Source organism: Hymenobacter setariae, from assembly GCF_007713685.1.
Classification (GTDB): Bacteria; Bacteroidota; Bacteroidia; order Cytophagales; family Hymenobacteraceae; genus Hymenobacter; species Hymenobacter setariae.
In genome coordinates, this window is record NZ_VMRJ01000004.1 from 399043 (window position 1) to 512249 (window position 113207).

The 113207-nt window shown below is 57.2% G+C and carries 113 protein-coding genes (2 of these 113 only partly in view); 67 read left to right on the forward strand and 46 right to left on the reverse strand.

The window, feature by feature from the left end; translation table 11 throughout:
* From FNT36_RS16570 to FNT36_RS16620, 11 genes are all read left to right on the forward strand, one after another.
* On the forward strand, positions 1-354 hold the 3' portion of the coding sequence (locus tag FNT36_RS16570) for an HAD family hydrolase (RefSeq protein WP_144849966.1). Its footprint begins 384 nt before the window's first position; only the last 354 of its 738 coding nucleotides appear in the window; its start codon lies off the left edge, out of view; its stop codon occupies positions 352-354.
* A 400-nt stretch (positions 355-754) separates the two neighbouring features.
* Complete coding sequence (locus FNT36_RS16575) at positions 755-1798, forward strand: chemotaxis protein CheB (protein ID WP_144849968.1); 1044 nt, start codon at positions 755-757, stop codon at positions 1796-1798.
* A 23-nt stretch (positions 1799-1821) separates the two neighbouring features.
* On the forward strand, positions 1822-6363 hold the full coding sequence (locus FNT36_RS16580; RefSeq protein ID WP_144849970.1) for a CheR family methyltransferase: 4542 nt from the start codon (positions 1822-1824) through the stop codon (positions 6361-6363).
* 134 nt (positions 6364-6497) lie between these two features.
* Positions 6498-7151: a response regulator gene (locus FNT36_RS16585; protein ID WP_144849972.1), complete on the forward strand. Its 654-nt coding sequence runs from the start codon at positions 6498-6500 to the stop codon at positions 7149-7151.
* Between the two features lie 306 nt (positions 7152-7457).
* Positions 7458-7754, forward strand: coding sequence for a hypothetical protein (locus tag FNT36_RS16590; RefSeq protein ID WP_144849974.1), 297 nt, complete (start codon positions 7458-7460; stop codon positions 7752-7754).
* 9 nt (positions 7755-7763) lie between these two features.
* Positions 7764-8816 carry a fatty acid desaturase family protein gene (locus FNT36_RS16595; protein WP_144849976.1) on the forward strand — a complete coding sequence of 351 codons (1053 nt, stop codon included), beginning with the start codon at positions 7764-7766 and terminating at the stop codon, positions 8814-8816.
* 136 nt (positions 8817-8952) lie between these two features.
* Entirely contained in the window at positions 8953-9900 is a 948-nt protein-coding gene (locus FNT36_RS16600; RefSeq protein ID WP_233635990.1) for a PAS domain-containing protein, read from the forward strand.
* 235 nt (positions 9901-10135) lie between these two features.
* Positions 10136-10477, forward strand: coding sequence for a hypothetical protein (locus FNT36_RS16605; protein WP_233635991.1), 342 nt, complete (start codon positions 10136-10138; stop codon positions 10475-10477).
* Positions 10478-10511: 34 nt separating this feature from the next.
* Positions 10512-10691: a hypothetical protein gene (locus FNT36_RS16610; protein ID WP_144849982.1), complete on the forward strand. Its 180-nt coding sequence runs from the start codon at positions 10512-10514 to the stop codon at positions 10689-10691.
* A 368-nt stretch (positions 10692-11059) separates the two neighbouring features.
* Positions 11060-11797: an alpha/beta fold hydrolase gene (locus FNT36_RS16615; protein WP_233635992.1), complete on the forward strand. Its 738-nt coding sequence runs from the start codon at positions 11060-11062 to the stop codon at positions 11795-11797.
* A 135-nt stretch (positions 11798-11932) separates the two neighbouring features.
* The gene (locus tag FNT36_RS16620; protein WP_144849986.1) at positions 11933-13012 is read left to right on the forward strand and encodes a chemotaxis protein CheB; all 1080 of its coding nucleotides are present in this window, start codon (positions 11933-11935) and stop codon (positions 13010-13012) included.
* Between the two features lie 665 nt (positions 13013-13677).
* On the opposite strand, the gene FNT36_RS16625 is transcribed toward FNT36_RS16620, so the two are convergent.
* From FNT36_RS16625 to FNT36_RS16645, 5 genes are all read right to left on the reverse strand, one after another.
* Entirely contained in the window at positions 13678-14175 is a 498-nt protein-coding gene (locus tag FNT36_RS16625; protein ID WP_233635993.1) for an SDR family oxidoreductase, read from the reverse strand.
* Between the two features lie 24 nt (positions 14176-14199).
* The gene (locus FNT36_RS16630; protein WP_144849988.1) at positions 14200-14439 is read right to left on the reverse strand and encodes a hypothetical protein; all 240 of its coding nucleotides are present in this window, start codon (positions 14437-14439) and stop codon (positions 14200-14202) included.
* Between the two features lie 6 nt (positions 14440-14445).
* Positions 14446-14685, reverse strand: coding sequence for a PAS domain-containing protein (locus FNT36_RS16635; protein WP_144849990.1), 240 nt, complete (start codon positions 14683-14685; stop codon positions 14446-14448).
* Positions 14686-14843: 158 nt separating this feature from the next.
* Positions 14844-15251 (reverse strand): response regulator, encoded by a 408-nt coding sequence (locus FNT36_RS16640; RefSeq protein WP_144849992.1) that lies wholly within the window; start codon positions 15249-15251, stop codon positions 14844-14846.
* Positions 15252-15279: 28 nt separating this feature from the next.
* Positions 15280-18330: a PAS domain-containing protein gene (locus FNT36_RS16645; RefSeq protein ID WP_144849994.1), complete on the reverse strand. Its 3051-nt coding sequence runs from the start codon at positions 18328-18330 to the stop codon at positions 15280-15282.
* Positions 18331-18748: 418 nt separating this feature from the next.
* Here FNT36_RS16645 and FNT36_RS26000 point away from each other — a divergent pair, with 418 nt between their 5' ends.
* The 4 genes from FNT36_RS26000 (at position 18749) to FNT36_RS25830 (ending at position 21297) form a co-directional block, all read left to right on the forward strand.
* Positions 18749-19033 carry a DDE-type integrase/transposase/recombinase gene (locus FNT36_RS26000; RefSeq protein WP_144850776.1) on the forward strand — a complete coding sequence of 95 codons (285 nt, stop codon included), beginning with the start codon at positions 18749-18751 and terminating at the stop codon, positions 19031-19033.
* Between the two features lie 972 nt (positions 19034-20005).
* Positions 20006-20263 (forward strand): hypothetical protein, encoded by a 258-nt coding sequence (locus FNT36_RS16655; RefSeq protein ID WP_144849995.1) that lies wholly within the window; start codon positions 20006-20008, stop codon positions 20261-20263.
* Positions 20264-20568: 305 nt separating this feature from the next.
* Positions 20569-21153, forward strand: a complete 585-nt coding sequence (locus tag FNT36_RS16660) for a BLUF domain-containing protein (RefSeq protein WP_144849997.1) — start codon at positions 20569-20571, stop codon at positions 21151-21153.
* A 9-nt stretch (positions 21154-21162) separates the two neighbouring features.
* Positions 21163-21297 (forward strand): hypothetical protein, encoded by a 135-nt coding sequence (locus FNT36_RS25830; RefSeq protein ID WP_262712174.1) that lies wholly within the window; start codon positions 21163-21165, stop codon positions 21295-21297.
* A gap of 457 nt (positions 21298-21754) precedes the next feature.
* Here the strand turns inward: FNT36_RS25830 and FNT36_RS16665 are convergent, their stop codons facing one another.
* The 3 genes from FNT36_RS16665 to FNT36_RS16675 form a co-directional block, all read right to left on the reverse strand.
* Positions 21755-22051: a transposase gene (locus tag FNT36_RS16665; protein ID WP_144849998.1), complete on the reverse strand. Its 297-nt coding sequence runs from the start codon at positions 22049-22051 to the stop codon at positions 21755-21757.
* Positions 22052-22102: 51 nt separating this feature from the next.
* Positions 22103-22336, reverse strand: a complete 234-nt coding sequence (locus FNT36_RS16670) for a transposase (protein WP_144849999.1) — start codon at positions 22334-22336, stop codon at positions 22103-22105.
* 571 nt (positions 22337-22907) lie between these two features.
* Positions 22908-23330 carry a BLUF domain-containing protein gene (locus FNT36_RS16675; RefSeq protein WP_144850000.1) on the reverse strand — a complete coding sequence of 141 codons (423 nt, stop codon included), beginning with the start codon at positions 23328-23330 and terminating at the stop codon, positions 22908-22910.
* A 241-nt stretch (positions 23331-23571) separates the two neighbouring features.
* Between FNT36_RS16675 and FNT36_RS16680 the strand changes: the two genes are divergently transcribed.
* The 5 genes from FNT36_RS16680 to FNT36_RS16700 all read left to right on the forward strand — a co-directional run bounded on the left by FNT36_RS16680 (position 23572) and on the right by FNT36_RS16700 (position 28595).
* Positions 23572-24615 carry a PDDEXK nuclease domain-containing protein gene (locus FNT36_RS16680; protein ID WP_233635995.1) on the forward strand — a complete coding sequence of 348 codons (1044 nt, stop codon included), beginning with the start codon at positions 23572-23574 and terminating at the stop codon, positions 24613-24615.
* A 402-nt stretch (positions 24616-25017) separates the two neighbouring features.
* Positions 25018-25962: a helix-turn-helix transcriptional regulator gene (locus FNT36_RS16685; RefSeq protein ID WP_144850001.1), complete on the forward strand. Its 945-nt coding sequence runs from the start codon at positions 25018-25020 to the stop codon at positions 25960-25962.
* Between the two features lie 92 nt (positions 25963-26054).
* Entirely contained in the window at positions 26055-26807 is a 753-nt protein-coding gene (locus FNT36_RS16690; RefSeq protein ID WP_144850002.1) for an SDR family NAD(P)-dependent oxidoreductase, read from the forward strand.
* A gap of 545 nt (positions 26808-27352) precedes the next feature.
* Complete coding sequence (locus FNT36_RS16695) at positions 27353-27649, forward strand: DUF1330 domain-containing protein (RefSeq protein ID WP_144850003.1); 297 nt, start codon at positions 27353-27355, stop codon at positions 27647-27649.
* A gap of 280 nt (positions 27650-27929) precedes the next feature.
* Positions 27930-28595 carry a porin family protein gene (locus FNT36_RS16700; RefSeq protein ID WP_144850005.1) on the forward strand — a complete coding sequence of 222 codons (666 nt, stop codon included), beginning with the start codon at positions 27930-27932 and terminating at the stop codon, positions 28593-28595.
* 76 nt (positions 28596-28671) lie between these two features.
* Here the strand turns inward: FNT36_RS16700 and FNT36_RS16705 are convergent, their stop codons facing one another.
* From FNT36_RS16705 to FNT36_RS16745, 9 genes are all read right to left on the reverse strand, one after another.
* Positions 28672-29094 (reverse strand): hypothetical protein, encoded by a 423-nt coding sequence (locus tag FNT36_RS16705; protein ID WP_144850007.1) that lies wholly within the window; start codon positions 29092-29094, stop codon positions 28672-28674.
* A gap of 185 nt (positions 29095-29279) precedes the next feature.
* A complete protein-coding gene (locus FNT36_RS16710) occupies positions 29280-29864 on the reverse strand; it encodes a hypothetical protein (RefSeq protein ID WP_144850009.1) in 585 nt (194 codons plus the stop codon).
* Positions 29865-30168: 304 nt separating this feature from the next.
* A complete protein-coding gene (locus FNT36_RS16715) occupies positions 30169-30726 on the reverse strand; it encodes an LURP-one-related/scramblase family protein (protein WP_144850011.1) in 558 nt (185 codons plus the stop codon).
* 297 nt (positions 30727-31023) lie between these two features.
* Complete coding sequence (locus tag FNT36_RS16720) at positions 31024-31512, reverse strand: hypothetical protein (RefSeq protein WP_144850013.1); 489 nt, start codon at positions 31510-31512, stop codon at positions 31024-31026.
* Positions 31513-31576: 64 nt separating this feature from the next.
* Entirely contained in the window at positions 31577-31963 is a 387-nt protein-coding gene (locus FNT36_RS16725) for a hypothetical protein (protein WP_144850015.1), read from the reverse strand.
* Positions 31964-32198: 235 nt separating this feature from the next.
* Positions 32199-32501, reverse strand: a complete 303-nt coding sequence (locus FNT36_RS16730) for a hypothetical protein (RefSeq protein ID WP_144850017.1) — start codon at positions 32499-32501, stop codon at positions 32199-32201.
* 400 nt (positions 32502-32901) lie between these two features.
* A complete protein-coding gene (locus FNT36_RS16735) occupies positions 32902-33177 on the reverse strand; it encodes a hypothetical protein (protein ID WP_144850019.1) in 276 nt (91 codons plus the stop codon).
* Between the two features lie 527 nt (positions 33178-33704).
* Positions 33705-34754: a hypothetical protein gene (locus FNT36_RS16740; protein ID WP_144850021.1), complete on the reverse strand. Its 1050-nt coding sequence runs from the start codon at positions 34752-34754 to the stop codon at positions 33705-33707.
* Positions 34755-35000: 246 nt separating this feature from the next.
* Positions 35001-35396, reverse strand: a complete 396-nt coding sequence (locus tag FNT36_RS16745) for a hypothetical protein (protein WP_144850023.1) — start codon at positions 35394-35396, stop codon at positions 35001-35003.
* Between the two features lie 354 nt (positions 35397-35750).
* Between FNT36_RS16745 and FNT36_RS16750 the strand changes: the two genes are divergently transcribed.
* The 6 genes from FNT36_RS16750 to FNT36_RS26005 all read left to right on the forward strand — a co-directional run bounded on the left by FNT36_RS16750 (position 35751) and on the right by FNT36_RS26005 (position 41018).
* A complete protein-coding gene (locus tag FNT36_RS16750; RefSeq protein WP_144850025.1) occupies positions 35751-36899 on the forward strand; it encodes a TlpA disulfide reductase family protein in 1149 nt (382 codons plus the stop codon).
* A 363-nt stretch (positions 36900-37262) separates the two neighbouring features.
* Positions 37263-38342 (forward strand): serine hydrolase domain-containing protein, encoded by a 1080-nt coding sequence (locus FNT36_RS16755; RefSeq protein WP_233635996.1) that lies wholly within the window; start codon positions 37263-37265, stop codon positions 38340-38342.
* Positions 38343-38578: 236 nt separating this feature from the next.
* On the forward strand, positions 38579-39022 hold the full coding sequence (locus FNT36_RS16760; RefSeq protein ID WP_144850029.1) for a hypothetical protein: 444 nt from the start codon (positions 38579-38581) through the stop codon (positions 39020-39022).
* A gap of 260 nt (positions 39023-39282) precedes the next feature.
* Complete coding sequence (locus FNT36_RS16765; protein ID WP_144850031.1) at positions 39283-39921, forward strand: hypothetical protein; 639 nt, start codon at positions 39283-39285, stop codon at positions 39919-39921.
* Between the two features lie 269 nt (positions 39922-40190).
* Positions 40191-40541 (forward strand): TonB-dependent receptor plug domain-containing protein, encoded by a 351-nt coding sequence (locus FNT36_RS16770; RefSeq protein WP_144850033.1) that lies wholly within the window; start codon positions 40191-40193, stop codon positions 40539-40541.
* A gap of 48 nt (positions 40542-40589) precedes the next feature.
* Complete coding sequence (locus FNT36_RS26005) at positions 40590-41018, forward strand: lipocalin-like domain-containing protein (RefSeq protein WP_394348946.1); 429 nt, start codon at positions 40590-40592, stop codon at positions 41016-41018.
* A gap of 1468 nt (positions 41019-42486) precedes the next feature.
* Here the strand turns inward: FNT36_RS26005 and FNT36_RS16775 are convergent.
* Positions 42487-43521: a hypothetical protein gene (locus tag FNT36_RS16775; RefSeq protein WP_144850035.1), complete on the reverse strand. Its 1035-nt coding sequence runs from the start codon at positions 43519-43521 to the stop codon at positions 42487-42489.
* A 251-nt stretch (positions 43522-43772) separates the two neighbouring features.
* Here FNT36_RS16775 and FNT36_RS26095 point away from each other — a divergent pair, with 251 nt between their 5' ends.
* Together FNT36_RS26095 and FNT36_RS26010 are read left to right on the forward strand one after the other, a co-directional pair.
* On the forward strand, positions 43773-44003 hold the full coding sequence (locus tag FNT36_RS26095; protein WP_449404377.1) for a transposase-like zinc-binding domain-containing protein: 231 nt from the start codon (positions 43773-43775) through the stop codon (positions 44001-44003).
* Between the two features lie 338 nt (positions 44004-44341).
* Entirely contained in the window at positions 44342-44656 is a 315-nt protein-coding gene (locus FNT36_RS26010) for an integrase core domain-containing protein (RefSeq protein WP_144850037.1), read from the forward strand.
* Between the two features lie 117 nt (positions 44657-44773).
* Here the strand turns inward: FNT36_RS26010 and FNT36_RS16785 are convergent, their stop codons facing one another.
* On the reverse strand, positions 44774-46114 hold the full coding sequence (locus FNT36_RS16785) for a hypothetical protein (RefSeq protein WP_144850039.1): 1341 nt from the start codon (positions 46112-46114) through the stop codon (positions 44774-44776).
* Between the two features lie 1002 nt (positions 46115-47116).
* Between FNT36_RS16785 and FNT36_RS16790 the strand changes: the two genes are divergently transcribed.
* Positions 47117-47794 carry a DUF2461 domain-containing protein gene (locus FNT36_RS16790; RefSeq protein WP_144850041.1) on the forward strand — a complete coding sequence of 226 codons (678 nt, stop codon included), beginning with the start codon at positions 47117-47119 and terminating at the stop codon, positions 47792-47794.
* A 284-nt stretch (positions 47795-48078) separates the two neighbouring features.
* Here the strand turns inward: FNT36_RS16790 and FNT36_RS16795 are convergent, their stop codons facing one another.
* Positions 48079-48441, reverse strand: a complete 363-nt coding sequence (locus FNT36_RS16795) for a winged helix-turn-helix transcriptional regulator (protein ID WP_144850049.1) — start codon at positions 48439-48441, stop codon at positions 48079-48081.
* 235 nt (positions 48442-48676) lie between these two features.
* On the opposite strand from FNT36_RS16795, the gene FNT36_RS16800 reads away from it, so the two are divergent.
* Complete coding sequence (locus tag FNT36_RS16800; protein ID WP_144850052.1) at positions 48677-49444, forward strand: nuclear transport factor 2 family protein; 768 nt, start codon at positions 48677-48679, stop codon at positions 49442-49444.
* 186 nt (positions 49445-49630) lie between these two features.
* Here the strand turns inward: FNT36_RS16800 and FNT36_RS16805 are convergent, their stop codons facing one another.
* The 3 genes from FNT36_RS16805 to FNT36_RS16815 all read right to left on the reverse strand — a co-directional run bounded on the left by FNT36_RS16805 (position 49631) and on the right by FNT36_RS16815 (position 52523).
* Positions 49631-50932: a lactonase family protein gene (locus FNT36_RS16805; protein ID WP_233635997.1), complete on the reverse strand. Its 1302-nt coding sequence runs from the start codon at positions 50930-50932 to the stop codon at positions 49631-49633.
* A 113-nt stretch (positions 50933-51045) separates the two neighbouring features.
* Positions 51046-52044, reverse strand: a complete 999-nt coding sequence (locus FNT36_RS16810) for an aldo/keto reductase (protein ID WP_144850056.1) — start codon at positions 52042-52044, stop codon at positions 51046-51048.
* A gap of 65 nt (positions 52045-52109) precedes the next feature.
* Positions 52110-52523, reverse strand: coding sequence for a hypothetical protein (locus FNT36_RS16815; RefSeq protein ID WP_144850058.1), 414 nt, complete (start codon positions 52521-52523; stop codon positions 52110-52112).
* 303 nt (positions 52524-52826) lie between these two features.
* Here FNT36_RS16815 and FNT36_RS16820 point away from each other — a divergent pair, with 303 nt between their 5' ends.
* From FNT36_RS16820 to FNT36_RS16830, 3 genes are read left to right on the forward strand one after another with little or no spacing between them, the layout of a single operon-like run.
* Positions 52827-53954, forward strand: coding sequence for a sensor histidine kinase (locus tag FNT36_RS16820; protein ID WP_144850060.1), 1128 nt, complete (start codon positions 52827-52829; stop codon positions 53952-53954).
* 12 nt (positions 53955-53966) lie between these two features.
* Positions 53967-55124, forward strand: a complete 1158-nt coding sequence (locus FNT36_RS16825) for a sensor histidine kinase (protein ID WP_144850062.1) — start codon at positions 53967-53969, stop codon at positions 55122-55124.
* Positions 55096-55818 carry a LytR/AlgR family response regulator transcription factor gene (locus tag FNT36_RS16830; protein ID WP_144850063.1) on the forward strand — a complete coding sequence of 241 codons (723 nt, stop codon included), beginning with the start codon at positions 55096-55098 and terminating at the stop codon, positions 55816-55818. The genes FNT36_RS16825 and FNT36_RS16830 overlap by 29 nt, the downstream gene beginning before the upstream one ends.
* A 493-nt stretch (positions 55819-56311) precedes the next feature.
* Here the strand turns inward: FNT36_RS16830 and FNT36_RS16835 are convergent, their stop codons facing one another.
* The gene (locus FNT36_RS16835; protein ID WP_144850066.1) at positions 56312-56671 is read right to left on the reverse strand and encodes a winged helix-turn-helix transcriptional regulator; all 360 of its coding nucleotides are present in this window, start codon (positions 56669-56671) and stop codon (positions 56312-56314) included.
* 329 nt (positions 56672-57000) lie between these two features.
* On the opposite strand from FNT36_RS16835, the gene FNT36_RS16840 reads away from it, so the two are divergent.
* The 9 genes from FNT36_RS16840 (at position 57001) to FNT36_RS16880 (ending at position 65850) form a co-directional block, all read left to right on the forward strand.
* Complete coding sequence (locus FNT36_RS16840) at positions 57001-57606, forward strand: TetR/AcrR family transcriptional regulator (RefSeq protein ID WP_144850068.1); 606 nt, start codon at positions 57001-57003, stop codon at positions 57604-57606.
* A 72-nt stretch (positions 57607-57678) separates the two neighbouring features.
* Positions 57679-58473: an SDR family NAD(P)-dependent oxidoreductase gene (locus tag FNT36_RS16845; RefSeq protein ID WP_144850070.1), complete on the forward strand. Its 795-nt coding sequence runs from the start codon at positions 57679-57681 to the stop codon at positions 58471-58473.
* Positions 58474-58720: 247 nt separating this feature from the next.
* Positions 58721-59731 (forward strand): zinc-dependent alcohol dehydrogenase family protein, encoded by a 1011-nt coding sequence (locus FNT36_RS16850; RefSeq protein ID WP_144850072.1) that lies wholly within the window; start codon positions 58721-58723, stop codon positions 59729-59731.
* 201 nt (positions 59732-59932) lie between these two features.
* A complete protein-coding gene (locus FNT36_RS16855) occupies positions 59933-60841 on the forward strand; it encodes a helix-turn-helix domain-containing protein (protein ID WP_144850074.1) in 909 nt (302 codons plus the stop codon).
* Between the two features lie 96 nt (positions 60842-60937).
* On the forward strand, positions 60938-61678 hold the full coding sequence (locus FNT36_RS16860) for an SDR family oxidoreductase (RefSeq protein ID WP_144850076.1): 741 nt from the start codon (positions 60938-60940) through the stop codon (positions 61676-61678).
* A 34-nt stretch (positions 61679-61712) separates the two neighbouring features.
* On the forward strand, positions 61713-62456 hold the full coding sequence (locus tag FNT36_RS16865; protein WP_144850078.1) for an SDR family oxidoreductase: 744 nt from the start codon (positions 61713-61715) through the stop codon (positions 62454-62456).
* 55 nt (positions 62457-62511) lie between these two features.
* On the forward strand, positions 62512-63444 hold the full coding sequence (locus tag FNT36_RS16870) for an alpha/beta hydrolase (protein ID WP_233635998.1): 933 nt from the start codon (positions 62512-62514) through the stop codon (positions 63442-63444).
* 142 nt (positions 63445-63586) lie between these two features.
* Positions 63587-64486, forward strand: coding sequence for an NAD(P)/FAD-dependent oxidoreductase (locus FNT36_RS16875; protein ID WP_144850080.1), 900 nt, complete (start codon positions 63587-63589; stop codon positions 64484-64486).
* Positions 64487-64821: 335 nt separating this feature from the next.
* Positions 64822-65850 carry an aldo/keto reductase gene (locus tag FNT36_RS16880; RefSeq protein WP_144850082.1) on the forward strand — a complete coding sequence of 343 codons (1029 nt, stop codon included), beginning with the start codon at positions 64822-64824 and terminating at the stop codon, positions 65848-65850.
* Positions 65851-65868: 18 nt separating this feature from the next.
* On the opposite strand, the gene FNT36_RS16885 is transcribed toward FNT36_RS16880, so the two are convergent.
* The gene (locus FNT36_RS16885; protein WP_144850084.1) at positions 65869-66237 is read right to left on the reverse strand and encodes a winged helix-turn-helix transcriptional regulator; all 369 of its coding nucleotides are present in this window, start codon (positions 66235-66237) and stop codon (positions 65869-65871) included.
* 206 nt (positions 66238-66443) lie between these two features.
* Here FNT36_RS16885 and FNT36_RS16890 point away from each other — a divergent pair, with 206 nt between their 5' ends.
* The 11 genes from FNT36_RS16890 (at position 66444) to FNT36_RS25835 (ending at position 76490) form a co-directional block, all read left to right on the forward strand.
* Entirely contained in the window at positions 66444-67394 is a 951-nt protein-coding gene (locus FNT36_RS16890) for a helix-turn-helix domain-containing protein (RefSeq protein ID WP_144850086.1), read from the forward strand.
* A gap of 63 nt (positions 67395-67457) precedes the next feature.
* Positions 67458-68288, forward strand: a complete 831-nt coding sequence (locus tag FNT36_RS16895) for an SDR family oxidoreductase (RefSeq protein WP_144850088.1) — start codon at positions 67458-67460, stop codon at positions 68286-68288.
* Positions 68289-68449: 161 nt separating this feature from the next.
* Positions 68450-69148 (forward strand): alpha/beta hydrolase, encoded by a 699-nt coding sequence (locus tag FNT36_RS16900; protein WP_233635999.1) that lies wholly within the window; start codon positions 68450-68452, stop codon positions 69146-69148.
* A gap of 99 nt (positions 69149-69247) precedes the next feature.
* Positions 69248-70183 (forward strand): helix-turn-helix domain-containing protein, encoded by a 936-nt coding sequence (locus FNT36_RS16905; protein WP_144850093.1) that lies wholly within the window; start codon positions 69248-69250, stop codon positions 70181-70183.
* A 141-nt stretch (positions 70184-70324) separates the two neighbouring features.
* Entirely contained in the window at positions 70325-72481 is a 2157-nt protein-coding gene (locus tag FNT36_RS16910; protein ID WP_144850095.1) for a xanthine dehydrogenase family protein molybdopterin-binding subunit, read from the forward strand.
* Between the two features lie 76 nt (positions 72482-72557).
* Positions 72558-73601: an alpha/beta hydrolase family protein gene (locus FNT36_RS16915; RefSeq protein WP_144850097.1), complete on the forward strand. Its 1044-nt coding sequence runs from the start codon at positions 72558-72560 to the stop codon at positions 73599-73601.
* A 2-nt stretch (positions 73602-73603) separates the two neighbouring features.
* Positions 73604-73906, forward strand: a complete 303-nt coding sequence (locus FNT36_RS16920) for an EthD family reductase (protein ID WP_144850099.1) — start codon at positions 73604-73606, stop codon at positions 73904-73906.
* Between the two features lie 273 nt (positions 73907-74179).
* Positions 74180-75019 carry an oxidoreductase gene (locus tag FNT36_RS16925; RefSeq protein WP_144850101.1) on the forward strand — a complete coding sequence of 280 codons (840 nt, stop codon included), beginning with the start codon at positions 74180-74182 and terminating at the stop codon, positions 75017-75019.
* A gap of 103 nt (positions 75020-75122) precedes the next feature.
* Positions 75123-75449 carry a cupin domain-containing protein gene (locus tag FNT36_RS16930; RefSeq protein WP_233636000.1) on the forward strand — a complete coding sequence of 109 codons (327 nt, stop codon included), beginning with the start codon at positions 75123-75125 and terminating at the stop codon, positions 75447-75449.
* Between the two features lie 385 nt (positions 75450-75834).
* Positions 75835-76218, forward strand: coding sequence for a nuclear transport factor 2 family protein (locus FNT36_RS16935; RefSeq protein WP_144850105.1), 384 nt, complete (start codon positions 75835-75837; stop codon positions 76216-76218).
* A 149-nt stretch (positions 76219-76367) separates the two neighbouring features.
* A complete protein-coding gene (locus tag FNT36_RS25835) occupies positions 76368-76490 on the forward strand; it encodes a hypothetical protein (RefSeq protein ID WP_262712175.1) in 123 nt (40 codons plus the stop codon).
* A gap of 270 nt (positions 76491-76760) precedes the next feature.
* On the opposite strand, the gene FNT36_RS16945 is transcribed toward FNT36_RS25835, so the two are convergent.
* Complete coding sequence (locus tag FNT36_RS16945) at positions 76761-77798, reverse strand: right-handed parallel beta-helix repeat-containing protein (RefSeq protein ID WP_144850109.1); 1038 nt, start codon at positions 77796-77798, stop codon at positions 76761-76763.
* Positions 77799-77926: 128 nt separating this feature from the next.
* Here FNT36_RS16945 and FNT36_RS16950 point away from each other — a divergent pair, with 128 nt between their 5' ends.
* The 4 genes from FNT36_RS16950 to FNT36_RS16965 all read left to right on the forward strand — a co-directional run bounded on the left by FNT36_RS16950 (position 77927) and on the right by FNT36_RS16965 (position 83634).
* Positions 77927-79204, forward strand: a complete 1278-nt coding sequence (locus tag FNT36_RS16950) for a helix-turn-helix domain-containing protein (protein ID WP_144850111.1) — start codon at positions 77927-77929, stop codon at positions 79202-79204.
* A gap of 211 nt (positions 79205-79415) precedes the next feature.
* A complete protein-coding gene (locus tag FNT36_RS16955) occupies positions 79416-80093 on the forward strand; it encodes an SDR family NAD(P)-dependent oxidoreductase (RefSeq protein WP_144850112.1) in 678 nt (225 codons plus the stop codon).
* A 443-nt stretch (positions 80094-80536) separates the two neighbouring features.
* A complete protein-coding gene (locus tag FNT36_RS16960) occupies positions 80537-82780 on the forward strand; it encodes a GDSL-type esterase/lipase family protein (protein ID WP_233636001.1) in 2244 nt (747 codons plus the stop codon).
* Positions 82781-83154: 374 nt separating this feature from the next.
* On the forward strand, positions 83155-83634 hold the full coding sequence (locus FNT36_RS16965; protein WP_233636002.1) for a DUF2461 family protein: 480 nt from the start codon (positions 83155-83157) through the stop codon (positions 83632-83634).
* Between the two features lie 94 nt (positions 83635-83728).
* Here the strand turns inward: FNT36_RS16965 and FNT36_RS16970 are convergent, their stop codons facing one another.
* Both FNT36_RS16970 and FNT36_RS16975 read right to left on the reverse strand, forming a co-directional pair.
* Positions 83729-84352: a deoxynucleoside kinase gene (locus FNT36_RS16970; RefSeq protein WP_144850118.1), complete on the reverse strand. Its 624-nt coding sequence runs from the start codon at positions 84350-84352 to the stop codon at positions 83729-83731.
* Between the two features lie 120 nt (positions 84353-84472).
* Entirely contained in the window at positions 84473-84958 is a 486-nt protein-coding gene (locus FNT36_RS16975) for a hypothetical protein (protein ID WP_144850120.1), read from the reverse strand.
* A 155-nt stretch (positions 84959-85113) separates the two neighbouring features.
* Between FNT36_RS16975 and FNT36_RS16980 the strand changes: the two genes are divergently transcribed.
* Positions 85114-85635 carry a GNAT family N-acetyltransferase gene (locus tag FNT36_RS16980; protein WP_144850122.1) on the forward strand — a complete coding sequence of 174 codons (522 nt, stop codon included), beginning with the start codon at positions 85114-85116 and terminating at the stop codon, positions 85633-85635.
* Between the two features lie 36 nt (positions 85636-85671).
* Complete coding sequence (locus tag FNT36_RS16985; protein WP_144850124.1) at positions 85672-85902, forward strand: CDGSH iron-sulfur domain-containing protein; 231 nt, start codon at positions 85672-85674, stop codon at positions 85900-85902.
* 65 nt (positions 85903-85967) lie between these two features.
* On the opposite strand, the gene FNT36_RS16990 is transcribed toward FNT36_RS16985, so the two are convergent.
* From FNT36_RS16990 to FNT36_RS17000, 3 genes are all read right to left on the reverse strand, one after another.
* Positions 85968-86327, reverse strand: a complete 360-nt coding sequence (locus tag FNT36_RS16990) for a hypothetical protein (RefSeq protein WP_144850126.1) — start codon at positions 86325-86327, stop codon at positions 85968-85970.
* A gap of 64 nt (positions 86328-86391) precedes the next feature.
* Complete coding sequence (locus tag FNT36_RS16995; protein ID WP_144850128.1) at positions 86392-87438, reverse strand: hypothetical protein; 1047 nt, start codon at positions 87436-87438, stop codon at positions 86392-86394.
* Positions 87439-87521: 83 nt separating this feature from the next.
* Positions 87522-87776 (reverse strand): acyl-CoA-binding protein, encoded by a 255-nt coding sequence (locus FNT36_RS17000; protein WP_144850130.1) that lies wholly within the window; start codon positions 87774-87776, stop codon positions 87522-87524.
* 186 nt (positions 87777-87962) lie between these two features.
* Here FNT36_RS17000 and FNT36_RS17005 point away from each other — a divergent pair, with 186 nt between their 5' ends.
* Both FNT36_RS17005 and FNT36_RS17010 read left to right on the forward strand, forming a co-directional pair.
* Positions 87963-88484 carry a CinA family protein gene (locus tag FNT36_RS17005; protein WP_144850132.1) on the forward strand — a complete coding sequence of 174 codons (522 nt, stop codon included), beginning with the start codon at positions 87963-87965 and terminating at the stop codon, positions 88482-88484.
* 78 nt (positions 88485-88562) lie between these two features.
* Positions 88563-89858, forward strand: a complete 1296-nt coding sequence (locus FNT36_RS17010; RefSeq protein WP_144850133.1) for a metal-dependent hydrolase family protein — start codon at positions 88563-88565, stop codon at positions 89856-89858.
* Positions 89859-90020: 162 nt separating this feature from the next.
* Here FNT36_RS17010 and FNT36_RS17015 read toward each other — a convergent pair whose 3' ends face one another.
* Together FNT36_RS17015 and FNT36_RS17020 are read right to left on the reverse strand one after the other, a co-directional pair.
* Positions 90021-90755, reverse strand: coding sequence for a peptidylprolyl isomerase (locus FNT36_RS17015; RefSeq protein WP_144850135.1), 735 nt, complete (start codon positions 90753-90755; stop codon positions 90021-90023).
* 143 nt (positions 90756-90898) lie between these two features.
* Positions 90899-92098 carry a zinc dependent phospholipase C family protein gene (locus FNT36_RS17020; protein WP_144850137.1) on the reverse strand — a complete coding sequence of 400 codons (1200 nt, stop codon included), beginning with the start codon at positions 92096-92098 and terminating at the stop codon, positions 90899-90901.
* A gap of 564 nt (positions 92099-92662) precedes the next feature.
* Here FNT36_RS17020 and FNT36_RS25580 point away from each other — a divergent pair.
* Complete coding sequence (locus FNT36_RS25580; RefSeq protein WP_233636003.1) at positions 92663-92866, forward strand: hypothetical protein; 204 nt, start codon at positions 92663-92665, stop codon at positions 92864-92866.
* Between the two features lie 63 nt (positions 92867-92929).
* Here the strand turns inward: FNT36_RS25580 and FNT36_RS17030 are convergent, their stop codons facing one another.
* Both FNT36_RS17030 and FNT36_RS17035 read right to left on the reverse strand, forming a co-directional pair.
* A complete protein-coding gene (locus tag FNT36_RS17030) occupies positions 92930-94984 on the reverse strand; it encodes a M13 family metallopeptidase (RefSeq protein WP_144850141.1) in 2055 nt (684 codons plus the stop codon).
* A gap of 245 nt (positions 94985-95229) precedes the next feature.
* Positions 95230-97290, reverse strand: a complete 2061-nt coding sequence (locus tag FNT36_RS17035; protein ID WP_144850142.1) for a M13 family metallopeptidase — start codon at positions 97288-97290, stop codon at positions 95230-95232.
* A gap of 345 nt (positions 97291-97635) precedes the next feature.
* Between FNT36_RS17035 and xseA the strand changes: the two genes are divergently transcribed.
* Both xseA and xseB read left to right on the forward strand, forming a co-directional pair.
* Entirely contained in the window at positions 97636-99042 is a 1407-nt protein-coding gene (gene xseA / locus FNT36_RS17040) for an exodeoxyribonuclease VII large subunit (RefSeq protein ID WP_144850144.1), read from the forward strand.
* Between the two features lie 24 nt (positions 99043-99066).
* Positions 99067-99390, forward strand: a complete 324-nt coding sequence (gene xseB, locus FNT36_RS17045) for an exodeoxyribonuclease VII small subunit (protein ID WP_144850146.1) — start codon at positions 99067-99069, stop codon at positions 99388-99390.
* 34 nt (positions 99391-99424) lie between these two features.
* Here the strand turns inward: xseB and FNT36_RS17050 are convergent, their stop codons facing one another.
* From FNT36_RS17050 to FNT36_RS17060, 3 genes are all read right to left on the reverse strand, one after another.
* Complete coding sequence (locus FNT36_RS17050) at positions 99425-99964, reverse strand: heme NO-binding domain-containing protein (RefSeq protein ID WP_144850148.1); 540 nt, start codon at positions 99962-99964, stop codon at positions 99425-99427.
* Between the two features lie 157 nt (positions 99965-100121).
* Positions 100122-100979, reverse strand: a complete 858-nt coding sequence (locus FNT36_RS17055) for an anti-sigma factor (RefSeq protein ID WP_233636004.1) — start codon at positions 100977-100979, stop codon at positions 100122-100124.
* Between the two features lie 34 nt (positions 100980-101013).
* Complete coding sequence (locus tag FNT36_RS17060; RefSeq protein ID WP_233636005.1) at positions 101014-101574, reverse strand: RNA polymerase sigma factor; 561 nt, start codon at positions 101572-101574, stop codon at positions 101014-101016.
* Between the two features lie 194 nt (positions 101575-101768).
* On the opposite strand from FNT36_RS17060, the gene FNT36_RS17065 reads away from it, so the two are divergent.
* Complete coding sequence (locus tag FNT36_RS17065) at positions 101769-103163, forward strand: NAD-dependent succinate-semialdehyde dehydrogenase (protein ID WP_144850152.1); 1395 nt, start codon at positions 101769-101771, stop codon at positions 103161-103163.
* A 69-nt stretch (positions 103164-103232) separates the two neighbouring features.
* Here the strand turns inward: FNT36_RS17065 and dinB are convergent, their stop codons facing one another.
* The 4 genes from dinB to FNT36_RS17085 all read right to left on the reverse strand — a co-directional run bounded on the left by dinB (position 103233) and on the right by FNT36_RS17085 (position 107499).
* Positions 103233-104300, reverse strand: coding sequence for a DNA polymerase IV (dinB, locus tag FNT36_RS17070; protein WP_144850154.1), 1068 nt, complete (start codon positions 104298-104300; stop codon positions 103233-103235).
* Between the two features lie 90 nt (positions 104301-104390).
* Positions 104391-105194 (reverse strand): YdcF family protein, encoded by an 804-nt coding sequence (locus tag FNT36_RS17075; RefSeq protein WP_233636006.1) that lies wholly within the window; start codon positions 105192-105194, stop codon positions 104391-104393.
* 116 nt (positions 105195-105310) lie between these two features.
* On the reverse strand, positions 105311-105664 hold the full coding sequence (locus FNT36_RS17080) for a thioredoxin family protein (RefSeq protein WP_144850158.1): 354 nt from the start codon (positions 105662-105664) through the stop codon (positions 105311-105313).
* Between the two features lie 74 nt (positions 105665-105738).
* The gene (locus tag FNT36_RS17085; protein ID WP_144850160.1) at positions 105739-107499 is read right to left on the reverse strand and encodes a DUF885 domain-containing protein; all 1761 of its coding nucleotides are present in this window, start codon (positions 107497-107499) and stop codon (positions 105739-105741) included.
* Between the two features lie 223 nt (positions 107500-107722).
* Here FNT36_RS17085 and FNT36_RS17090 point away from each other — a divergent pair, with 223 nt between their 5' ends.
* Together FNT36_RS17090 and FNT36_RS17095 are read left to right on the forward strand one after the other, a co-directional pair.
* Positions 107723-109057, forward strand: a complete 1335-nt coding sequence (locus FNT36_RS17090; RefSeq protein WP_144850162.1) for a hypothetical protein — start codon at positions 107723-107725, stop codon at positions 109055-109057.
* 135 nt (positions 109058-109192) lie between these two features.
* Entirely contained in the window at positions 109193-110596 is a 1404-nt protein-coding gene (locus FNT36_RS17095; RefSeq protein WP_144850164.1) for a DNA/RNA non-specific endonuclease, read from the forward strand.
* 73 nt (positions 110597-110669) lie between these two features.
* On the opposite strand, the gene FNT36_RS17100 is transcribed toward FNT36_RS17095, so the two are convergent.
* The 4 genes from FNT36_RS17100 to FNT36_RS17110 all read right to left on the reverse strand — a co-directional run.
* Positions 110670-111938: a TlpA disulfide reductase family protein gene (locus tag FNT36_RS17100; RefSeq protein ID WP_144850166.1), complete on the reverse strand. Its 1269-nt coding sequence runs from the start codon at positions 111936-111938 to the stop codon at positions 110670-110672.
* 289 nt (positions 111939-112227) lie between these two features.
* Positions 112228-112824 (reverse strand): alpha/beta hydrolase, encoded by a 597-nt coding sequence (locus FNT36_RS17105; protein ID WP_144850168.1) that lies wholly within the window; start codon positions 112822-112824, stop codon positions 112228-112230.
* Positions 112825-112857: 33 nt separating this feature from the next.
* Positions 112858-113004, reverse strand: a complete 147-nt coding sequence (locus tag FNT36_RS25585; protein ID WP_233636007.1) for a hypothetical protein — start codon at positions 113002-113004, stop codon at positions 112858-112860.
* 82 nt (positions 113005-113086) lie between these two features.
* Positions 113087-113207, reverse strand: partial view of a hypothetical protein gene (locus FNT36_RS17110; protein WP_144850170.1) — the end only. 254 nt of this gene lie beyond the right edge of the window; the window shows 121 of its 375 coding nt (coding positions 255-375); its start codon lies off the right edge, out of view; it ends in the stop codon at positions 113087-113089.

Consider the following 113207-nt stretch of genomic DNA (forward strand, 5'->3'; position numbering starts at 1 on the left):
CGCTTCTTCGACGTGGTGGTGGGTGCCGACGATGTAGACGCCGGCAAGCCCCATCCCGAAACCTACGCCACCGTGGCCGAAAAACTGGGCGTAGCATCTGCCAACTGCTTGGTATTTGAGGATTCCATCCTGGGCGAGCACGCGGCCTACAAAGCCGGCATGCACTGCATAGCCGTGCTGACCAATTTGGCCAAAGCTGATTTCCAGGCCCCGTTGCTGGCTATTAAAGACTTCACCGAACTAACTCCTGAGCGCCTGCGCGAACTGTTCAGCCAGCTAGGTGAGGCCCCAAAGGCCGACGACGAAGTAGCGAAAGACCAGGATTTGCAGCCCGTAGAAGAGAATAAAAACTAGTGGTGCATGACGCCTAAAGCCTTGCCTAAGTTGCTACTAACTTGGCTGATAGCGGAACTCATAGGAAAAATAACTTAAAGCTATTTTTTCCTATGAGTTCCGCCTTTTACTACCTAAGTAGCAATGGCCTAGTGGATAGCCGCATTGCCTTTGCACGTGATGCTGTCGGATGCCTAGGCCATTTCTACAGGACTTAGGTAGCGTACCCTACCTTGCCAAAAGAAGCTGGATTGCTCCTTACTGCTTCGCTCGATTCGCGTTGCTGATAGCGCAGAGGACCACGTAGTCGTACACAAGGTGTTAGGTTAATCAAGCCGACTCCGGCTAGTACATTTCAAGGTTCACCTGTAACAGCTTATTGCTGCTGACTCCTATCAATTTACCTTATACTCCTGCCCTTTTGGAAAAGCGCAATATCATCGTTATCGGCGCTTCCACTGGAGGGTTTGAAGCCATCAAACAACTGGTGGCGGCTTTGCCAGCCGACCTAGATGCCGCCATTTTTATTGTGTGGCATATGTCGCCCGATATGAGGGGGATATTGCCGCAAGTATTGAATCAGCAAAATACCATGCTGGCCACAAATGCCCTAGATAACGAACCAATTAGCACGAACCATATTTATGTGGCGGCCCCTGACAAGCACCTAATGCTGGAAAAAGGCTTGGTGCGGACGACCAGAGGCCCCAAAGAGAACCGGTTTCGGCCCGCCGTGGACCCCTTGTTTCGGTCGGCGGCGGCTAGCTATGGGTCCCGGGTTATTGGTATTGTTTTATCCGGCGCGCTAGATGACGGGACGGCCGGTTTATGGACGATAAAGAGCCGGGGCGGTATTGCCATCGTGCAGGAGCCCACGGAAGCCGCAGTGCCTTCGATGCCCGAGAGCGCCTTGGCGGCGGTAGACGTGGATTACTGCGTGTCAATTGCCGAAATGGCTCCCCTGTTGGTGAAGCTCACGGCCGAAATGGTGACAGAAGCGAACGAAGTAGCGATGGACGAGCAACAAAAGACCAGCCGCGAAGTGCGCTTTGCCGCGCAAGGCCGCACATTTGAACAGCGGCAGCCCGCTTTTGGCCAGCTCACGCCCTATACGTGCCCAGACTGCCACGGGGTGTTGTCGGCCATTACCGATGGCGATATCATTCGCTACCGGTGCCACACTGGCCACGCGCACTCGGCTGACAGCCTGCTCGCTACCATCACCGAAGAGATTGAGGATACCTTGTGGAGCGCCATTCGGGGGGTAGAGGAAAGTATCTTTTTGCTCAACGACCTAGGCGACCACTACGCCGAAAAAAACCAGCCGAAGCTAGCGGCCATGTACTTTAAGAAGGCGCAGGAAGCCGCCGTCCGGGCCGACATGGTGCGGCAGACGGTCTTCAACCACGAGCAGCTCACTACGGCTAGCATCAGCAAGCAAGTGGCCGACGAGGAGGTAGCCTAGGGTACGCGTAACGAAAGACCTCTATGGAAACGATTGAATCTACCGATTTTATGGCCGACCAGCCGCCGGGCTTTCTCATTGTAGGCCTGGGGGCCTCGGCCGGTGGCGTGCAGGCCTTGCAAGAATTTTTCGGGCACGTGCCCGAAGACGCGCTGGTGGCTTACGTCGTTATTCTGCACCTATCGCCCGACCACGACAGCCAGCTCGCGCAGGTGTTGCAGGCAGTGACTGACCTGCCCGTGACTCAGGTAACCGAGAAGGCTGTGCTAGAACCTAGGCACATTTACGTGGTGTCGCCCAACCATCACTTGGTGATGGAAGACGGCTTTATTGTGCCTTCCGTCAATTTGTACATGGAGGAACGGCGGGCGCCGGTCGATATTTTTTTCCGGACCCTGGCCGATTGCTACGGCTCTCGGGCGGTGTGCGTGGTGCTGTCGGGCACGGGGGCCAACGGCTCGATGGGGCTCAAGCGAGTGAAGGAACGCGGGGGCGTGGCGTATGTGCAAAACCCTAGGGAAGCGGAATTTAACGAAATGCCCCGCAACGCCATCGCCACCGAGCTGGTGGATGAAGTATTGCCGGTGGCCGAAATACCCGGCCGCATCGTAGCCTATTACCATAGCCTGGGCACGGTGGCGATACCGGTGCAAAGCGAAAACCGACCCGAACAGCAACAGCAGGCCCTGCGCGAGATATTTACCTTGCTGCGCCAGCGCACGGGCCACGATTTTTCTAACTACAAGCAGGCGACGCTGCTGCGCCGGATTGAGCGCCGCATTAACGTGCGCAGCTTGCCCGACCTGCCGAGCTACGCCGCTTTTTTGCAGCAAAACACCGAGGAAAGCCACGCGCTGCTGAAGGACCTGCTGATTTCGGTTACCAATTTCTTTCGAGATAAAAAGCCGTTTCAGGCGTTGGAGCAAGATATTTTGCCCGCCCTCTTTCAGGCCAAAAAGGCGGATGACGTGGTGCGAATCTGGGTGGCGGGGTGCGCTACGGGCGAAGAAGCCTACTCCGTGGCCATGCTGGTAGCCGAACGAACGGCGGGGCTGTTGGACGCGCCCAAGGTACAGATATTTGCCACCGACATCGACGAAGCAGCCATTGCTACCGCCCGCGAAGGGCTGTACACGCTCAACGATGCCGCCGATGTGTCGCCCGAGCGGCTGCTGCGGTTCTTCACCAAAGAGGGCGATAGCTACCGCGTGCAGCGCGAACTGCGCGAGCTGGTGTTGTTTGCCAACCACAACTTTCTGAAAGACCCGCCTTTCTCGCGCCTCGACCTGGTGACCTGCCGCAACGTGCTGATTTACCTGAACTCGACGGCCCAGGAGCGAGTGATGGAAACGTTTCACTTTGCGCTGAAACCGGCCGGTTTTCTTTTCCTAGGTACTTCCGAATCGGTGGATGGCGCCAGCAACCTGTTTGCCACCTTCAGCCGCGAAAACCACTTCTACCGGACCCGCGAAGTATCCCGGCCCTACTACCCAATTCCTAAGCCTACCCCGGCCTTTCCACCCCGGCAGGCGGCGCAGCTAAAACTAGCCGAAGCTGAACAGCAGCCTAACCGCCTCTCGCTCGGCGACCTGCACCAGAAGCTGCTGGAGCAGTATGCGCCCCCCTCCCTGGTGGTGAATGAGGAATACGACATCCTGCACATGTCAGAGAAGGTAGGCGGCTTTCTGGAGTTTTCCGGGGGCGAGCCGACCAAGAACCTGCTTAAGCTAATCAGGCCCGAGCTGCGGCTAGAGCTGCGCTCGGCGCTGCACCAAGCCGTGCAGCTACAAACTGCCATTGAAACCCAACATATCCAGTGGAATAAGAACGGGGAACCCCAGTCGCTGACTATCCGGGTGAACCCAGTCACGCAGGAAGGCGATGCCGCCAAAGGGTTCCTGCTCGTGATTTTTGACTTGAATGAGCAAGCGCCGCCCGCCGAGCAAGTGGTGCGCCTATCCGACGAGCCCATTGCCCGGCAGCTAGAAGCCGAGCTTATCCAGGTGAAAACCCGCCTGCGCTACTCGGCCGAGCAGTACGAGTACCAGGCGGCCGAACTTCGGGCCTCGAACGAGGAGTTTCAGGCCGTGAACGAAGAGCTACGCTCGGCGGCTGAAGAGCTGGAAACCAGCAAGGAAGAGCTGCAATCCATCAACGAAGAGCTGCGCACGGTAAACCAGGAGTTGAAGGTAAAAATCGAGGAGATGAGCGTGACCAGCAACAATCTCCAAAATCTAATTAACTCGGCCGGGGTGGCTACTATCTTCCTCGACCGCGCCTTTTGCATCCGGCTGTATACGCCGGCGGCCCAGCAGCTTTTCAACCTGATACCGTCGGACCACGGCCGCCCCATCTCGGACATTACCCACCGGCTGGAATACGACGACTTGCTGCGCGATGCCGAAACCGTGCTCGACAAGCTCACGCTCGTAGAGCGGGAAGTGAAAACCACCGACCACCGCACCTTCCTGATGCGGGTGCTGCCCTACCGCACGCTCGAAGACCGCATTAGCGGGGTGGTCGTCACGCTCTTTGACATTACCGACCGCAAGCAGGCTGAGGAAATAGTGCGCACCAGCGAGCAGCGCTTGCAGCGCATGGTCAACGTGCCCAGCTTGGGCATCCTCACGTTCGATTACAACGACCGGCTGCTGCAAGCTAACGACGCCTTTTTGGAAATGGCCGGCTACACCCGCCAAGAGATTGAGGCGCGGCAGTTTACGTGGCTCGACTTTACCCCGCCCGAGCACCAGGAGGCCAGCCGGCGGGTGCTGGCGCAAGTGCAGCAGACCGGCCGGGGCGGCCCCTACGAGAAAGAGTATTTCCGCAAGGACGGCTCGCGCATCTGGCTGATGTTTGTGTCCGCCGACCTAGGCGATGGCACGCTGGCCGAGTATGCCATTGATATGAGCGCCCGCAAGCAAGCCGAAGAAGCCGTAGCTACCGACCTGGCGGGCATGCAACGCCTGCACGACCTGCACGCCAAGCTAGCCACCGAAACCAACCTAAAATTGGCGCTGGAAGAACTAATAGCCCTGGCCTGCGACATAACCAACACGGACCGGGGCTGCATTCAGCTGGTCAGCGCGGATGGCCAGCACCTGGAAATATATGCATGCCAAGGCTACGAGGAAGGCAGTCCATTTCTTCAGCAGTTTCTGCACGCAGAGGTTCAGTCCCTTTGCGACCCGGCCCGCCCCGACCGCACCCGGCTCCTGATTGAAGACGTCGAAACCTACCCGCCCCTGCTGGGCACCGCCGACCGGGAAGTAGCGCTGGCCGAAGGCATTCGGGCCACCCAATCTACGCCCCTCATTACCCGCCGCAGCGGCCTGGTGGGCGTGTTAAGCAACCAGTTTGGCCAGCCGCACCGCCCCACCGAGCACCAGCTGAAACTGCTCGATTTGCTGGCCTGGACGGCCGCCGACTTTGTGGAGCGGCACCGGGCCATTCAAGCGCTCGAGCAATCGTCGGTGAACCTAGAGCAGCAGGTGCAGGAGCGCACCGCGCAGCTAAACGAGAGCACCGAAACTCTGCAAAAGCACCTGACCCAATTGCAGCAAGCCGAAGAAGTAGCCCAAATGGGCAGTTGGGAGTACGACATTGCGAGCGGCAAACTGACGTGGAGCACCGGCATGTATCGGCTGCTGGGACTGCCAGTTGGCAGCGCGGCAAATTCAGAAACTTACCTAGGTCATGTCATTGCCGCCGATAAGGCCTTGGCGAAGAAGTTGATGCAAAGAGCCTGGGAAGAGCATGAACCCCTAGACGACACGCTGCGCCTGCAGGTAAATGGCCAGGTCCGCACGGTGCACATCAAATCGGTGGTGCTGCGCAACGACCACGGCCAGCCCGTGAAGGTGCTCGGCCTCGACCTAGACGTGTCGGAAGTAAAGCATCTGGAAGAGGAAAATCTGCAAATGCGGCTCAGTCAGCAAAAAGCCTTGCTGCTGGGCATCCTGAATGCCCAGGAAGAGGAGCGCCGGCGCATTGCCGAGTCGCTGCACAACGGGGTAGGCCAGCTGCTGTTTGCCACTAAGCTCAACTTCGACCGGGTGGAGGCACTGGTGCCGGCGGAGGTTTTTAAGGGGGCCAATCAGCTGCTGGACGAAGCCATCCAGGAAACCCGCCGGGTATCGCACGAGCTGGTGCCGGCTACCCTCGACGAAGTGGGGTTGGCTAAATCCATTCAAGGCTTATGCAAACAATACAGTAAGACGCGCATTCGGATAAAATGCGAGATAATTGGCTTAGAGACCCGACTAGAGTCTTACCTAGAAGTAGCCGTGTACCGCATCTGCCAGGAGCTGCTGACGAACGTGACAAAACACGCGGAAGCCACCAGTGCCGATATCCTGCTGATAGAGGAGGATAACGAAATAACGCTGAAAGTGCGCGATAATGGTAAGGGAATCAGCTCGCGGCCAGACAAGCTAACGGGTATCGGCCTGCGTACTATTCAGGACCGGGTAGAACTGTTGAATGGAACTTTTTCCCTCCATATTCCCGATACTGGAATGGGCACCCAGGTAACTATCCAGATTCCAATTGCCCCCATTAGCTAGCGTAGTGCTTTTGCCTGGCGAGGTAAATGCCAGGCTACTTGCTAGATAGCCACAGTACCTTTTAATTCTAATTCAGTAGTCAGCCGGAGCACGACACGCCTCATTGCCCGCGGCAACCTCTTTTCCCGCCCCTTATGATTCGTGTTTTTCTGGTTGATGACCACGCCATCGTGCGCGATGGCCTGCGGTCGGTGCTAACGGCCGAGCCACGGCTGCACGTAGTAGGCGAAGCCGCCAACGGCCATGACCTGCTAGCCCAGCTGCCTACCGTGCCCACCGATGTGGTGCTAATGGATTTAAATATGCCCCTGCTGGATGGCCTAGCCACCACCCATGCGCTGCACAAGCAGTACCCGCAGCTGCGCATCCTGATACTGTCGATGATGACCCAGGAGCACACCATCAACGAGCTATTGTTGGCCGGGGCCCACGGCTATGTCCTCAAAAATGCGGACAAGACTGAAATCATCACCGGCATTCAGGCGGTAGCGTCGGGCAAGCGCTTTCTGTGCTCCGAAATCGGCCTGAGCGTGCTCGAAAAGCTGTTAGCCATTGAAGCAGAAGGTTCCTCAACTACTACGAAAGACCATTCCCGCCCGACTTCCCGCGAACGCGAAATACTGCAACTAGTAGCCACGGGCCTGACCAACCAACAAATTGCGGATAAGCTCTTTACCAGCAAGCGCACGGTCGAATCGCACCGCCAGAGCTTGCTGGAGAAAACCGGGGCTCTCAACACGCCGGCCCTGGTGAAGTACGCCATGGAGCAGGGCTGGCTACAGCAGTAAGCAGGCAAGAAAAGGATACCTAGGCGCATGGTTGGCTAGCCAACCATGCGCCTAGGTATTTCCACGTATACGGAGGTAACCAGCAAATAAATACGAGGTAAAAATCGCGCATTCGCCACGGATAAAACCCGTATTTCAGCGTGATAGAGAGGATTTTGTGACCTGTTTCTTTGTGTAGCTGCTCGAAAGGCTTTTTTCGGCGGCGTATCACTATTTGAATACAGAGTTTGCTTACTACTGGATTGCTACACCAGCGCCAAGCCACGCAAACGGATACGTGTCCCTCCATTCTTACCCCACTATCTCGTGTTAGTTCCTCTTTATCACCCATCGGCTGGGCCAGCCTTGGGGCTGCTGCCAGTGAACCTGGCCGAAGTAGATGCGGCCCATCTGGTACGCATTCTGGCGCAGCCGCACGCGCAGCTGCTAGTCGACTGTGGCACGCTCGCTTGCCAGCGCACCCTAGGTATCTGCTTTCTGGTGTCGCAGTTACTGGTGCTGCGCCAAAGTGGGGCCAGCATCCAGCTGCGCAATGCGAGCCCTGTGTTGCGGCGCTGCCTGCATAAGCTAGGGCTCAGTACCTTTTTCCTCTTGGTTGACTGAAAGCAAGCTATGAGGCTTTTACCTGACCTAACCGACCCGCAGTATCACCAGCTAGTCGCGCCTTCGCGCCTGCACTGCTGGCTGAGCCGCTACGTGCAAGACGAGCGCGATATGCCTTTCGTCTATCTGCTGTTGCAGTTATCAAGCACGATGTTGCCGCTGGCTATACTGCTTTTTGTACCGGCGCTGCACGGCCCCGCGTGGTGGGCCGTGGCCGGTGGCTACACGCTGCTGGGCACGCTGCGCTTTAAAGGCCCCTTTGGGCTCATGCTGCATTGCACCACCCACCGGGTGCTATTCAAGAAAAAATACGCTTGGCTGAATCACTACATTCCGTGGGTGATTGGGCCGCTATTTGGGCAAACGCCCGAGTCCTACTTTACCCACCACATGGGCATGCACCACCCGGAGAATAACCTGCCGGATGATACCAGCTCGACCATGTTTTACCAGCGCGACTCGTGGGTCGGCTTCCTGCGCTACCTAGGCGACTTTTTGGTGCTGGGCGTGGTGCGCCTGGTAGGGTATTTCACGCACCGCCACAAGACTACACTGCGCCGCCGCCTACTACGGGGCGAATTGGTATACCTAGGGGCAATCTTGGCCTTAGGTCTGGTGAACTTGCCGGCCACGCTAGTAGTGCTAGTGGCCCCGCTAGTGCTCGCGCGAGTCGTGATGATGCTGGGCAACTGGGCCCAGCACGCCTTCATCGCCCCGGAAAGCCCCGGGAATTGCTACACCAACAGCGTGACGTGCATCAATACCCGCTACAACCACAAGTGCTGGAACGACGGCTACCATATCAGCCACCACCTCAAGCCTGCCCTGCACTGGACCGACCACCCTGCCCATTTTCGCCAAAACCTGGCGCAGTACGCCAGCAACGAGGCTATTGTGTTCGAGGGCATCCACTTCCTGCACATTTTCTGCTACCTCATGGGCCGGCGCTACGACCTGCTGGCCCGACACTTTGTGGAGCTGGCGCACCCCCAGCGTACCGAAAGCGAGGTGATGGCCTTGTTGCGCACGCGCACTCAGCGCCTGCCGCGCCTGGCAGCTTAGCCTGCATCTCTTACCTTACTGTAGCCAGTCGCTCAAAAGCGAGTAGGTCACCGCTTCTCAACCTTGGTCCGTCCGCTAATCCGCCCTGCCAACGCCTATGAAGTCAACTTATTCAGTTCTCCCGTCCGCTCCTGCCATGCCTGCTACCTCACCCTATACGCCTAGGCTAACTAGCCTCTATCAGCCAGCAGCGCGGCTAGCAGAGGCAAAGGATGCTGCTGTCTACCAGCAGTTGCAGGAGCTGCTGGCGCACATGCCCGTGGCAATGTACTTGCTGCGCGGCCCGATGCACGCGCTCGATTTGGTCAACTTGCCCGCCGCTGCTAGCTGGGGCTACTCACTGGACCACGTGCGGGGCAAGCCTTTTTTTGAAGCGCTGCCCCACTTGCGCGGCCAGGGCTACGAGGTCGCCTACGCCACCGTTTGGCAAACACAGCAGGCCGTGACGTGGCGAGAAGCGCCCATCAGCAACAGGCCGCCCGGCGGGCCGGCGGTGCTGGGCTACTTCGACGTGTCTTTTCAGCCTTACTACGAAGGCCCAGGCTGCTTGGCAGGCATTCTGGTAACGAGCCACGACGTGACCGAGCAAGTGCTGGCTCGCCAACGCATGTACCACGCCACGGAAGAGCTAGCAGCCTCCAACGCTGGCCTGGCCGACTACGTGACGGAGCTAACCCGCGCCGCCCACGCCGCCCAGGTTTATGCAGAAACGCAAGCTACCCTCTTGGCCCAACTGCTGGAGCAAGCACCGTTGGCCCTCGGCCTGCTGGTGGGGGCCGACTACGTAGTGCAAGTGTGCAACCCCAGCCTGCTAGCGCTTTGGGGGTGCACTTCGGCGCAGGTGCTACACCAGCCGCTGTTCGAGGTATTGCCCGAGCTTCAAGGCCAAGGCTTGCGGACTTTGCTCGATGAGATAAGCGGCACAGGGACAGCTGCCGTAGTGCCCCTGCCGCCTAGGTTGGGCGAGGCGGCAGGAGAACCGGTTACCTTCACGTTTCACCCGTTGCGCGCTGCACGGGGGCAGGCTATCGCCATCGCCGCCAGTGCGACGGCGAGCGAATACGAGCTAGCCCGACGGCCGTAGGCCCCCGCATAATCTAGTATTTATACGGTACGCAAAAGCCGTATCCACCACATTGTGCTTTCGCAAGAGCAAAAAGAAATTTGTGGACAAGAGCAGGTTTTACTTATTGCCCTTGTTCCTGATGCTTCTAAACTCGTTATCTTTTCGCACCGGAGGGCAATGTACGCTTAGCTTAGAGCAGACTGATGGGTGGCTGCGCGCCGTTTGGTCGGGCTATATTACCTCCGACGACGCTATGAGCGGCGCTATGGATTATTTGGCGCAGGTGGGGCCCTTCCATACCCTTTATCTGCTCAATGACAACACCAATTTGCGCGGACCTTGGTTTGACTCTATTGAGTGGCTCGACCGGGTTTGGCTGCCGCAGGCTGTTCAACTAGGCCTGCGCTACATCGCTCACGTGGTGCAGGCCGACACGCACAGCGACATCCTGACGCTCACCTGCTCGGTTCCTATTACCAATGTGCTGGAGTTGCAACTGTTTGATGACGTAGCCAGCGCCCAGGAGTGGTTGCGCGCCTGTCAGCGACCTATAAATCCACTGGCGCGGCTAAGCCAAGCCGTACGCAAACCTTAATGAAAATGCGCCTTAAACTAGCTGCCTGGCGCACGTGCGGCGAGCCAATGGCAGCTGGCCCAGCGACTTGGCGTTTGACCGGCTGGCCTTCCTGGGGGCGCGCCACATATTCCAGCAGCACCTAACCGATGCGCGCCTGTCGCATAAGTTGACTACTAAGGCCTACGACGCCAGCGAGGAGCTACGGGCCAGTGCCCCATTTGGCAGTGAGTAGAAGGTGATATAGGCGCAGCTTATCCGGATAGTGCCGGTAGTGCAGCAGGTATTGCGCACGCTAGCCGAGGCGAAGAACTCGGCATAGGCGGTGCCGCGGACGGACAGTGAGGCCTCGCACAGTAGCTGACCCCAGAAGCTAGTAGAGCGATTAAGCTAGTCTATAATGCAGCAATAGCTTACCACTTATTCTTACTAGACTACTATTTAACATTGACTTACTATTAAATGACGAGCTTTTCTTATTCTACTCATCTTCCTGTCACGCCAACCTATCCTACTACTACGGCTGCCCCTCTCATGAACGAAGCACAGCGCCGCCGTGTGCTCCAGCGGCACAGCGTTCGCGTTATGGGGCAGGGCATACCTATGCTACTCTGCAACGGCTTTGGGTGCAGCCAGCGTATCTGGCAGCACCTCACCACCGCATTAGTCGCGCATTATCAAGTTATTGTCTTCGACTACGTGGGGTCGGGCGAATCCGATTTGAGTGCCTATTCTCCTCAGAAGTATGCGACGCTGGCAGACTACGCGCAGGACGTAGTCGAAATTTGCCAGGCCCTCGACCTGCGCGAGGCCATCTTAGTGGGCCACTCGGTGGGGGCTACCATTGGCATGCTGGCGGCTATCCAGGCCCCACAGCATTTTGCCAAAGTGATACTGCTGGCACCCTCTCCTTACTATCTCAATGAGCCAGGTTACTACGGCGGCTTCGAGCGGGCCGATATGCTACAGGTGCTTGCGTCGATGGAAAACGATTATCAAGGCTGGACTATCGCTTTTGCCGATTTGCTGATGGGTCCAACCAATATGGCCTCCCTAGGTGAGGAATTGACCAATTTCTTCTGCGAAACGGATTCAACCATCGCCCGGCAGTTTGCCCAAGTCGCTTTTCTTTCTGACAACCGCGCCGATGTAAACCAACTGCAGCTGCGCACCCTGGTAGTGCAATGCACCGACGATGTAGCCGGCCCCGCCGAAGTGGGCGCCTACTTTCTTCAGCATTTACCCCAGGGCGAGCTTGTCACGCTCAGCACCTCCGGCCACTGCCCACACTTGAGCGCGCCGCTAGAAACGTTGGCCGCTATTCGCGCCTTTGCCGCGTGATACCCTTTCTTGGCTACAGAGCAATATTTTTCATTTGGCCAGCAGTACGCTGGCTAGTAAAGAGGCTTCGGTTCTAGTGTGCACTATTGAGGCACCCTAGTAGCGACGCAGTTAACTCTTTAGCAAATGCGCAATATGGCTTTGTCTTCTAACCCTTCCTCTCGACGACGCCAACGGGATATTGTAGTTATTGGCGCTTCGGCAGGCGGCGTTACGGCCTTAGTAGAGCTAGTCAAGGCGCTGCCCGTCGATTTTCCAGCCCCCATTTTTGTAGTACAACACGTGGCGGCCGACTCGCCTAGCATTCTACCGCAGCTCTTGGCGGCGGTGTCGGCGCTGCCAGCCAAGCACGCGGAGAATGGGGAGCTGGCTCAGCCTGGTGTCATCTACGTAGCACCTCCCAACCACCACCTGCTGCTGGAAGGCAAGCGGGTGCTCGTGACGCGCGGGCCTAAAGAAAACCGCTTTCGTCCATCTATCGACGCGCTCTTTCGCTCGGCTGCTTACACGTATGGTCCCCGCGTGATTGGTGTGGTACTAACGGGGTATCTCGACGACGGCACTTCGGGGCTGTGGTCGGTGCAGCGGCTAGGTGGGCTCACTATTGTGCAAGACCCGCAGGAAGCGCAGTTTCCGGCTATGCCTGCGAACGCGCTAGAAGCCGTGGCTGTCGACTATATTGTATCCATTGCCTCCTTAGGGCCGCTGCTCACGCGCCTGACTGCGGAACCAGCTCCCGCCAAGCAGCTCATTGCCAAAACCGAACTGGAGTTGCTGCAGCTGGAGCTAACGATTGCCAAGCGAGGCAATGCCTTCGAGCTGGGGATTATTGACCACGGCCAACCCACATCGTTTACGTGCCCCGACTGCCACGGAGCGCTTACGCAATTGGTTGAGGGACACATCATCCGGTATCGCTGCCATACTGGGCATGCCTACTCTATAAACGCCTTGCTAGGCGAGGTTACTCAATCTGTTGAAAGCTTACTGTATCAGTCAATGCGAGGATTGGAGGAAACCAAGCTATTGTTGCAGCAGCTGGGCGAGCACTTTAAGCAAAACCATCAGCCAACCGTGGCAGCCGTATTCTTCAGCAAAGCAGAGCTAACAGGTACGCAGGCCCGCGTGATATATGATTCCATTGTTGAGCACGAAGCTCTGAGTGGCGACCTGCAATTTCAGGCCAGGGGTAGTGCCTCAGCGCTGGTGGGCTAATCTGAGGTGGTTTAGTAGAAATAGACAGGCTGAAGGTTTACCTTACACTGTCTATGCCTTCAATATTAACTCTTTTGGGGTCGCTTTTCTAACTGCCTTTTTTGAAAGTCCTGTGACACTAGCAGATTTGGATTTTTAAGTAGGCCGCGTGGGTAGCAGTTGGTAGGTTCTAGCCTTTACCTAATGCCCCATTCCTGATGAGTTACCCAACGTGGGCTAGCTGCTGTTATGCGACCACTTAACAACTTATCCGTACTCCTCACTTAGCATAGCTATTTGGTCTTTGTTGGGGACTATAGCGGGCTGCCCGCCGAAGAGGCAATGTTTAGCCGCGTCAGCAGCCGCGTGCACCTAGCGCTAGCTGTCGCGCAACTACCTGCCTAGCTAAACTAGTGGCGTGAGCGCTAGTCTAGCTGGCAGCAGCAATAGAGCGAGCAGGCAAGCGGCCGTAACAGACCTGCTTGCAAAGGGCATGCACCAGGCCGCTAGCGGCTAATAACTTCCCTGGAAGCACCAGGCCGCTAGCTGGCAAGAAGTAATGAGGGCTCAGAAAGAACAGCTCAGCGTCAGTCCCTACTGCAAAGCGGACGGTAGCTTGTTCAGTTGGAGTAGCAGGGTTGTATGCCTTTCGGGACCCTCTGCTGGCCTCCTGCATTAGTTCTGATTCAGGGCGCAGTCTGCTTGACGGGGCGGAGCAGAATTTCCTCGACTAGCACGCGCGCCGGCTGGGCAAAAGCGTAGACCAGGGCCTGCGCCACATCTTCCCCGGCCATTGCATCCAACTGTGCCCAGCGCTGCGCCATCGCGTCCGCGACATTGGCGCCGAACTCCGTGCGCGTCGCCCCCAGCTCCAGCATCGTGACGCGGATGCCTTCCTCTCCCAGTTCCTTGCGTAGCGCGTCGTGAAAGCCGACTACCGCAAACTTGGTGCGCTGTACACCGACCAGTTGGGCACCCCGTAGCGGCCCCCCACGCTCGATACCAAGCAAATCATGGCGCCCGGGCGCCCACACGGTGCTGTCCTGAAGCTCGGAATGCGCTTCTAACAGGGGCTTACCCAGCAGCGCTCGGTCCGCAAATAGCTGCTGGTAGCTAGGGTTGACGAGCTCATAGATGAGCGTGGGGCCCTGAAATAGGCACATGGCGGCCGGTGCTTGCAGCACGAGCTGACTGAGCCGCTGCCGTTCCTACTCAGCGGCGAGTAAGGCCTCCTGCTCCCGGCCCTGTGCCTGCCTGAGGGCCCGCTGCGCCTGCACCTGCTGCGTGACGTTGACCGAGCTATGGATAATATAGTGCAGCTGGCCCTGCGCGTCGAACACCGGCGTATTCAGCGGCAGCCAGTGGCGCTCTACGAAGTGTCCCGGCCGCTCGGGGTCGAGTACATCATAGTGTTGCGGCGCCATCTGGTGGGGCTGGCCCGTGGCCATGACCTGCTATAGGGAGTTGCGCCAGTTGCGCACGGCATTGGCGTAGGGCGCGTCCGGGTTACCGGGAAAAGCGTCGAACAGGTAGCGCCCCACCAACTTATCGCGCTGTTTCAGGGTGTCGGCCAGGTAGGCGTTACTAGCCGCGAGAATTACCAGCTCGGGCGAGACGACGATGTACGAATCGGGAACCGTTTCCAGCGCACGCAACTGCTGGGCAAGGGGAGCGCTAGGGCCGGTAGCTGACATAAAGAAAGGGAAACGTACTAGGCTAGAAAGACTCCGAAAGAGCTTGGTTTAACCCGCTTTTAGGCATCTGATGGACCTAGTAATAGCTAAATAACCAAAGAACCGGCTTACCAGGCAGGGCTGGTGAAACGCCGGTTGCTATCGGGCAGCAGGAGGAACTAGCGCGCAAAATGCTGGGCTAACAAGTCCGTCACTTTTTCCTTAGTCAAGGGCTTGTTGAGAAAACCGGCAATGGGTAGCTCCTGAGCCCGCGCCAAGTCGATGGGGTGCAGCGAAGTCGTGAGCATAATAATGACAGTTGCTGACTGCTGCGCCAGCGGCATTTGCACGTACGCTTCCAAAAAGGCCAGGCCGTTGAGCACGGGCATATTCATATCGAGCAAGATGAGCCGGGGGCAGGTTGGGTCGGTGTCGTGACACGCCTGGTCGAGCGTGCGCAGGGCTTGCTCACCATTTTCGGCCACGAGTATTTGCTCGGCCACGCCCATGCGCTGGAGCAACAGCTTGTTGAGAAAATTGGTGGTGGGGTCGTCATCGACCAGCAACACGCTCGTTAGAGGCGGCATACAGGAGGCGAAAAAGGGGAGCGAGTGCTTAGCTGGGAAAGGTAACGGTAAAGGTGGTGCCCACGTTTGGCTGGCTTTCCACGGCGATGGTGCCCCCCGCATTCTCCACCAGGCGCTTGGTAATGTAGAGACCTACGCCGGTGCCCTCGACGTGGGTGTGCAGGCGCTGAAACAGCCCAAAGAGCTGGCGCTGTTGCAACGCGCTCATGCCGAGCCCACTGTCCTGCACGGTAAGCACCACCCCGGACGCCGTTTGCTCGGCGCGTACCCGCACCTGCGAAGGTCGGTCTGGGGCGCGGTACTTGATGGCGTTGCTGAGCAGATTATAGACGATGCTACGCAGGTTGGCCGGCGAGAACAACACCACTAAGTCGGGGGCCACCTCGACCGTGAGGTGCGTGGCCGCCGCGGCGATAACGGGCATCAGGTCCAGGCGCACATGCTCGACGACCGTCGCTAAGTTAACCGACTCGGCGGGCCCGGTGTGGGCCAGTTGCAGGCGGGAGATATCGGTGAGCTGGCCGATGGTGAACCGGAAGCGCGCTATGGTGGTGTCAAATAAGCCCAGCAATTGGGCCACTAGCTGGTCCTGCTGCACCTCGGCGGGCAGCGTATCGCGCAGGGCTAAGGCAATGCTTTCGATGTTGGTAATCGGCGCTTTCAGGTCGTGGCTGGCGGTGTACACAAAGGTGTCGAGGTCCACGTTGGTGCGCGTGAGCTGGCGGTTGCTATCGTTCAGTTCCTCGTTGGTGGCCCTCAATTCTTCATTGATGACCGCTAGCTCCTCATTCAGGGACTGCACCTGCTGGCGGGCCCATACCTGCTCGGTTACTTCCATCACAAACGCTAGAATGCCGTTGATGTGGCCTTGCTCGTCGCGCCGGGCCTGGTACACGATGGTGAAGTAGCGGTCCTCCAACTCGGCACTGCCATCGGCGCGGGCCACAGGCACGAGCAGTTCGTGCTCCTGCTGCGTTTCGCCCGTCTCGTACACGTGCCGGAGCAGGGTTTCCACATGGGTGCCGGCCATTTCGGGAAACACGTCAAAAAAAGGCTTTCCTACCAGCTTCCGGTCGGGCACCATCCACAGGTAGCCAGGGTTATGAAATTCGTATACCAGGTCGGGGCCCGCCTGAATGGCGATGCCAATAGGAGCCTGCTCAAACACCGTGTAGAGTTGGCGCTGCTGGGCTTCGCGCTCTTGCCGGGCCAGCACCTGCTCGGTGGCATCGAAGGCAAAGATGGAGATGCCCGCCACCTGCCCGGCCTCGCGGTAGGCCTGGAAGGTGAAGTTGTAATAGCTTGTACGCGGTGCCTGGCCCGCGGCCGGCGTCGGCGTAAACGGCATCTCGTTGCCGAAGAACGTTCCGCCGGTCTGGTACACCTGGTCTAGCAGCGCCAAAAATCCCTGTGCGACAGCCTCGGGCAGCGCCGTGGCATAGTCGAGGCCCACCAAAGTGCGACCTGGGAAAAGCTGTTGATAGGTGGGGTTGACATACTCGAAGCGATGCCCAGGGTTTCGCAGCAGGGCCACGGCGGCGGGCGCTTGCGCAAACACTTCCTGAAAGGCTTCGCGCTCGGCGGCCTGCTGCTGGGCGGCGGCCAGCATGTCGGCTTGCAAGGCCAGGGCCGCCTGGGTGCGCTCGGCCACGCGCGCTTCCAGCTCTTGGTTAAGCTGCTGCAATTGCTGCTGGGCTTCGGCCAGCGCCGTGTTGGTCGCCAAGTACTCCTCATTGCTGGCGCGCAACTCTTCGTTAATGGCCGCTAGCTCCTCGTTGAGCTGCTGCACCTGCTGCCGGGCCTGCACCTGGTCGGTCACTTCAATTGCCGAGGCTATCAGGCCCGAAATGCGCCCTCCCTCGTCATAAGCGGGCTGATAGGTGATGTTGAAGTAGCCCTGGTAGGACTGCTGGGCCTGCTCGATGGTGACAAGCAGTTCCCGGAAATAATACGGCTCCCCCGTCTCATACACGCCCGCAAACACGGCTTCAAAACCCTGGCCCGCTAGGTCGGGCAGGGCCTCGAAGTGCGGGCGGCCCACAATCTGGTCGAGGGGGCGGCCCCAAATCTGCGCCATGCGGGCATTAGCAAATTCCACCACGAACTCGGGGCCCCGAACTCGGGCTAGGGCAATGGGCGCTTGAGCAAAGACGCGCTGTAACTCACTGCGCTGCACCTCGGCTTCGGCGCGGGCAGCTTGCGCCACGAGGTGAAGCTGCTCGACTTGCTGGCGCGCCTCCACCTGGGCCGTCACGTCCACCGCGAAATTGAGTATTTCGGTGACCTCGCCCTGGGCGTTGCGGATGGGTTCGAAGGAGGTGTGGTAGTAGCGGCGTTGCGGCTCGCCGGTGCCGGCAAAGTCAGCCCACGCTTCGGTTTCTGCCTCGTAAAAGGGCTCTCCCGTCTCATATACGCGGTCGAAGAGTTCGTAGAAGCCCTGGCCTTCGAGCTCGGGAATGACTTCGCGCAACGGACGACCTAGGGGAATGCGAGCCGGAAATAGCCGCTCGTACTCGGCGTTGACGAGGTCGTAGATATGCTCGGGGCCCCGCAGCAGCGCAATATTGGCCGGCATGCGCATCAATACCTGGTATAAGCGTTGGCGCTCGGCTTCGGCCTCGGCGCGGGCGGCCTGCTCGCGGGCTTGGCTTTTGCGCAGGGCCTCGGCCGCCACGGACTGTTGCTCGGCCGTATCGGAGAAGCTCACCAACAGCAGCTCGCCGCTGCGCTGGGCCGAGAGCAGGAAAAAATTGTCCAGCCCGTCGTAGGAGTAGTTCACTTCATACTGCCCCGGTTGGCCCGAGAGGAACGTGTCGCGGTAGAAGGCGAAGATGCCTGTTTCCAGTGCGTTAGGGTACAAGGTGCGAAACGTCTCGACGGGGCGGACGGGCAGGCGGAGCATGCGCTGCGCCGCCGGGTTGAGCTGCACGTAGGCCAAGTCCACGAGTTCACGGCCTTCACCGGCTGCGTACACGGGGCGAAACAGAATAATCCCCGTCAGCGACACGGCGAGCAGCGCGTGCAGCAGCTCGGGGCTGGCGGGGAGGTCAGCCGGCAAGCTGGTAGGGGTGGAAAGCATAGTAGCTACTAAGAATATCCTAAGGTACCACAGGCAACCTCTCTGGCCTCCCTTTTCGTGGGGCTACACGGGCCGCTCGGTTTGCCCGGCCACTTATCGCTCGAAAGCAGCCGGGTGCTGGTGGCGCGGGAACTAAGGGAAGCCGGTCCAACGGGGTTTACTATGCGATAATACACGATTTAATAAATCAAGTAATTGGTCATAAATAATCATTAGCTCTAGGTGTAGTGAGAGCTAGAAAGCACTGGGTGGCTGTCACGACGTCACCCGGGGCCCTTAGGTGCGGTAAGTAGCCGGTTATGGCCAGCGTAACTAGGGGCGTGCTAGGTAGATGCGCCAGTAGAGACGTACTAACCACTTCAGGCACGGCCGGGTCATTTGTGTGCTGGAGCAGCGTTGGTACCCGCACTAGGGGGAACTGCGCCCCGAACCGACTAGGCAAGCGAATCAGGTCTGGGTCAGTGATATCACCTATCTGCCACTGGCCAACGGCAGCAAGGCTTATTTGTGTACGTCCCAAGCTATGGTTAGCAATCAGGTGGTGGGCTGGCACATCCTAGCAGCCATGAAACATAGGCTAATAATCAATGATTTACAGTTCAATTTTTGGACCCAGCCGCCCACATTGGGCTTACTTGTCCACTCCGACCGAAACAGTCGATACTGCGGCAAGGTGCACCGCAAGCTGCTCCACGACCACTAAGCTCTGCGCTCGCGAAGCCCACGCACGCAGGCTGAGAGCCCTTGGTCACGCCTTAAAACGGAGGTGCTCGAACTGAGCGAACGGCCCCTTTTTACCGACCTAGCTGACGCGCAGACCAGCGTCGCCGACTACCTTGATTAGTATCACGAGCGCCTGCATTTGACCACCTCCGTACTCCCCTCGGCTGAAGAGGAAAGAATCTTGTGGCGGAGGCTATTAGTGCAGCAGCGGACACACCCCTAAACTCAAGACCTTACGCACGGATGTTGCTCGACGAGTTTGTGCGAGGCACCCTCACGCTTGACCAAATGCTCCTGCAATTAATGCAGTAAGCGCAGGAGTAGCTAGCTACTCAGGCTTTGCTTTGCTTCTGGCCGTCGTCTCCCGCTTGCCGCTTTACGTCGACTCTCTACCGAGGCAATGCCGTCCGTTCAGGAGCAAATTGCAGACAGGGCAGTAAGTCAGCCCAGTAGCAAAGACCTAGTAACGAGGCAGTAAGTGCTACCGTACTTGCAATCCGCAGCAGCTTAATAAGAGCACTTGAGGGAGCTTCCTGCATTTTCATTAGCTATACACACGGACCGCTGCTGCTGCTCAGGTCGGTAACTGACGACAGTAACCTAGCCCCGTCCTGATACCTATTTATGGGCTTGTGTAGATTCTGCGTTCGCTAGAATCGCAAGGACCTGGTCGATGGTTAGACCTCCCTGCACAAACTTAGCTAGCAGTTGGCGCTCGTACCAGCTGGGGGCAAGTGCGGTATTCATTGTCAGCCGAATCGCCCATCCCACCAACTCTCGCCGCCTGCTACGTTGCTCATCATTCATGCGCAAATTTCCATCGTAAGCTCGCGCGCTCCTCTAGTAAAAATACTAGAAACTGGGGTCGTATAAATACGGTAAAAGGGACTCCATATTCAGCTTTTTATAACTCCGTATTCAGTTCTTTATAACTGTCAAGTAGTTTATTATCATGAACTTCTACGCCTTCCGTTATTTCTCGCCCGTCGCTCAGTTGTGCTGCGTGCTATATCATGGTACCTATCTAGCTCAGCGCTGGGATGACGAAAGTGGCGCCAACCTCCACCACCTAGTTGATGAAAGCCGCGGGTTCTTCGTGGAGGTAGGCATCAATGATAGGCGGGAGCAAGCTGCGGTGCTGCGCAGCTTTAAGAATAGCGCTCCGTTGGAGAGGTATACACAGGGAGGGCAGCTGCCAGAGGAGCTATAAAAAAGCCCCACCCGATAAATGAGCATTTCCGAGCTATGAAAACACACGTAGCCCTAAGGTCATTTCCTATTTATTCGCTGCGCTAGCTCAATGCTATACAGCGATGCAGGCAACAAAAATGCCCCGGCTTACTCAGCTGGAGACATTCCGTTTTTAACGGAAGGCTAGGCGCTATAAGCTAGCAATTTTCTGTTCAGCAAACGGTATAAACTACGTAGTTCATCCCCTATAAATAAGTGTGTTTACATTATAATATGGTTGATTTTCTGATGTTTATACCCAGGTCATTTGCGTAAGCAAAGGGTATGAAAGAACCCGAAACAGAAGCAAAACGCCGGCGAGCTATTGCCTGGGCTGTTGCCTTGACGGCCGAAACGCACCTCGCCCCCGAGCAGTATGAGTGGGAACTGCTGGAGTGCTATGCTAAGGGTACGCTCACGCTCGACCAAGTTTTGCAACACCTAGACACGCAAATCCACCACGTACTCTACCGCAGCAAAGCAGTGCGTCTCTTTACGAAAGGGCAACTCACTGACTTGCTCGAGCAGTCCCGCGCCTGGAACGAAGCGCATAACCTGACGGGACTACTCTGCTACAGCAGTGATGGGCATTTCGTCCAGGTCTTAGAAGGGCCCGCAGCCGAGGTGCGCGCCTTATTTGCCAAAATTCGGCAGGATACCCGTCACTATCGGGTACAGGCATTGAGCAACCGGGCGACTCCCCTGCGATGGTTTGCCGACTGGCGCATGGCGTTCACACAGGTAGCACCCGCTGACTTCTATTGGCTTATCGGCTACCTGGAGGCTCGCGGGCATAATCTAGTATTGCCTCAACTCCCAGTGGTTGAGCCACACTTGCTAACGTTGCTCGACGCCTTTCAAAAGCTATAGCTCCTTGTCATGGATGATGTACTTTTCGCCACGCGTGCAAGAGTAGCCGTTGCTTTACCCGTCTACTACCGCCAAGCGGATGGCTTTCAGTTGACGGCGCAAGAATTGCTGGATTGGTACAAAGGCCTCTCGCCGCAGACGTAGGTAAAGTCAAATTCCTTAGGCTCTTACTACTGGTAGGTGCTCCCACAACTCAACCGGTGTGCGTTGGAAAACAGGTGCTACCGTTTGCAGGAATGTCTGATTGCGTACTTTATCCTAAAGAAGCTAACCTCTTGGGTCAAGAGCTGCGCAGCAAGTCCCTAAAGTAGTTTTGGTCCTGTTAATCACATGACCTAGCGAAAAGCCCCCGACCAATTAAGGCCGATGGCTTTTCGCTTAGTGCCAGTCACTGGTCTGGGTAACCAGTGCCGAACTTTAGCTGCTTGCTTCAGGTCAAGGCAGTAGCTGCATCAAGAGCCTGGCGTACTTGGGGCCAGCTTAGCTCGCCCGCTATGTACTAGGCATACAACTGACGGGCATAGGCCGTGACTTTCGTTTTCAGGCTTGGAATGACATCTTGCATTTGCGTCAAAACACAGACTCACTGCCGCGGGGTCGGCTAGGGTGGTACGGGGGCGCTGTGGCCGCGTGCTGAGTGCACGTAAGCCGCGGCGACGCAGCCAGGTGCGCAATAGCGCCCAATGGCGTATCCTTCGGCGCGTAATTCTGCCCGCAACCGCCGGGTGCCATAGCGCTGGGCATGGTGTGAAAAAGCAGCGGTGGCCGCTGGCTCCCAAGCGCGCAGCCCGGCTCCGCTACTGAGATAATAGCCTGCCGCACTAACCTCCAACACGCAGCAGAGCATCTGCACAGGTTCGGTAGTCGCCACCTGCTCAATAAACTGATAACGAGTCATGGCTGAGGCGGCTGTGCAAAGATGGTCACGGCTTTTTAAAATATCACACTCCTACTCTACGCGTTTGAGCTCGGCACGCAGACGTTTAATCTCTTCGCGCTCTGCACTACTAGGTACAGCTTCAGCTAACGCTTGGCGCTGCCAGCGGCCAAGCAAAGCCTGGGCGCGGGCCATATCTGTCTGCCGCGCCCCAGCGGCCACCTGACGTACGCACTCGGCTTTGAAAGCTGGCGTGTATTTCTTGCGGGTCAGCGGCGAACCGCTCGGAAGTGTTTTGTCGGGCATGAGCAGTGGAAGGTTAAGACTTGCCACTGTCTGTTTTTACTCGACCACCTCAAGCTGCAGTAGCAGAGGCAACGTGGGGACTCATCCTAAGACGGGCCCGCAAGCGCTGCCCGTTGGGCATGTCGCCTGACACCACCAAGTGGGGCACCGAATCAGAGCGGACCTTTTCAATGCTCCCTCGGCCTAACGGGTAAGGCAGTAAGCCTGCCTGGTGCACCGTAAGCCGTACGGATGGCCAGCGTGGATAGGGCGCTACTTGCTGCTTCTGCTTCTGCTGCTTCAGATAATAGTACCCACCCCACAAGCACACGAGCACTCCTAGTACCGCACTAATAATGTTTTTTAAGGGTTGCGGCACCCACTCAGTGCGGAAGAATGCCCATGTTAGAAGTATAGGAATGCCCGCGTACCAGAGCAGCAGAAAGAGCAGCACAAGCAGCCAGAAAAAAAAGAAGAGTACCGCTTCTATCATAGCAGGAGTACAGATATAGCTTAAGACCGCACAAGCTACCTAACAATCACCCAGCAGAACCCTCGTGTATAACGTTCGTTTCGTGGACTACAAAAGCCTCTACTCCGTGTCCACTGCGACGAGCTGGCGCAGGCGGTCAAGCAAAAGCGGATTCACTGAATTGGGGCGGAAGACAGTTTGCGCCAACTGGGCGGGGGAGAGATACCCAGCTAGCGCTGTGAACTCGCCCGGCGTGAGTTCGCGAAAAGCCATCGCCCACGTCGTGAACGTGCGCGCCGCAATCGGTTTGTCTGCCAGTTTAAAAACCGCCACATGGCGCGCGTCTTGTAAGATGCGGTGGTAGAGGGCCGTGATGACGGGCTGCTCTCCCTCGAGCACTTGCATGAACTGCTGTTTGCCGTAGACCAGGGCGCCCGTAATACCCGCTTGGTCGTTATGCTGGCGGGCGCGCCCGAGAAGCGACACGAGGTCCGTAGCAGATAGAGATGCCGTGACCCGGCTCATATAAATAATGTGATGCATTTTGAGAACTTAACAGTTGCTACTAGTGTGCGAGTTACAACAAAGTTACTGTTCAGATTATGGTTCTTTTTTGAACACTTCCAGCACCCAAATCCGCAGCTTCGAAAGGTTATTTTTGGAGTCTTTTCCCGGAGAATATTTTAAACACACATCAAGCCTTTATAGCGCTGGTACCCCTACTTTCGGCTTGTTGTAGTATTCTCCCTTGGAGTATACTGGCTCGTTCAACTGTTTTTCTGTTGTGTCTTCTCCTTCTTCACTTGCCCTGCCGGCCGATTATCCGCAGCTACTAGCGCAGCTCACTACCCGCATTCGCGACACCCAGTTGCGCGCCGCGTTAGCGGTCAATACGGCCCTTGTGCAGTTGTATTGGCACATAGGACAAGAGATTCTGAGCCGTCAAGACCAGCAAGGCTGGGGCACGAAAGTAGTGGCCCGGCTAGCCCAAGACCTGCGGCGAGAGTTTCCGAGCCTTACGGGGCTTTCCCCCCGTAATCTGCAGTATATGCGCGCGTTTGCCAAAGCCTGGCCGGAGGCCGCATTTGTGCAACAGGTTGTTGCACAAATTCCCTGGGGGCATAATGTGCGCCTATTAGAAGCGGTCCACGACCCGCTAGAACGCGCGTGGTACGTGCAGCAAACGATCGACAATGGCTGGAGCCGCAATGTGTTAGCTCTGCAAGTGGAAAGTGGCCTCTATCAGCGGCAAGGCCGCGCCGTCAGCAACTTCACCCGCACGCTGCCCGCGGCGCAATCCGAGCTGGCGCAGCAAATTCTGAAAGACCCGTACACCTTCGACTTTCTTAGCCTGGGGGTGCAAGCACAGGAACGAGACCTGGAGCGTGACCTACTGGCACACGTGCGGGCTTTCCTGCTAGAACTAGGTAAAGGCTTTGCGCTTGTTGGCAGCCAGTATCACCTCGAAATCGGCGGCCAAGATTATTATCTGGATCTGCTCTTCTATCACCTAAAGCTGCGCTGCTTTATCATCATCGACTTGAAGATGGGTGAGTTCAAGCCGGAGGACAGTGGCAAGATGAACTTCTATCTGGCCGCGGCAGACGACCTGTTGCGTCACCCGACTGACCAGCCGACAATCGGCCTGATTCTATGCAAAACGCAGAACCGAGTGGTGTCCGAATATGCCTTGCGCGGCATGAGTCAGCCGATCGGCGTAGCGCAGTGGCAACTCACCCGCGCTTTACCCCCGGAACTACGACGAGATTTGCCCACTAGCGAAGAGGTAGACGCCGCGCTTAATCTAACGGATAGGGAGATCGACTAAGCTTTATGCTGTGGATAGCACACTAAGCAGTAGAAAACAGATGTTTTGGTGTCTTATAATTGCCAATTATGTTAAACCGAGTCTGCCCATAGCGAACCAGTTAGGGTCAGTTTGTCGCCCAACAAAACGCTCGAAACGCCCCTAAAAGCACTTAAAACGCCACAGCCAAAACGCTCGAATCGGTCACCCCGCTTATACCCTCTCTGTTGCATCTCAGATCTTACGCGCCAACCGGGCATACTTCTTGGCTTGCCCCCAGTTCAATAGGACGGATACTCTTTGAGTTGAGCGAGCAATCCAGCAACTTCCTTCGTTTCCTGCCTGGGACTGAGTCCCAAACCGCAGAACTTTCCTCGCCCTGCCAGGTTACGAGGGCTTGAAGCGTACAAGTACCCTGCTGCTATGACAACCGCCGCGTTGAGCGCCAGCTACGAGGAATTAACTTTTGCCACGGGCCGCGACCTACATACGCTGCTGCCCCCGGGCATTCAGCGCGAAGTGGGCCACTTCAACGTGTTTGATATGGGCGACCTCTGGCAGGGTTCACTGCGGCGGCCCCCCGCGCCTTATGCCTGCCGCTCGTTCTACAAAATCAGTCTCGCGCATAGTCGCAGTCGCACCGACTACGCCGACCAAACGATTGCGATTGAGCCCAACATGCTGGTTTTTTCAACCCCCAAGGTACCGTTCCATTGGCGGCCGGTTGAGCCGCAGCAGGGGCATTTCTGTCTCTTTACGGCCGAGTTTTTGTTGCCCGTGCTCGGAGGAGCTACTCCCGACGAGCTGCCCCTGTTCCAGACCGCGGGGTACCCCGTCTTTCAACTGACGCCTGCCGAAGCCGGGCGGGCGGCCGTCCTCTTTGCCCAGATGCAGGAGGAGCTGGCTTCGAACTATGCCCATAAGTACGACCTGCTGCGGGCCTACGTGCTGGAGCTGCTGCACCTGGGTCAGAAGCGGCAGCCTGCCACTACGCTGCCCCCGGCCCACTCGGCGGCAGCCCGACTCTCCTCCCGCTTTGTGGAATTGCTGGAGCAGCAGTTTCCCCTTACTACCCCCCAGCAACGCGTGCAGGTGCGCACCGCCACCGACTACGCTAACCTCTTGGCCGTGCACGTCAACCATCTCAACAAGGTGCTCAAGCGCAGCACCGGCCGCACCACTACCGACCTGATCGGCGGGCGCGTGGCGCAGGAGGCCAAAGTCCTGTTGCAGCAAACGGACTGGACGCTGTGGGAAATTGCCGACTGCCTAGGCTTCGTGGATGTGGCGCACTTCTCACATTTCTTCCGGCGCTATGCTGCCGTGAGCCCCGGTGCGTTTCGCACGGTAGTGGTCGAGCCGGCTTGATTTATACAACAAGCGGATTGGCGGGTACAACCCTGTTGGCAGATGGACCGGGGACCTTTGTCGTGTTCTAGTAACGCAACAAACAGCCTCTTATGAGTATTTCCAAAATCGCCCTGCTCACGGGCGGCAGCCGGGGCCTGGGCAAAGACATGGCCCTGAAGCTGGCCCAACAGGGCATTGATGTTATCCTAACCTATCGCAGCCAGCAAGCCGAAGCCGAAGGCGTAGTAGCCGAGATCAAGGCCCTAGGTCAACAGGCCGTCGCCTTACCCCTCAATACCGCCAACCTGAGCACCTTCGCAGCTTTCTTCAGCCAGGTGTCCACCGTCCTGGCCAGCACCTTCAGCACCGACCGGTTCGATTTTCTTATCAATAACGCCGGCACTAGTCTGATTAGTCCGATTGCCGAGATGACCGAAGCGCAGTTTGACGACATGCTGAACGTGCACTTCAAGGGCGTGTACTTCCTCACCCAGCGAGCGCTGCCACTGCTACGCGACGGCGGCCGCATCCTCAATATCTCGTCGGGGTCTACGCGCAGCTCCTTCGTGGGCGTCTCGGCCTACGCCGCGATGAAAGGGGCCGTGGAGGTCTTCACGCGCTACCTGGCCCTGGAACTAGGGCCGCGAGGCATTGCGGCCAACGTGGTGGCGCCCGGCGGGGTATTTGGCGGTGGCGCCATGCCCGATACGCCCGAGATGCGCGCCTACGTGGGCCAGTTGGCAGCGCTGGGCCGCACGGCCGAGCCCGATGACATTGGGGGCGTGGTCGCGTTCCTCTGCACCGGGGCGGCCCGCTGGGTGAACGGCCAGCGCCTAGAGGTAAGCGGCGGGGTAATGTTGTAGCCGTAAAGGCTGTGCACCGCTCCGCCCGATAAGGATTCTACCCGATACGGATTCTACCACTAGTACGCCTGATTTTTCCACGGCCTGCTATGTTAAATAGCGGGGTCGAGCGGCCTGATGAGGCCGCTCGACCCCGCTCGGGAGCCGCTCGCAGCTACGCTGTTTTGCACTAGCATTAAGGCAACCACTTTCACAGTCATTGAATGTTCGTTTAACGACTGTGACAAGCTATGGCGGGAGCAGCTGTTCGGCCTTCTTCTAGCAGCCGGCAAGGGGCTAAACCTGTCGGGGAGCAGCCCCGGGGCCGATTGGCGAAAGGGGCCAGCAACTGGGGCGCCAGTCGGCGGGCTTTTCGCAAGTGAGGTGTGCCCCTTGCCCCACCTGCTACAAACTGGTAGCCCGTGGGTCCGCAGCCCAGCAGGCCTTCCCCAGCAGGCGCAACGCGGGCGTGGGGCTAGTTGAGGAGCGAGCGAAAGTTTGCCGCGTGACGAGGCGATTATACGCCTAGGCTGTTATACGCCTTCACCCCCCTAACCTGAAAAGCCATGAGTGCCTATGTCATCTTTGTCCGGGACCGCATTACCGACCCGGAAGAGTTCCGCCAGTATGAACAAAGCGCCGGCGCCGCCGCGGCCGGGCATCCGCTGACCCCGCTGGCCTTTTATGGCGCGCTCGACACGTTAGAAGGCCCGCTCGTGGACGGGGCGGTCGTGCTGGAGTTTCCAACGGTCGCGGCTGCGCGCGCCTGGTATGAAAGCCCGCTTTATCAGGCGGCGCTTCCCCACCGGTTAAAGGGCGCCGAGTATCGGGTCTTCATTGTCGAGGGCCTAGCGGCGCGGTAAACAGCCGGACACTACCCGCAAACAGGCGCCGTTACTACCTTATCCAGTAATGGCGCCTGTTTGCGGGTAGGCTACTAGCCAACCGCACGACGGGTAGACCGTGACCAGTAAGGAAGACCGGTCCGATAACGATACATTATGTTCAACTGGCTGTGGCGTGTAGTAGGTGGGGGCCCTGCGTAGTCAGACGGGCAGCCAGTGGCGACTACTTTGCCCCAGCCGATGCAACTTGCTCCTTTCCCAGCGGCTCCGACATGCCGGAGCCTTCTTTCTGTTGCTCATGTCTCGCTCGTACCTGCTACTGGCTAGCTGCTTGCTGCTACCCGCCCTCACGTATGCCCAGTTCGGGGTGCGCGCCGGCGCCACCAGCACCTCGTTCCACACCCCCAATCCCCGTGCCGACCCCTCGGCCACCACGGGCTGGCGGGTGGGCTACCACCTGGGTGTTTTCTACGAGCGGCCGCTCGCCCACCGGCTCTCCTTCGTCCCGGAGCTGAGCTATAGCCGCGAGAACTTGGATTTAAATACCTCCGATTACCGCTCACTGGCCACGGCCTATGCTGGTAGCTATCGGCTCACCCGCTCTTATCTCACCCTACCCCTGCTGTTGCGTGCGACAGCAGGCCCTTGGTATGTAGAAGCGGGGCCTCAAGCCGCCTACCTCGTGGGCGGACGCGAGGTCGGGCACGAGTATCACTTCAATGGGGGCGCCTCGTACACGCAGCAGGTGGACCGCGCCGCGACGGCCCGCTATAAACGCTTCGATGTGGGCGTAGACGTGGGGGTGGGGGTGAAGCTGCCGGCCGGCTTGGGCCTGAGCCTGCGTGCGTACCAGGGGCTCCGCTCGCTCGCACTGGACTCGCCCGCGGAAGCGGCTTACACGGGTCGACTGCTACGCCGCACGCTCCAAGCCTCACTGAGCTATCAAATCAAGTCCGCCTCCTAGGAGCAGCAGGTCCCCGGCGGCACTTGCCCTCCTTTTTTTACGTGTTGTAGTCCGTCGTTTACAGCATGTAAAAGCTTTACCTACTGTTGTTTAAGTAATCTTGGGCAGTTTCTCTTGCTTTCTTGGAAGCTTTAGGATGAGCAATAACTACCTGATATAGCCTCTTAATAGGCTGCCCAGCAACCAGCGCCTGCCCAGAGTTAGCGATTCGGCGGACCATTGTAACCGTGATATCGGTTGGGTGGCGGTACAGTGATTTAACCAGTTCGGCTTCGTACTCAGGATAACTCTCTATCCCATGTAATATCGACCGCAGTACCCCAGCACTCTCATCCTCTGGAAATCGCTCTAATAGTTGAAAAAGTGGAATCAAGGCTTCGCGAGGACCTTCCTTTTCTGTCCATAATTCTTGCAATAAATCGTCTAGAGCCAGCCAGTTACCATCCTCTGTGGGCTGAAAATTTTCAATATCACGCAGAATGACCGGTACAGGACGCATAAAAAAGGCAGTGGAATAGAGTGACTGTAGCGGCAAAGTACTACACTAGCTAACACAGCTTAGCATGGTAGAAACCATTACTTTTCCGCGACGTGTCTTCGAAGAAATCTTATGTTAATCAACTATTCCAAGTTAGGAAATAGGGCATCTAGCTCTCTCATTGCTCCTAAAATCCTAGTTATTTCTTATTTCCAGGTAATGGAGGCAATGGCCTGTCGGAACAAGGCCCAGGTCTGCTGATTCGTCGGCCCGGGATGACTCCGGGCGGTGCCCATAAAGGCAACTAGCGTATTGGCGCGGGTGTAGAACGCATATGTCTGGATAATATCCATTGCTACTTTTGGGTTGCGATAGGTTGCCTCGATGATGGCTAGTTTTCCGTTAGCCAGTAGCGTATCCCGTAACGTGAGTCCTTGCAGTTGCTCAGGAAACGCTCGCAGATTATTTGCCAATGTCTGAGCTGCTTTCTTGGCCTGGAATACTCCTGGCCGCTGCTCAACGGTGAGGACAATGGTTTCGCGCAAGAGCGTATCGACGGCAGAGGTATTCAAGAACAGGTGCCGTTGACGATAGGTAGGACCCTTTTTAGCGCCCCATAGGCCGGAGCTATCATAGTCGAGAGCTTTCCAAGCTCTAGGAAGTTGCACTGTAATCGCCCCAAGGTCATACTTTTTAGCTAACGTCTTGGTAGCCGCCAGCGGTGGGGTGTCAGACGCACAGCTCGCGAGAAGCAGTCCCATCAAAGCATAGGGTCGTACAAGAGGCAACATAAATAATCATCCCGTCTAGACCAACGGTGGGTTACTGGTTTGCTTAGCCAAAAGTAGTCGTTAGCGGGAGTGGCTGTTTGAGTAATTACTCTATTCCAACTTCCTAGCTAGAGAGACTTTCTTAAACGAGGACCACTAAGCTTTATAGAGGAGCTTGTCACGTTTCTTAAACCAACAGTTAAGTAAGGTGACAAGACCGTTAATGTCGGCTGACATCAGAAGCTAACCCTTTGCTGGCGATGCGTTTTGCTTGCCTTAACCCTTCATTCAAAGGATGTGAAATGGGGCTGGGCTTATAAAGTGGCTACTTCGGCTGCCAAGTTTGGTCAAATACTCTAGCCTGAGGTCCAATAGCGCCAAGGTTTAGGGTCAACGTATTTTGGTCCTCTCCTGAACTAGTTGGCTCATCTAGTACAAGGCAAAAAGCGATGAGCAGCTCGGCGTCACTGTCCTCATCCGCCCATAGTTTGTAATTGTCCCCCTCGAACCAAGTAACGCGTGCCTGCTGCCACCACGCAATTTGGCGCTCGTTCTTGTAGACCGAGTGTTTGGTGCCTCGATGCCCATAGATGTCGTAGACGTCGGCGCCATAGCGGCAGCGGTAATGACTTTTCCAAACGGATTCCGTGCGAAAATCTAGCACATTGCGGTCCCAGCGGGTAAGCTGGTAGCGGAGGGAAAACCACGTCAACTGTTGGTGTAAAGACCAGCGCGGCCGGGTGTCCGCTTTGCTGGCGAATAGCTGTACTTGGCGGCGGGTTTGCAGCAGGTGCTGAGAAGCAACGTGAGTAGGTTGCTTGTTGATAAAAATGTGGTATCTGGCTCCTAGCGCTAATTTCTGCTGATTAATATCAATTTCCATCGCTAAGGGATAGCAAACGACTTGTTAAAGGGATTTCAAAACGGTTCGATATCGATTTTTATGTAAAACAGCGATGGTTTGCCGTCTTGGCCTAAGGCTTCAAAAGTAGCCGTTTCTGCCCTCCAATAAAGGGTGTAAAAAAACGACCCAAAAAACCTGCGTTTCCAGCCCGCCAGGGCATTCTCATTAGCTCTCCAAAAAACGGTCCTTTTTTGGAGGGGAGTAGAATTACGTAGTGAGTGGTTGTTCAGTAAAACGAGCGTTAGAATTAGTGCCGTACTGGGCGTTGAAGCAGGACTACTCAATAAACAGCGGCAGTTGTTCAATTCTCTGGAAGCACTCCGGATCTGGGACTTCGAAGCCCAAGTACATGTAGTAGTCGTAACCAAACTCAACGGCCTTGTTCCGGGTGTCATCTACTAGCCGAAACCATAGGCATTCGCGTAGGGCCAGGGCCACTAGGGCACCCAAATCAGAAAGGGGAAAGGCGCGCACGCCGTTTTCGACCCGCTGGTACACCGCCTGGAGCGAGTCGTCCGTGTTCCCCAGCCAGTGGATTTCCACGGACTCGAGCTCGACGTGCACCGAGCCAGCGAGGAAGAGCCGGGCGGCTTGCACGTACCGTGCTTCGACGGCCAAGTATTCGTCTAGATGCAGGTGCTGTCCCGCAAACGCTCTCCCCACGTCGCTGATGGCGGTCCACTCGTCGGGCAAGTAATGCCCCTGTTCGTTGCGGAAAAGCGGGTTGTACTTGGTCACCCGTTTATAAAACGAACTTTTGCGCATAGGGTGCCCCAGATAAAGTGGCCAAGGAGTACCTCTCGTCGTGGTCTTCCAAAGTTACTCAGGTTTAGCAAAATGGTCGCGCAGGTAAATAGCCATCCATATAAAAGTCCAGGTAACTAAAATCGCGGTTCAGTTCACTGCTCCACACGGCGGCCAATAAATCGCCCCAGGAGCGAAAGCTGCACGCCATAAAGTGCCCGCCTGCTACCACGGGTGCCCCAGCCGAGTTGTGCTGGTGCCAATCGCCCCCGGTCCACACCTGGCGTTCAAGAATGGACTGCCGGATAGCTTCGAGGTAGGGGTGCCATTCCACCGCATAGCCAGCTAGGTAATCCGGCCAGCGCATGCCTTGCTGGAAGCTGTAAGTGCCGCCTAAGTTGTCCAAGTTGAAGCCGCCCTCGTGGGTATCGAGACTATCGTGGCTCTGCCACGTGACGGGGAGGTAGTGCATAAAGTGAAGTACATACCTAGCTTCAGTAGACCACTGGAAACGAGGAAGAAATGAAACAGCGGTTCACAAAAACGGTCGTTTGAGTGAACAAACCACCCTAGACACTACTAGCGGTGGATTTTGAACAGTAGGGGTTTAACCTAATCATTTAACCGAGGTCAACAGGCTCTAGCGTGCGCCGCCGCCTACTGCCAAGCAGCTAGGTTGGCTTACGGTGTGGTGAAACAAACAGGAGTCATTTGGGTCGGCGCAGGAGCGCATACATACGGGCATTGCCCGTTGCTTCGGAGAAGGAATTGCTGTTAACCAATTCGTACCCCTGCGCCTCCAACTCAGTTATTTTGCCCAGTAGGGGCGTGAAGTTGTAACTATAATTGCGGTATTTGCCCGTGATGTTGGTGTCAACCACATCGAATTGGCCGGCTCCCGTGGAGATGCGCAAATTGTCGCCTGTTAAGACAAGGGAAATGTAGTCGTATCGCTTGGGCTCCGCGGGGGCTTTGGCCGCCAGGATGCCGCCTGCTACGAGCAGGCTCAAGAGCAGGACAAGAAGTTTAGGGGCGTATTTGCTAAGCATGGAGCTAAAGGATGGGATGAGCAAGTGGTACGAAGGATAACAGGGCGCTATACCATTCGCAAACCTACTGTGGCTGTTGCAGAACTCAGTCGAGGACCTTATGTGCAGCCATTAGCAACCAAATCTGACCCGCAAACCGGCTATAGCGCTGCATTTTGCAGGCTTTTATGCGTGCTGCGCCCGCTGGTTGAACGAGCCTGATAGTTCTGCAACAGCCACTACTGTTTTTCGAATTACTCTCTTCCCCACGCCAACGGCCTCGAAAACAGGATTTTTCGAGGCTTCTTTAAAGAGGGTTTTTCGAAGGGGTCTCGAACATTAAAAAAAGCGGTTGGCTAAGAATACGCTGGTGCCTAGTCGGCTACTTGTCTACTAGACGCAGGAAGGCCGCTACCGGGGCTACCCGGGCTTGGTCAGCCGGCGTATAATCAGGTAGATAAGGCGTGTCCTCAAACAACATTCCGGTTTGCACCCGCTGACCTCGTTTGATAAGCACTGCCTGTAGGACGGGGCTCGTCGAAATACTCTCGCAGAGCGGTTCGTAGCATCTGCTTGGCAGGCGCGCTAAGGCAGCCGACCAACCGGCTACTTCTAAGCGCGTGCTATCTACCTGTTGCGCGTGATAGTTATAGCGCATAAAACGGGTAGGCGATTGCTGGACTAGCAGCCAACAAATCAGTTGGTTGGGGGGAGCCGCCGCTTTCCGGAAGTAGAGGCAAGTATAAGGGGCGCCTGCCCGGCGAGTGAAGTCGCGCACTGCGCGCTGGGCCGCTGTTCCCCAGGTCCGCATAGTAGTGAGCTGCTGCGCCGCAGAGCTAGGGATAAGCTCACAGCCGGGATGAAGTGAGGACGTTACCGGCGGCCAGGTGAAAGGGCCAAGGGATACGAGGAAGAGAAAGGATAAGAGTGGGCGCACAGATAGGTCGATGGTTACACAAACCTACTGATGCTCAAGTTGCCTTGGCAAAAGGCCCAGAAAGGTCCTTCCCAAGCGAGTGGCTCAGAAAGTCTACCCTGAGTGCGTTTCCAACGCGTAGAAGGGGGTGAGCAAGCCGAAAACGGATGCGTCAAAAAGGTGCGCCTTTCGGGCCTCCTATTAGTCGACTATAGAAATCTAAAGCGTTTGTTTTAAGCGGATTACCTGACTAGTAAAATGGAGATTGACTACTCCTGCCACGTTTTTAGCTCCGAGGGGTCGAGATAGGTAGGGTTATTAAGATGTTTTAAGATGTATTCCCCCATCTGTGGCTTTAGTTTAGTATACAGCTGGTTGTATAGCGGGCATCTATACTTACAAATAGCCAGAAATACACTTTCCTTATTTTGTGGCAAATACCAGCTGTCCGGATAAGTGTCTTTAGTTGTTAAGGATGTTAAAATCTTTAAACTGTTTTCGTTCTTGTAGCTGGCAACAGCCCGACAGTAATATTTCAGATCATTATAACCAAACTGCTTCTTCTTTCTTATTTGATCGTTGAAGTAGTTAGTTAAAATTGGATAAAGGGAAGTGTCTGGAAAAACTTCGATAGTCTTAAACGTCCAGTCAGCACAGGCCTCATCACTACGCAGCAAATTTGCTTTTAGCAAAGCAAGATCATGTCGCTTTTTGAATTTAGCCAACGCATAGCTTGCGCCCAGCTGTTCACCGCATCTGGCAGTTGCAGTTTCTGCTTTTTTTCGGATTACGGGGTAGTACTCCTCGCGTGGGACTAGCTCGGGAATCATCCAGCTAGCGCTTTCCAAATACGAATACTTGAGCAGCACTAGCCTAACCAGTATATCTCTTTGATTTCTTGATAGTGTTCTCCGATCTTCAGCAGCCTTTCTAAGCATCAGGTCTGATACGGCGAACTCTCCTTCCGCATCGTCATAATACCACCAGCTTACTTTGGCAGTATCATCTAGGTGGTTTGTTAAGATCGAAAAATAATCAGGTTCATGTCGATTTACCAAGGCCCGATAAGCTACTACTCTCACTAAGGGATTCTCACAAGAAAGAAGCTTAACCAGTTCTTTCTTTGTACAGCTATCCCGTAAGAAATTACGTGTAAGGGTATCCGCATTATAGGGCAGATGATCTACCGCAATAAGTTTAACAAGATGCTTTTTGAGGGTAGGGTTAAATACTGAAATTGGATAGGGATACTTTTTGCTTTGTGTACAACTGCATAAAATGCTTATCAGTAATAGACCTATTTGCACAGCGTATCTCATAGATGTTAACTGGTGAGTAGGTAGGTCAAGGAATATGAACAGTAAGCTAATGCAAGTCCTTATATTTTTGAGGATAGGATGGCTCTCAAAGGTGCAGGGGCTATTGCAGGATACCACCCAAGTTTGGGAGCTTGTCACAAAAGACAGGGGCTCCTTCCACAACTGACCAAAACGAGCCGAGACATTTCATGAACGTCCGTTTAAGAAATGTGACAAGCTCGACTATAATACTTTGTGGTATCTAGTTTATGAGTGACTGCCTTCTTCTTGCTTGAGAGTAGCTTCTGCACTCCGCTTGTCTAGTCGACCTTTCAGCAGCGCAAGCAAGCCTACTGCGAGCAGTCCATAAAAGCCGATAAAGGAACCGCCGTCGTCAAGTAACAAATAGGTAAGAAACGAGAGAAAAAGACTGCCTCCTGCAAGCACCAAGCCCACGGTCTGATACATGATCGCTTCTTTCAACTTCTTTTTAGTAGCTAGGATACCCCGAGACAGATGCTGTTGGTAGTACGTCTGAGCTAGTGCGGGTGCTTGCTCAGCGGTTGCGCCCTCTGCTAAAAGCATCTGGGCAACCTCCGCCACTGGTTTATTAACTTGATACATTGCCGCTGCAGTCTGCCGTCCGTACTTCTCTCGATACATAAAGTAGATTTAAGCTAGAATGTGGGTTCTACAGTTGAAGCGCAAATGATAGGAAAAGCCACTTAACATAAAAAGTCTTCTAAGACAAGTCCTGAAAAAGTGGTGGTTTTTGGCCTACTCGACCGCTGCGCCTGGCGTGGTACTTTACTACTAGATAAATCATATCGTAGTCTGGGTTACGCGGCTTCGGGGAATAGGGGTGTTTTATCGCGGGGTGGTGTTGGTGTTGCTCTCTATCAGCGTAATGCAGCTGCCCGTGATGGTGCCACTACTTAAAGTATGTAGTGGTAATTGCCCCATAAATAGGCTCATCAACCACTGTAATAGTTAACTAACTTTTTGCGTTGTCAACTCATGAAAGCGCGCAGCACTTGGTTGCCTTTATGTTGGTCGTTTTGTCTGCTTTCCTGTTCCAGCCAGCAAAGCGTGCAGTCTAATGAAATCGTTATTGAGGGAAATATCAGCCACATCCCAGATGGCAAGATTTATTTAATTGGTGGCTACAGTCACGAGCGGCTTGATTCAACGGCTTGCCGCAGTGGGCACTTTCGATTCGTCCTGAAGGCCGACTCTGCATTCGTCCCACGTGTGGTGTCTGTCCAGTATAAGGACAGTCTGGAAGCCCGTAAGGAAAGGAGGATGTTTATGTTCAAGGACTATAAGCTGGTTTCCTTTCGGAACTATACTCGTGGCGCGGATAGCTTGAAATACTCCACCAGCACCTTTATGCTGGAAAAAGGGCATACCAAACTAGTAGGAGATGCTGAAGTCTTCGGGCAAGTACGCGTATTTGCTGGCCCAGAAACTACTGTCATGTACAGTCTGCAAATGCAGGATTTTGGCTGGCTGGGAAACACAACTGGGACTACGCGAACAGCAAAACTTAATTTTTTCAAACGGAAAATTAAGGATAATCCCTTTTCTTACTACCTCTTAGATGGCATATACAACAACAAAGAGGAATTTTCAGAGCAAGAATTACGGGAAATGGTAGGCCTGTTCCAACCAGCTGTGCAGCAGTCAGGGAATGGCCGGAAAATGGTGCAATACTTGGCTAACCGGATTGATACGAATCAGGCCTATCCCGATTTTACGCTGGCCGACCCGGCCGGGCAGCAAAAGCGGGTGTTCAACCCGCAAGCTAACGTGACCATGCTGGTATTCTGGGCCAGTTGGTGCGGGCCGTGCCGCAAGGAAATTCCGCAGCTAAAGGCATTATACCAGCAGTACGCCCACCGGGGGCTACAGCTGGTTAGCATCTCAGTGGATAAGAAAGCAGCAGATTGGCAACAGGCGCTTGGGCAGGAGCAAATGAGGTGGTCGCAGGGTATCGTGGAAGAAAATCAGCTAGATGTGATTAAGCAACGGTTTAACTTTTCAGCGATACCCTGCGTCGTTTTTATTGATAAGGACAGAAGAGAAATAAGAAGATTTACGGGGTATTCGGAAGCGAATCCGACCCACTACCGCGCGTTGCTAGCGAAAGAGTTAGCTTCCAAATAAGCAAGTAGTCACAAGTCTAGCGTCCGATGGCCGTCTTCAGACTACTGCGCGGTAGGGGTAGCTGGAGCTACCTACTTGGGAAACCTGGCAGCTATTTTGAGAAATAGCTTGCGATCCTGCTGGCCCTAAGTGAGCAGCTTTTTGTTGGCCTGCTTGAGTACCTGCTTCTCCTGGTCACACTTGACCTGCACGGCGCCCGAAATAGCCCCCGTGTTTTTACGGTTTGGAAACAACGGTTTATAGTAGGTAACAGATCACAGGCCGCTTGCGCCACTACCCGGCTCTTTCTATAGGGACTCGTAACGAATCCCAAAGGGGATGGGTAACCGAGCTATCCCGGCTCACCTACCTACTTGTTCCGCTATGGCGTGTTGCTCTTTGTCGATGGTTCTCCAGCGCGCCTGCCTGCTGCTTATCCTCGCTTTTCCGACAATAACTGCGGCACAACACCCCCTCGTTCGGCTTACGCAGGCCGCTCATCAAGCCGGTCATTTTAACGGCGCCGTGCTCGCTGCGCGCAATGGACGGGTCGTCGCCCAAGTCCAGCAAGGAGACGCCAACCTCCAGTTCGGGGTGCCCATCACGGCCGCCACGCGCTTTCCCATTGCGTCGATGACCAAGCTGTTCACGGCCATCTTGACTTTGCAGCTCGTCGAGCGCGGACAGCTCCAGCTCGATACCCCGGCCGCCACCTATCTGCCCGAGTTACCTGCCACGTGCCACGCGATCACTATCCGGCAGCTGCTCACCCATACGTCGGGCTTGCGCAACGAGCCCCTGCAAGCCTACCAGGCCCCCTATCCCACCCAGGACTTCGTGTGGCGCTTTGTGCACCTCGACAGCACCCGCCAAGCGGCGACGTTTACCTACAATAACGTGGATTACATCGTGCTCACCCGGGTGCTGGAAGTCGTGACCAAGCACCCGTATGCCGCGTTAGTAGCGGCCAACATCTTCGCGCCGCTCCACATGCACGATAGTGGGGTAGTGAGCGAGGCACGGATCATTCCGCGCTTAGCCTACGGGTATCATAATTACAGCTTCGGCAAGGGCCACCCCCAAGACACCTTGCGCAATGACCGCCGCTACTTATCCAATTATGCGGGGGCGGGCGCGCTCTACTCCACGGCCCGGGACCTCTATCAACTCGTGCAAGGCTTGCAGGCCCATACGCTGCTCTCAGCCGCCACCAGTGAGGCCTATCTGCTGCAGCCCCAGCCCGGCGCTCCGTTCCTGGAGTATGCCCGCGGCCGGTCGACACTCGGCTCTTTCTTCAATGACCAAACCTTTGCCACGCCCGTATTGGAACGCCGCGGCAGCATTGAGGGCTTCAACTCAGTGCTACTGACCAGTAGGGATTTTACAAAAGTGCTGATTGTCTTAACCAATACTGACCAAGCCGATTTAGAGCAGTTGGGCGACCAGCTCTACCAGGCCTTTTAAGCAGCTAACAGCGGCAGGTAGTGGCGGCGCTGAAAGTCACGCCGTGCAGGATACGTCTGCCGTCTCCAAGCGCGCCTTAAATGGCATCTAACTACTGAGAAAGACAGCTACGATCTATTAGTTGACTGGTGTTAGTAGGTGCTAAGAAGCACCTCCCTGTTTTACATAAAAAGCGTTATCGGACAGGTTTTTTCCTGCGTGTTGCTCCTTACCTAATTGGTCGCTATTGTTGCGTGATGAAACGTTATGTTGCTGTCAACCGGGACGAGGAAGCCCTCGACAAACTCATCTTGGCGGCCCACCTGCAGCCCTTGCTCAGTAATGCCAAGTGGGTGAAGCTGCTCACCACCTTGGTGGCGCAGTGGCCCCTGGTGCAAGCCTGTCAAGTCAAACTCATCTGGGAAGACGTCGGTAACGAGCGCTGGCTGCACTTGGATGAGCATACGAGCTACCAGTTCAACTACTACGCCAACGCGATGGAAGCTATGATCAGTGGCAAACCGCACTTGGCCTGGACGGCGTACAAAGAGATTGAGTGGCTAGATTTTCCTCGTTTCTTTTCCCCCAAGGCGGCCGAACAAGACCTCTCAGTTATCCAGCGGCAGCTCGAAGCCGTAGGGCAGTTTCGGCTGGAGACATCCCCCGACCAGCTGCGACTCTACGCCTACCACCGGCCCTAGGGGCCAAGCTAGTAACCGCTTTCACAGTCGTTGAACGAACCTTCAAGACCTGTGAAAAACTCCCTGTTAGCAGGTGGGCAAATGCCGCTGGCAAACTTAGCAGGGGCAACACTCCTGTCGAAGTAGGCCCTGATCTGCCATCTCTATCTGCCACTAATGCTCGCTGAACAACCCACGTTAGCCAAAAAGCAGGTTAATTTTCGGATAAATGCCACTACATTTATCCGAAAATTAACCGACACTCTAGTCTGTAGTATTTGATGGCCTACACCCGCAAGCCGCTCACTGTGCGCTATTGTCAGCAGTGTCACGAACCCTACGAAGCCGTCGACCGGCGCTGCCTTTATTGTCGCCCGGGTTGCAAAACAGCGGCTAGCAATGCCCGGCGCGCGGCAGCCACTGCGCGGCGCAAAGCTGCCTCCCAGGCCCTGGCCTCGCCCTCCCCGCTGGGCCAGCTCACTCCCGAGCCAGAAACCGCGCTGCCCGCCGCGCCGGCCGGCCCAGGCTTTGGCAAGCTCACCCTAGCCAGCGCCGCGGGTAACCTGCTGGCCGAGGCTGTCAAGTCAATGTGGAGTCCGAAGGCCACGACCACGGGCCCCCCGGCCGGTGGCTGGCCGACCTGGCCACCGGCCGAGCTGCTGGCGACCACGGGACCAGGAGAGCTGTTCCACGACCCGAGCTGGGAGAAACCCTTAGTGCTGACCCCTGTCACCTACCACCAGCATCAGCTTTACCTGTGTGTGGAAGAAGGCCTGACGGTGGTCTTGCGCCAGCCCAGTCCGGGCTGCTGGCAGTATGTGCGCACGCTAGACGAGTTGGCCTTGCTAGCGGCGCAACCGCCCCTGTCGGGGATCCAGGCCCTGCTCGCCCGCTCGCAGGAAACCGACCCGCACGCGTAAGCCACGCTCGGGGACCGGGCCCACTGCTGCTCGGGCGGCCATTGCGCCCACGATGGCCCGCCTGAGAGGAGTAGAACGCGTAGTCAATGGCGCACTACCACTCTCCTTGCCTGCAAGAGCTTGCGCCAACGTAATCGGCGCTAAATCCGGTCAATTTAACATATGCCCAATTATAAGACATTTATCGAACCATACCTGTGAGGAAGCTTTGTTTAAGTTCTTTCCTGCCTCACTTGAACGCTGCGCACTCTATTTTGTAGCTTGGTAGCATGAAATCCTTGCTACTGCTGATCGGCCCATCACTTAGTGGGTTAATAGGCTGCTCAACACTGAGGCCACCAACCCAAGCGCAAGTTGCGGCTAGCAAGCAAGCTGAGAGCCAGCGATTGGCCGCCAGACCGTTGAGCATTCATATTCATGATGCGCCTACTACTATCCGCCAAGACAAACCATTGGTCTTTGTGAACGGACGCAAGTATAACGTCTCTAAACTAAAGCGCCTTGACCCGGATCGAATTGACAGCGTACAGGTTATCAATTCTTCAGCCAGCGTTTCGCTTTATGGGGCTAGAGGGCAGGATGGTGTGATTATCATTACTACGAAGAAGGCGAAACAGTAAGCAGACTATCAGAAGGGTGCTATGCGATCTAGTGTGTAGCTTGGGGGCATGAAGACCCTGCTATTCGCGCTGCTAGTTCCCGGCACTCTCTGCACGCAGAGTTGCGCCAAAAAAGCTTATCCGGCAACCTCTTCCACGCACTTGCTTGAAGGCACCTGGCGTTTGAAAATGACAGAAGGTAGCGACACGCCTCTTACTGGTTCCACGAAGCCACGAGTTAGTAAGTTTACCCTAGGGGATATCGTTGATGTCTGGACAGCCACTACGGTTGAGGAATACGCATCCGGTAAATCACTCGGTGCTACCCCCTACACACTAGCTGGTACTTCACTTACCCTACAAACGGCGCAGGGGGGAACAAGCACGGGGCAGATATTGACCTTGACAAAAGATAAACTACGCATTGCAAGGACCCAACCTACTACCCTCAGTGGTGGTCCTGGCACTAGTACAGTTATTTGCACTTATGTCAAATAACCCGCTCTAGCTCTCTGATAGCCGTGAAATGGAGTCGATTGTAACAGGCTACTAGCGCGCAGCAACAGGACTTTGTAGCTTGAGGCTATAAAGAGACTTCTGCCTTTTCTTTTCCGGGCCCTCAGCCTAGGCAGCTGCAAAGAAGTCAGTGATGACCCTGTGGGCGCTCAGCACACAGCAGGTGTTAGCGAGGCGCTAAACGTTGATTATAGGACACTTCGCCCACCATTGCAAGGACTTTACAGCGAGTCAGCAGGTGCTTTCGCCTTACTTTGCTCGTGGCTGCCGCTCACGCGAGGACGAGGCAGCCTTTTGCATAATGGCCCACCTAAATACCTACCTCACTCATGAGGGACAGCGCTACGATATGTACTGGACTAGTCAGTATGCGCAGCATGTGTTAGAAAACTACGCTGACCCAAATCATGGGGTGACGCACACTGAAATTGCCCGTATTATTCAGCGCGCCCGCTACATCTTTCCCCCGTTGCAGGGACGCGGCAAGGAGCGACCTAATCTGTACGTATGTCTAAGTGCCTTTGGGGGGCAACTTTACGAGAGCTACGTGTATTTGCTGCCTGAACTCCGAGGCTACCCGGCACGTTGTGTAATTGTCACGTGCTACAAATGCCGTCGACCAGAGTATCTTGCTCTCTTTAGTACGACTGTTTTTTCCTAGTTATGGCTACGACGCGTAAACCAGATCCCCACAACTTACTGCCCCAGCAGCCAGGTAGTGGTCGGCCGGCAGTCTCGCTGCCGGAGCAGGTCTTACCCACCACCCCTGCTCAACACCCGATTGCCCCAGCGGCAACTAGACCTGGTCGGGCGGCGAAGCGCCCAGTGGCTTCGCGTGCAAGTAGCTATGTAGATTCGCTGCTGTTTGCCGAGGGCATTTACCAAAACCAACAGGACTACGACCAAACGGTAGCCGATGCAATAGCGCGCATTGTGAGCGGGCAGATCCCACCACGACAACCGGATATACACGAAGCAGAAACCCCCTGAGTACAAAGGCCCGATTGGCAACAAGTCGAAGCCTTCTTGTAAGCGTCTCGCTACTTTGTAAGACTAGTATATAGAAGGCAGCAAAAAAGCCCCGAAAACCTGCGTTTCCGGGGCTTTTTTGTGAGTAGTCCAATGGTCCATAAAAGGCCCCTTTATTTAAACTGGTCAGTGTAAGTCAGACTGTTTTACTTTATCTGACTAGAACTGCAGCTCTTTGCTTAGGGTGCTAGCCGCGCTAATGAACATGCGGCGGGCTTATTCCTGGGCCGGTGAGTCGCTAAGCTGAATGTGGGGTCCACCCATGCGCTGCGGCACCGGAGCTAGCTTTTGGGACTGCCAAACTCGCGCTTTACTACGGCCAGGTACAAATAGCTACCCTAGGCTGTGAATCCACTACTGGCCGCCTAAGGTAGCTATTTATACGTGCTCACGCTTATTGACTTACTTTCTAAAAGGGCAACTATACATCGTCATTGACATTTGGGTATTTAGTGAACAACTCTTCAGGAAACAGCTCAGAGTGGAGGCAATCCACTAAATCCAGGGTGAGTTGCAAGCTGGAAAGCCAGCGTCGCGTAGGCCGCTCGGGGTCGACTGTGCCATAGGTTTCGACTACCAGGCGCAGGCTCGGGTCGAGTAGCAGTTGCCGGTAGCCCTGCTCCAGGCACCACTCCTTCGTCAGGCGTTGGCTTTGCTCGCCGTTGCGCGATGCTACCACCTGCTGACGGTTATCCGTGAATCCAAGCTGCACAGGCATTGCGTCTTTCTCATCCTGCGGCAAGTCCACCCAGACCCCTGCCAGTTGAAAGGGACGCACATGGGCAGCCTGCACTTGAGGTACCACCACCTTGTCTATGAATGTGTATTCCCGAAACCTGCCCGTTGCGCGCTTGCTATAAAAGTCATATTCCGTCAGCCGGGAAGTGCAGCGTTCGTGCAACAGCGCGCCAGGTCCCGTACGGTCAGCCGATTCGTAGTAGGCCAGGCTTTCTTTCACTCCGCGCTGAATGCGGTCATTGAGCGCCTGCGTGAAAGTTTCAGCCAGTTGGCGCAGCTCACTCAGGTGCTGACAGCACCGCTCCTGGGCAGGAATTTCGCTGGTAAGCAGCTGATTCAGGTACTTGAACAACGTCTTTTCTGCCTCCGGCTCGAGCGTTGCGGAGCGTGGCGTGGCAGCAGAGGTACTCCCCGGCTCCACCGGCTCGTTCAGGCTGGTAACGTCAGTCACTTCCGAAGTAGCAGTCACCGTGGGTGCTGCGATTGCGGGCAGCAGCCCTTGCTGACTCAGCAGTTGCCACCAACGCTCCGCTTTCTGCCCGTAAAGGTAGATGAACGGATTGTTCTGCGCCTGCATCAGGTAGTTATCGTTCGTATCATAGATGAGGCATGTATAATCAGCCGTCTCGAAGGCACTCAAGTAATAAAAGCCGGCACACGGATTATAATGTAGAAAATCCAAATATTCCTGAAGGTACGGGTAAGGAGTAGTAAGCATAAAAAATTTATTATAGGATGAAAAGGTGGTCGCCTCCTTGGGAAGGGTGTACCTTATAGAAATCTTTGGTAAATAGTTTTCCAGCGAAGCTCGCTTTTTTTGAATTTTTCATTTTTTTGCCCAGCCCTCTGCCCTAGTGCGCGGCTACTTACACGCGCTGCAGCCTGTTATTTACTCTCCCCATTAAAATATTAGCGATGGTATAATAGTCATGTTGATACCGCATTGCCAGTATACCAACCATAGTTCACCTGTGCGAGCGGTGCTCAAGCGAGCGCGTGCGCAAAAACGGCAGTAACAGCGGCTGGGCTAAGTACCAGTGCACGGATTGCGGCTACGCCCGCCTTCAAAGCCGAGCGAGTCCTACAAATCGCAGTCGGAGCACGCTAAATCGACGTAGCCCGTGCGTGAGGCATCTCGCCTGCGCTACTAGGCCGTTGGCAGCGCCAAGCGCCGGAACAAGCCTTGTCCAACAGTGCTGAGCGTGAAGTAATTAAGCGCTTGCGGGCTGAGTTGAAGCGCGTGGATAGGGAACGCAACGTTTAAAAAAAGTAGCGGCCATTTATCCCCATCTTCTCCGACCGTGAGTAAGTATAAGTTTACTACTTTGCACACAGTGGGTTACCCTATAGGCGAAACATATTGAATAGTAGACGTGAGCCCCAGCGGCTATTACCAGTAGCGGGCAGCCACCCCACGCCCAGCACTTGGCTGGCAGCCCGCCGCCCAGCGGGCGTTTACCTGCCATACTATACCGGTCACTATAGCACCCGTCACCTGCAGGCCGAATTGCGAGCCGCAGGCGACCGAATGGGCCGTTATGTCCTGCGCAGCCGGCTGCAGGCCAGGGGACAGCAAGCACTCGGCATCCGTCCCAACGCCCGCGTACTACGCCTACCGCGGCAGCCAATACACTATTCTACAATGGATTCAGCTGGTCAAGCCGACCCAGAAAGCATATACCAAGCGCTGCAATGGCTCGCCTCGCCGTGAGTCGCTCGACACCCCGCCGTTTCGCTCGCTGGCCCACGTGCACCAGCTAGTAGCTGGGTGGTTGCGCGACTGCAACCTGCAAGGGCCACATCAAGTCCTGAATTTTATAGCTCCAATCGAATGCAAACCTAACCTCTACTAGCCAGTGGCTTACTGGACAGGAAAGCGTACAATCGGGGAGATATATTTTTTTATTAGCTCACGAAGAGTTCGAGTTTCTCGGTGCGGTAGCGGGTTCTGATTTCTTACCTAAGAACAGCTACTTAACTACTGGGCTCAAGCCAGCTTGCTCTAGGAAAACGCGCCGGATGGTCGCCTCAACCGCTTGCTTATGCGAGGAATGTGATAGGATAGCATCGTGGACGGTCAGCACCTTGATTTTCTGCTTAAGCAACAGCGGACACACCTTCTCCAGCATGAGGTCCGCCTCCATCTTTTGTAACCGTACAGGCAGATTATCACCTGGTTGTGCCTTCCAATAAGTAATAGCAGCAGACACGGCGGGAAACTCCGCCGCAAAAACCTGGCGCATATGGCTGTTCTTGTCTTTATCGAAAAAAATTCCGGCAAAGAATTCTACCTTGAACGCCTTCGTGTATTTACTAGTGAATTTGACTTCTTGGGTGGCCGGGTCCACGGTTCGCAAGCAATTCAAGGTCACCATTGCGCGCTGCATGGACCGGAAAAGATGCTGGTAGAGTGATTTTGCCTCGTCCTTTTCTTCGCATAGAAGCTGCCACTTCTGAACGTCAGCTGGGACTTGGCTCATGCCTTGGGCGTCGCAGTACGCATGAACCAGGCTCGTGAAAAGCAGAGGTTGGGCGCACCGAACATCACTCTCGACTACTGGCTTTTTATCCAGCAGTAAGAAGCGGCGAACAGGACTGGGCATCGCGGTGACCGTCGTAAAGTTTCGCCCTGTTACTTCGCAGTGCTTGAAGCGAAAATCTTGGGCGACAATCCGATTGAGGTGGTAGAGCCAGAGCGAGTAGACCTCCTCGTTCACGACCCGATTACGGAACTTGGCGTAGCTCTTGGTTTCAGCCAGTTCCTGCCAATCAATGGTTTTATCCTTGAGCTTCATCGAGGTGCCCAGCGCCCAGTCACAGAAGGCTAACGCTGCGTCAAAGTCAACAGTAAGACTCTTATTTACAATAGCTTGAAGCTTGCCGTGGATACCTTTTGCCTTCACCTGCATTGGGGTTACTACTTGTAGGGCGCGGGGTAGGGCAATTTCACTGAGTTTGAAGCCTTCCGCCCAGCGCTCGTCCTTGAGCTTGTAGTCCGCCCGGCGCTCATTCTTCTTCACCTGGTAGGTATGCTGCATAATCATCTGCCAGTTCACCAAGTCCTGTCGGATGAGCAGATAAAGCCATGGGCGGTCCCCGGCACCGATTCTACCATAGCGCTTCTTAAGCTTCTTTGTGCTAAGGGTAGTCCAGGCGTTAGGACGAGACTTTTTGGAATGGATGCGGCTACGGATAAGGGAGGTGACCAAATCCAGGTAGCACCAGGCATTAGTATAATAAAACTTCTCGCCGTATTTTATTTTAATTAAATCCGGCAAACTTTTCCCACGTAATTCATATAACTGGGACATTCATAATAAATAATTTTTAAAAGGGACTCTTGCTGGAGTTCCTTTTTTATTTTCCACTCGCCCTCCGAAGCAGGCGTTGGTGGAGTTGGTTTGGGTAGCAGTGCCATGTGTTCATTCTAGTAGAGGGCGCACAAGACTTGCTTCCTTTCCGAGTATTGTAGATTTTATTGACAAATGGTTTTTACTTGGGAAGAGCTAGTCCGTATTTTATTTTCGGTTAAAGCTTAACCCCTACCCAGGACTTCGACCGGACCTGTAGAGGGTAAGGATAAATCCAAAGCCTTTTCCTGTATTTTCTTATTTATCGGCTTGCCATATTAATTATCATTACAATACGTATTCTATTCTACTCATTAATGGGGACGGATTTGGCCTTTTATTATTAACAATCAATTAGTTAAATCTCGCAAAACTTAATATGCCTGACCCACCCCACGACTGCTGCCAAAACCTGTAAGGCTAGTTAGACATGCTGGACGACGCTAATTAGGTCTTCTACTCGACCAACAGCTAGCACCCGCTTCTTAACTACCACTACAGCTACAGGCTGACGCGCGGATGGGTGAGTAAGGAGAGAAGATGTCTAGCTGCTGTTCATGCTCGCGCAGCAGGTAGGCAAACCGCGTATTATTAGCCCAGACATGCTGGCTGCCTGACTGTGAGAGGCACTACGAAAAAGCCTTAGCCTACCCACGATATATTACTATATTTTTCGCCATTATCCACCCAGCGAACTAACCCGCACCACGCCCCGGTGCTGCCTTTGATGCGCACAATTAAGAAGGGCTATACCTAGTGCGCCCCTGCTATAAGCATGAGTCAAAGCCGGTACTGGAAGCCGACTGGCATGACGAGTCCCTACGCACGCTGGCTATCTACCGCTGACGGGGCAACAACGTCCTGTTTGCCCAGAACGTGACCGGCCCAACAGCGGCCAAGTGCAACTCAGTGACCTGGTAGTGCGGGGCTAAACCTCAAGTGGGCTGCGCCGTTTAGCGCGGTATGGACCTTGCTTTCGTGTTAGATTTTCTGCGCCGCCTGGCGGCTAACAATAACACCGCCTGGATGCAGGGGCACCGCGCCGACTACCTGCGTGCCCGCGACACCTTCGCCGCGTTGGTGACAGAAGTGATACGCCAAGTTGCCCCCATTGCTCCCGAGCTGGCGGGCCTCACGCCAGCGCAAGCTATGTTCCGCCTCCTCAAAAATGACCGGAGCCAGACCGACCCGGAACCCTACAAGCGCCGCTTTGGGTCGGGGCTGGTACCGGGCGGGCGGCATGCTGAGCGGGCAGGCTACTTCCTAGCCCTGATGCCGGGTGGCGGTTCCTGGCTGCGGGCAGGACGCTTCACCCCTACCCCTGCCGAGCTAGTCACCATTCGCCAGGAAATCCACTACAGTAGCGCCGAGTTTCACCGCCAATTGGCAGCACCCGAGTTACTCCAACACTTTCCCGCGGGGCTAGATATGACTGTGGAGCAGTTGACGCGCCCACCCCGCGGCTACACCGCCGACGACCCCGACTTGCCGTGGCTGAAGCTTAAGAGCTTCGGCGTGAATAGTTACTTCAGCGATACCGAGGTACTAGCGCCCGATTTTATAGACCGCGTAGTGGCCCGCATTGCCGCCGCCCGACCTTGGGTACAATTCCTCAACGAGGCGCTTGGCGACGGTAAGTAAGCCGCTAAGCAATGACTATCAATGCGCGCAGCAGGGCTTTTCTTTTCAACCGTTCCCAATTTCTTTCGACCATAGGAGCACGAGCGTACCTTCCAGCGCGTCGATGGCACCTTTGGCAGGCTGCCCACTTCGAAAGCTTTCGTAGTCGTTAAGCCACCAATTCTCAGGGGCAAAACGTAGGATGTGCTCTACGGCATCATCACCTGTGCGATAAAGACGCAAACAGCCGCTAACCACGAAGGCAAAATGTGACTCTACGCACTGTTAACGCACTGGCGCATCACTTAAGACTGCTCCAAGCGGCGAGCTACCACTGCTCGAAATTCGTCGCCGTGCGCCTCACCCCAAGACTGCATCGCATCAACCACGGCGAGCAAACTTTCCCCAAAAGGAGTAAGAAAATACTCTACCTTAGGGGGAAGCACGGCATGAATAACCTTATAGATTAGGCCGTCCGCTTCCAACTCCTTGAGTTGCTGGTTGAGGACTCGCGGCGTCGCGGTTGCATTACTGCGGTGCAGTTGACTGGGCCGCCGCAAGTCTTGCCGAATATTATGCAGCAGGCAGGGCTTCCATTTTCCGCCTAGTAATTCCATCGTTACGCCTACGCCGCAGGTGAGCGGCCGCTCCAGCTTGTGTTTGTACATGAGATAATGAGCCACTAAATAGCGATACACCTAAAAGTAGCGGCAGAGCATCCAGCGAGAGGTACGGGGGTGAATTTATCCATACCTGAACAATTTCGCCCTACTTGCCTGCACCAGTGTACGTCTAGACCTTTGCAGCCTGTTAATCAATCGGGTATAAGTTTCAGTACCACAGGCACTGAGGCTATTCGCTATTTGTCAGGTGGGTCGTCTCACTTCTACTCCCCTCTTCCATATGGAACGCACACATAAAGAGAAAACGACGGTGCTACAACGCAGCATCGAACTCGGTACCACTACCCAGCTCGGGCTATTACACCCAACTCGTTATAAACAACATAATCCGAACCTAGCCGATGGGATAGCCGGCATCGACGCCATTCATGGACTGCTCCCACTCGATAAAGTGTACGCGCACGTGGTGCGCGCCTTCGAGGATGGCGACTATGCCTTCGTGCACGTGGATTACCATTTATTCGGCCACACCGTAGCCTTTGATATTCATCGTTACGAAGACGGGGTAGCCGTTGAACATTGGGACAACCTGCAGGATATGCCCGCGGGCCGCAACAAAGCCGGCCGTACCATGACCGATGGCAAAACGCAAGCCATCGATTTGCACAAGACGGCAGCCAATAAGGCCTTAGTGCAGCAGTTTACCCAGCAGGTGCTGGTAGAGCAGCACCTAGATGCAGTAAACACCTATTTTAATGGTGACTACCTCGCCCAGCATAATTCCCACATGGGCGACGGAGTAGCTGAGTTCTTAGAAACGCGGCAGGGCTGGGCGGCGCAGGGTATGCCAGCTCAGTATGACCGATTGCATCTGGTGCTGGGCGAAGGCAATTTTGTGTTAGCGCTGAGCGAGGGAAAATACCTTGATAAGCACGTAGCTTACTACGACCTATATCGCGTTGAGAACGATAAAATTGTAGAGCACTGGGATGTGGTTGAGGAAATTCCGGCTGAGGCTGACCGCAAGAATCAAAACGGCAAGTTTTAGCCTGTCGAACGGAGGTATCTACTGCAGGTAAAACCGAGCTGATAGCCTACTTAATGAGTAAAGCTTGGCCTGCGGCTAAGATAGTGCGTGCTACTAAGCATGGTGCCGGAACAGCAGGGCCGTACCTCTCGGGCAGAAGGGACGCAACCCCTAGCGCTGGCAGCCGAGTTGACGGTGAAAAAAACATTAGCGCACAATGGCTAACGTATGCACGCCTCGCTGCACGGGCAATGAGTAAGCAGTTTTAACTAGGCGCAGGGGCTCGGGACCGCTAACCGCGCCGACCACACGCCAGAAATCAAGGTGGCCCGGCCCCGTGAGGTTATCCAGTTCGCCAAAATTGGCTACGGCCAGCCGCCGGCTGCTGGCATCGAACGTAGCCGACTCCGGCAGCATGCCATCGAAGGCAAAGGTGCCGGCCGCCGTAAGCTGGCCACTAGCCGCGTCTACCGCGAAGAGCGACAGCGAGGCGTAGCGCCCGCGCGCCGGATTACCCAGCGGCAAATAGGTATGTTCTAAGTTGACCGTTACTAGTAATTGCCCGTCGGGACTGATGGTGAGCCCCTCCGGAATGGTACCCGTGGGCAGCCGACTGACAACCTCGTGCACCGGAGCCTGGCTGGGGACCGGATGCGCGTCGAGGCGAATACTAAGCACCGCGCCGCCCTGCGGCGCCTTATTGGGCGGCGGGGCGGGCGTGCCGTTTACGAACAGCGTATGGCCATCGGAGCTGAAACAACTGAGGAGCGTGCCGGCCTCAATGGCTATTTCGTTGCCCCACGGCCGCAGCTGCCACTGCTGGCCAACGGGTTGCACCTCAACCATCAGCACCCGGTGCCGGGTGACGTTGGTGAGGGCCAGCAGCGGGCGGGTCGGGTGAAAGAGGGCATGCACCAGTTCATCGCCGGGCGTCCAGCCCGGAATGGGTACGGCTACCCCGCCCGTTAGCTGCCCCCCTGCTAGGTGGTAAAGCCACAGCGGCGCGGTCGTGCCATCGCCGGCTGGGTGCACCGCCAAGGCCACCAGCGTGCCATCGGCACTCACCGATACCGAAACGGCCCGCGCCGGCCCCACCAGCTGCTGCACTACGCGCGGCTTCTGAGGGTCTCGTAAATCCACCACTGTGAGGGTACGCCCGTTGGGTAACCCACTCAGCTTAACGTCAGCACCCGAGGCTAGGCGAGGGCCGCGTGTTTCAATAACGATAGCATAGCGGCCATCGGGCGTGGTCGTGACGGCAGCGGGCGGGCCGGTGACGGAGTTGCTCAGGGGCAGCGTGCGCACGCTGGTAGGAGCTGCGCGCTGACCATCGAAGGCCAGCACGCTGAGCACATCGGTGCCGGCTACGGGGCCTAGATGGTCGTCGGCATAAGCAGAGGGCACCATGTCGGCGTCAGATAACGCGAGCAAAATTTTAGCCTGAAAGTCATCATTTTGCAGCGCAGGCTGGGCGACTAGCTGCGCTTGTAAAGCAGTAGCCAGAAGCATAAAGCTAGCCGTACCAAGTAGCCGTACGGACGAGAAGAAGGCACGCATAGAGTGGCAATAAGGTTAAACGAACGCAACTGAGGATGCCTTGTGAGTCTCGGCTACATCACTAGCTAACTAAATGCCTCCGGGTAGGCAGCTCCGACTACGCTGCCAACTGGCAGTAGTGCTTCCAACTCGGCTAGTTCGGCTTGGGTAAGGGTAAGCTGTGCTGCCGCCACGTTTTGCTCGAGGTAAGAGCGGCGCTTAGTACCAGGAATAGCGACTACCTCCTGCGCGAGTACCCACGCCAGCGCGAGCTGCGCGGGAGTGATGACCTTGGCCTGGGCCACAGCGGTGAGTGCTCGTACCAAGGTTAGGTTTTTGGTAAAGTTCTCGCCTTGGTAACGTGGAAAAAAGCGACGCGAATCACCCGGCTCGAAGTCATCGGGCGTCTTGATACTACCCGACAAGAAGCCTCGGCCGAGCGGCGAGTAGCCCACAAAGCCAATACCCAACTCGCGCGCAGCTTGCAGCACACCACTGGCTTCTGCGCGGCGGTCAAAGAGTGAGTACTCCATTTGCAGGGCCGTGAGGGGGTGCACCTGGTGGGCCCGCTGCAACTCCGCCGCCGTTACTTCGCTTAGCCCTATGTAGCGGACTTTACCTTCTTCAACCAAGCGGCTCATGGCGCCCACCGTTTCCTCCAGGGGAGTGGCGGGGTCAGGGCGGTGCAGATAGTAGAGGTCTACGTAATCGGTGCCTAGATTCCGCAGCGAGCGTTCGATGCTCCGACGCACGTAAGCTGGCTGGCCGTTGCGCCGCCCCGTAAAGACACCCGCTTCGTCCAGTTCAAACCCGAACTTGGTAGCGACGATATACTGGTCGCGCTGGCCCGCAATAGCACGACCCACAAGTTGCTCGTTGGTGAGCGGGCCATACAAATCAGCTGTATCGAGCAGATTCACGCCGAGTTCGCGGGCGCGATGAATGGTGGCGAGGCTTTCGACCTCGTCAGCCGCGCCATATACGTTCATGCCGTTTACGCCCCCACTCATGCCCATGCAGCCGAGGCCCTCCACGGGTACTACCAGCCCCTGGCTTCCAAGGGGTATCTGTTTGATAAAGCTCATGAGCAAGAAATAGCTACTGGGGTAATAATTAAGTTAAGTATCCCGAGAATCTAGTATCAGCTTGCTCAAGGTGTTACTAGGGTCACTACCACAGGGCTAAGCCTACCCAAACGCACTGTTTGGGTATACTGGTCACCCGGCGTTTGCAGGGCAATAGTATAGTTACCAGCTGGATAGGCAGCCAAGTCAAAATCACCGGCAAAACGCGAATAGCGCATCAATTCCGAATACAGCACCTGTCCCCGCTCATTACGTAGTTCCAAGCGTACCGAGCCATAGTGAGCACTCTCGTACCGCACCCGCACCACGGGTAAATCAGCCAGTGGGGTGATGATGACGCGGAGCCCGGCGGCGGGTTCTGCCTGGCGAGTTGGATTGAGTTGCTGGCGGGCTACGCTTGGCGACGGAGTGGCTAGCCCCAGACACAATAGCGCCAGCGCAACTGCTTGTGGACACAGAACCTGAAATGTGACTTTCATAGGTTTTATTAATTAGTTGACAACTCATTGCCTACCGATATAAGAAGGAATATCAGCGACAAGTCAAAGGTATCGGCCCTGGTCAGGCGTGAAAATCTTGTTCGTCCGGGGGGCCGCCTAGGGGTATCGAAAGGGGATAGCTGGCGACGAAACCATTCGGTCGGCCAGTACCAGCTTTTCAGCGACGCATGGCATTGTCTAGCGACGAAAAAGACGTCTCTGTCGCCAGCAGAACAGCAGACCGCTTTAGTTTGAGGACCAAGCGCTTCTTTTGCAGCTTTCCCCACTAGGAAACCCTTTACCATGCACGAGTTTGCGCGCTTTCTGGCTCCCGACCGCTCGGCCCTCGACTGGCTGCGGCGACACGGGGCTTTTTGGCTGGTATTCGTGAGCCTGCTGGGTGCCTCGTGGCGGTACTGGTCGGGTAGCTGGGCAGATGTGCTGCGGTGTATCATCCCGCTCGTTGGGTTCGAGTATTTGCCCATGACCTACCTGCTGCTGTACGGCGTGCTGCCGCGACTACTACGGGGCCAGGCGCGGGCATTTGGCCTGGGGGTAGTGGGCTGGCTAGCCGCGTTTCTATTGCTGCGCCTAGGGCTGCTCCAAAGCAACCTGGTACCCTTTATAGACCAAGCTCCTACCCTACCAGCTGACCGTTGGCGCCACTTGTTCGATGCCAGCTTCATGGTTACAAACAGCCTTGTGGTGGCAGCGGCGTCCCTCAAGGTATTCCGGTATCAGTACCAGCAGGAACAGCTTAATCAAGAATTAGCCCAGCACACGCTAGCGGCTGAGCTGCAACTGCTGAAAGCGCAGGTGCAACCACATTTTTTGTTTAACACCCTCAATACTATCTACTCCCTCACGCTGCGCCAATCGGCGCAAGCCAGCCACGCTGTGCGCCAGCTCGCGGGCTTGCTGCGCCAGGTTACCAGTAGTGCCGACATACTGGCCGTGCCGCTGACGCAGGAAATAGACCTGCTGCGCAATTATCTGATTTTGGAGGAGTTGCGCTATGGCGCTCGCTTGACGGTAGACCTGCGCGTGACGGGCAAGCTAGTAGGTCAGCAGCTCGCCCCGCTGCTGTTACTGCCCTTTCTGGAAAACGCCTTCAAACACGGCGCCGCCGCCCAAACCGGCCCCGTGCGCCTGGAACTTCACCTGCACGCGACAGCCACAACGCTGCACTTCTACTTGCGCAACACCTGTGACCCCGCCAGTCCAGCACTAAATAGCCAACCAGGTGGCCTGGGCCTGCCCAATGTACGCCAACGCCTTGCCCTGCTATACCCCGGCTGCCACAGGCTGCACCTGCGCCCTACCCCCACCCACTACACAGTGGAGCTCACGCTACCTCTGGAGATGGTCCCGGCCAGGGTTACTGGGCCAGTTCGCGGGAAGTACCCGCGGCCCCTACTAGCCACTTCGTAGCCACCCCAGCGCATGTTTTCCTTCCTGCCCGCTACGCGCCTGTTTCGGCACCTGCTTTTCTGGGGGGCCATGCTCGTCTATTTTGGCGTGCCGCAGGGTATTTATCCTGACTACCGCAACACAGTAGCCAGCTATTTCTTCGGGTTCAATTACCAGCAATCGCCGCACTTTCTGCCTATCCTGTTTGGCTACGTGCTAGGGGTTGGGCTGCTGTACGCCTATGCGTTTCGAGGGTGGGTGCTACCCCCGCTGCTGGCCGGCCGGCTGGCCAGTAGCCTCGGGCGGTTTGTGTTGCTCACGCTAGGCATCTGTTACCTGTTTCGGCTGTTGAGTGCGCTGCACGTAGCCTGGCTCGACCCCTGGCTGCGTCACTTACCCGCTCAACCACTCGACCCCCGGCATTTTCAGGGTCTGTTCGTCAATCAGGTCTACATTCATGAGTATGGCACTGTCATCTTGCTGATTGCTACTTACAAGCTGCTGCAAAACTGGCAGCGCCAGCAGCAGGCTGCCGGGCAGTTGGTTCGCGAGCAAGCCCGCGCCGAGTTACAGTTGCTCAAGGCACAACTGCACCCGCAACTCCTACTAGGCAGCCTGTCTACCCTCGAACGGTTACTTGACGAGCAAGACCCTCAGGCGCCCGGCCTGCTCCTAACGCTGTCGCAATTTCTGCGCTATGTGCTCTACGACAGCCAAGCCGAATACGTACCCTTGAGCCAAGACCTAAGCGCCTTGCAGCAGTATCTTACGCTAGAGCAGGCCCGGCTGGGCCAACAGTTAGAGGTGTCTTTTCACGTGGCCGGGCAGGCGAACAGCCAGCCTATAGCACCGCTACTGTGGCTGCCTCTGCTCGAGCAGCTACTCCCGCAAGGAACAACCGCCGACGGCCCTGGCTGGCTCAGCGCACAGCTGACGTTGACCGGCAACCAGCTGAAGATGAGCTTTGCCCTGACTACTGCGCTAGAGGAGACACCTGCTTTCTCTGAACCCCATCTGTTAGCATTGCGCCGTCACTTAGCGGCGCGTTACGCTGACCGTCATACGCTACGCCTGACGCCTGAGCCAGGCTTGCTGCTAGCGGTGCTCACGCTGGAGTTAGTGGCTCATTCCCATCCTGAAACTCCCGATTTCTCTTCTACTTATGCCCCTGCGCTGCCTGCTCGTAGATGACGAGCCCCCGGCCTTGGATGTGCTGGAAACGTACGTGCGCGCCGTGCCCACGCTGGAGCTAGCCGGGCGCTGCGAAAATGCGCTCCAAGCCTTCCAGGTGCTTCAACAGCAGCCGGTAGACGTGCTGCTGCTCGACATTCAGATGCCGCAGCTGCTGGGTACCGATTTCCTGCGCTCATTGCGCCATCCCCCGCCGGTTATTTTCACCACGGCCTACCCCCAGTATGCCCTCGAAGGCTTCGAGCTCGACGTAGTAGACTATTTGCTGAAGCCCATCGCCTTCGACCGCTTTCTGCGGGCCATTGATAAGGTAGCGGGACGACACGCGCCCGCCACGGGCACCCCTAATATTGCACCCGTTCCGCTGCCGGTAGAGTCACCCGAGGCGTTTATCTATGTGCGCACCGACCGCCGCGCCGTGAAAGTGGTACTGCGCACTATCCAGTACGTGGAAAGCCAAAAGGATTACGTGCGCATCGTCACCAACACCGATAAGCCCCTACTGGTTAAGCAATCGCTCAGCAGCTTGGCCGAGTTGTTACCCGCCGACCAGTTCTTGCGCATCCACCGCTCTTTTATCGTGGGGCTGCACCACGTCAAGTCCTTTACCACGCAGCACCTAGAAGTAGCTGGGCAGGAACTGCCCGTCGGTGGCCTTTACCAAAAGGAAGTACAACGGAGCCTAGGCGGGTAACACTAAGTCAGGCTAGTTGGCCTGTCGTAAAGAGAATTCAGTTGACTGTGGCTTGTCTTAGAGCGTCGCCATAGTAATCACGAAGTGGTAGCGCACGTCGCCTTGCGGCGATTGTGCAGCACTTCAGTCATCGCAATCGGCAGGACCAGGAATGACTGTGGCTTACCTAGGTCGTAAGCCTGCAAATACCCCGTATGGAATGCTCGCAAAGACTCGAGTTACTGCATGCTGGCAAGAGTAAATGCAGGCACCACCGTTACCATCGCGTAGACAGCAACGACTGATGAGCGGTTTTTACTGGATACAATACCTGACTATTCAACGGCTTCCCTCCTCCCCAATGTCTAGCTGATTATCGAAGTCAGCTGCACTATTGTAGTTAAAATAGCCGAAGTCGCTTTCGCTCCGACCACTAGATTGTAGCTGCGCAGCAGGGCTTATGGCTTATTTCACCAGTAACAACTACGCAGCATTAAGAAGGACCTTTCTGGCGCTAACTGCTAATGTTGTGCATAATGGGCACTCCAGTTGCCTGCATTTGGGTTTCGGCCCACCCGCGCAGTAAGTCGATAAAAGGGAGCAATTGGCGGCCGCTGGGTAGCAGAGTGTATTCCACGCGCGGTGGCACTTCCACAAATTCCTGCCGCGCTATTAAGCCGTCGGCTTCCAGCTCGCGAAGCGCCTGGGTAAGCATTTTGGTTGACACACCGCTAAGGAGCCGCCGCAACTGTCCATAGCGTATAGGGCCATCCTGTAAATTCCAAAGCAAGCGGCCTTTGTGTTTGCCCCCGATGCGTTGGAAGGCATAATCCATCGGGCATTGGGCGGCGGGCAACGTAACCGGGGTAGGCATTGGGTGAGAATAAAAGTGTTTAGCAATCCCACTGGTTAGAGTGGCATCATAATGGCAGCAGGCGGCCGACAGGAACGTAGACGCTTTTATCTTGCCCGTTACGAACCAGTCGCAAAGCTCGGCTAGTGACAGCGCCAAGCTTGTCCTAGTCCTAGCTAGCAACCAAAACGGGACTGGTGTAGTTTTACCCTCGCTGTCATCAATAACTGTTCTGCTTGGCTTAAGCAGACAGTTGCTGGATGAGGTAGCTGACGGGTCAAGCCTTATAGCTTATCCCGCTAAGAGAGGGCCACAACTATTGATTATTCCTACTTAAGCGATAAGTCGCTATGCCTTCTAAACAGTCATCTTCTGCGCGCGGCCGCCCCACTGCCTACGACAACCAGGAAGTGCTGAGCAAGGCGCAGCACCTTTTCTGGCGCAAGGGCTACACTGCTACTTCGCTGGAAGAACTACTGGCCGCGATGGGTATTGGCAGCGGTAGCTTCTACAATGCTTTCAAGGGTGGTAAAAAGGAAGTGTTCCGGCTTGCGCTGCAACAGCGCCGGGAAGCATTCAACCAATTTGAGAAGGAACTCAAACTGAGTGCCGACCCAATGGGACTGATTAGGGATTTTTTTCGCAGTATCGCCACGGCCGACCACTCGACGCATTTGCAAGGGTGCATCGTGGTAAATACGGTGGTAGAAATGGCTTTTTTGGATGGGGAACTTGAACAAGAAGCCGTGGATATTCTGCGGGAAGTAGAGCAATTATTTGTGCGCACTATTGCTGGGGCTCAGCAAGCCGGCCAGCTACGTAATCAGACCGACCCCTTGCTACTCGGACGCTACCTGCTTACGCTCTGGAATGGGCTGAACGTCACTCGGCGCATGCACCCGAATGCGGAAGTACTTAGCCAGCAGATTGAAATGCAGCTAGAAATCCTGCGCTAAAATTTTTTACCTATTTTTGTAATGAACAACACAAAAATACCTTAAGGGGTAGCACCCCTTCTTTTCTCCTCTATGGATTTACATCTCGCTACTAAAACGACCTTTATCAGTGGCTCTACCCAAGGCATTGGCTTGGCCATCGCCCAGCAGTTACTGCAAGAAGGCGCGACGGTCATCCTTAATGGCCGCACCCAAGAAAGGGTCAGCGCCGCCGTTGAACAGCTAGCACAGCAAGTACCAGGAGCTAGTATTTCGGGCATTGCAGCCGATTTTGCGCAGCCAGCGCAAGTCAACGACTTGGTAGCAGCCCTCCCTCCTATTGATATTTTAGTAAATAATGTCGGGCTGTTTGAGCTGAAGGAATTTGCTGACATCGCGGATGAGGATTGGCGGCACTTGTTTGAAGTGAACGTGCTCAGCGGGGTGCGGCTGTCACGCGCCCTTCTGCCGGGCATGCTGGCCCGCAACTGGGGGCGCATACTTTTTATCAGCAGCGAGGCGGGTATCAACGTGCCCGGCAACATGATTCACTACGGCATGACCAAAACGGCCATGCTGGCCATTGCCCGTGGCCTGGCGGAGCTCACCAAGGGCACCGGCGTAACGGTGAATAGCCTGGTAGGGGGGCCGACGTACTCCCAGGGGGTAGCCGGAGTAATAGAACATATCGCCAGCGCGCAAAATCAGCCAGTGGCCCAGGTAAAAGCAGGGCTGATGCAGACCCTTAATCCCACTTCCCTGCTCCAACGCTTTATCGAGCCAAGCGAGCTAGCCAGCCTGGTGGCCTACCTGGCTAGTCCCTTGTCTGCAGCCATCAACGGGGCAGCCTTACGGGCGGACGGTGGCGTGCTGCCAACTATCCTGTGAGCGAGCAGCACACAAGCTGCATTGTGCTTACGCCTAGGGTTGCGCTATAGTACTGAGCGTTGACAAGCAAGTACCAACGAAAAATAGATGCCTGGAAAACAGCACGTAAACTTTTTGGTAACCAACGCACCAAAAGGTTTCTACTTGCAGCCAGGCCAGACACTGCGCCACTTTTGAGTCCGACGGCTAGTCCCGCTCGCTCAGTACGAAGGTCTCAGTGGTCCTGCCCTTCTTCTTTTCCTTGCCTATGAAAGTCTTCCGTTTCCAGCAGCTTGGCATCGACCAGTTGCTACCCACTGAGGCACCCATGCCCGTGTCCCAAGCCCATGAAGTAGTGCTGCGGGTGCAGGCGCTGTCGCTCAATGCCCTCGACTTGCTGGTCATCAAAGGCGCTATCAACCCGGAGTTGCCGCTGCCGCACATCCCCATCTGCGACGCAGCCGGCACCATCGCGGCCGTGGGCAGCGCGGTGAGCACACTGGCGGTGGGCGACGAAGTAACATCGGTATTCATACCGCGCTGGCGCGAGGGCGAGCCGACTCCCGCCAAAACCGACAACTACTACCGGCCGGGCCTAGGCCAGCCGGGCTTCCTGGCCGAGTACGTGGCCGTGGCTGCCGATGCCGTGCTGCGCCGCCCCACTTACCTGAGCGCCGTGGAGGCGGCCACGCTGCCCATCGCCGGCCTCACCGCCTGGAACGCGCTCAAATACGGCCACCCGCAGCCCGGTGAAACGGTGCTGGTGCACGGCACGGGGGGCGTCTCGCTCTTCGCCCTGCAACTAGCCAAGGCCCGCGGCTGCCGGGTGGCCATCACGTCTAAGGACGAGGGCAAGCTGGCCCGTGCTCGTGAGCTGGGAGCCGACTTCACCTTCAACTACGCCACTCAGCCCGACTGGGTCGAGGAACTGCGCACGGCGACCGGGGGCCTAGGAGCCACCGCCGTACTCGAAACGGTGGGTGGCGACAACCTGCGCCTCTCACTACAAGCGTTGGCCACGCGGGGCCGATTAGTAATAATGGGACTGCAAAAAGGTACTGAAGCCCCGCTCGATGTGCCCATGCTCATGGCTAAACAGGCCAATATTATCGGCATGGAGGTAGGTAGCGTAGCCGACTTTACCGCGCTAAACCAGGCGCTGGAAACTACACAGTTACATCCGGTAGTAGACCAGGTGTTCGCGGCTAATGAGGTGCAAGCCGCCCTGCGCAGCCTCGAAGCAGGAAGTCACTTCGGCAAGATTTGCCTTACGTTCTAGCCTTAGGCGGTAGGTATCTCCTGCCTGCCGCACCCTAGGCGGGCGCCGGGGTAGCGGGCACGTAAGAGGCAATCTTATTACCGAACAGTGGTAAGCTAGTCTTGGTGAAGCACTAAACTAGCACTACGCAATACTTGGTCAATATGAGCCTAGCGGCTCTTATTTGTAAGCAAAGCCACTAGTGGGTCCCAGTCTTTTACCATGTATCAAACGCTTCGTGACCAGTACCGCCACCTCGGCCTACCGCTCGATTTACTGGACCCCACGCTGGAATTCAGTATTTTCAACTTGCGTGAGCTGCGCCAGCCGCTGCCCTTCAGCGCGCCAGCCGAGCGGCTTAACTTCTTCGTACTGGGCTTTGTCAAGCAGGCCCAAGGCTGGTACCTGATTGATGAGCAACGGTTTGACCTGCGGCCGGGCACTATCTACTTTACTAACCCTAGTCACTACCGCGCTTTTGAGTACCAGGAGCTAGGCGAGGCCTACCTCCTGACGCTGAGCGAAGCCTTTTTGAAAGAAAATGTGCACGCGGACGTGTTCACAGAATTTCCGTTTCTGCTGGCCGAGACCATGCCAGCCAACACCGTTACACCTGCCGTATTTGCCGAGTTCGAGATACTCTATCAGCAACTGGCACGTGAGTACCAGGGCCACTCGCCGTTGCGCGCCCGCCTGCTAGGGCAATTGGTGGGGGCACTGCTGCTCAAGTTCAAAGAGCACTTTTGGCTAGGCTATAATCCCCTCTCTGAGGGCAATCGCAGCTCGGCTATCGTGCGCCACTTTCGCCGTACCCTCGAACAGCACTACCGTGACCTGAGTAGTGGGGCCGCTAGCGTAGCCTACCAGGTGCAAGACTACGCCGCCGCCCAGCACTTGCACCCCAACTATTTAGCTCAGGTCATTCGGCGCAAAACGGGCAAGGCCATCGGCACCTGGATTGCCGAGAAGGCGGTGGCCGAAGCTAAGGCGCAATTGCAGCACACTGACTTAGCCATTAAGGAAATTGCTTATCGTCTAGGCTTTACTGACCCGGCTCACTTTAGCAACTATTTCAAGAAGCACACCGGGCTGACGCCTCAGCAGTACCGGCAACCGCCATCCGTAGCTTAGCTATTTGCAGGTAATGCGCGGATTTTCGCAAGTAGGTCGGTGAGGGCATGCGGGACCTTTGCTGTCGCCAATTACCCCTTAGCGATTGGCTTCTACATGCAAGTCTTAGCCCAGAAAATCATACTTATTACCGGCGCCTCAAGAGGAATTGGGGCCGCCATTGCCCGCCAGCTGGCCGCAGCCGGTGCCAGTGTTATTATCAACTACGCCGGTCGCCAGGCCGAAGCCGACCAGACTGTACAAACCATTCGGGCAGCCGGCGGCGAGGCCCTGGCGGTCCGGGCCGACGTGAGCCAGCCGGCGCAGGTAGCCCGCCTCTTCGAGGAGAGCCTCGCCCACTACGGCCACCTTGACGGGCTGGTTAACAACGCGGGCATCATGCTCACCAAACCTGTACAGGCCACTACCGACGAAGACTTTACCCGCCAGTTCGACGTGAACGTGCGCGGCACGTTCAATACCCTGCGCGAGGCGGCTACCCGGATGGCCGATGGTGGCAGCATTGTCAACTTCTCGTCGTCAGTGGTGCGCGTAGCACTCCCTACCTACGGCACCTACGTGGCCACCAAGGCCGCTGTGGAGCAACTCACGCGGGTTTTTGCCAAGGAAGTCGGTGCGCGGGGTATCAATGTGAACTGCGTAGCCCCCGGCCCTACCAATACTGAACTGTTTACGCAAGGCAAGCCAGCCGAAGCTATTGCCCGCGCCGCTGCTTTCTCAGCCTTCAATCGCCTGGGCGAGCCCGACGACATCGCCCACCTGGTGAGCTTTCTGCTCACCGACGCGGCTAAGTGGGTCAATGGCCAGATTATCGGAGCCAATGGCGGCATGGCCTAGAACTGCTTTTCCGTCGATTCCTATACTATAGTCTATGAAGACCTTAGCAAATAAGGTGGCCCTTGTCACGGGCTCGGCACGTGGACTGGGCCGGGCCATTGCCGAACGCTACGCCGCCCTAGGAGCCAGCGTGGTGCTCAATTATTACCGCGACCAGGCAGCGGCCGATGAGGTGCTGCGTACCGTGCAGGCACTAGGCGTACCAGCCATCGCCGTGCAAGCCGACATGAGTCGGGTGGCCGACATTGAGCGGTTATTTGCCGAAGCACAACGAGCTTATGGGCGACTCGATATTGTGGTGGCCAATGCAGGCGTTGAACTGGTGGACCTGCCCGCCACTGACTTTACCGAGGCGCAATTCGACCACCTGTTTAGCCTCAACGCTAAGGGGACTTACTTCACTCTGCAGCAGGGCGCCCGCGCCGTGGCTGACAATGGCCGCCTGCTTTACGTGGCCAGCAGCACCACGGCTTTCCCGGCGCCGGGCATGGCGGTGTATGGGGGTAGCAAAACGCCGGGTCGCTACCTGATAGACGTACTGGCTAAGGAATTGGGACCTAGGGGAATTACCGCCAATTCCATCATTCCCTACGCTACAGCGGGGGCGGGCATCTTTACCGAGGGCCACTCCTCCGTGGAATATCTAATTGTCGCTAATCCGATGGGCCGGCTGGCCACGGTGGCGGACGTAGCCAACGTAGCCGAATTTTTTGCCAGCGACCTCGCCTCGTTCGTGAGCGGCCAGCACTTGCTCGTCAATGGGGGCGCTAATCTATAGGGCGCGGCTTCAACCTTATTTTTTGTTTGCCACTGCTAGTTAAGTTGATTTTGAGATGGATGCCCTTTTGGAACCTGAGATTTTTCATGCATTGACAGCCGCTGACCGCGACGTAATGATGGCCATGCGCGAGCGGCTGGAACCCAACAAAGGCCGCCTGCTGCGCGGTCCTGATGCCCGGGCCGATTTCGATGCTGTCAAATTGTTTACCCCATTCTACCCTGGAGTTACTTACGCGGCCGATACTGTGGGCGGCGTGGCGGGCTGGTGGTGCCGGCCCGCCTCACCAACTGTCCCTGACCAGGCACTCCTCTTTTTGCACGGTGGGGCCTACGTGCTAGGCACGGCCGAGGCTTTTCGCACGTTGGTAAGCCAAGTGGTGGGCCGCGCGGGCATCGAATGCTTCGTGCCCGACTACCGCCTGGCCCCCGAAAACCCCTTTCCGGCCGCTGTGGAGGATGCTTTGGCCGCCTACCACGGCCTGGCAGCACTAGGTAAGCATCGCATTGGCATAGTCGGAGACTCAGCCGGCGGAGGGTTGAGCTTGGTACTAACGGCCAGCTTAGTAGCCCAGGCTGGAGCCGTGGTACCGCGCGTAGCCGTGGTGTACTCACCCTGGACCGACTTGGCGCTTACTTCCGAAAGCATGCACACGCAGGCGGAGGCCGACTTCCTGCTGACTAAAGCTGCGCTGGCTACCAACGCAGCACTCTATTTGCAGGGCCACGACGCTTACGACCCCCAGGCATCGCCTGTGTACGGCGACCTGGCGGGCCTGCCGCCCGTGCAGGTGCACGTCGGACAGGCCGAAGTACTGCTTGATGATGCGCGGCGCTACGTAGCGCGGGCGCAAGCGACGGGCACCACCGCCGAGCTGCACGTGTGGGAATCGCTCACTCACGTTTTCATTGGTAGTGCCGGTACGTTGGTGGCAGCCAGCGAAGCGCTTGACCTGAGCACGGATTTCCTATGCCGCCACCTTGCTTAGAGCTATCCAACCGCGATTAGCGCGTGTTGCCTAAGTCGCTGAACGTTCTATCGGCGCCCTTGCTACTTTTTCTAAGAAAGGAATCAAGTGACGCTGCTATTCTCAAAAGTCAGACCGCACCAAGCCGTCTTTCGCCTGCTTTATGGAAAATCAATCAGCTGTAGAAGTACTCATTGTTGGCGGCAGCTACGCCGGCCTTTCGGCTGCCCTTACGCTAGGGCGCTCGCTACGACGCGTGCTGATACTCGATACTGGCCAGCCCTGCAACCGCGTGACCCCGCACGCGCATAATTTTCTAACCCAAGACGGTACCCCGCCCGCCGAGTTAGCCGCCCAAGCGCGGGCGCAGGTACTAGCCTACCCTACCGTCGAATTGGTGCCGGAAGCCGCCGTGGCTGCCTCCGGCACCAACGGCGCCTTTCACGTAATGACCAGCACGGGGCGCGAAATCACTGCGCACAAACTGCTGTTCGCCACTGGCGTGCGCGATGTACTACCGACCCAACCCGGCGTGGCCGAGTGCTGGGGCATCTCGGCTGTGCACTGCCCCTACTGCCACGGCTATGAATACCGTGGCCAACCCACCGGGACGCTACTCAATGGCGACGCGGCCCTGGAACACGCTCGTCTGCTGCACCAATGGACTGATCAGCTCACCGTTTTCACGAACGGACCAGCCACCTTCACGCCCGACCAGCGCCAGCAACTAGCCGGGCGAGGCGTGCAAGTAGAAGAAACGCCCGTGCAAGCCCTGCATCATACAGAGGGGCATATACAGTATGTAGAATTAGTTGATGGTCGCCAAGTGCCACTGGCAGCTCTTTACGTACGGCCCGGTATGGTTCAAAACTGCCTGCTGCCACAAGCGTTGGGCTGCGCCTACACTGAAGCGGGTTACCTACAAGTAGATGCTGTAGGCAAGACGACGGTGCCCGGAATTTACGCCGCCGGCGACGCCACCGTGCTTATGCGCGCGTTGAGCCTCGCCATAGCTGGTGGCGGGCTGGCCGGGGCTATGCTCAATCATGAGTTACTGCCCTAGCAACTGGCTGAAGTGGAGCAAAGCGAAGGAATGTGAGCAGCTTACTAGGCAAAATGGCTAGCCAGCGCGCAAGCACTGGCGAGTAGGTAGCGGATAAATATGGTCAAAAGTAGAAACGGACCTTAATCTGAGCAGTAAGGGCCCTTATTGCTGCGCTCCACGATGCGGCTTACAATGAATAGCAATCCTAAAAGAGGCGTGTGCTGCGCAAGGCTTCGCGGGCGGCAACCGCACCCACCTAGGGAAAAACTTAGCCCTAAGGGAATCCATTTTCCCGTCTTGTTGCCCGTAGCAGCAGGCCGGACATTTGCCGCCAACACCTACCTAACCAGCACATGAATTATCAACTTTTTGGCACGAAGACGGGGTTGCGGGTGAGCGAGCTTGCCCTAGGCACCAGCAACTTTGGTACCGCGACGAGCTACGGGGCCGACCCAGCCGAAGCCCGCCGCATTTGGGAGGGCTACGTGGCGGCGGGCGGCAATTTCATCGACACCTCCGACGCCTATCAGCAGGGCGAGGCCGAGCGCCTAGTGGGCCAGTTTATGGGCGCCGACCGGGGCGACTTCGTGCTGGCCTCTAAGTACTCGCGTACGGCCAGCCCTACGGCAGCCCTGGCGCAGCTGGGCAACCATCGCAAGGCCATGACCCAGGCCGTAGAGGCTAGCCTGCGGCGCCTAGGTACCGATTACCTCGACCTTTACCTAGTGCACCTACCCGACAGCGTGACGCCGGTAGCCGAAATTGCCCGCGGCTTCGAAGACTTGGCGCGGGCCGGCAAAATCCTCTACGGCGGCTTCTCCAACTTCCCGGCTTGGCGCGTGGCCGCCGCCGTAACCCTGGCTGAGCTGCGCGGCTGGATTCCCTTGGTGGGTGTGCAGGTCGAGTTCAGCCTGCTCCAACGCACGGCCGAGCGCGAGCTGCTCCCCATGGCCGAGGGCCTAGGGTTGGGCGTGATGGGCTACTCGCCGCTGGGCGGGGGCGTGCTCACCGGCAAGTACCGCCAAGGCGAATCGGGCCGGGCTACCGTGGTTGGGGCTGAAGTCGATTCGCCCCGTATCAACACGATGCTGGATGTGCTGCTGGCCGTGGCGCAGGAGGTAGGCGCCGCGCCTGGCCAGGTCGCTACGGCCTGGGCGAAAGCCCGTGGGGTGCTACCCATCATTGGGGCGCGCACCCGCGCGCAGCTCGATGACCAGCTCCGGTCTGCCCAACTTCAGCTCAGTCCCGAGCAGTTGCAGCGGCTGGATGCTGTGTCGGCGGTGCCGCTCGGCTACCCCCACGAATTGCTAGCCGCCCAGCATAATCTGCTTACCGGCAACCGGGCCGACCGGGTAAGCTGGCCTGCCCGCCCGGTAGCTTGATGCACAGGGTGCCAGTCCTTACGCGTCGTCTTCGGCGAGCAGGGGCGTGAGCACGCGTTGCAGTTGCGGCTTGTGCGCATCGCCCCAGCGGCCCATCATATCAATTAGCGGCAGCAGCGACTCGCCCAAAGCAGTCAGGTGGTATTCCACTTTCAGCGGTACTTCGGCAAAAACGGTTTTAGTCACCAGTTCGTGGGTTTCCATCTGTTTGAGCTGCAACTGCACCACGCGCCGGGTAGCGCCAGCTAGCTTTTTCTGCAACTGGCTGGGCCGGTGGCTGCCGTGGGCAATGTAATAAAGCATGTCAATTTTCCACTTGCCGAGCAGCACCTCACGCAGCAAATGCAAGCCGCATTCTGGGTTGAAGGGTATTTTTCGTTCGTACATACTTTCTTCAACCCAACTAGGCGCCGGTCAGTTTTACCTACTCAATTGGCTGCTTCTTCTGATTACTAGACGAGTACTTTATCTCTCGCTATTCTCGTCGGAGTAGCATTAACCCCGTGTCGTGGGCCGCACCACGATTTCCTTTGCATCAATACCAACTAGCTGCTCGCAGGTGAAGTGGCTAGTAACATTTAGGAGCTTTTTGCATGATTGCCCAGCAAACAATAGTTGACTTTTATAAGCTAGGCAAGCCAGCGCTCCGGCTGCCGGGCAGCCTGCCCAGCGGTGGCCACTTCACCGTGTATCGCCTCGAAGACTTCTGCTTTAACCCAATGCCGTCGGCGGTTTTTAGCCGCAAGGACTTCTATAAAATCACGTTGGCCGTGGCAACCGGCGACTTGATTTACCACTACGCTGACCAGCAGCGGCACTTGGCGGCCGGCGAGTTTGCCCTCGTCTTTACCGATACCCACCAGCCCTACAGCTGGGAAATGAACGAGGCCGCTAGTCGGGGCTACTGCTGCTTATTTACCGCCGACTTCCTTCCCACTCACACCCACCTGCACCCCGACGACCTGCAGGTCTTCGCGCCCCGAGCGCCCACCTTCTTTTACCTCACAGCAGCCCAGGCTACCGAATTTGGCACCCTCTTCGAGAAGATGCTGGCCGAGCAGGATTCACCCTACCCGCAGAAGTACGAGCTGCTGTTTCACTACCTGATGACCTGCGTGCACGAGGCGCAAAAGCTGGTGCCGGCGGCCGAGTCAGACCGGGGCACTAGTGCCGCTGCCCGGCTAACCACCGCGTTTCAGGAGTTGCTCGCGCGGCAATTTCCCATTTTTATGTCGAGCCAGCGGGTGGAGCTGCGCACCGCGCAAGCCTTTGCCGACCAGCTCGCCGTGCACGTTAATTACCTAAGCCGCACGCTAAAGGAAGAAACTGGCAAGACTACTACCCAGCTGCTGGCCGAGCGGCTGGTGCAGGAAGCCCGCGCCCTGCTGCTGCACACAACCTGGCCCATTGCCGATATCAGCTACTGCCTGGGCTTTGAGGAGCCGACCCACTTTACGCAGTTTTTCCGGCGCCACACCCAGCACACGCCGTCTGAGTTGCGGCAGGAGGTGAATAAAGGTTTGATTCGGGTCAGTACTGGTTAGAAAACCGTCAGTGGCGGGGCAAATAGCCGCGGACCTTTGCAGCGAACTTTCAATCTCCCTTTTATGAAGACCTGGTTTATCACCGGCACCTCGTCGGGCTTTGGCCGCAAACTGACCGAAAAATTGCTGGAGCGCGGTGACCGAGTGGCCGCTACTGTGCGCAACGCTACCGCCCTCACTGACCTACAAGCGCGCTACGGCGACCGCCTCTGGGTAGCCACCCTGGACCTGACTGACCCCGCTGCTATTCGCCGCGTGGTGGATGCCGCCTTTGCCGAGCTAGGCCGCATCGAAGTTGTGGTAAGCAATGCCGCTTACGGCCTTTTCGGGGCCAGCGAGGAAGTAACCGACGAGCAGATTCGCCATCAGATTGACACGAACCTAGTGGGTTCCATTCAGTTGATTCGGGCGGTCCTCCCCTACTTGCGCGCCCAAGGCGGCGGGCGTATCATGCAGCTTTCATCGGCTGGCGGGCAAACTACATACCCTAATTTTAGCCTTTACCACGCTACGAAGTGGGGCATTGAGGGATTTGCCGAAACGGTGGCTAAGGAAGTCGCGCCGTTTAACATTGGCGTGACCATCGTCGAGCCGGGCGCCACGCACACCAACTTTGCCAGCGGCTTGGTCCAAGCGCCGGTGATGGAAGCCTACGAGCACACGCCCGCGGGGGATGTACGCCGGGCACTCCTGGGTAATACCTTTCCCATTCCCGGTGACGCGGATAAGATGGCCCAGGCCATGCTGGATTCGGCCGACCACGCCCCAGCCCCACTGCGCCTAGCCCTGGGTCGTGACACCTATGCGGACGTACGGGCGGCGCTCGTGGCCCGCCTGGCAGCGTTGGATGCCCAGCGAGAAATCGCCCAATCTATGGTGCAGGAGGGAGCCTAAAGTTAGCTTCACAGCTAATGTTAACAAGCCTAATCTGCTAGGCCGACCACGAATTTTATCTCTTTTGCCACACGTACTATATGTTGCTACTCTCGTGTGTCGTTTTCTTAGGTCTTCTCACTGGCTGCCTAAGCCCGCTAAGGGCAGTGCAGGCTCAAGGCTTGCCAGTCCCGGTTGGCGCCAAGAATATAGTGCTGGTGCACGGCGCTTTTGCCGATGCGTCGGGCTGGAAAGAGGTGTATGATAACCTGGTAAAAGATGGCTACACCGTAAACTTGGTGCAAGAGCCAATGACTTCGCAGGCCGAAGACGTAGCCGCTGTGAAGCGCGTGCTGGCTCGCTTATCGGGCCCCTGCATTTTGGTCGGGCACAGCTACGGTGGGGCTGTCATTACGGAGGCCGGTACCGATGCCCGCGTAGCGGGCTTGGTCTACGTGGCGGCTCACGCGCCCGATGCAGGTGAAAGCCCTACGTCCAATAAAAATAAGCTGCCGGGCGCGACCAAAGCTGTCGCCGCCACCCCCGATGGGTTTCTCTTTATTGACCCGGCCCATTTTGCCGAAGACTTTGCTGCTGACTTACCCCCCGCCCAGGCCGCGTTCATGGCCCACGCTCAGATGCCGGCGGCTGTTGTAGCGATGACTGCCCCCATCAGCGTACCTGCCTGGAAAACCAAGCCAAGCTGGTACGTAGTAGCCCAAGCCGACCGCATAATAACCCCTGACCTAGAGCGCCTATACGCCAAACGGGCGCATAGTCAGACGATTGAGATACCAGGCGCTAGCCACTCCGTCTATATCTCACATGCAAAAGAAGTGGTCGCCCTGATTGAAAAGGCGGCGCAACAGACTGGCAAGTAAGTTTACTTCACGTGTTATATAGCCTCCGAATTTGCGGGCGGCGAGGCTGGCTTACCCACGACGCTTCATATTCTTTCCTTCCTGCTAGCCAGCGCTCGCATGCCAGACATAAAATACGCTACCCCGTTAATCGCATCACCTCTTGCTACCGGGGCCCTACCCCCTGCCGCCACTCACGTTTCGCACACGCAGGTGCTACAGCAGGCGCAGTGGCGACAGCTACTCATCCAGACGCATTTGGAGCCGGGCACGGTGGCACCGACGTGGATGAAACCGGTGCCGGAAGTACAGCTCATTCTGCGCCGGGTGGGAGTATCAAAGATGACGCTCACGGGGGGCGGGCGGGTGCGTTGCTTTCAGCCCCAGCCCGGTGACTTGTTTCTGACGGCCCCCGCCCAGTCTGCTTACGAGATGCAGCGAGAAAGCCTTTGTGGTCAGCCAGTTCAGAATACGCACCTGTACCTGCACCCACAGCTACTGGCCCGCACAGCGGCCGACATGCTGGGGGTAGATGCCGCACGGGTAGCGTTGCGCGAAGGCTCCTGCTTACGGGACCCCTTGCTCCAGGAACTGACCCTCGCCCTTGGGCAGGAATTAACCAGTCCAACTGCGGCCAACTCGCTTTTCACCGAAACGGCCGCCCAACTGGTGGCCGTGCAATTGCTGCGCCAGCACTGTACTGTCGCCTATCGCCTGCCCGAGCCAACCGGGAAACTAGCAGCCCCGCAACTGCGCCAGCTCACGGCATATATCCAAGACCGCCTGGCCGAACCGCTTACCCTGCAAGAGCTCGCGGCAGTAGCCTGCCTCAGCCCGTACCATTTCTGCCGCGTATTCAAACGCACTACGGGGCTTAGCCCTAATCAATACGTCATTACCCAGCGCATCCAACGCGCGCAGCAGTTAATGCACCTAGGGCAGCCCACTGCGCAGGTGGCTTTGGCCGTAGGCTACGAAGACCCGCGCCATTTCGCGCGGCTATTTCGGCGGCATGTGGGCTGCACCCCGGCCGCCTACCGCTTGCAGCAAGCGTAGGGTGCATTGCGCAAGAAAACACCCCTTAGTCAGCAAGAATGTAGCCGCTTGCCTACAGGGGCGCGCCTAGGTTTGCAGCCCCTACCCCGTCCATTGGTGCTTCTCCGTGCCTAGCCGATTTGGTAGGGCAATACAACCTGTATGACTTCTTTTATTGGTGCGCCCATTGGCCGGGTCGACGGCCGGGCGAAGGTGACGGGCGCGGCCACGTACGCGGCGGAGTTCCGCCCGCCGGGCCTTGTCTACGCGGCTCTGGCTACCAGCTCTATTGCAGCCGGGCAACTCACGGCGCTGCACACCGCGGCCGCCGAGCGAGCGCCTGGAGTGCTGCTGGTGCTCACGCATTTGAATGCTGGCAAACTGCCTTACCAGTCGCCAGCCGCCCGAGCAGCCGTCGACCCCGTGGCCGGCGAGCAGCTGCGGGTGCTCCAAGATGCGCGCATCTTTTTCAGCGGCCAACCCATTGCGGTAGTAGTGGCTGAAACCCAAGCCCAGGCCACCTACGCCGCCGCGCTGGTGCGGGCTACTTATGCGGTGGATACTTCGGCGCGCACGCAATTTGACCCTGCTCAGGCACGGCCTACTTCCCTCGCTGCTGCTAAAAGGGGACGGGGTCCCGAAACCCGTCAGGGCGACCCGGATACTGCCCTGGCTGCCGCCCCCGTGCAAGTAGACCAGCGCTACGTGCAGCCCCGCATGCACCATCAGGCAATGGAGCCCCACGCTACCATCGCCCACTGGCAGGGCGAGCAGCTAACGCTGTGGAGCAAAAGCCAGTGGGTAGGCAACGAGCGCGACGCCATTGCCTTGGTATTTGGCATTCCGGCCGCCAATGTGCGCGTTATCAACCCCTACGTGGGGGGCGCGTTCGGCTCGGCCTTGCGCACGTGGCCTCACGTAACGCTGGCCACGCTGGCCGCCCGCCGTGCCGGCCGCCCGGTGCTGCTGGAGCTGACCCGCGAGCAGCTATTCTATTCTATCGGCTTTCGGCCGCGCACCGAGCAGCGGGTGGCCCTTGGCGCCGAGGCCACTGGTCAGCTCACAGCCATCGTACACGAAGCGGTTGGCCAGACCTCCACCTACGAGGAGTTTGCGGAAGCTACCCTCGACGTGCCGGCCGTGACCTATGCCTGCCCCAACCGGCGCACGAGCTACCGCCTCGTCGACATGCACACCAACACGCCCTGCCCGATGCGCGGGCCGGGCCACGTGACGGGCCTGCTGGTGCAGGAAATAGCGATGGACGAACTGGCGGCCGCCTTGCAACTAGACCCGCTGGAACTGCGCCTGCGCAACTTTGCCGAACGTGACTTTCGCAAAGATTTGCCTTGGTCGAGCAATCAGTTGCGCGCATGCTACCAGGCCGGGGCAGAGCGTTTTGGCTGGCAGCGGCGCACCCCGACTCCCGGCTCTATGCGCGCCGGCTCGCTGCGCATGGGTCTAGGCATGGCCACGGCTCTCAATCCGGCCCCGCGCTACCCTATCCAAGCCTCGGCCACCCTGCTGCCCGATGGAACAATAGTAGTGCGCAGTGCCACCAGCGACATGGGCCCAGGAACCTACACCTCGGCCACGCAGGTGGCCGCCGACACGCTAGGGGTGCCCCTAGGGCGGGTGCGCTTCGAGCTAGGCGATTCGGCCCTACCCCCAGCTAAGGAGCACGGGGGCTCTACCACTATGGCCAGCGTCGGCCCAGCAGTGCAGGCGGCCTGCCAAGACCTGCGGCGGCAACTCGATATGCTGGCCGGACGCCCCGTGGACCTAACTACTACCGACCTGCCCGGCTTGCTGCGCCATGCGGGCCTGCTCCAGCTGCAAGCCAGCGGCAGCGCCGGGCCTAATGCCACCCCGCCCACCCACTCCACCTATGGGTTTGGGGCCGTGTTTGCCGAAGTCCATGTCGACCCCGATTTAGGTATTGTCCGGGTGGCGCGGCTGGTCGGCGCGTATGATGCCGGCCGCATTATCAACCCTAGGTTGGCGCGCAGCCAGTGCCTGGGTGGTATGGTCGGGGGCATTGGCATGGCCCTCATGGAGGAGGCTACTTGGGACCCTCGCTTCGGACGGGTCCTCAATGCCAACCTAGCTGATTACCACGTGCCCGTCAACGCCGACGTGCACGAGCTGGACGTGTTGTTTGTGCCTAGCGAGGAACCCCTGATGAACCCGCTGGGCGTGAAAGGGCTGGCGGAGCTGGGGTTGTGCGGGGTAGCGCCGGCTATTGCCAATGCGGTCTGGCACGCCACCGGCAAGCGCGTGCGTGAGCTGCCCATTACTGTGGACAAGCTACTCGACTAACAGGTCAGCTTTTATTCAAATTAAGGGAAGTAAATCAGTTGATTATACGCTTGCCTACTCCTATCTAGTTCTTTATATGACCCCTCCTGCTTCGCCCGCCGCTGCTCCTTTCTGGGCCGCCACGTCCCCGCGCACCATCCGCACGGGCAACTTTTGGGTGCCGGGCGAGCGCATTGCCCTCGCCGGCCAGCAGTACCAGCGCGGCCCGCTCGCCGTGGCCTGGCAGGCGCCCGCGCACGTCACGCAGCCCTACCCGGTGGTGCTGGTGCACGGCGGGGCCATGCAGGCCACCGAGTGGCTGGATACCCCCGACGGTCGCCCGGGTTGGGCTCAGCGCTTGGTAGAAGCTGGCTACGCTGTGCTACTCGTCGACCGGCCCACGCAGGGCCGCTCCCCCTATCACCCCGACGTGGCCGGGCCAATGGGACCAGCCTTTTCCTACCACGAAGGTGAGGAAGTTTTTTTCCCAGCTGCGGCTGCGGCCCGGCATACGCAGTTTCCGTTTCATCCGCACCATGATGCCGCCGCCCTCGATGCTTACATTGCTGCCTTTGGGCCCCTGCCCGCAGCTATTGCCGAGTGGCAAGCGATGGATGCCGACCGCCTAGCGCGCCTGCTCGACCGTATTGGGCCGGCCATCATTTTCACCCACTCGGCCTCGGGTTCCGATGGCTGGCTGGTGGCGGACCGGCGCCCCGGCCTCGTGAAAGCGATTGTCAGCGTTGAGCCCATGGGGCCGCCCTTCGGACATACCCCCAATATTGGAACCCTGGAATGGGGCCTGACCGCCATCCCAGTCACCTTCGACCCGCCTCGGGCCAGTGCCGCCGAGGTGCGGGCCGCTGACCCTGCCACCCTAAAAATACCTGCCTTAGCTGGTGTACCGGTGGCAATCGTTAGCAGCGAAACATCCGTGCAGGCGGCCTACGCACCACAAATGCTAGCCTTTCTGCAACACGCTGGCGCCACGGCCGAGCTGCTGCACTTACCCGATTTCGGTATCCTAGGCAATGGTCACGGCCTCATCTACGAGAAAAATTCCGACCAAGCCTTGCAGCCCGTACTGGACTGGCTAGCCACACGTCTATTTGAAAATCAACCCTATACCGCTAATAGATAAGAATGAACAAGCTATTAGTCGTGTGTACTGGAAACAAGGAAACGCGGTTCGACCGAGACTACTATGCGACAAAGCATCTCGCGCTCGCACTGGAATGTTGGGGTAAGTATGGTCTGGATGCCGCCGAAGCCTTCTACCCAGCCGGTGAGGGCGATGGCTGGGTTTCCATCGGGGTGTATCGCTTTAAGAATCGAGGGGACGTCGAAGTAGCGCTGGCAGCGCCAGAGACTGAGCGAATCATGGCAGACGTGAAGCACTTCACCGATGCCGCAGTAATAATGCGCAGTCTCTTCGAACCGATGTGAAGCGCCCTACCCCCCTCTTGAGACCCACAATGCGCCTCATCAATCTGATTGCTACTGCGCTGGCTTCTGCTAGTCGGGCCAACAGGTTGGCCATTAAATCACAAACCACTTTACCGTAATATCCAAGCAACTGACGGGGCATCTACGGCTCTATCTAACCTAGTACCATTCAAATAAATAGCAAGCTAGCAGCTTCAAACTGCAAGATTTCGGTGAATGGGGCCGGCAATAGAGTGTACCAAAGGAATGTATAAAACCTCAACTTTTTCAAATATGACCAAGCATTGGTTTATAACGGGCGTAAGCACGGGCCTGGGCAAGCATCTAGCCGAATTGGCCTTGCGCCAGGGCGATAAAGTAGCCGCTACCTTCCGCGAGCAAAGCCAGGCTGACGCGTTCAGCCAAGTGGCCGGCGACAACGGCCTAGGGCTACTAGCGGACGTGACCAACGAAGCCCAGGTAAAAGCGGCTGTAGCCGCCGCCATCGCCCACCTGGGCCACCTTGACGTGGTAGTAAATAATGCGGGCTACGGCTCACTGGGTCCCATCGAAGAAATTGATGATGCCGAAGTGCAGCGCCAGTTCGACAGCAACGTGTTTGGCCCCCTGCGCGTGATTCGTGCCGTATTACCCCACCTACGCGAACGTAAAAGTGGCCATATTCTCAACGTGACCAGTCTGGGCGGACTCACTACTTTTCCCAGCACGGGCATCTACCACGGTTCTAAATTTGCGCTGGAGGGCATTGGGGAAAGCCTAGCCCAGCAGGTTGGGCCGCTGGGCATCCACGTCACCAACGTCGAGCCTAGTAGCTTCCGCACTGACTGGGCGGGGCGCTCGGCCACCTACACGCCCGTGCAGATTGCCGACTACGAGCCAACAGTGGGCAAAGCTCAAGCGGCGGCGCAGGCCAACAGTGGCAGGCAGCCTGGCGACCCTGACCGGGCAGCGCAGGCAATGTTTGACTTGGTGCGTATGGAAAATCCACCCTTGCACCTGCCCCTGGGCAAGCGGGCCGTGCAGCAGTCCTTAGAGAAGTTCACTGCCATCAAGGCGGAGATAGAGCAGTATGCTCATATCGGCAATGGGGCTGATTTTCCCGATGCTAGTTAGCTAATTCATGATTTAATCAGTAGCTGAGGCTACTCTGAATAGATTGCATTCTTTGAGCAAAAAGAAGCTGTCATTAACTAGCCCACTCATGATAGTCCCACCTTTGACGATTATCGATATCCAAGAAGAGACTCAAGGAATCGATAGTTACAAAAACATTCCCGTTGCGCTGGCAAACGACCATGTGGTCCGGCTCAGCGTGATGACGGAGGCCTATCACTGGCACTATCACCCCAATAGCGACGAAACATTTCTAGTCATCGAGGGTGTGGTGTGCATCGAACTAGAAGCGAAAACAGTGGAACTGCAAGTAGGTCAGCTATTCACCATTCCAGCCGGCGTCCGACACCGTACTCGGCCCAAGGGCAACAGGTCAGTAAATCTTACTATAGAGCGCACTGACCTAGAAACAATTAGCTTGGACATCTAAGCACAATCAGCCCCAACGCCTCTTATTCTACAGGTAGTACGCAGGGAGGAATAAGTGCCTAGTGGTAGGTATGGGCAACCTGCGAAGTTTCTGCTGTATGGTCAACTAGTTGCTACTCCAGGCAAGCTTGCTGAGCTGCTAAAAAATATGTTTAGTGGGAAAGAAATCCAGCCCTTTTTCCGGGGCTGGCGGGTGATAGTGGCGCCTTACGTGCATTAAGTAATGGATGCCTGCTCTAGTAGCTGCCCTTTTCCAATCAGCCAGCTTAGCTGCGCAGCGGTGTGTCTCGCGGCACTTACCAGCCGAAGTGATGGCAACCTAGCTTCTGGGTGGTATTACGACTCGCTTCCATTTCTTTCTTGCTTTTTCACCCTTTATCTCGACCATGCAACCCGACAACCTTTCAACAGCTGTTTCCGACGCAGACCGCCAGCTTATTACCGCCGCGTATGATGCGTTCAACGCCCGACAGATAGACGCCGTGCTAGCCACTATGCACCCTGATGTAGCCTGGCCCAGAGCTTGGGAGGGTGACCATGTGCAGGGGTATGCGCAAGTGCGCGCGTACTGGACCCAGCAGTGGCAGGAAATAAATCCGGTGGTAGAACCAGTAGCCATAAGCCGTTTGCCAGATGGCCGTGCCGCAGTTCTGGTACAGCAAACGGTGCATGACCTTAATGGTAAGCTGTTGCACGAAGGGCAAACTCGACACATCTACACCATCCGGGAGGGGTTAATTCAACGCATGGATATTCAGCCTGTTCAGTAGTGGAGCACGAGGCTTTCTAACAACCGACGGCCCTTGTCCTGTCGGTTGTTAGAAAGCATGCACTGGCATCATCAGTTGGTAAGTCCAGCCAACCACAGCCCAGCGAAATGGTGCTGGTACACGGTACTGGGGGTGTATCGCTCTTTGCCTTGCAACTCGTTAAGGCTCGCGACTGCCGGGTGGCTATTACTTACAAGGACAACGCCAAACTGGCGCGGGCTCGCGAGTTGGGGGCCGATTTTGCGTTCAACTATGCCACGCAGCCCACGTGAGTGGATAAGCTATTGACTGCTACTAATGACTAAAGCGACGCGCTCGTGCTCGAAACCATGGCTGGTTACAACCTGCATTTCATCGCTGCCATCGAGCAAGTGCAGGTCGGACCAACGTAGAAGTAGCTACTGCGTTTATTCTGTCCTTGGCTACCTAGCGCCCGACTACTTCGACGTTTAATTCCAACCAACACCTGAGCGCAGTAGGACTTGACTAAATCAATTCATCTTAACTAAAGTGGGCGCCAAAGTAAAGCAGCTGACGGCAAGCTATTTCCGATGAAAAATGCCTGCCTTCAAGGTGTAGCCCGCCGACTGAGGCAGCGGATTTAAATAATCCTGTGGCAGTCCGTTGGTTTGCACTTCCTGCAGCAGAACCGTCCCGTTTTTTTGGATGCCCTGTTCTACGTGGTTCGTTTCCTTGAACTCAGTCAGACCCGTGTCTTTGTCAAGGCCCGTAAAATGCGTAATGCCCGTTATCACTGAGTTGCTGAGCGTCATTTTAGGCAGCACCCGGTCAGCCACTATCCAGAAGTAGGCGCAATTAGCCACAATGTTGTTGCGAAAAATCAGGCCGCCTTCCCGGGGCCGGAACCAGAGGGCGGCTTCGTAAGCGCCATAAATAATTGAATTTGTCAAGGCTACGTCTTTAATGCCCTTGCTAAAAATTAGCGCGTTGCGGCAGCCATAAAAGATGGTGTGGTCAACGCGCACATCCGAGCCGAAGGTCCAGACCGCCCCCTGGATGGGAGAAGCGTTGCGGTCGCCGATGAAGTAGCATTGGGCAATGCGCAGCCCAGTACTTGTTTCGCTTTCGCGGGTGATGGGGTAGTAGTAAGTCACGGCCGGGTTGGCGTTGCCTACGAACTTGAGGCCCCGAAACCGGACGTTATCCTTAGCCAGTAAAAAACCCGAACAGTGCGCAAATCCCTCGGCGGTGTTATTGGCCGATATGGACTGAATGACCGGCATTTGGGTGGGTTGCCAGGCCGGGTCATCGGGCAGCACCACGGCTTCTACCGTGTACTGCACCGTGTCGGGGGCCGGCCGGCGGGTTTTGATTTCGGCGCGCTGAGTTAACGTGTACAGGCCAGGGTAAAGGCGGAGTACGACCGGTTCCTGGCCTGAGAACCCCTGCGCCAGCCGGATGGCTTGTTCGAGGCTAGCCAGCGGGGCACTGGCCGTACCTGCCGCCTCAAGCTTGCCGCGGAGTGGGTCGACATATAGCGTTTGGGCGTCGGTTGGTCGGACAAAGCCCGCCCACAATAGAACCAAAAAGACTATTTTATACACAAAACTTGACATCATGAATACGTGAAAAGTAGAAAGAGTGAGCGGTGTTACCTGATTGGTGCTCCAAACTTATTAGCCGCCTTTGCAGAGGAGCGATTCAACCAGCTGCCAAGTTATGTCAAGTCATATCATGATGATTATCAATGATTTTAATAACAGAAGAGCTACACCAGTGTAAGCAACTCATCGAGCATAAACTGGGGTGGGGACCCGGCGCAGCCTGGACCAGCCGTGACTTCGAGCAGCTTCAAGAGCGGCTGCTGGCAGAAACTGGTGTCTCGCTCAGCCCAAGCACGCTACGGCGCCTGTGGGGACGCGTCGACTACCAGCACCTGCCCAGCGCCACCACGCTCAATACACTGGCCCAGTTCGTGGGCTACCCCGACTGGCGGTTCTTCGCACGCTCGTTGGTGACTGAGGCGGAGTTCGTGGAGGCAACAAAGTCGGCTACCCCACCAGTCCACTACCAGCGCCTGGCTCTGCCGGTGGCCCACCGAGTCCTAGTCCGCTGGCTGCTGGCAGGGATAGGGCTGCTACTAGGCGGCCTGATGGCTATGGGCTACCACCAGCGGTCTGCCGTGCCTGCTTACCGGTTTAGCAGCCAGCCGGTAACCCGGTCTATTCCCAATTCTGTTGTGTTTACCTACGACGCAGCGGCCGCTCACACCGATTCGGTTTTCATCCAACAGTCTTGGGACCCACGCCGGCGGGTGGCTGTAGCTAAGCTGGGCCGCACTTACTCAGCGATGTATTACGAACCGGGATTTTACCAAGCCCAGCTAGTAGTAGGACAGCAGACCGTGAAGAAGCACCCACTGCTGCTTTCCACCCAAGGCTGGCTGGGGGCCATCATGACTATTCCTGTGCCAACGTACTTACAACCGACAGAATATCAGCAATCCAACCTGCTATACCTGCCACTGGCCACTGTGCTGCAGCACCGTGTGCCCCTGGAGCCTCTTGTGCCGTGGGTAAAGTACTTTAACGTTGGCAACTTCCGGCCCGTCCCTTTAACTGATTTCGCCTTTAGCTGCGACCTAAAAAACGAGTACCACACTGGGGCCGGTGCCTGCCAGCTGACTACTGTTACCCTCTTGACCACTGGTACGCCAATTGTCATACCTCTAGCAGCTAAAGGCTGCGTGGCTGAGCTGGAACTCGTTGACGGCACGCATTCTGTCTTGGGTAAGACGACGAATCTAGTGGGCTTCGGGGTAAACTTCGCCGACTGGGTACATGTGACCTGTGCCAGCGCTGGCCCGAAACTGCATTTTTCTATTAACGGCCACTTGGTGTATACCTCTCCGTTGCCGCGCCAGCCGTTGAAGATTATTGGTGTGGCATTCAGTTTTCAAGGCACGGGAGCAGTTAAAGCGACTACCCTGCAAACAGCGAATAAGGTCGTTTTTCACTCGTTATAGCAGAGCAGTCGTGGGGCTAGGACCATGGTATTGAAATGCTCCTGCAGATAACGGCGTCGGTTGATAACGACTTGACTATCCTGTATTACCTCAAAGTGCGTGGCCTACGCTCGCTGCTTGACAACGGCAAATCGTCTGATTACTAAATAGTATAGGTTTTTCTTCATCACGCTCTTTCTACTCATTCCCCATTTTTAATAGCTCTCTCCGTATGAATACGTACGCAAAAACTGCTGTCGTCACAGGTGCTAATAGCGGCATCGGCCTAGCCCTCACCCAAAAACTGTTAGCCGAGGGCTACCAGGTTATTGCTACAGCGCGTTCAGGCCAGATAGACAGTCTGCAAAACACCAATCTTACAGTGATTCCTTTAGATATCACTGATGCGGCTAGCATTGAGCAAACTGTGGCTCACATTGGTCAATTAGCGCAGCGCATTGACTTACTAATTAATAATGCTGGAATTGCCCCCGATGTAATGAGTATGGCGGCGCCTGACCGCATGTTATTTCGTGACACATTTGCCACCAACGTGGACGGGACTATTTTCTTCACCGAGCCGATGTTAGCACTGCTCAATGATGGGGCTCAGGTGGTCTTTATCTCCTCCACTATGGGCTTGCCCAGCCACGCTGGCCCTAACGGCACGGCCTACCGCCTCTCGAAAGCGGCTGTGAATATGTACGCCGCAATGCTGGCCCAGCGGGTAGCAGACCGTCACATCCGCGTCACGCCTATGCACCCAGGCTGGGTACAAACCCGCATGGGCGGCAGTGCGGCCCCCTTCACACCGGAGCAGGCGGCTAATGGTATTTTTCGCGGCATCCGAGCGAACCTCGAAAGCGGCCGGTTCTGGAACGCAGAAAATGACGCTGTAATAGCTTATTAACAAGTAACGTGAGGATGGTACAGAATCCGCTCGGCTATTGGGATGGCATGATGCCGGGCGCAGAAATTCCTAGGTTGTAGCCGATTGGCCACGACCCATAATGGATAACCTGCCTCACTACTTGCCGTCTCCGAAGCTGTTGCTCCGGATTTGCGGCCTGGTGTACAATCAATAACGCGTGCACAGGCGGCTTGGCTGCCCGCACCTTTCTTTCAAGTTAATAGCTGCCTTAACCAGCATCTTGCCCTAGCTAGATAGGGCAGACTACCGCGTTAGCTATGTTCATATTCTCTTGCAGGTTGACACGCTTGGTTTTATCACTAGCCACGTACTTCATTCCTTTTAACTTATCAGTTGGGGCATACAAAAGTTCGGCTACCCCAAGTGTAACACTCCTCAGTCCGACGGCTATTATTGAGCAAGTCTCGCTGGTCACCTACAATATGCAGGGCGGCTCCGCGGGAAACGTAGACAAATGGAACGCCGACGTGCTGCCGCTATCGCTCACGCACGACGTAGTGGCGTTGCAGGAAGCGGGGTCGGCTCCACCAGCAAGTAGCGTCGAAGTAGGCCGTTATAACACGCCCGAGGGCACAGTTAGGGTCACGTCGTGGAATATTGGCACCGGTAGCAGGGTAAACGTCCGCTACGTGTATTTTCTCACTACTGACCCGACCGGCAACCGCGTCAACCTGGCCTTGGTAACTAAACACGTGCCTGATAACTGGCAGACGGTACCTCCCGGTATCACCGGCGTCAGCCGTGGGGCCTTGGGCGTACAGCTCGGCGCTGCGTGGTACTACACCCTGCACGGACTGTCAGGCAACGGCAACGATGACGCGAATCTGCTTCACAACATCGAGGCAGCGTCCGGAATATCCTTTTGGGTGGCGATGGGCGATTACAACCGTAATCCCTCAACCTTGCAGATTCCGCCTGGCTCAAAGCTGTATAACACAGGTCAGGCCACCCAGCAAAGTGGCGGTGAGCTAGACTACCTCGTTTCAAACGATATTATAGACTGCGAACACGGCGCTAAGGACAAAGAGCTGAGGGCGCGCACCATGGGCGCCAAGTCTTCCGACCACTACCCGGTCGAAACCTTCGTGGTGCCCTGCCGGAAGACCGGCACCATTAAGACCTCGCTCCGGGTCATGCCGCTCGGGGCATCCATCACCCAAGGTCTTCGCAGCAGCGACGGCAATGGCTACCGCGCCAATCTCTATAAGGGCTTGGATGACCTTACGAGCGGCAGCCTCGACTTTGTGGGGCGCAAACAGGACGGCACGGCGAGCGACCCCGATAACGAGGGCTACGTAGGAGCGCGCATCGACCAAATTGCGGCCAAAGGGGATTGCGCGCTGCCAGCCTACAAGCCTAATCTGGTTACTATCATCGCGGGTACCAACGACATGGCTCAAAATTTTCAGGTTGCGGGCGCGGGTGCTCGCCTCGGCAAACTAATTGATGAGGTGCTGCGCTACTCCCCGCGGGCTACTGTGTTGGTGGAGAAAATACCGCCCAACACAATAGACGACGCCATTAACCGCCGCATTACCGCATATAATAACAGCCTGCCCGTAATAATTCAGGCGCACAGCAATGCGGGGCAGTACGTGCTGCTGCTCGACCCCGCCCTAGGGCCAGCTGACGTAGGCCCCGACCACATCCACCCGACCGATGACGGCTACGCCAAGATAGCCGACAAGTTTTTGGAGGGTACGCAGCGCGCGGCGGCCCTAGGGTGGCTACGAGACCCCGAGGCTAATAATCCCAGTCAGTGCTTATCCTCCATCGTCAAGCGTGGTAACGACAAGCGCTGGGAAGACCATGGGATAATATTCTCGCAGCAATTTCCGCCCAGCTTCCGCTTCCGGTTTGGCGACGTCAACAAGGACGGCCGCGCTGAGTACTTTGTTTTCGATACTCGCCAAGGGTTTCGGTTCTGGTGGAATGCGGGGCCTACTGGGGCTAAGTGGAAGCCCTGGGGGCTAGGCACTACCCGGCCTCCTCGCAAACCGGGCCTAGTAGGCAACCAGCTACGGTTGGCCCAACTTGATGACGACGGGCGGGTAGACCTGGCCGCGGTGGACTTGCAAGGCCACCTCACGCCGTATACCTGGGACGATAAGAAGCCGGTGGGCCAGAAATTAGGCGGGCGCGCACACACCGGGGGAGTATATTTAAAAGTAAAGCCCTTCCCCGCAACAACCGATATCGTATTTGCCGACCTCGACGGCGACGGTCTCGACGACTACCTGCTGGTTGAGCCGCGGGGGCGAACCAAAATGTTTGATAATCATGGATTTGTTCCAATTGGCGTACCAAGACTAGCAGATAGATTGGATTTTTTAGAAGCCGAGGCACTGCTGGCAGAGCCTGGCAAGTTTGTGCGAGAATATCGGTACGCTGACCTCAACGGGGATAAGCGGGCCGACCGAATCTTACTCACCGCCCACGGCGGCGCGCACGCATGGCTTAACACTGGGGTTCGACCAGGCGGCTTGGTCAGCTGGCGCAACATCGGCCAGATTGCAACTGACAAAAATGTACCGCCCAAAGATGTACAATTTGTTGACATCGATGGGGACGGCAAAGCAGATTTCTTACGCGTAGGCTGGACCGGGATAGTGCACGCATGGCTTAATAAGCTTAGCCCTTCCTACTTCAACACGTATCATCCCTAGAGCGGCCACACCGGACCGCAATTAACTACGTTACTGCTACCCTCTATTATCTGCCGTCCTAGCGTGAAAGGCAACTTGAGCCGCCGCCACACGAGGCTGGTCGCTCAATTCGGTATGTTGCTCACCTACTCCAACCGCTTCTACCACCAGAATTTCCTAACGCGCCGCGCTCCCACTCCTGACCGCGCTGTTGGTTCACTTTAATTAAGACAGTAATTGCTCAATAACTCTCGGTTGTATCCCAATTGTAACCCTTTGTATCCTAAAACCCTCGATTATAGGATACATGGCTCGATGTAGACACTTCTATCAAAATACAAGTACCTGGCTTGCAATAATATTACAAGTACCGGGTATTAATAGCACTGTTTCTATTGCACAAAAATGACCGTAGCCAAACCGACCCTGAGCCGTACAAGCGCCGCTTTGGCTCGGGACTGGTGCCGGGCGGGCGGCACGCCGAGCGCGCCGGCTACTACCTGGCCCTGAGCCCCGATGGCCAGTCGTGGCTGCGGGCTGGGCGCTTTACCCCTACCCCGGCCGAGCTGGCGGCCATCCGGCAAGAAATTCACTATAGCAGCGACGAGTTTCACCGCCGCATCGAAGACCCCGAGCTACTGCGGCACTTTCCCAACGCGCTGGACATGAGCGCGCCGCAGCTCACACGCCCGCCCCGCGGCTATGCTGCCGATGACCCCGAACTACCCTGGCTCAAGCTCAAGAGCTTTGGGGTGGGCCGGCTCTTTTCGGATGAGGAAGCCCTAGGTCCCGATTTTATCGACCGCGTGGTGGCGGGCATCGCGGCGGCCCGGCCGTGGGTTGAGTTCTTGAATACCGCGCTTCATGCAGAATAAAACGCCTGTCATTGCGAGACAGCGAGGCCTTAAGCCCCGTTTAGCAGCGATTATCGCTTTGCTGCCTCACTATAACTTGTGTTGTTTGAACAGCCTAAAACAGCCCGAAGAGCTTGCCGTTAATGCGCTCAATGATGGTGCCTAGGTCCTCGGGGCGCTTCACGTAGTCTAGCTCGTTTACGTCGATAATGAGCAACTTACCTTCTTTGTAGTTGGCAATCCACTGCTCGTAATGCTCGTTCAGGTTTTTGAGGTACTCAATACTGATAGAGCTTTCGTAGTCACGTCCACGTTTCTCAATCTGGCCGATAAGCTTGGGCAAGTCGGCGCGTAGATAGAGCAGCAAATCGGGTGGATTGACGAGGCCTATCATGGTCTCAAACAGCGCGTAGTAATTCTGGTAATCGCGCTCTACGAGCTGGCCCGACTGGTGCAGGTTGGCCGCGAAAATGTGCGCATCTTCGTAAATCGTGCGGTCCTGAATCACGCTTTTGCCCTGCTGCACCAGCTCCTTGATGCGCTGGGTCTGGCGGAAGCGGCCGTTGAGGAAATACACCTGCAAGTGAAATGCCCAGCGGGGCATGTCGGCGTAAAAATCCTTGAGGTAGGGATTGTCATCTACCTCTTCCAGAAATACTTCCCAGCGAAAATGCTGGGCCAGCTTGTGAGCTAGCGTGGTTTTGCCGGCTCCGATGTTGCCGACGATGGCAATGTGCATAACGCGAGTGGTCCTGATAGAACTAAGCAGTACAGAACCACAAAGGTAGGGCTGCCGGGGTAGCCTCGGCACTAGGCACGGTACCTAGGGCTGGGGCCGCACCCGGCAGCAACGCTAGCCCTATTTTACATTAACATTCTTTTCGTCAAGCTTTTGATTGACTTTACGGGCGCCTTGCAAGGTCCGAAACTCGCCCTGCCACGACCGAATGCGAATGCGGTCTTCCATGTCAATGCCGGTGCGCACCACTTCGTAGCGGGCGTTGAGGCGGCTGAGGGCGTCGCTAGCGTTGGTCCAGTCGCGCTCGGTCCACTGGCGGCGCTGCTCGCGCACTGCGTCGATAAAGCGGCCGTAGAGGTCGGGCATTTCGTCGGCAGTGGCGCGGTTTAGGTCCACGCTTTCCTTGATGAGCGCGGCCAGACCAGCATCGGCATTGGCGCTAGGTTTGGCCGACTGGCTGGCAGCCGGGCGCGAGGCGGCGCTGGGCCGCGAGCCCGTGAGGTCGCCGGCTTGCTGAGCTTGGGCAGCTAGCGGCAGCGCAGCCAGCAGCAGGCCAGCTACTACCAAACGGGCTTCGGAAAAATAGGAATTGCGGGAAGGTGTCATGAAGAGAGAACAGAAAAACTGAAATAAGTACTATGGTCTACTTACCAAGTTGCGGGCCAATTTGCGCTAGTCAACGGCCAGCGGGCGCATTGCGTATGCCAAGTGGGGCGCAAAAGTCAGGTTTGTAGCCGACATTCGCCTAGTTTTTATAGTTTATGTCGTCATCCGTTCCCGCCGCTCCGGCCGCGCCCCTGCACATTCAGCCTGCTACTGAGCAGGATATTCCCACCATCATTGCGCTGGCTGAGGCTACTTGGGAGCCCACATACCGCTTCATTATTTCGAAAGAGCAGATAGAGTACATGTACCGCGTCATCTACACGCCAGCTTCGCTGCGCAAGCAGATGCGCGACCAACATCATGCCTTTTTGCTGGCTTATGTAGAAGGCCAGCCCAGCGGCTTCGCCTCCTACTCCGAGAAGCCCGAGGGCGTGTACCACCTCAATAAAATCTATGTGCTGCCCTCGCACCAGGGCCAGGGCCTAGGTCAGCAGCTCATCACGGCCGTGGAGCAAGCCGTGCGCGAGGCCGGTGGCCGCGTGCTAGAGCTCAACGTAAACCGCCACAACCCCGCCCTGGCTTTCTACGAGCGCCAAGGCTTTGCCCAGCACCGCGAGGAAGACATTCCGATTGGCCCGTACTGGATGAACGACTTTGTGCTGCGCAAGGACCTGTAGCCACTTCTCTTACCTCACCAACCCAATCCCATTTTCATGGCTACTAAACTTACCGTTCTCTCCAACGGCTCGCTCCGTGTGGAGGGCGAAGATTTCGAACTCGTGGACGCTAAAGGCCAGCCCTACGGCCTAGGTGGCCGCCAGCGCATCAGCATCTGCCGCTGCGGCCTGAGCGCCCAAAAACCTTTCTGCGACGGCTCGCACAAAGGGCACTTCGAGCACGACGCTACGGCGTTTGACTTGCCCGCGCCGAAGCCCGCAGTATAGCGCCCCCTATTGAAAAAGGGCAGGCTGGTCGCGACCAGCCTGCCCTTTTTCATTTTGTCAGCTGTCTAGATTGCTACCGGGCTGAAGAGCGCCACTACGGCCGCTGGGTCGGCCACTTCGATGATAAGGCGATTGTACTCTTCGTCTTGCAAGTCAATTACTACCGTGTTTTCGCGGTGCTGCACGTCGAGGAAAGTGGGCTTGTTGTCGCCCGTGCTATCAAAGTAAAACGTCCCCGCTTTCAATATACCAGGCACGGAAGTACCCAAGGCACGTATTCCCCACTCTTTCGACGCTTCGGGGTCGCGCCGGGCACCTAAGATATTCGCCCGCGGAATGCGTAGCTCGCTGCGTAGTGCCCAGAGCTTGTGCCAGCCTTCTACGGTGAAGACTACCGTATCGCCTTGTTCTTGAATGTGTACCATAGCAATGAATGATGGCTTAGCTGTGCCACCTAGGATGAGTGCACTAGGTATATCGCTAAGCCGACTAGGGCGTTACAGCGGCCAGCGTTTTGGGCCCCAGCATGTGCCAGAGATTGAGGCGCACTACGTCGCCCATCGAGTCGCAGTGGTCGAATTTGGTAGTGCGGTGATAGCGGTTGAGGGCCGCTTTTAGCTCGTCTACTTTTTCTACGGGGGCTAGCTCCTGGCGGCGCATTACATCGAGCAGGGCTTTGAGGCGGTGGCGCTCGGCGCGGGCGCGGCGGGCCATTAGGGTGCGCTCTTCGGCTTGGTACTGGCGCAGGTTTTCGGGCTTGAGCAGGCGGGCGCACATGTCCACTACGGGGCCGTTGTCCTTGAAATACTGTGGCATGTACATGATGCGGCGGCCCTCGTAGCTCTGCTGGTCGAAGTCGATGGCCCGCACCCGGTACTGCTCGTCCTCAAAGTCGGGCGTCACGTCGATGACGTAATTGTAGGCGCGCATGTCGCCGAGCAAGCGCGCAAAGCAGCGCTCGTTGAACTTCACAAACTCCTTAGCAATGCGCACTTGATTGAGGTGAGGCAATTGCAGGCGCAGCCGAATAAAATCGTCGCCCGGAATGCCCGCAATGTGTTCTTCGATGAGCGTATTGCCGGTATCGACCAAGAAGTTCATCGAATTTGGCGATAGCAAATGCTCCAGCTCCAAGCCGTAGAGGCGCGAGGCATCGGCCTGCTTCACGTAGAAGTAGTCGTAGTTGTCGTTGAGTTGGTTGAGGATGCGCACCCGAAACGGATTGGAGTTGCCGAAGCGGCAGTAATCGATGCGGTCGGCCAGCAGGTGCTCAGTAAAGCTCAGGTCGCCCGCCGTTTTGAGCAGCGCATACACCTGCACTAGGCCCGCGCTCAGCTCTAGCAGCGTGTGCGGCTCGTAGAACACGGTTTGCCAAAATGTGTCGCGCCCAGTGCGGTCGAGCAGTGCAAACGAGTTGCTGTAGCGCCCTAGGTCGGCATAGCTCACCGGCAGCGGTGCCTCGCGGTCGTAGTCGCGCAAGTACTGGCGCAGAGCTGGCGTGAGCGGGTAGCTCGGCTTTTTGCGGGAGATGTTCATTCCTAGTGACTAGTTTTTAGTGGGTAGTGATTAATTGTCACTGGTTAACTAAGCACTAACCACTAAAAACTAATCACTAAGAATTAACCTGCCAGCTCATTCACCAGCTCTACGTATTGCTGGCGAGCGGCGTCTTTGCTGAGGCCAGTGAGCTGGTGCCAAGCGTCGTACTTGGCAATGGCTTTGAAGTCGAAGCCCCCCGGGCGCGGGCCAGTGGAGTCGCCCTCGGTGGCCTGCTTGTAAAGCGCGTATAGTTGGAGTAGCACGGTGTTGCTGGGCTTGGCGGGCAATTGCTGCGCACGCTGGGCAGCAGCCTCAAATTCTTCTTGCGTGGTCATGAAAAATAAGGAATGGGAATAAAAGTAACCGGCGCGCTGGCCAGGCTTAAGGCCACAAACGTAGGGTGCAAGCGGCATTTACGGCACCTAGGGCCAATAAGCACAGCCGCAACACTGCGGCGGCTTGGTCACGTAGGGCGCTTAGTACACCATCGCACTTCCTAGTTATTCTAGCCAAAACCCTGCATGAAACCCACGCCTCCACCTTCCGATTGCACGCCTCTCGTCAAGCTTTTTTTACAGTATAAGCTTACCCTGGCCTTGGCCGAAAGCTGTACGTGCGGCTTGGTAGCAGCCCAATTGGCCCCAGCCGAGGGTATCAGCGACGTGCTGCTGGGCTCAGTGGTGACGTACCATGTGCAAGCCAAGCAGCAACTGCTGGGCGTGAACCCCGAAACCATCGAACTGTACTCGGCTGAAAGTCAGCAGACCACCAACGAAATGGTAATGGGCCTGCACCGCCACCTACCCCAGGCCGATGTATGCGTGGCCGTGACGGGCCTCTGCGGCCCCGGCCCCTCAGCCACTCCCGACAAGCCGGTGGGTACCGTGTTCGTGTCCATTTTTATAGATAAACACATCCACGAGTTTCGCACGCACTTCAAGGGCGATGCTAATAGCATGCGCCAGCAGGCGGCTGACTTTATCTACCAGCATCTCACTGATTTGCTGACGCGGTTGCAGCCCATGAAATCGGAACACGAGTAATGCTTAGTGGGGGTTGGTGAAAGCCAAGCCACCGCGTAGCTTGCGACGAAATATTGACACTTTTTCGTCTTTTCGTCTATGCGCACGCTTACTCGCTCCTTGCTCCTACTCACTACCCTAGGGTTGGCTGGGCCGGCGGCTTTTGCCCAAAAAACTTATCTGCACTGCGGGCGCCTACTCGACGTGCGCAGCGGCCGCTTGCTAACTCAGCAGACGCTGGTGGTGGAGAAGGACCGCATTGTGGCGGTGCAGGCCGGCTACACGGCCGCTACGGCGCAGGACAAGGTTGTTAACCTCGAAAACAAGACCGTGCTGCCCGGCCTCATCGACTGCCACGTGCACCTCGAAAGCCAGCAGAGCCGCAGTTCCTTCACCGACCAGTTTACCCTAGGTCCAGCTGATATAGCCTACCGCGCTCAAGGCTACGCCTTGACTACGCTGCGAGCAGGCTTCACCACGGTGCGCGACTGCGGCGGCTCGGGTGTGAACACGGCCCTGCGCAACGCTGTGAACCGCGGCCTCGTGCCGGGGCCCCGCATCTACTCGGCGGGCACGGCCATTTCGGCTACTGGCGGGCACATGGACGAGGGCGACGGCCTCAGCGCCGACATGATGGAAAAGCTGGGCCACCCCAGCAACATCGCCAATGGCCCCGACCAGTGCCGGCAGGCGGTACGCGAGCAGTTTAAGCGCGGCGCCGACCTCATCAAGATTGCCAGCACCGGCGGCGTGCTCGACCTCAGCCCCAACGGCAGCGGGCCGCAGTACACCGAAGAAGAAATCCGAGCCGTGGTCGAAACCGCCCGCGACCTAGGTATGCCCGTGGCCTGCCACGCCCACGGCCCCGAGGGCATCAAGCGGGCCTTGCGGGCTGGCGTGAGCAGCATCGACCACGGCTCGCTGCTGGATGACGAAGGCATTGCGCTGTTTAAGAAGTCGAAGGCCTGGTATGTGCCTACCCTCATTGCAGGCAAGTCGGTGGCCGACACGGCGCGCCGCCACCCCGGCTACTTTCCGGCCGTGGTAGCGGGCAAGGCACTTAGCATCGGCACCGTAATGCAGGGCACCTTCGGCCGCGCCTACAAGGCGGGCGTGCGCGTGGCCTTCGGCACCGACGCCGGCGTGTATCGCCACGGCCAAAATGCGCTGGAATTTGGCTACATGACTGAGGCCGGCATGCCACCGCTCGAAGCCATCCGGGCCGCTACCCTCAATGCCGCTCAGCTCCTAGGCGACCCCACCAACCTAGGCGCCCTCGAAACCGGCAAATATGCTGATGTCGTGGCCGTAGACGGCGACCCTTTGCAGGATATCTCCACTCTCACCCGCCCTAGGTTCGTGATGAAAGCGGGCGTGGTGTATAAGAGCGAATAGCGGACTCGGCGCTCGTGTTACCCCACCCCCAGCCCCTCCCCTCCGGGAGAGGGGAGCCTGACGACTGAATAACATAAGCTCACGTTTGCTTACGGTCGGCACCCCTCTCCCGGAGGAGAGGGGCTGGGGGTGGGGTCCACGGCTAGCGAGCCTACCTCTTCATTACTTTACTACCGTTACTTGCATTCCTACGTCTTGCTCGGGCCACTTATCATTGGGGTTCACGGGCACTTGCGAGATTTTATCCACTACGTCTAGGCCTTCGATTACTTCGCCGAAGATGGTGTAGGCGCCGTCGAGCGCGGGCACGCCGCCGCGGGCGGCGTAGGTGCTAGCCTGCTCGGGAGTGAGGCGGCGGCTAGCGCTGCGGCGGGCTTCATCGGCCGTCAGCTTCTTGCCCACCACAAAGTAAAAGTCGGTATTGGATGATAGGCGCTGCGGGTTTTCCTCATCGCTGTACCGAGCCATACCTAAGGCACCTTTGAAGTGAAAGTGATTGGGCCGCACCTCGGAAGGCAAGCGGTAGCGCCGCAACGCAATGGTGCGCGACTCGCTGGTTTGGCCGCCCTGCACGGCAAAGTTTTTCACCACCCGGTTGAATACCGTTTCGTCGAATACACCACGCCGGGCCAACAGCAGGAAGTTGGCTTTGTGAATGGGCGTATCGTCGTAGAGCTTCACCCGAATATTGCCTAGGCGCGTCTTAAACAGCACTTCTGAGCCGGGATACTGCTGGCCGTAGGCGAGCAGTGCAGCGGGGGCCGTACTATCAGTAAGGGTCGCGATGTTGGGGCCCGGTAGGTCCGCCTTGGTAGGCGCGGTAGCAGGCTTATCGGCCGGGTTACAGGCGGCAAGCAGCCCTAGGGCAGTACTTATAAAAAGAAAGCGAAAAAACATGGCTACGAAAAACAAGCGGTTGTCAGTGCGAGGCGGAACGACGAAGCAACCTTTCCTTCACAGTCGCTAGTATTAGCAAACGTAAAGGAAGGGTTGCTTCGTCGTTCCGCCTCGCACTGACAACCGTAGTGTTATATCCAAGCCTACCAGCTTGCAGGCTTAGGCTTGCTTTTGGCTTTTTCGGTACCGGCGGCCCCTTTGGTTTTCACCTTCACCTTAGCGGGGGCGGCGGGCGTGGTTACGGTAGCAGCGGGCTCCTCGGCGGGGGCAGGCTCGGGCTCGGGCGGCGGCAGGGCTTCGTTGGGGTCAGCGGCTTTTATCTCGTCGGGGGCCTCTACCTTCTTTTCCTTCTGCTGGGCCAGCAGTAGCTGGTCTTGCGGCAGCGTATTGGCTTTGAAGGCTTTGAGCTGCACATCTAATTTTTCTTTTTCTTCCTTGCTAAGCTTGGCTGGGTACATGAGGCCACTTAGGTCGGGGCGGCCGGCTTCTTGCCAAGCCGACAGCCAAAACGAAGCTACCATAGGTGCGGCCTGGCGCATCCGAAAATCGACCTGTCCACCTACTAGCTTGTTGTACTCATCGGCGAAGGCATCGGAGTAGCGGCGCTGAGTTTTCCCAAAGCGGTGGGTATAAGTGTACTTAGTTTGGGGCGTAAAGCCCTTGCTAGCCTTGGTTTCGAGGTCGAACGTGGCCGTAAGGAAGCCGTAGCTGTTCTGGATAACCCCCCAAATAGCGTCTTGCGAATTGGCGGGTGCCTTGGCCTCATCCCCACTCAGCTTGTAGGTCAAGATGTAGCGCTCAGGCAATTGACTTTCCCAAAGGCTGTGCAGGCCGCCCTGGTTGGTAAGCTGGCCGTCGTAGTTGACGGTGGTGTGCAGCGGCACAAAGGCATCTTCCACGTAGTGCGCTAGCTCGGCTGAGTACTTGACAATGGCCGTAGTATCGCGCTCGCGGAAGGCTTCCACTAGCTTGGTGCGATTCTCGAGCACCGTCCAGGGCACAGTGCCGTATTTGCGCAGGGTGTCAGCCGTGAATTTCTCCTGCGCATTCTCATAATCACGGGGCATTTTGGCAAAGGGGTTATCCTCGGCGTAGTGGTCCATGTCGATATAGTGGCGGCTGGCCTCGGCTTTGTCTTGGTTGCGGCGCTCGTCGGGAGCGGTGCACAGGCGCACCAGCTCAGGCATGTGCCGGAAATAGAACGCCTGCATGCTAGCTGGCAGCTCATAGATAGCTACCTGCGTGATAACGCGGTGCCCAAAGAAGCCCCAGGCGTGGGCTGCTGGGGCCAGCGGACCCAGCAGCGCGACGGCGAGACCTAGGCTAAGAATAATCTTCTTCATAAAGTACGGGTAGGAATAAAGTTTTAGTAATTAACAGTTGATAAACAAAAGTACTCAGCGCAATGCTGTAGCGCCTGCCATTTTATAGCTGTGGCGAATAATGCTACCGCTGTACAAGCGCAGGAGTAGGAAGCAGGCGTCTACAAAAAGTTTATTGCAGTTACATTAGTTTGCATTTGACAAAAAGCCTTAATGTATGCCTTCCCTCTAGCAGTAATAATAAGTAGCGTACCGCTAGCTGCTATTGCTCAAACAGCATCCACGCCTAAAGACACAGTTGCCACGAGGGAGCAGGTGAATGGGGCCGACTGTGCATTGTTTCCGGCAGTGGCCCAGTTGCCGGCCTGGATTCCCGAAAAAAAGCTGGTTCTATCTCGCCGCTTCACGCCGACTACCTCACAAGCCGCGGTTGCCGAACAGGCGCTAGCAGTGGTGCAGTTGTTGAACGTAAACTCAGCTCCCAAAACTCGTCGAGATTCGACTTATGCCCAAAGCATCACGCAACGACTAAGACAATACCACCGACAGTATTTCGGCTTTTACAATCAGCGCAAGCAACCCTGTTTGTTTATCAACCTCCTCGGCGACGTAGCCTTTTCCGCCGAGGACATCGGCCTGCGCCCCACACCGCCTGGCTACGTGCCGCAGTGGCTGCGCGCATACCTACTTATTGGGGATGGTGGCGCCGACCACTGGTCAATTTATTACAATCTGGCTACCGGCAAATTTTACCAATACTGGCACAGCTTAGACTTAGGTGGAGGCTAGTCAAACAAAAAAAGCCTGACCATCACGGCCAGGCTTTTTTTGTTTAGCATTACTGCAAAAGGCTTACCAAATGCGCGAGCGGTCGGCCGCAGCGCGCACCATCTTGTTGCCGTCTTTGCAACCGAAGGCCTCGTAGAACTCGGGCATGTTCATGAGCGGGCCGTTGGTGCGGTACTGGCCGGGCGAGTGCGGGTCGGTTTGCACCTGTTGGCGCAGGGCTTCGGGGCGCTGGTTGGCGCGCCAGATTTGAGCGTAGCCGAGGAAGAAGCGCTGCGCGGGCGTGAAGCCATCAATCTTTTGGCCGCCCTTGAACTGAGCCGTTTTTTGGAAGGCTTGGTAGGCGATGGTGATGCCGCCGATGTCAGCTAGGTTTTCGCCCATCGTCAGCTTACCATTCACGTGCACCGAGTCGAGGGGCGAGAAGGCGTCGTACTGCTTGCCCACCATGTCGGCTTTGGCGTTGAACTTCTCGTTGTCCTCCTTAGTCCACCAGTCGCGCAGGTTGCCTTTGGCATCTGAGCGGCGGCCCTGGTCGTCGAAGCCGTGCGTCATTTCGTGGCCGATTACCGCGCCCACGCCACCATAGTTCACAGCATCGTCGGCCTTGGGGTCGTAGAACGGAGGCTGCAAAATGCCGGCCGGGAACACGATTTCATTCATGCTCGAATTGTAGTAAGCATTCACGGTGGGCGGCGTCATACCCCACTCGCCCCGGTCGATGGGCTTGCCAAACTTGGCCAGGTTGTCGGCGCGGCGCCATTCAGCGGTAGCAAACAGGTTTTGCAAGGCACTCTCGCGAGTGATTTTCAGCTTCGAGTAGTCCTTCCATTTGTCAGGATAGCCAATTTTCACGGCGAAGGCGTTCAGCTTCTGGATGGCTTCTTTCTTAGTGGCAGCGCTCATCCAGTCGGTGGCCATAATGCGCTCGGCGTAGGCCGCGCGCAGGTTTTCAACCATCTGCTTGGCGCGAGCCTTGGCAGCGGGCGAAAACGCCTCATCAACGTAGAGTTGGCCAAATGCCTCACCTAGGGCACCATCGGTAGCGCGTAGGGCGCGCTTCCAGCGAGGCTGCTGCTGCTTGGCCCCCGTCAGCACTTGCTGAAAGCGGAAGTTGGCATCGCCATAAGCCTTGGGCAGAGCCGAAGTAGTGCCATCTACCAGATTCCAGCGCAGATACTGCTGCTGGTCGGCAATGGGCGTATTGGCCATTAGGTTATTGACCGAAGCCAAGAACTCGGGCTGACCAATAATCACGTCCTGGGCGCTACCTAGGCCGGATTCTTTCAGGCGCAGGGGCAGGTTCAGGTTGGGGTAGTCCTTGGCGGCCTGGGCCACGGGCACCTTGTTGTAGTTCTTGAGGCGGTCGCGCAGGGCTACACGGTCGCGGCTGGCCTCGGCAATTTTGGTTTCCAGCGCCAGCACTGCATCGGCATTGGTGGCAGCCAGGCTCGGCGCGTCACCTAGGAGCTGGAAAATGCTGGTCATGTAGGCCTTGTAGGCCGTGCGCACAGCTTTCGAGCGGCCATCCTGCTTGAGGTAGTAGTCGCGGTCGCCGAGGCCTAGGCCGCCCTGGCGCAGCTGCACAGCATACTGAGTGCTGTTTTTGCTGTCCTGGCCCACGCCCATACCGTACCAGCCGCCCGAGTAGTGCGGGCTGGCCATGTACTTCTGCACATCGGCCAGGCTCTTGAGGTTCTTAATCTCGTCGAGGCGCGGCTGTAAGTACTTGAGGCCAGCCTTTTCAATGCCCACCGAGTCCATGGCGGCGGCGTAGAAATCGCCCACCTTCTGGTCATTCGAGCCAGGCTTGGCGGTGCGATTGGCGGCAGCTTTCTCCAAAATGCGGCGCTCTACAGCCTGGTTGTTATTAGCCAGCTCGTTGAAGGCACCCCAGCGCGTTTCGGCGGCCGGCACGGGGTTGTTTTTCAGCCAAGCGCCATTGGCGTAGTGATAAAAGTCTTCGCACGGCTGCACCGACGTATCGATGTTAGCCAGGTTGATGCCGATGCCTTTCTGGGGCGGATTCGGCTTGGCGGGCGGCCCAAAGGCCGTGGTGGCGGCCAGGCCACCTAGGCCGAGCGTGGCCAGCACCAGCCGCGAGATAGTAGTGGATGTCATAAAAAATGTGAAGTGTAGGGAGCAATAGGGGTCGTGAAAGTAAGGTATAGATGGCTGCAAAGCTTCACAGTTGCATAATAATGCCTAAATTTTGACCTCTTGGCGGCAAGTCCTACTTACACAAAAAACCCGCCCCCTAGGGAGGGCGGGTTCTTGCGTACCGCGGACTCTGTGAGTCCGCGCGTGAGTAGGGCTTAGTAAAGGAATCAACTCGCGGACCCGCAGGGTCTACGGTACACCACTACTTACCAGATGCGAGCCTGCTCGGCGGCAGGGCGCTCCATCTTATCGGTAGGCTTGCAGCCGAAAGCCTCGTAGAACTCGGGCATGTTCATGAGCGGGCCGTTGGTGCGGAACTGCTCCGGCGAGTGTGGGTCGGTTTGCACTTGCTGGCGCACATACTCGGGGCGGGCGTTGCCACGCCAGATTTGGGCCCAGCCTAGGAAGAAGCGCTGCGCAGGCGTGAAGCCGTCGATGCTCTTATTGGCCTTAAACTCGGGCGTTTTCTGATAAGCCTGGTAGGCGATGGTGAGGCCACCTAGGTCGGCCAGGTTCTCGCCCATGGTCAGCTTGCCGTTCACGTGTACCGAGTCGAGGGGCGAGAAAGCGTCGTACTGCTTGCCCACCATCGCGGCCTTGGCGTTGAACTTGTCATTGTCTTCCTTGGTCCACCAGTCGCGCAGGTTGCCCTTCGAATCGTACTGGCGGCCCTGGTCGTCAAAGCCGTGGGTCATTTCGTGGCCAATCACGGCGCCGATGCCGCCGTAGTTTACTGCGTCGTCGGCCTTGGGGTCGTAGAACGGGGGCTGCAAGATGCCGGCCGGGAACACAATCTCGTTCATCGGCGGGTTGTAGTAGGCGTTCACGGTGGGCGGCGTCATGCCCCACTCGCTCCGGTCAATGGGCTTGCCGAAGTGGTTTAGCTCATCTTGGTTGCGCCAAATGCGGGCGGCCACTACGTTATTGAGGTAGCTGTCGCGCACGATGTTCAGCTTCGAGTAGTCCTTCCACTTATCGGGATAACCGATTTTCACCGCGAAAGCGTTGAGCTTGGTGATGGCCTCCTTCTTGGTGGCGGCGCTCATCCAGTCGGTTTTCATGATGCGCTCGGCGTAGGCCGCGCGCAGGTTCTCAATCATTTCCTTGGCTTTCGCCTTGGCGGCCGGCGTAAACGCCTTGTCTACGTAGAGCTGGCCAAAGGCCTCCCCTAGGGCGCCGTCGGTGGCGCGCAGGCTGCGCTTCCAGCGAGGCTGCTGCTGCTTGGCGCCCGTCAGCACCTGCGCGAAGCGGAACGACTCGTCGCCAAACGTCTTGGGCAGGGCCGGAATGAGGCTCGTAACGAGGTGAAAGCGCAGGTACTGCTTCTGGTCGGCGATGGGCTCGGCGGCCAGCATGGCGTTTACCTCTTTCAAGTATTCGGGCTGGCCCACAATGATTTCCTTGGCCGTGCCGAGGCCGCTGGCCTTCAGTACTTGCGAGAAGTCAATGTTGGGATACTCCTTGCTGAGCTGCGCCACCGTCATTTTGTTGTAGTTCTTCTGCGGGTCACGCAGGTCTACACGGCTACGGCTGGCCTGGGCCAGTTTGGTTTCGATGCGGGTTACAGTCGCGGCATTCTTGGCTGCAGTGGCCGCATCGTCACCTAGGAGCTTGAACAGGTTGGTCTGGTAGGTCTGGTACGCAGCCCGGATGTTTTTCATGCGGCCGTTATCGCTCAGGTAGTAGTCGCGGTCGGGTAGCGAGAGGCCACCCTGATACACCTGTACGGCGTACTGGGTACTAATTTTCTCATCTTGGCCCACGCCGAAACCATACCACACGCTACCAGCCTGCGCCCGCGGGTCGGCCAAGAATTGCTGCATCTGCGGCAAGGTTTGGATGCCGTTGATGCGGTTGAGGTAGGGCTTCAAGTACTTGAGGCCCGCCGCATCAATAGCGGCCGTGTCCATAGCCGAAGCATAGAAGTAGCCTACTTTTTGGGCATTAGAGCCCGGCTTGGCCGTGCCCGCACCGCGCACCAGGTCTTCTAAAATGGCTTTCTGGGTGGCGTTGTTGCGGTCGGCTAGCTCGTTGAAGCTGCCCCAGCGGCTCTCAGCAGCCGGCACCGGGTGGCTCTTTAGCCAGTTGCCCGAGGCATATTGAAAGAAGTTATCGCACGGCGCTACCGATTTATCGATGTAAGCCGGGTTGATGCCGCGGGGAGCAGCAGTAGTTGTTTTCTGGGCCAGCGCGGGGGTGCTAGCGCCGAAACCTAGGAGAGCTGCTACGAGAGCCGCGCCACGCAGGTGCCGGGACGAATTCATCATAAAAGTGGGGTGAGAGGGGAAAAGAGAGTGAGTTGTAAGCCGCAAGGTACGGGCCAGCACAAAATTGCCCTATCCAGCGGCTAGTTGGCTAAGGCGCAGGCACGCGCAAAAAGTTCGGCGCTAAGGTCGTTAAACTCCTTACTCCCGCATTGGTAGCTGCCCCCAACTGGCACGAGCACCCGCAACTGGCTCTGACTGGCGCAAGTTTAGGCAAAGCCGTAACTCATACCAGTTGCAGCAGTTACCCTCGCCTCAGTCGGACACACTAGGTAGCACTACCACCAACTTTTTTAGCCTGCCGTACCTTTATAAGCTCGCGCAGCCGTTACGCGCTAGTATTCCTACATGCCGCTTTACCCCCGCCGTGCCGCCCCTACCCCCACCGAGCCGGCTGCCCCGCTCAGCCTAGGGGCGCTGCTGACGCAGGTGCGCGCCGCCCTGCACCACCGCTTTCCTGACAGCTACTGGGTGGTAGCCGAGGTGGCCGATATGACACGCCCGCGCCAAGTGGGCGGCCACTGCTACCTCACCCTGACCGAGCCCGCCGCGGGCGCCGAGGCCCTAGGCTTCACGGCGCAGGCACGGGCCACGCTCTGGGGTAGCCGCTACCAGCAAATTGCGCCCGCCTTCACCGAGGCCACCGGCCAGGAGCTGCGCCCCGGCCTGCGCCTGCTGCTGCGTGTGAAGGTGACCTTTCATGAGCAGTACGGCTTCTCGCTCGATGTACTAGCTCTCGACCCCAGCTACACCGTGGGCGAACTAGCGCGCCAGCGCCTGGCTACCCTGCGCAAGCTTGCCGAGAAAGACCTGCTGGAGCGCCAACAAGAGCTAACGCTGCCCCTAGGGCCGCAGCGGCTGGCGGTCATCTCCTCCCCTACCGCGGCGGGCTTTCAAGACTTTGTGCGTCAGCTTGAAGAAGCACCTTATGACTTCGCACTTACCCTCTTTCCGGCCCTGATGCAGGGCGAAGACTCACCTGCTAGCATTCGGGCCGCGCTCGATGCCATTCGTCCCCGCCGCGGGCAGTTCGATACGGTTATTATCATTCGCGGTGGTGGCTCGAAGACCGACTTATTGGCTTTTGACGAATACGGGCTGGCGGCGGCCGTGGCCTCGTTTCCGCTGCCGGTGCTCACAGGCATCGGCCACGAGCGCGACGAAGCTGTAATAGACCTAGTAGCTTACCGCGCGCTCAAAACGCCCACTGCCGTGGCGGCTTTCTTGGTCGAGCGCCTTGCCCGCCTCGAAGCGCTGGTGATGGAGCTGGCCGAGCGCGTAGCCGACCGCAGCCGCCAGCACTTGGCCCAGCACCACGCTCGCCTGCAGCGCTTGGCCGACCATTCGCGCGAAGCGGCTCGCCAGCAGCTGCGCCAAGCCCAGGAAACCCTGGCGCAGCGCAGCCGCCAAGCCACACAGGCCCCGCGCCAGCACCTGCGCCAGCTCGGCCAGCACCTCGAAAGCTTTCGCTATACCCTGCCCCAAGCAGCCCGCCGCGCCCTAGGGCATGAGGAGCAGCGCTTGCGCCGCCGCTCGCGCACGGTACTGCGCCGCTTTGTGCGCCACCACCAGCGCCGCCGCGAGCAGCTCTTGCGCCAGCGCTACGTGATGCAGCACGGCTTTCTCAAAGCAATCAAAGGGCATGAGTTAAAAGCCATGAGCTTGGAGGTAACAGCGCTACGGCAGGAAAACCAGCTGCTACGCCAGCACTCTGCGTCAGTTCAGCCGGCCGCTCCCCTACCTCATAACTCATAAGTTTAAAATTTATAATTCAATCAAGTGACTTACAACGAAGCCATTCAAGAGCTGGAAACCATTCTGCGCAGCCTCGAAACCGACCAAGTAGATGTCGATGACCTCACGGCCCGCGCCGAGCGCTCGGCCGAGCTTATCCGCCTGTGCCGCCACAAGCTGCGCCACGCCGAAGCCTCGCTCGACCGCGTATTTGACTCGCTCGATGAGGAAGATGAAACGCCCGAAGAGGACGAAGACGAGCTTGAAGTAGAAATGGAAGAAAGCGACGTGGACGACGAAGACGACCACGAAACTGATGACTACCAGCCCGGCGGTCCGGGACGCCCCATGCAGCCTAGGTTATTTTAGCAATAGGTTGGACTGCAAAGTCCAACCTATTGTCTTAGGTCCGGCGAACATGGATTTGCACACGCTCGCCGTCTTCGCTAGTGGTTGGCATTACGTCGATGCGGTCGGCTTCGTCATAATAAGCAGCTAAACCGCGCACAATGCCCACGGCTAGCCCGCCCATACGACGCGCTGACACGTAATTAATTAGGAGCTCATTCTCACCTAAGCGCTTGACCTCGAGCACGGGCGGTGCGTTTTCGGTGTGCTCACGGCGCACCTGGGTGTGCATGCGGCCCTCGGTATGCTCTAGCATGTCGAGCGTGCGCCAGTTGGGGTCCAGGTATTTCTGATACATATACATGAGGTCAGGCACCAGGTACTCGCCGAATTTCTCATGCAGTTCACCGGTTGGAATACCGGTCATTTGGGCAGCTTGGCCGACTAGGGCGTACATGTGCTCGTCGGGATACACCGATTTATGATTGAAATCGGCCGCGCTGAGACCAGCAGCATCCAGTAATCGCACCCACGTGCTATGGTCGTACTGCGTCTGAACGTAACGCTTCAGCAACGTAAAAATGGTACCGTGCATGGAATATATTGGTATCCTTCGAATTATGCACAGCTTTAAGCAAAAAACGAGCAAAATGTTAAAAGGCGACGTGCCGCTTCTGCATCGAGAAGCAACACATCGCCTTTTAACATGTGATTATTAGCTATTTATTGCGTAATAATCTTTCGCTTATTTCTTAGATATTCCCAATCACGGTCATGGTGTCGAGCGTGGGGCCAGCGCTGCCGCCAGTGGGCTCCACCGTCATGGCGAAGGCCTGGGCGCTACCAATATCCTTCATCTGCTGCAAGCCATCGCCAGCTGTAGTGGCAGCCGTGAGCACGCCCGCATCCACGGGCTTACCCTGGTCGAGGGCCCATAGCTGGTACTGCTTGCCAGGTGGCAGCGGTGGCAGCTGCGCCACATCAACGTACACACGGTGAGCTACTTTATTGAAGAGCACGCGGGCGCGGGCTGTGGGGTGGGCCGGCGTGCCAGCCAGGGCCACTAGCTTATACTCATCGGGCGAGCGCAGCACATGCAGTTGCTCTTGGGTTGAGCTCAGGCGACGCTCCATCACCTGTGTGGCGCTGGCAAAGCGGGTTTGCTCACTCAGGGCCACGGCCAGGTCGCTACGCGTCTGCTGTAGGTTAGTGTACAACAGCGCATTGCCTACCAAGCTCAGCAGCAAGGCTACGGAGGCCGCAATAGCCCAGCCACTGCGGCGGGCAGTAGGTGCGGCAGCAGGCGGCGGGCTGGCTACGTGCGGGTTCGAGGCCGATACGCGCATGGTGGGCACTTCCGGCGCAGGTGCAGCGGCGGGTGCTGTGGGGGCAGCCGTGCCTATTTCGGCCAGCACGCGGCCTAGCACGCGCTCACGCATGCCAGCAGGAGGCGTAATGGCATGAGCTTCAGCATATACATCGAGGCCAGCAAGCAGCGCGTCTAGCTCTTCCCGCACTTCGGGATAGCGGCTAGCCTGCGCCTCCACCTCGGCCCGGGCGGCGGGGTCAAGCTCACCTAGGGCGTACTGCTCTAGGCGTCCAGATTCCAATATTTCTTGATAATTTTCCACGAAGCGGGCGCGATTAGCGAATAAGTTTGGCGAGAACCTTAAGGGCGGTTCGGGCTCGGGTTTTCACGGTGCCTAGCGGCAGGTTGAGTTCTTCGGCCGCTTCACTCTGCGTGAAGCCACCGAAATAGAGCAGGTCGATAACCTGGCGCTGCTCGGGCACTAACTGCTTGGTAATCTCTTGCAAGCCGACGTGCTCGGGGCGGAAGGTAGCCGGGGCGGCCTGCCGCTGAGCGGCTAGGCTGTCATCGAGGCCCTGGGTGCGAGAACTTACGCGGTGCTGGCGCGAGCGGATTTTATCAATCGCTAAATTCCGGCTAATATTTACCACCCAGGTAAACAAGCGCCCTTTGCTCGGGTCGTAGCTCTCGATGGCGTGCCAGATTTTGACCAGCGCTTCCTGCAGTACATCCTCGGCTTCATCCTCCGCTTTTACAATGCGCTGAATGACCCCGTAGAGCGCTGCTGAATACCGGTCGTAAAACTCGGTCATGGCCGTTTCGTCGCGCGCTCGCAGGCGTCTGACTAACGCCGCCTCGGCGGCCGTGGGAATAGAAATAAGTGGTTCGTCGGACACGGGAGATAGGCAGTTGGATAAAAACCAGCGCCACCGGGGTAATCGTTCGGTAGCCGCGGGCGAAAATAACAGGTTTCGAAGGTAAGACCGACGCCTTTGGCCCTTGGCCGAGGGCCCAGACACAACCTAGGGACTGCTAGCGGGGTTTTAAGGCTTAAAATTTCTTGTTTTTGCCCTACCGGCTACTCACGCTCATGGCTATCGAATCTCATAATCCTTATACCAACGAAGTACTGCATAGCTTCCCGGCCTTCTCGGCAGCCGAAACCGAACAGATTCTCGCTGAGGCGTACCAAGCCGCCGCCGAGTGGCGCACCACTTCTTTTGCCGAGCGCGCCGCCGTGCTGCGCCAAGCGGCCGAGCTGCTGCGCCGCCGCCAGCACGAGCTAGCTCACCTCATGGCCATCGAAATGGGCAAGCCCGTACGCGATGGCCGCGCCGAGGCCCAGAAGTGCGCCGCTTGCTGCGACTACTACGCCGACCATGCGGAGAGCTTCTTGGCCGATGAAGAAATCAAGACCGAAGGTGGCCGCAGCTTTTTGAGCTATGCGCCGCTGGGCGTGGTGCTGGCTATCATGCCCTGGAACTTCCCCATGTGGCAGGTGGTGCGCTTCGCCGCGCCCGCCCTCATGGCTGGCAATGTGGGCTTGCTAAAGCACGCCCCTAATGTGCCACAGTGCGCGCTGGCCCTCGAAAAGCTTTTCCACGATGCGGGCTTGCCGCCCGCTGCTTTCCGCGCGCTTCTTATCGAGACGGAGCCTGTGGCTGGCCTCATTGCCGACGACCGGGTAGCCGCCGTGACGCTCACCGGCTCGGAGCGGGCCGGCGCCGCCGTGGCTGCCGCGGCCGGGCAGCATATTAAGAAGAGTGTGCTAGAGCTAGGTGGCTCCGACCCCTTCATCGTGCTGGCCGATGCCGACCTAGCAGTTGCGGCCCAAACGGCCGCGCAGGCCCGCATGATAAACGCTGGTCAAAGCTGCATTGCGGCCAAGCGCTTTATTGTGGAAGCGTCTATTCACGATGAATTTGTGGCGCTAGTAAAGGAGCACTTGCAAGCCCTGCACTACGGCGACCCACTCGACGAAGCTACCGACTACGGCCCGCTGGCCCGCCTCGACCTAGCCGAGAACCTAACCCAACAAGTAGCCGATAGTGTGGCCCAGGGCGCCCATACCGAGCTAGCGGGCGGCCAACCCGACCTTGACTCACCTCGCTTCGACCCCGTGATTCTTACCAACATCCGGCCAGGCCAGCGGGCTTACGCCGAAGAGTTTTTTGGTCCCGTGGCTTTAGTGCTCAGCGCCCAGGATGCTGATGACGCTGTGCGCCTCGCCAACGATTCGCGCTTTGGCCTAGGTGCCGCCGTATGGACCAAGGACCTGGCGAAGGCCGAAGCAATGGCGCGGCAGCTAGAAAGCGGGGCGGTGTTCGTGAACGGCCTCGTGAAGTCGATGAATGAACTGCCCTTTGGTGGAGTGAAAAAATCGGGCTACGGGCGTGAGCTTTCCTTCTTAGGTATCCGAGAATTTGTAAATCAGAAGTCGGTGTGGATTGGGGAGGAAAAAGTGGAGGAAGCAAAGACGGAGTAGCTTGACCTGGGCAACGGAAGCAAGAAGCAATGGGTGTCATGCTGAACAGCATGACACCCATTACCTAGGTTAAAATAATCCCAACTGCTGCCCTACTCCACCGCCCCCTACTCCCTCCAGCCCCGACAAGGCCACGCCTAGCAGGCGCACGCCCTGGGCTGGGGGCAGCAGCGGAGCCAATAATTCGTGGCTAACCTGCGTGAACTGCGCCAACGTGCGCAAGGGCGATAGGGCACTGCGGCTACGCGTGATTTGCCGAAAGTCGTCGTATTTCATTTTCAGCGTGACGGAGCGCGCCACTACCCCTAGGCGCTCGGCGCTGGCCCACACGCCAGCCAGCAGCGGCGCAAGGCTATCGTAAAACTCGGCCGGCTCGGTGAGGCTTTGGAAGAAAGTGGTCTCGGAGCCGATAGACTTGCGCACGCGGTCGGGCACCACGGGGCGGTGGTCTTCGGCGCGGGCAATGGCGTAGTAATAGCCGCCAGCCTTGCCAAAATGCTGGCGCAGAAAAGCCTCCGATTGCTGGCGCAGGTCGTGGCCGGTGAAGATACCTAGGGCATTGAGCCGCGCCGCCGTAGCCGGCCCGATACCGTGAAACTGCCCTACCGACAGCGCCTCCACAAACGCTGGTCCCTCGTGCGGCCGAATCACGAACTGCCCGTCGGGCTTGCGGTGGTCGGAGGCCAGCTTGGCCAAAAACTTATTATAGGAAATACCGGCCGAGGCCGTCAGCCCCGTTTCGGTGCGAATGCGGGCCCGGATTTCGCGGGCCCACTGCGTGGCGGTGGTGTGCGGTGGCAGCTGTTCGGTCACGTCGAGGTAGGCCTCATCTAAGGACAGCGGCTCGATGAGGGGTGTATAATCGGCCATGATGGCCCGCACCTGCTGCGACACAGCCCGGTACACCTCAAAGCGCGGCTTCACAAACACCAGCTCGGGGCAGCGGCGGCGGGCCGTGCTCGAAGGCATGGCCGAGCGCACCCCAAACTGCCGCGCCTCGTAGCTGGCGGCCGCTACCACGCCGCGGTCGCGAGCGCCGCCCACGGCCACGGGCCGCCCCCGCAGGGTGGGGTCATCGCGCTGCTCCACAGAAGCGTAAAACGCATCCATGTCGAGGTGAATGATTTTGCGAACCATAAGCTTGGCTATTAGCCAGTGGTAGCTAGCTATCAGTCCTTCGCAAAAAGAGAAAGCTACCAGCAGCCACTAGCTAACAACTAAAAAAAGCTAGCAGTAACCAGCTACTTTATAAACCGCATAGCCGGCCATTTCGTGCAGCAGCAGGCTCCAGCGGCCTAGGGCCCCGATATCCGGCACCAGCCAGTAGTCGGGCGTCCAGCTGCGGTCAGTGGTGTAAAAGTCAGCCGGAAAGGACTGCGGGTACAGCCCCACTTTGGCAAAGCAGGCCAGCGCTCGCCGCTGGTGAAAGCCCGACGTAACGAGCACCAGCGACTTAATAGCAGGGTGCTTAGACAGCAGTTCTTTGGTGAACTTCGCGTTCTCGCGGGTATTGCGGCTACGCTCTTCCAGCAAAATGTCCTCCTTGGGCACGGCAGCCAGGCGCAGCACCGTGGCGAGGTCCTTGGCTTCGGTATTCGCCACGCTCAGGACAGCGCCCGAGCCGCCCGAGATGATAATGCGGCGCGCCCGCCCCGAGCGGTAAAGCCACAGCGCGTCGATAACCCGGTCGGCCCCGTGCTGCAAGTACACCCGGTCGTGCGGCGACTTACTAATGGCCGTAACGCCCGTGAGCACTACCACCGCATCGGCCGGTGCCACGGCGCGCAGTGCCACCGGCGGCTTTTCCCAGGCCAGCAGCGCCTCGTTTACTAGCGCATTATTGGTGCCGAGCAGCACCAACAGCCCGGCAGCCCGTAGCCAGCGACGCTGGGCTTGGCCCCAGGGCTGGGCCACTAGGGCACCTAGGAGCAGCGCCACCAGCCACACGGCCGGCAGCAGCACAAAGTCTAGGGTTTTGGAAAGAATAAAAAACAAGGACAGACGCAGCCAGATGGCCATAAAAATTGTCATGCCACGCTCACAAAGCATCTTGGCCGGTTGCAGCAGGCTGGCGCCGTACTTGCAGACCCGCTGCCAAGATGTTTCGGCAAGCGCAGCATGACAAACGTTTTCTACTTAATAACCTGCTATTTCACCGGCGCAAACGTCCGCAAGCGGTCGAGCTGGGCCACCACCTGGGATTCCTCCGTGAGGGCATCGCACTCGAGCAAACGGCCCTGGCAGTAGCTCACAAAGAACGGCGCTATTTTTTCCTGCATCATCTTTTTGGCCACTGGGTTTTGGTCTGAGTTCAGGCGCACGAAGAGAATACTTACGTTTTCGGGTGCATCCACAAACTTGGCAAATGGCGGAGCTAGGGCTTCGCAGGCAGCGCAATCTTCGGAGGTGAACTTGGCAAACACCTTCATGTGCTCGTGAATGAGATGGCGGAGGCTTTCATCGTCGGCATCTACCACGTGCTGGCGGGCTTCTTCGGTCATTGAGGGAAAATGAAAAAAGGGCGGGGTGGCTACAACCGGCAATAGTCCAGAATAGTTGCTACAAAAGTACCACTCTAGCGCCGCAGCATCAGGTCACGGATGTATTTGACCGGGGCGCTGCCAAAGCTCAAGAACTGCTCGTTGAAGTTTTTGACGCTGAACCGCTCACCATCGCGCTGCTTCACCTCGTTGCGCAGGGCAACAATTTCGGTATAGCCCGTGAAGTACGAGCTGAGCTGCACTTGGCTCAAGGTAGCGCGGTGCCACTTGTTGCGCGCTTCGGCTTCCTCCTGGAAGCCTGCACTCGTGAGCAGAGCTACTACGTCTTTCTCACTAGCGCTTTTGGTTTGGATGAGGTTGTCCACCACTGCATTGAGGGTCGAGCGCATATTCCACTTGTCCCACAGCAGCCACATTTCGTCGCTGTTATTGCCATAGCCGGCCTCCAGCATCATTTGCTCGGCATACACGGCCCAGCCCTCTATCATGGCGCCGTTGCCGAAGATGCTCTTCACACGCGAAGGCGAGCGATTGGCGTATACCAGCTGGGTGTAGTGTCCCGGAATGGCCTCGTGGATGTTGAGAATCTGCAAGGTATAGTCGTTGTACTCGCGCAGATAGCTCTCGGCCTGCTGCGCCGTCCAGGTCGGTGGTAGGGGCTCCACGTTGTAGTAGGTGTTCGCCTTCACGTCGTAGGGGCCGGGGGCGCTCACGCTAGCGCCAGCGCCGCTGCCGCGCATGTAAAGCGGCGTTTCGCGCACCACCAATGGCTTGCTGGGGTCCTGCGTCAGCAACTTGTGGTCGTTCACGAACTTAGTCAGCGTCGGGATTTGGCGCTTCACTGCATCCACGAATCCATCGCTTGGAGCGTGTTTCAAGGTCAATTTATCAATGACTTGGCGAATGAGCTGCAAGGTGTCTTTGGGCACCGGCTGGCCAGCGCAGTACCTAGGGAAGAGTCGCGCCGCCCGCCGGCCCATGTCGCGCAGCAAGTATGCCTTGCGCTGCTGAGCCAACTGAAATACTTCCTCGGCCGAGTAGCGCGATTGAATATCCAGCGCAAACTTGCGGTCAAACAACGCCTTACCGATGCGAAACGAGCGAAAATCCTTGCCCGTCAACACGTCTGCTTTTAGGAAGTCGATGTAGCCTTGCACCGCCTTTTGCGCCCCTGCTATGCGTTGGGTCAGCAGCTGCTTTTCGGCGTCGCTCAAGTCTGATTTGCGTACCGAGTCGGCCAGCGCGGGGCCAAATACGGCTAGGCCACCCTCGTTTTGCTGCACCGCCAACTCAGCATGCTCGCGGGTGGGCCCAGTGATGTTGGCCTTAGCCGCGGCGTAGTAGGCGGGGGCCTGCGCTATTTTGTCGGAGATATTGCGTAGGCGGCGCGCCAGCGGGTAGTGGCGGCCATTGAGCAGGTCGCCCACGCTGGCGCCTAGGTTGTAGTTGGCGGGGTTCCACTGCCAGCTGCGTAGCGTGTCAGTGTACCAGCGCTGGCTTCGCAGCTCATTGTTGAGCAGGCGCCAGTCTATTTGGTTGGTGGGCGACAGGCTGTCGATGGGGAAGCCAGCCAGTGCCCCTAGGTTCTTGGAGACGAAAGCCGCATCGCTACGCCGCTGCGCTGCGTCGGGTATTGCTAGCAGCGAGTCGTATTTGTGAAAGCCCTGCGATGAGGCGTAGTCAGGGTTCTGCCGCCAAAAGTCGAGGATGAACTGGTCTTTAAAACGGTCGAAGCGCGCGTCGGTAGCTGAGGCGGCCGGGTTGGTAGTTTTGGTTGAGTTGCTGGTGCAGGCCGAAAAGGCTAGACCCAACAAAGGCAAGTAGCGAAGTTTCATGCAGGAATAGGAAAGCGAATACGTATTCAAAGGAACGACTAACCACCGAGAGGTTGCGGCCAGCGAAACGCGTGGCGCCATTCAGTACGTTACGAACGCCCCTAGGGCGCACTTAAGCGGCGCCTTGCGCGATACTCGGCCCGGTCTTTGCATCTTTGGGGGCCGGTTTGGCTTGTTCGTAACGTATTAACTGACATCTCCTAATTGGTCTTTCTTCTATCCTATGATTGTTGCTGTATCTCGCCCCTATCTGCTAGGCCTCGGCTTGGCGCTATTGCCTATTTGCGCATTTGCCCAGGCTACTACTTCTACCGCGCTGCCTACCGATGGGGCCTCGCCCGCGGCCGCACCTATGCAGGTAGCCCACTCCTCTCCTGAGGATGCCCAAACCCAGGCCCTCGCCCAGGCCCAGGCCACGGTGCTATTGCTCACGCGGCGCGTCGATAGCCTGCGGCAGTCGTACCGCCAGCAGCAGCGCGTGTACACCGAGCTAGGCGGCAAGTTCAACAACTTTCTCACGGGTCAAAAGCTCAGCCAAACCACCCGCTTCTCGCTAGCGAAGGGCAACGTGAAGGCCACTGCCGACCTGCTGCAAGTGAGCCACAGCCGCCTCTCGCAACTGCGCGCCCTCACCCAGGCCCTGCGCAATGCCAACGAGCAGGCCGCCCTCAGCTCGCCCACCGAAAGCAACCCGCTGGGCATTTCGCTAGTCGATTATACCAAGTCGCTCATCACTACTAAAGTGGTGGATAAGAACCGGGGCAATCGCCTGGTTGACCTTGCCACACACCTCACCAGCAACTCGTTGGTAAAAACCATTCCGACGGTGGGCCCGATGCTGAATGCCGTGAGCGAACTGCTAAGCGGCGTGCGGGCCAGCAGCCTTACCAGTGATGGTTTTTCGGCCGCCCAGGTCCAAACTATCGAGAATGGTCTCAAGCCGACGCTCAATTTCTTCAGCGCCCTCGATGCGGCCCGCGCCGACAATCAAGCCTCACTGCTGACCCTCGACAACGAGTTGAGCGTGCTTCAGCACCAGCTTAGCCAGCTTTACCGGCCCTACGTGCAGCTGGCAGCGTATCAAGAAGATATTTCGGCCTACTACACGGCAGCACCAATGGGCCAGCCCGCCACCAACTCGCTCGACGTGGCCAACATCAGCCGCATGAGCAACTACGTGGCCGCCAACTTGCCTGCCCGCTTTACGGCTCTCGACCAAGCGTTTGCGCGGGCCCAAAATCAGCTTGACATTCTCGACCCCGACTCGTACCTGACGCCCGCCAACAACTCGGCCGAGCAAGTAGTGCAGTTGGCGGCGCAGCTTCAGAGCCTCACTGACCGCCTACCCGTTATCACGAGCCAGTATAGTGCCGCCATTCGGGCGGCCATTGCGCAGGGCCAGCAAGATGGGCTAATCAAGGCCGACCGTGCCAGCAAGGTAATCGCTGATGAAACGGCCCGCGCCAAAGCCGCTGCCGAAACTTACCAGCAGGCCCGCGCCTCCGAGCGCTTCGGCGAAACGCTGGCCAATGTAAAGCCGCTTTTCAAGCTCTATTAATAAGCAGTAGCTCAGGCGTTGTAGTCCGAGCGTGCGTGTAGCGCGTAGTTGCCGCCTAGGTATGCTGGAAATGGCAGACCAATGCGGCGTGCTCGCGGCACGCTCGGACTCCAAGGTTCAGGCTACTTTCGCGCTATGCAATTTTCCGCCGCTCTTCTCGCCGCTACGCTTCTATTTGCCTGCTCGGCTCCTTCTACCGAAACCACGACCGCAGCTGCCTCTCCTACCCAGGCGGCAGCGCTGTTCGAAACCTTCGAAGCCGGTACTAAGGGTGCCTACGCTACTGCCCCCGAGACCCTTGCCACTGGCAAGTGGCTTTTCACCGAAGCCCTCATTGGCAGCGCGGCCGAAGACCACAAAGACGGCGAGCACGCCGCCCGCTTGCGCTCGGGTGGCCGGCTCACGATGCAGTTTGATGCGCCGGCCGGGGTGCGGCGCATTAGCATCCAGGCAGCAGCGTATGGCAATGACGGCCCCAGCACCTGGGAGCTGTGGGTGAGCCGCGACCACGGCCGCACCTGGCAGCGCAATGGCCAGCCCCAAACCGCCAGCGGCCCCACCCTGCGCCCGGCCGTGTTTGCGGGCACCGCCAACGAGGCCATTCGCCTAGAAATCCGCAAAATCGGCACCGATAAGAACCGGCTCAACCTCGACGACATTCGCCTTGAAACCACGGGGGGCGGGGTAGTCGTGTCGCCGCCTACCCGCCCGACGCCAACGGTACCCACGCCTACTCCCAAGCCGCAGCTACCGCCTACCACTGGCACCCGCCCCGACAACGACAACCTACTCCTAGGTAACCCCAGCGGTGCCACCTCGGACCTAACGAATACGACCAACTACCTGCTCATTCACCCACAGTACGCCACTGGCTACAATGCTCAGCGGGGTATTCCAGTTTGGACAAGTTGGCACGTGGGCCGTACCGACCTTACCAAAGCGGCACCCCGACAAGATGACTTCCGCGCCGACCCGGCCCTCCCCCGACAGTTCTACTCGGTGTCGCCGCAGAGCTACTCGGGCTCGGGCTTCGACAAGGGACACAACTGCCCTAGCGGCGACCGCACCGCCTCGCTCGACGACAACTCGGCTACGTTCTTGATGAGCAACATGGTGCCCCAGGCGCCGCAGAACAACCAGCAGACCTGGGGCAACCTAGAGGAATACACCCGCGCCCAGGTAGTAAAAGGCCAGGAAGCTTACGTGCTGATGGGCAGTTACGGCCGTGGCGGCGTGGGCAAAAACGGCCCCGCCAGCACTATTGACCAGGGCCGCGTGACTGTGCCCGCCCGCATCTGGAAAGTCATTGTTTTCTTGCCCGAAGGCAGCAATGACCTCCAGCGCATTGCGGCTGGCCAAGCCCGCATAGTCGCCATCGACACGCCTAACGATAACACCACTATCAACCCCGACTGGCAGCAATACCTGACTTCGGTAGATAAGATTGAAGCAGCTTCGGGCTTGGATATTCTGAGCGCATTGCCCCTTACCACTCAGACGCAGTTGCAAAAAGTAGTAGATGGCGGCCGGGTGCGCTGAGGCTTGGTGATTTTAATCTATACAGCTAGCTTGCCCTTCTACCGCATACATGCTCCCTCAGCGAAGCCAACTCTTATAAGGATTGTTGCAGTTGCTTATACAGCTTGGGGTACGGCACATCGACGGCTACAACACTACCGGTGCTATCTACCAGCAGGTTAGCTGGCATACCCTTGATAGTAAACCGCCTGATATCGTCGCCGTTACCACCTTGCAGCTCCGAAAGGTGCGGGATGCGGAGGCTGTCCTCGGCAATCGCTTGGGTCCACTTCTTACGGTCGTCGTCTAACGAGATACCCAGCATGCCGAAGCCCTTGCTATTATATTGTTTGTAGAGGCCGTAATACTTGGGCATCTCTAGGCGGCAGGGACCGCACCAGCTAGCCCAAAACTCTACTAGCGTTAGCTTATTGCGTTTGAAGAGCTGCTCGGCATTCAGCTCCTTGCCCGCGGGCGTCTTGCCGGCCAGCTGCCGAATATGATAGCCCACAAAACGCTGGTTGTTTTGATTGCGGGTTTCGTTTTTTGCCAGCGCTTTGTCCAGAATATGACCGTAGAAACTCGCTTGCAACGGAGCCGGCATAGCCCGGTAGTATTGGCGGAAGCGCTCCTCTGCAGGCCGGTAATCACGGTTGTCCAGCATCGCTTGAAGCGACACCTCCGAAGTAGGATGCTGCTTGACGAATAGTTCAGTTGCCGAGGCCAAGTAGCCAGAGAAGCGGTACTTGAGTTCGCGGGCAGAGTCGGCCGTTTGTTGTATCAGGGCTTTGTTGCCCGTGCCCATCGCCTGCAAAAACTTGGCTCCGGTCAGCGCCTTGTCTAGAAAGAACTGATGCCAGAGGCTGTCACGCAGTACCAAGTATTGCTCCCACTCCTTTTGCAGCGGCGAAGTGGAGAAGACGACCGTATTCCTTAAATAAGAACCTACATCGGACTTCCCGTAGAATTTGGTTCTAATCTGCTTTTTGGTTGCTTTTATATGAATAGAATCGGTAGGTAGATAGACATCGACAAACCCATACAATGCTTTGTCAGCTTTGCTGAAATACGAAAAAGTATAAAGTCCAGGCTGGATAATTTTTCCTTGCATAGAAAAATGACCATCCTTGCTTTGGATACTATCTGTCTTTCTGGAGACTGTGTATTCCTTTAGCCACAGCTTTGCTTTGCAGTCTTCACATCCTTCTATATCAGCTGCGATAGAGTAGTTGTATTCCCTCGGTGGCTGCTGTTGCTGCTGCGTTGGCTGGCAGCCACCAAGCAGCACCACCCAAAGTAGAAAAAGCCATCCACTTTTATCGCTAGCCAGCATACCCAGCTTATTCTGCTTCAGCTTTCTCATACAATTGCTTGCTAATGATGAAGTTTATTCAGCCAAGGTATGACTTTTTCACTCCTATTTCTTAGAGAGGTCAGCAATCCTATCATCACCCAGGCAATGAGTAGTTATTACCTTTCATACAAGACAGTTAGAACGTTTAGCTTCTCTAAAAAAGCAGTGGCACTAGCACACAGCATTGCTACACACTGTGCCTCTGCCTAGGCCTAGGTGGCCCCATCCCCTACCCCTTGGCCGCGACTGATTTTCCAGCTAAAAAGCGGCTCACGGCTTGCACGTAGCCGTCGCCAAACTACTTTTCCGTCAGCTTTTCCATATCGCCTAGGTGGCCGCAGGGCACAACCAATACCTCACGCCGCTGCCCCTTGCGCGCCGCATGGGCAGTGGTCAGCGAGTCGGTTGGTGAAGCGGCCTTGTCCTCGGTGCCTGCAATAAAGAGCCAGGGGCAGCTGACCCTAGGGGCCACGCTAGTGTAGGTAGCCGCATCGGCGGGGAGGGTGAGGGGGCGCTCCGGGCGCACCCGCTGGTAGTAAGCCACTAACGCCTGCGGGTCGGCTAGGTAGCTATCAGTTATTAGAAAATCGCAGCGCGTAGTAGCCGCCACTTTAGCCCCCAGGATAGTCCCCATCGAAAAGCCGATGATGCCCACGCGCTGCCGCGGGCTTTGCCGCCGCGCCTCGGCTAGGGCGGTACCTAGGTCGGTGGCAAACTCGGGGTAGTAGAGCTGGTTTGGGTTGATGGCGAACGCCGCGCTGTGCCCAAAGCCGCGGTAGTCGAACAGCAGCACGCGGTAGCCAGCAGTGGCCAGCACTCGCGCTTGGTAGAGGCTGTAGGACATATTGCCCCAGTCGTTGCTGGCCACTACCATCGTGGTGTGCTGGTCGGGCACGCCAGCTACCGGCGCTACCAGCCAGGCGGCCAGCTACACGTGGTCAGGCGTCGTCAGCGTTAGGTTTTGGTAGTGGAGGCCCACCGAGTCGGGGGTAGCTATCCAGTCAGCCAGCGGTTTGCTGGCCCAAGCCGAAACAGTTTGCAGAAGTAGCAGTGCCAAAAAGAGGGTACGGGCCATTAGAGAAAACAAAAAGCCAGCGCATAAGGCACTGGCTTTTCATAGACTATGGCTGCTGGTGCACGTTGCACCTAGGTAGGTGCTACTGGCCGGCTACCGGCTTAAGTCGGGCGCTGGTTACGACGAACATTTGATAGCCCGGCCCCATCGCCGTGCACAAGACCGCTTCGCCCGGCCCAGGCTTCCGCACCCGCACATACAGC

Excerpts from the sequence above, each read along its gene's own strand:
- FNT36_RS16580 (WP_144849970.1), top strand. The coding sequence starts at position 1,822 with ATGGAAACGATTGAATCTACCGATTTTATGGCCGACCAGCCGCCGGGC.
- FNT36_RS16585 (WP_144849972.1), top strand. The coding sequence starts at position 6,498 with ATGATTCGTGTTTTTCTGGTTGATGACCACGCCATCGTGCGCGATGGC.
- FNT36_RS16595 (WP_144849976.1), top strand. The coding sequence starts at position 7,764 with ATGAGGCTTTTACCTGACCTAACCGACCCGCAGTATCACCAGCTAGTC.
- FNT36_RS16600 (WP_233635990.1), top strand. The coding sequence starts at position 8,953 with ATGCCTGCTACCTCACCCTATACGCCTAGGCTAACTAGCCTCTATCAG.
- FNT36_RS16605 (WP_233635991.1), top strand. The coding sequence starts at position 10,136 with ATGAGCGGCGCTATGGATTATTTGGCGCAGGTGGGGCCCTTCCATACC.
- FNT36_RS16615 (WP_233635992.1), top strand. The coding sequence starts at position 11,060 with ATGCTACTCTGCAACGGCTTTGGGTGCAGCCAGCGTATCTGGCAGCAC.
- FNT36_RS16620 (WP_144849986.1), top strand. The coding sequence starts at position 11,933 with ATGGCTTTGTCTTCTAACCCTTCCTCTCGACGACGCCAACGGGATATT.
- FNT36_RS16630 (WP_144849988.1), bottom strand. The coding sequence starts at position 14,439 with ATGGCCACGGGCCAGCCCCACCAGATGGCGCCGCAACACTATGATGTA.
- FNT36_RS16635 (WP_144849990.1), bottom strand. The coding sequence starts at position 14,685 with ATGTCAGCTACCGGCCCTAGCGCTCCCCTTGCCCAGCAGTTGCGTGCG.
- FNT36_RS16640 (WP_144849992.1), bottom strand. The coding sequence starts at position 15,251 with ATGCCGCCTCTAACGAGCGTGTTGCTGGTCGATGACGACCCCACCACC.
- FNT36_RS16645 (WP_144849994.1), bottom strand. The coding sequence starts at position 18,330 with ATGCTTTCCACCCCTACCAGCTTGCCGGCTGACCTCCCCGCCAGCCCC.
- FNT36_RS16655 (WP_144849995.1), top strand. The coding sequence starts at position 20,006 with ATGAACTTCTACGCCTTCCGTTATTTCTCGCCCGTCGCTCAGTTGTGC.
- FNT36_RS16660 (WP_144849997.1), top strand. The coding sequence starts at position 20,569 with ATGAAAGAACCCGAAACAGAAGCAAAACGCCGGCGAGCTATTGCCTGG.
- FNT36_RS25830 (WP_262712174.1), top strand. The coding sequence starts at position 21,163 with ATGGATGATGTACTTTTCGCCACGCGTGCAAGAGTAGCCGTTGCTTTA.
- FNT36_RS16665 (WP_144849998.1), bottom strand. The coding sequence starts at position 22,051 with ATGACTCGTTATCAGTTTATTGAGCAGGTGGCGACTACCGAACCTGTG.
- FNT36_RS16670 (WP_144849999.1), bottom strand. The coding sequence starts at position 22,336 with ATGCCCGACAAAACACTTCCGAGCGGTTCGCCGCTGACCCGCAAGAAA.
- FNT36_RS16675 (WP_144850000.1), bottom strand. The coding sequence starts at position 23,330 with ATGCATCACATTATTTATATGAGCCGGGTCACGGCATCTCTATCTGCT.
- FNT36_RS16685 (WP_144850001.1), top strand. The coding sequence starts at position 25,018 with ATGACAACCGCCGCGTTGAGCGCCAGCTACGAGGAATTAACTTTTGCC.
- FNT36_RS16690 (WP_144850002.1), top strand. The coding sequence starts at position 26,055 with ATGAGTATTTCCAAAATCGCCCTGCTCACGGGCGGCAGCCGGGGCCTG.
- FNT36_RS16695 (WP_144850003.1), top strand. The coding sequence starts at position 27,353 with ATGAGTGCCTATGTCATCTTTGTCCGGGACCGCATTACCGACCCGGAA.
- FNT36_RS16700 (WP_144850005.1), top strand. The coding sequence starts at position 27,930 with ATGTCTCGCTCGTACCTGCTACTGGCTAGCTGCTTGCTGCTACCCGCC.
- FNT36_RS16705 (WP_144850007.1), bottom strand. The coding sequence starts at position 29,094 with ATGCGTCCTGTACCGGTCATTCTGCGTGATATTGAAAATTTTCAGCCC.
- FNT36_RS16710 (WP_144850009.1), bottom strand. The coding sequence starts at position 29,864 with ATGTTGCCTCTTGTACGACCCTATGCTTTGATGGGACTGCTTCTCGCG.
- FNT36_RS16715 (WP_144850011.1), bottom strand. The coding sequence starts at position 30,726 with ATGGAAATTGATATTAATCAGCAGAAATTAGCGCTAGGAGCCAGATAC.
- FNT36_RS16720 (WP_144850013.1), bottom strand. The coding sequence starts at position 31,512 with ATGCGCAAAAGTTCGTTTTATAAACGGGTGACCAAGTACAACCCGCTT.
- FNT36_RS16725 (WP_144850015.1), bottom strand. The coding sequence starts at position 31,963 with ATGCACTACCTCCCCGTCACGTGGCAGAGCCACGATAGTCTCGATACC.
- FNT36_RS16735 (WP_144850019.1), bottom strand. The coding sequence starts at position 33,177 with ATGCGCTATAACTATCACGCGCAACAGGTAGATAGCACGCGCTTAGAA.
- FNT36_RS16740 (WP_144850021.1), bottom strand. The coding sequence starts at position 34,754 with ATGAGATACGCTGTGCAAATAGGTCTATTACTGATAAGCATTTTATGC.
- FNT36_RS16745 (WP_144850023.1), bottom strand. The coding sequence starts at position 35,396 with ATGTATCGAGAGAAGTACGGACGGCAGACTGCAGCGGCAATGTATCAA.
- FNT36_RS16750 (WP_144850025.1), top strand. The coding sequence starts at position 35,751 with ATGAAAGCGCGCAGCACTTGGTTGCCTTTATGTTGGTCGTTTTGTCTG.
- FNT36_RS16755 (WP_233635996.1), top strand. The coding sequence starts at position 37,263 with ATGGCGTGTTGCTCTTTGTCGATGGTTCTCCAGCGCGCCTGCCTGCTG.
- FNT36_RS16760 (WP_144850029.1), top strand. The coding sequence starts at position 38,579 with ATGAAACGTTATGTTGCTGTCAACCGGGACGAGGAAGCCCTCGACAAA.
- FNT36_RS16765 (WP_144850031.1), top strand. The coding sequence starts at position 39,283 with ATGGCCTACACCCGCAAGCCGCTCACTGTGCGCTATTGTCAGCAGTGT.
- FNT36_RS16770 (WP_144850033.1), top strand. The coding sequence starts at position 40,191 with ATGAAATCCTTGCTACTGCTGATCGGCCCATCACTTAGTGGGTTAATA.
- FNT36_RS26005 (WP_394348946.1), top strand. The coding sequence starts at position 40,590 with ATGAAGACCCTGCTATTCGCGCTGCTAGTTCCCGGCACTCTCTGCACG.
- FNT36_RS16775 (WP_144850035.1), bottom strand. The coding sequence starts at position 43,521 with ATGCTTACTACTCCTTACCCGTACCTTCAGGAATATTTGGATTTTCTA.
- FNT36_RS26010 (WP_144850037.1), top strand. The coding sequence starts at position 44,342 with ATGTCCTGCGCAGCCGGCTGCAGGCCAGGGGACAGCAAGCACTCGGCA.
- FNT36_RS16785 (WP_144850039.1), bottom strand. The coding sequence starts at position 46,114 with ATGTCCCAGTTATATGAATTACGTGGGAAAAGTTTGCCGGATTTAATT.
- FNT36_RS16790 (WP_144850041.1), top strand. The coding sequence starts at position 47,117 with ATGGACCTTGCTTTCGTGTTAGATTTTCTGCGCCGCCTGGCGGCTAAC.
- FNT36_RS16795 (WP_144850049.1), bottom strand. The coding sequence starts at position 48,441 with ATGTACAAACACAAGCTGGAGCGGCCGCTCACCTGCGGCGTAGGCGTA.
- FNT36_RS16800 (WP_144850052.1), top strand. The coding sequence starts at position 48,677 with ATGGAACGCACACATAAAGAGAAAACGACGGTGCTACAACGCAGCATC.
- FNT36_RS16805 (WP_233635997.1), bottom strand. The coding sequence starts at position 50,932 with ATGCTTCTGGCTACTGCTTTACAAGCGCAGCTAGTCGCCCAGCCTGCG.
- FNT36_RS16810 (WP_144850056.1), bottom strand. The coding sequence starts at position 52,044 with ATGAGCTTTATCAAACAGATACCCCTTGGAAGCCAGGGGCTGGTAGTA.
- FNT36_RS16815 (WP_144850058.1), bottom strand. The coding sequence starts at position 52,523 with ATGAAAGTCACATTTCAGGTTCTGTGTCCACAAGCAGTTGCGCTGGCG.
- FNT36_RS16820 (WP_144850060.1), top strand. The coding sequence starts at position 52,827 with ATGCACGAGTTTGCGCGCTTTCTGGCTCCCGACCGCTCGGCCCTCGAC.
- FNT36_RS16825 (WP_144850062.1), top strand. The coding sequence starts at position 53,967 with ATGTTTTCCTTCCTGCCCGCTACGCGCCTGTTTCGGCACCTGCTTTTC.
- FNT36_RS16830 (WP_144850063.1), top strand. The coding sequence starts at position 55,096 with ATGCCCCTGCGCTGCCTGCTCGTAGATGACGAGCCCCCGGCCTTGGAT.
- FNT36_RS16835 (WP_144850066.1), bottom strand. The coding sequence starts at position 56,671 with ATGCCTACCCCGGTTACGTTGCCCGCCGCCCAATGCCCGATGGATTAT.
- FNT36_RS16840 (WP_144850068.1), top strand. The coding sequence starts at position 57,001 with ATGCCTTCTAAACAGTCATCTTCTGCGCGCGGCCGCCCCACTGCCTAC.
- FNT36_RS16845 (WP_144850070.1), top strand. The coding sequence starts at position 57,679 with ATGGATTTACATCTCGCTACTAAAACGACCTTTATCAGTGGCTCTACC.
- FNT36_RS16850 (WP_144850072.1), top strand. The coding sequence starts at position 58,721 with ATGAAAGTCTTCCGTTTCCAGCAGCTTGGCATCGACCAGTTGCTACCC.
- FNT36_RS16855 (WP_144850074.1), top strand. The coding sequence starts at position 59,933 with ATGTATCAAACGCTTCGTGACCAGTACCGCCACCTCGGCCTACCGCTC.
- FNT36_RS16860 (WP_144850076.1), top strand. The coding sequence starts at position 60,938 with ATGCAAGTCTTAGCCCAGAAAATCATACTTATTACCGGCGCCTCAAGA.
- FNT36_RS16865 (WP_144850078.1), top strand. The coding sequence starts at position 61,713 with ATGAAGACCTTAGCAAATAAGGTGGCCCTTGTCACGGGCTCGGCACGT.
- FNT36_RS16870 (WP_233635998.1), top strand. The coding sequence starts at position 62,512 with ATGGATGCCCTTTTGGAACCTGAGATTTTTCATGCATTGACAGCCGCT.
- FNT36_RS16875 (WP_144850080.1), top strand. The coding sequence starts at position 63,587 with ATGGAAAATCAATCAGCTGTAGAAGTACTCATTGTTGGCGGCAGCTAC.
- FNT36_RS16880 (WP_144850082.1), top strand. The coding sequence starts at position 64,822 with ATGAATTATCAACTTTTTGGCACGAAGACGGGGTTGCGGGTGAGCGAG.
- FNT36_RS16885 (WP_144850084.1), bottom strand. The coding sequence starts at position 66,237 with ATGTACGAACGAAAAATACCCTTCAACCCAGAATGCGGCTTGCATTTG.
- FNT36_RS16890 (WP_144850086.1), top strand. The coding sequence starts at position 66,444 with ATGATTGCCCAGCAAACAATAGTTGACTTTTATAAGCTAGGCAAGCCA.
- FNT36_RS16895 (WP_144850088.1), top strand. The coding sequence starts at position 67,458 with ATGAAGACCTGGTTTATCACCGGCACCTCGTCGGGCTTTGGCCGCAAA.
- FNT36_RS16905 (WP_144850093.1), top strand. The coding sequence starts at position 69,248 with ATGCCAGACATAAAATACGCTACCCCGTTAATCGCATCACCTCTTGCT.
- FNT36_RS16910 (WP_144850095.1), top strand. The coding sequence starts at position 70,325 with ATGACTTCTTTTATTGGTGCGCCCATTGGCCGGGTCGACGGCCGGGCG.
- FNT36_RS16915 (WP_144850097.1), top strand. The coding sequence starts at position 72,558 with ATGACCCCTCCTGCTTCGCCCGCCGCTGCTCCTTTCTGGGCCGCCACG.
- FNT36_RS16920 (WP_144850099.1), top strand. The coding sequence starts at position 73,604 with ATGAACAAGCTATTAGTCGTGTGTACTGGAAACAAGGAAACGCGGTTC.
- FNT36_RS16925 (WP_144850101.1), top strand. The coding sequence starts at position 74,180 with ATGACCAAGCATTGGTTTATAACGGGCGTAAGCACGGGCCTGGGCAAG.
- FNT36_RS16935 (WP_144850105.1), top strand. The coding sequence starts at position 75,835 with ATGCAACCCGACAACCTTTCAACAGCTGTTTCCGACGCAGACCGCCAG.
- FNT36_RS16945 (WP_144850109.1), bottom strand. The coding sequence starts at position 77,798 with ATGATGTCAAGTTTTGTGTATAAAATAGTCTTTTTGGTTCTATTGTGG.
- FNT36_RS16950 (WP_144850111.1), top strand. The coding sequence starts at position 77,927 with ATGATTTTAATAACAGAAGAGCTACACCAGTGTAAGCAACTCATCGAG.
- FNT36_RS16955 (WP_144850112.1), top strand. The coding sequence starts at position 79,416 with ATGAATACGTACGCAAAAACTGCTGTCGTCACAGGTGCTAATAGCGGC.
- FNT36_RS16960 (WP_233636001.1), top strand. The coding sequence starts at position 80,537 with ATGCAGGGCGGCTCCGCGGGAAACGTAGACAAATGGAACGCCGACGTG.
- FNT36_RS16970 (WP_144850118.1), bottom strand. The coding sequence starts at position 84,352 with ATGCACATTGCCATCGTCGGCAACATCGGAGCCGGCAAAACCACGCTA.
- FNT36_RS16975 (WP_144850120.1), bottom strand. The coding sequence starts at position 84,958 with ATGACACCTTCCCGCAATTCCTATTTTTCCGAAGCCCGTTTGGTAGTA.
- FNT36_RS16980 (WP_144850122.1), top strand. The coding sequence starts at position 85,114 with ATGTCGTCATCCGTTCCCGCCGCTCCGGCCGCGCCCCTGCACATTCAG.
- FNT36_RS16985 (WP_144850124.1), top strand. The coding sequence starts at position 85,672 with ATGGCTACTAAACTTACCGTTCTCTCCAACGGCTCGCTCCGTGTGGAG.
- FNT36_RS16990 (WP_144850126.1), bottom strand. The coding sequence starts at position 86,327 with ATGGTACACATTCAAGAACAAGGCGATACGGTAGTCTTCACCGTAGAA.
- FNT36_RS16995 (WP_144850128.1), bottom strand. The coding sequence starts at position 87,438 with ATGAACATCTCCCGCAAAAAGCCGAGCTACCCGCTCACGCCAGCTCTG.
- FNT36_RS17000 (WP_144850130.1), bottom strand. The coding sequence starts at position 87,776 with ATGACCACGCAAGAAGAATTTGAGGCTGCTGCCCAGCGTGCGCAGCAA.
- FNT36_RS17005 (WP_144850132.1), top strand. The coding sequence starts at position 87,963 with ATGAAACCCACGCCTCCACCTTCCGATTGCACGCCTCTCGTCAAGCTT.
- FNT36_RS17010 (WP_144850133.1), top strand. The coding sequence starts at position 88,563 with ATGCGCACGCTTACTCGCTCCTTGCTCCTACTCACTACCCTAGGGTTG.
- FNT36_RS17015 (WP_144850135.1), bottom strand. The coding sequence starts at position 90,755 with ATGTTTTTTCGCTTTCTTTTTATAAGTACTGCCCTAGGGCTGCTTGCC.
- FNT36_RS17020 (WP_144850137.1), bottom strand. The coding sequence starts at position 92,098 with ATGAAGAAGATTATTCTTAGCCTAGGTCTCGCCGTCGCGCTGCTGGGT.
- FNT36_RS17030 (WP_144850141.1), bottom strand. The coding sequence starts at position 94,984 with ATGACATCCACTACTATCTCGCGGCTGGTGCTGGCCACGCTCGGCCTA.
- FNT36_RS17035 (WP_144850142.1), bottom strand. The coding sequence starts at position 97,290 with ATGATGAATTCGTCCCGGCACCTGCGTGGCGCGGCTCTCGTAGCAGCT.
- xseA (WP_144850144.1), top strand. The coding sequence starts at position 97,636 with ATGCCGCTTTACCCCCGCCGTGCCGCCCCTACCCCCACCGAGCCGGCT.
- FNT36_RS17050 (WP_144850148.1), bottom strand. The coding sequence starts at position 99,964 with ATGCACGGTACCATTTTTACGTTGCTGAAGCGTTACGTTCAGACGCAG.
- FNT36_RS17065 (WP_144850152.1), top strand. The coding sequence starts at position 101,769 with ATGGCTATCGAATCTCATAATCCTTATACCAACGAAGTACTGCATAGC.
- dinB (WP_144850154.1), bottom strand. The coding sequence starts at position 104,300 with ATGGTTCGCAAAATCATTCACCTCGACATGGATGCGTTTTACGCTTCT.
- FNT36_RS17075 (WP_233636006.1), bottom strand. The coding sequence starts at position 105,194 with ATGACAATTTTTATGGCCATCTGGCTGCGTCTGTCCTTGTTTTTTATT.
- FNT36_RS17080 (WP_144850158.1), bottom strand. The coding sequence starts at position 105,664 with ATGACCGAAGAAGCCCGCCAGCACGTGGTAGATGCCGACGATGAAAGC.
- FNT36_RS17085 (WP_144850160.1), bottom strand. The coding sequence starts at position 107,499 with ATGAAACTTCGCTACTTGCCTTTGTTGGGTCTAGCCTTTTCGGCCTGC.
- FNT36_RS17090 (WP_144850162.1), top strand. The coding sequence starts at position 107,723 with ATGATTGTTGCTGTATCTCGCCCCTATCTGCTAGGCCTCGGCTTGGCG.
- FNT36_RS17095 (WP_144850164.1), top strand. The coding sequence starts at position 109,193 with ATGCAATTTTCCGCCGCTCTTCTCGCCGCTACGCTTCTATTTGCCTGC.
- FNT36_RS17100 (WP_144850166.1), bottom strand. The coding sequence starts at position 111,938 with ATGAGAAAGCTGAAGCAGAATAAGCTGGGTATGCTGGCTAGCGATAAA.
- FNT36_RS25585 (WP_233636007.1), bottom strand. The coding sequence starts at position 113,004 with ATGGCCCGTACCCTCTTTTTGGCACTGCTACTTCTGCAAACTGTTTCG.